Here is a 111,211-nt window from a genome sequence, read left to right as displayed (position 1 = left end):
GCTGAGACTGCCCCAGCGCTTCGCGCTGCAAGGGGCAGGGCAGTTCGTGGAAGCAGGGGCGGTACGGGCCGTGAGTGTCGGGGTGAAGCAGGGAGTGCTGCTCATGGCGGGGGTGGCAGCAGGAGGCACTGGGGCCTCGCTCCGCTCAGCCTGCGCGGATGGCCTCTTCAAATTACCCGGGTACAGCTGGCACCATCTGGCAACGAACAAGAATACCATTTCCGATACACGCGGCGGCCCCTGGACGCCTCTCTTCGAACGCATATTCGCCAAGGCTGGAATGACCCTCGAGGATGCGGCGAACAAGATCTACCTGCTGGACCACGCGGGACCCCATTCGGAGGGGTACCACAGAGAGATTTTCAGGCGGCTCGACAGGGTCATCAGAACCTGCTCGACGAAGAGCGCCTGTAGAGTCGAATTGATGAGAGAGCTCAACAGGATCGCGGATGAAGTCTGCACACCAGGCTCGAAGCTCAACCACCTGGCCACTCAGCCTTGAGCGCGAAGAGACGACCTCATTGAGTTACTTTGAACTGGAAAATGACATGGGCATCCTGGACCGCTGGGAACTCGGTGACCCGATGGATGGGAGCGGCCAGGAGATCTGGAACGGGCATTTTTCAAGAGGTCTTCCACTCTCCATCCAGTTGCCTGTTCGTATTGGCATGTACGCGCGTGGGCGCGCTCTGGACTTCTCGACCACTGCGCTCGGCGTCACCGTCATTCACGACAAGGTCAAGACGCTCTTCGAGCAGCTTGGACTTCAAGACCAGATGCAGCTCATCCCCATCACCGTCGAGGAACATCCAGACCGCTATTACATCTTGAACCTGCTCCGGACGATTCGTTGTATCGACGATGAGAGATGCGAAGAGGTGGGTTATCGCACCGTGGAGGATGGATACGAGGATGGCATTGGCGAATATTACAAAGTGGTAGGTCTGCGAATCGATCCAAGCAAGGTGGGGAGTGCCGAGCTCTTCCGTCCATGGGGCTGGCCGGTCTCCATCATCGTCTCCGAGCGGGTCAAGAAAGCCATGGAGGGAGTTGGAGTGACGGGGACTCGCTTCACGGAAGTCTGAGCGCCACGGCCTCCACGCTCGCGCCCCGCTCGCCCGGTTCCAGCCGATTGAACCTGGCCCAAAAGGTTGTCAGGCCCACCCGAAGAGCAGACGGGCAGGCCAGCGCTGGCCCTCCCTCCGAGCCAGTGGCCGGCCGTGACGGGCGTGCTGTGAGCCTTCCCGGACATGCGCAGCCTACAAGGGTTGAGCAGGCGGGAGAGGAGGACGGCCATGACGGACCCGGACAACGAGTGGGACGACCTGGAGGCTGGGTGGGACGCCACGGGGGCGCTGGTTGGACCGACCCCTGACGAGGCGAACGCGCGCAAGGCCCTGACGGGACCGACCCCCGACGAGGCGAGCTCGCTCGAGGCCCTGCGGCAACGGGAAGCGGCCGGCGGCGAGGCGCGAGGGACGGAGGACGCCCCTACCGAAGGAGGAAAGGCCAACGCGCGCGAGGAGGAAGTCGCCGGGCGCGCGCAGGACACCATCGAGGACCAGGGCCGCTACCTGGAGCCGCCAGACTGAGCGAAGAGGCTCGGACGGGGCTCGAGTGGGGCTCAGGTCAGGCTCACTTGATGCCGTGCCGCCGCAGCAGGCGGTAGAGGTACACACGGTCCATGTCCGCGCCGCTGGCCGCCTGGGAGACCTTGCCCTGGTGCAACTCCAGCAGCGCGCGCAGGTAGCGCCGCTCGAAATCGTCCAGGGCGAGCCGCCTCGCCTCGGCATAGGGCACCTTCGGGTCCACCTCGAAGCGGCTGCCCGGCGGCACCATGTCCGACAGCGCCAGGGTGTCCTCGAACACGAGGCACCGCTCGAGGTAGTTGCGCAGCTCGCGCACGTTGCCCGGCCACGCGGCCTGCTCCAGCCGCGCGATGAAGCCGGGCTCGCGCAGCGCCTTCGTCCGCTCCGGGTCCGCCCCCAGCGACTCCAGAATCTGCTCCACGAGAAAGCGCAGATCCTCGGGCCGCTGGCGCACGGGCGGCAGGGGAATGCGCAGCACGGCGAGCCGGAAGAAGAGGTCCGAGCGGAAGCGGCCCGCGTTCACCTCGGCGCGCAAATCCCGGTTGGTGGCGGCGATGATGCGCACGTCCACGGGCACGTAGGCGTTGGTGCCCACGCGGCGGAACTCGCGGGCCTCCAGCACGCGCAGCAGCTTGGGCTGGAGGCTCCGCGGGCAGCTCGCCAATCTCATCGAGGAAGACAGTGCCGCCGTGGGCCTCCTCGAAGGCGCCGATGCGCCGGGTGGCCGCGCCGGTGAAGGCGCCCTTCTCGTGGCCGAACAGCTCGCTCTCCAGGAGGTCCGCGGGGATGGCGCCGCAGTCCACGGTGAGGAAGGGCTTGTCGCGGCGGGCGCTCTCCTGGTGGATGGCCTGGGCCGCCTGACTCTTGCCGGTGCCCGTCTCGCCTTCCAGCAGCACCGTCACGTCCCGGGCGGCCGCGCGCTCCAGCAGGGCGAAGCACATGCGCATCGGCACCGAGGTGCCCACCAGCGAGCCGAAGCGCGTGCGCTCGGACACGGGCAGCCGGTTGCTGTCGGAGCTGTAGTCGAAACGCACCACCACGCGGCCCAGGCGCAGCAGGCTGCCGCCGCGCAGGTACCCCTCGGCCACCTGCACCCCGTCGAGGATGACGCCGTTGGTGCTGTCGAGGTCCTTCACCCGCGCGCCCTTGGGGCTCACGCGGATTTCGCAGTGGAAGCGCGACACCGTGGGGTCATCGAGGTTGAAGTCGTTGCTGGGGTGCGAGCCGATGGAGCACGCATCGGACACGGAGTCCCAGACGGTCCCCACTCCGGGTCCCTCCACCACGGTGAGCAGGAAGCGCCGGACGGCCGTCACCTCGGTGGCCCCGGGCGCGTGCGCATACGGCCGCGTCACGCTGACGTCCTCGGCTCCGGGGGTCTCAGGGCGATCAATGGGGGGCATACGGCCGGACGTTAGCAGCCCGCCGTCCCCCCGCACGCAACTCCTGGCGTACATTGACGACAATATGGGCGTACCTGGGCCAATGTAGGCCTTTTATCGGGACCGACCCATGCTCGTCCGTTCGAATGCCGCCACCGTCCGCCCCCTGCCCTTCGTCCCGGCCGCGCCCGCCGAGCCCCGCCGTGGGGCGAGCCCGGCGCCGCGTCCGCAGGGGGGAGGAGACGTGTTCGAGGCCCCGGGCTCGGGCAAGCCGCCGCGCTTCGAGGGGCTGAAGGACAAGGCGCTCATCCAGGCGCTGCATGACGCGGTCGCGAAGCACAAGGACATCGGCTACAGCCAGGCCCGCAAGGTCATCTTCACCGCGTTGGACAACCACGAGGGGAAGGTGAAGTGCGTGTACACGGGCCGCGAGCTGCGCACGAACAAGATTCCCAACAGCTCCGACATGAACGTGGAGCACACCTGGCCGCAGTCGAAGGGGGCGAAGGGGGCGGCGAAGAGCGACTTGCACCACCTGTTCCCCACGGACAGCAAGGCGAACAGCCAGCGGAGCAGCTACCCGTTCGGCGAGGTGCAGAAGGTGAAGTGGAGCAGCCCGAGCGGGGCGAAGCTGGGCACGGACGCCGAGGGGCGCACGGTGTTCGAGCCGCCCGCGGAGCACAAGGGCAACGTGGCGCGGGCGCTGTTCTACTTCTCCACGGTGTACGGCAAGCAGATTCCGGCGGCCGAGGAGGCGGTGCTGAAGAAGTGGAACGTGCAGGACCAGGTGGACGCCGCGGAGCTGACGCGCAACGGGGCCATCGAGAAGTACCAGGGCAACCGCAACCCCTTCGTGGACGACGCCTCGCTGGCGCAGCGCATCGCGGACTTCTAGGCTGCGCAGGCCATGACCGGACTCTCCCCGCTGTGGGCGCTGGTGCCCGGAGGCTCGAAACGAGGCGCGGAGGTGCCGCTCGCGAAGGTGGGCGGCGCACCGGAGCCCGTGGGGCCCCTGCGTTGGCCGGCATGTACCGCGTGCGGCGCGCCGATGCGCTTCCTCTTCCAACTGCCGCACGTGCCCGGGAAGTTGGACCTGGCGCCCTACGCCGCGGTGTACGTCTTCCAGTGCGAGAACCCGGACACCGCCTGTGAGCGGTGGGACCCGCACTCCGGAGCCAACGCGGTCGTCGCGGTGGAGCCGGGCACGAGCGCGGAGGAGGGAACGCGGCCCACGGGCCTGCCCTACGCCGATTGGAACCTGGGCCTCGCCCCGGCGGAGGAGGACACCGAGGCGCTCTCGGTGGACATCAACGAAGCCACGGACGAGCAGCTCGCCGCCTTGGACCGGGCGCTGGAGGAGGCACCCGAGAGCAAGGTGGGCGGAGTCGCCGGCTGGGTGAATGGGGATGCGACGCCGGAGTGCTGCGGCGAGCCCATGCGCTTCGTGGCCCAACTGGCGGCGATGCCCTTCGGACTGGCCTTCGGGGACAACGGCCGGGGCTACCTCTTCCGGTGCCGGAGCGGCGGATGCGGCACCCCGTTCCGCTTCACCTGGCAGGGCGCGTAGACGGCGCAGCTCCCCTGCCCGCCCTGCCTCGGAGCGAACGTCTTGTTCGTGGACGAGGACGCGGGAACGGGCGACGCTCGGGGGTGGAGACGACACCGGGATGACGACACCGACCGACGACCGCTTCTACATTGAGCTGCTCAAGCTGTTGCTGCACGTGGCCTGGAGTGACGACGAGCTCAAGCCGAGCGAGGCGCGGGCGCTCATTGGGGCGGCGCAGCGGTGGAAGGTACCGCTGGCGGAGCTGCAGCGGCTGGAGCGGTGCCTGGAGACGGGCGAGCCCCTGCCGGCGCCGAACCTGGGCCTGTTGCGCCAGCGTCCGGACGAGGTGCTGGCGACGGCGCGCACGCTGATCGCGAGCGACGCCGATGTGCACCTGTCCGAGGAAGAAATGCTGAACCAGATTCGCGAGCTGCTGGGCCTGGACCCGGCCTGACCCGCCCTACGCGTCGAGCAGCCGCGCCCAGAAGGCGACGAGCCGCCCGACGTCGTCCAGGTCCTTCAGCCCATCCAGCTCGGCGTGGGAGATGAGGGGCGAGAGCAACAGCCGCACCTCGGTCCGGGGCTCCAGCCAGCGCGCGAGGAGCACGGACTCGATGGAGGGAATGACGGAGTCCTCCGTGCCGTGCAGCAGGTAGACGGGCGCGGGCGAGACGGGCGAGAGCTCGGGGGAGAGCGCCGGGTCGCTGGCGAACTGCTTCGCATGCGGCAGCAGCAGCGGCCCGAGCGTGGCGACGTCCCGCTCGTTCACGTACTTCATGAAGGTAGCGGCGGGCTCGGGCATGTCTGACTGCATCCGCCGGGCCTCGGCGAAGACCTCCTCGGCCTTCCGCATGTCCCTCGAGGTGAGGTGCGAGGCGCGCAGGAAGGTGAGGATGCCCGCGCGCAGCGGCTCCACCTGCTCGGGGGGAACCACCCGCCCGGCCACGTTGAGCAGGATGATGGCCACGCCGTAGTCATGGGGCCTGCGGTGCTGGCCACCGGGCTCGATGCCGGTGCACAGGAAGGCGAGCACGCGCGAGAGGTCGCCATGCCCGCCCAGGGAGAAAGCGAAGGCAATCCGACCGGCGAGCGAGGGCCGCCCCGCGGCGACGAGGGAGAGCCCGCCGGAGAAGCTGATGCCCATGAAGCCCACCCGGCCATCGGGCGCGAGCCTCCGGCCGGGCGGAGGCCCAGAGCGCGGCGTCCTCGAGCATGTCCGGCTCGCGGGGGGAGATCTGGTAGCGCAGGAGGTCGGGCAGCTCGGGGGTGAGGACGGTGAGCCCTCCGGCGGAGAGATCCCTGGCGAGCTTCACCAACCGGGGCTCGTCGATGCCGTCGGCGTGCACGCCCGGGGTGAGGAGCACCGTGCGGCCCCGGGGGTGCTCGGGCCGGAAGAGGCGGGCGCGCAGGGGGCCGTGGCGGGAGGGAATCCGCACGTCCTGCTCGGAGACGGGGCCAGTGCCCCAGCGGGAGACGTGCCCGGCCAGACCATCCTGGAAGCCAGCGGCGCGGGCCACCAGGGAGAGGCCCCGAAGGTAATATGGGGTGGCGAGCAGCACCACGAGCAGCAGTCCTCCGAGGAGGGCCAGGAGCGTCGCTCTGCGGGTGCGTGGGCGCATCGAGGGCCATTCAAACACAACGGGCCAGACCCGCTGGCACCGTCGTGCCCCGCGAGCCTGGCCCCTGGGAGGCCCTACTGACCCGACCTCACTTGGAGAGGATGCGCTTCAGCTCGGCCTTGTCGTTGGAGAACTGGAAGGAGTTGTAGAGCTGGAAGCCGTTGTCCCGGTCGAGGACGCGCGACCACAGCACGCTCACCGCCTTCAACCGGTCCTGGGAGAACTGGAACTGGTTGAGCACCTGCTGCACCTGGCCCACGAGGAAGTAGTTGGCGCCGACGGCATCCTGCAGGACGTTCATCTTGTCCTCGGCGAAGGGCTCACGGGTCATGGCCTTCATGATCATCTGCAGCTTGCCCTCGGCGATGGGCTGGTAGGCGGGAGGCGGGGGCGGAATCGGACCCGGGTTGTGGTTGCCAGGACGGCCCTGGCCACGCACCTCGGGGGCCTCGGCGATCAGCTCGCGGATGTCCTTCAGCTCCTCGTAGGCGGCGCGAATCTTGGCCTTGCCGCTGTTGCCGCGCTTGCTGCTCTCGAAGGCCTGGCCCAGCAGCTCCTCCAGGTCGGCGAGGCGCTGCTCCAGGTCCTCGCGCTCGACCATCACCATGGTGCCGCGGCGGCCGCGGCGGAACTCGTTGTCGTCACTGCCCCGGAACTCGTTGGACGCGCTCGGAGGCGCGTTGCCGTTGGCCTGGCCCGGAGGCGGCGCGAAGGAGGGGGCGGTCTGGGCGGAGGCGGCAACAGCGGTCAGGAGCGTGATGGCGACGAAGAGGGCCTTCATGGGGTCATCCTTCTGGGGTGTGTCCTTGCTGCATCTGCCTACTCTGACGGGCCGCAGGCGTCCGCATTCAAACGGATTCGCCCCTCCCCGCCCAGGCCCCCCCCTCGAAGCCCCGCCCTCGGGGAGGACTCCTTCGTCCAGCAACGACCCGGCCGTCGTCCCCCGCGGACGGGGCATCCCGCGCCTGGACGCGCGGACGGGCCAGAGGCCGGAAAAGACGTGGGTCCTCCCCGGGCCGGGGCCTTGCAGAGGGCCTGGGCATGATGACACTCACCACCCCCGCACTCCGTCCTCCGTTCGCGAATGACGTCTCCCTCAAGGCCCGGTTGGGAGCGCTGAAGCTCCTCTCGAGCGTGATGATGCTCGCCGGCTTCGGAGGCGTCGCCATGCTGCTCACCACGAAAACACCTGCCGCCTGGCCGGAGGTGGACCTGGTGGTGGCCCGCCTTCCCTTGCCCATCGTCCTCGCGGGTGTCTTCTGCGCGGGCCTGGCCCTCGACCACTGGCGGCACTGGCAGGTGAAACGCCTGCTCCGGCGGGGCTGGGAGCTGCTCCTGGCGGGCAGGCCCGAGGCGGCCATCCACGCCCTGCGGGTGTCGAGCTACGGCGGAAGCGATGACCAGCGGGCCCAGAGCCTTCATGGGCTCACCCTCGCGTGGCTCCGCAAGGGAGACTACGAGCGGGCCCTGTCACTGGGCGAGGAGACCGCCCACAGCCGGGGAAGGAGGACCTCCAGCGTCCGCGATGCCCAGGCCCCGGCGCTGATGGCCACCATCCTGGCCCTCTACGGAGAGCTGGACGATGCCAGGGAGTGGGTGGAGCGCATCCGCCGCCCCATGTTCGACGAGACGGACCACGCGCTGCTGGCGCAGGCGGTGATGCTCTGCCGCGAGGGCAGGCACGTGGAGGCGGTGAAGCGCATCCAGCGCACCGCGCGCGAGGACGTACCCGAAATGGATGTGGGAGCGGTGGCGGTCATCCACGCCTTCGCGCGCAGCCGGCTGGGCGGGCAACTGGTGCCGCTCAAGCCGGGGTGCGTGCTGCCGCATCGGCCCGCGCGGGCCTCGGAGTACGAGTACCTCGCGTGCGAGTGGCCCGAGCTCGCCGCCTTCCTCCGGGGAGAGGACGCTCCGGCCGCGGCGGCCCGCGCGTGAACCGGGAGGCGCCCTACTCCTTCACGGCACCGGCGGTGAGCCCGCTGACGATGCGCCGCTGGAAGAGGACGGTCATCACCACGAGGGGAAGCGTGGCGATGACGGACGCGGCGGCGATCTCCCCCCACGGCTCCTTGTGCTCGCTGGCGAAGAGGCTGATGGCCACGGGCACCGTGCGCTTCTCGGGGGAGGACAGGAAGGTGAGCGCGTAGAGGAACTCGTTCCACGCGAAGATGAAGACGAGGATGGCGGTGGTGGCGAGGCCCGGAGCGGCCAGCGGCAGCAGCACCCGCCAGAAGGCACCGAGCGGCGTGCACCCGTCCACCCGGGCGGCGCGGTACAGCTCGTCCGGGAGCTGCCGGAAGAAGGACGTGAGAATCCAGAGCGTGAGCGGCAGCGCGAAGGTGGCGTAGGGCGGCACCAGGCCCACCAGCGTGTCACGCAGGCCCGTGGCGCGCAGGATGAGGTAGAGCGGGCTCACCGTGGCGATGGGCGGGAACATGGACACGGCGAGCGCCGCGGCCAGCAGCAGGTTGCGCCCGCGGAACTCCAGCTTCGCCAGGGCGAACGCCGCCGACGCGCCCACCGCCATGCAGAAGAGCGTGGTGAGGGAGGCGGCCAGCAGCGAGTTCACCAGCACCTGGAGGAAGGGCCGGCCCCACAGCACGCTCACGTAGTTGTCGAAGGTGAGCGAGGTGGGCAGCGGCTGGGTGAGCTGTCCGTCCGGCCACAGCGACGTGAGCACCTGCCAGAAGAAGGGCCCGAGGAAGAAGGTGAGGAAGGCCACCGTCGCCAACCACAGTCCTGGCCGATTCATCACCGCGCCTCCTTTCCGAGCAGGCGGATGTAGACGAGGCTCAACCCCACCACGCACAGGAAGGTCATCACCGACAGCATGGAGCCGTACCCGAAGTTGCCCGCCCGCATCAGCGTCTTGTAGGCGTAGATGCTCAGCGTCTCCGTGGTGTTGGCCGGGCCGCCCTCCGTCAGCACGAAGATGGCGTCGAAGACGCGGAAGGCATCCAGCGTGCGGAACAGCAGGGCCAGCAGGATGGCGGGCTTGAGCAGCGGCAGGGTGATCGACACGAACGAGCGCCAGCGCGACGCACCGTCCACGCGCGCCGCCTTGTAGATGTCCTCGGAGATGCCCTGCAGGCCCGCGAGGATGAGCAACGCCATGAAGGGCGTCGTCTTCCACACGTCCACGAGGATGGCCGCGTGCAGCGCGTACCCCGGCACGCCCAGCCAGTTGATGTCCTGCCCCGGCAGCAGCCGGTTGATGAGGCCGTAGTCCGGGTTGAAGAGCCATGCCCACAGCTTCGCGCTCACCACCGTGGGGATGGCCCAGGGCACCAGCACCGAGGCGCGCAGCAGGCCCCGTCCCGGGAAGGCGGTGTTGAGCAGCAGGGCCAGCGGCACCGCCAGCAGCAGCTCCACCGACACCGCCACCAGCGTGAAATACCCCGTGTTCCCCAGCGCGTTCCAGAAGCGCGCGTCGCCCAGCATGAAGCCGTAGTTCTCCAGCCCCAGCCACTTGCGCTCGCCGAAGACGAGGATGAACCGGTGCAGGCTCAGCCAGATCGCCGCGAGAATCGGGTAGAGCGCCACGCCCACCAGCACCGCCACCGCCGGCGCCACCAGCATGTACGCCTGCCGCCGCTCGCGGCCCATCGAGCCCGTCGCCTTCACCGTGCCATTCATCGCGCCTTCTCCTGCGAGGGCTCGAACTGCCCGGTGAGATGGTCCACCTGCCGCTGCGCCTGCTTCAGCGCCGTCTCCGGCGTCCGGATGCCGGCGATGGCCGCGGAGAACTCGCTCTGCAGCACGTCCGAGAGCAGGTTGTAGTACGGCGTCACCGGCCTCGGGCGCGCGTTCCGCACCATGTCCAGCAGGCTCGCGATGAAGGGCACCTGCTCCACCAGCCTCGGGTCCTTGTACACCTTGGGCCTCGGCGGGTTGCGGCCGTAGCTCAACGCCATCATCACGTTGGCCTCCTCGGAGGTGAGGTGCTGGATGAGGCGCTGGGCCGCGCCCTTGCGCGCCTCGGATACGTGCGCGTTCACCGCGAGCTGCCATCCGCCCAGCGTTCCCCAGCCGGGCTCACCGCTCAGCGTGGGCAGCGAGGTGATGCCCACCTTGCCCTTGATGGGCGAGTCCGGCTTCTGCGCCTCCTCCCAAGCATAGGGCCAGTTGCGCATGAAGACGGCCTGGCCGGACTGGAAGACGCGCCGCGCCTCCTCCTCGGCCGCCGAGGTGACGCCCGGCGGGGAGATGCCGCTCGTGATGAGCCCCCGCAGGTACTCGAGCCCCGCGCGTGCCTCCGGCGAGTCCAGCTTCAGCCGCCCCTGCTCGTCCAGCACCTGGCCCCCGTGGCCCCAGATGGCCTCGAAGGCATTGCAGTTGAGCCCCTCGTACTGCCGGCCCTGCCACACGTAGCCCTGCAGCCGCGGGTCCTTCTCCTTCGCCTCGCGCGCGAACCGCTGCAGCTCCGCGTAGGTGCGCGGCGCCCGGGGCACCAGGTCCGTGCGGTAGAAGAGCACCCCCACGTCCACGTACCACGGCACCGCGTACGTCTTCCCGTCCACCACCACCGCCTCCACCGGGCCGGAGAGGAAGTCGCGGCGCAGGACCTCGGGCGGGAAGGTGCCGGAGATGTCGGCGATCCACCCGGCCCGGGCGAACTCGGGCACCCAGACGACGTCCACCACCAGCACGTCGAAGTCGTCCGCCCCGCCCTCCAGCGAGGTGAGGAAGAACTGGTGCGCCACGTCCGAGGAGTTCGGCAACGCCTCGGTGGTCAGCGCGACATCCGGGTTCTTCCGCTCGAAGTCCGCGAGCAGCTCGCGGAAGGCCACCGGATCTCCCAGTGGCTGGTACTTGAAGACGAGCGGTATCTTTCCCCCGGCGGCGGCGGGTTTGTCCTTGTCGCGGCGGCAACCCGGAAGGGCCCAGAGGACGAGCCCCAGCACGAGCACGGAGATGAGCGGGCGGCGCATAGGGGCCCGATGTCCCCATCTCCCAGCGCCAGGGGCAAGCACGTTCGCACCGCGCATGCTCGAATTGTCACCCGGTCTCCGGATGGGAGCCCGTCGCGTACACTGCTCCGGCATGAGTCCCGGCCCCCGCTCCCGCGCACTGCTGCTGCCCCTGATGGTGCTCACCGTCGCCCTGGGCCTGGGCTCGCGCTCGGCGGCGGCGAGGCTCTACCTGCCACGCTTCGTCACCGACTACGCGGGCGACGCGCTGTGGACCGTCATGGTCTACCTGTGCCTCGTCTTCGTCCTGCCGCGCCTCTCCCTCCGGCTCGCGGCGGCCGGGGCCCTCGGCATCTCCGTGCTCGTCGAGCTCAGCCAGCTCGTCCACACGCCCTGGCTGGACGCACTGCGGGCCCACCGCCTGGGCGCCCTCGTCCTCGGCCGGGGTTTCCTCGTGTCCGACCTGTTCTGCTACGCCGGGGGCGCGGGGCTCGCCGCGGGCCTGGAACTGCTGCGCTCCCGGCGCCGCGCCGTGCACCGTCCGGCGGAGCCGGGCGCCCACCCTTGAGCAGCCCCTATTCCCTGGCTGGCACGGGCCTCGTCACCGCCCCACGGCAATGCTCCGGCCGGGCGCCATTCCGGAACAGGCCGCGCGCCGGTGAGTGTTATCTGGTGGATCGCGCATGTGCGCCCGGCGTCGTGAAAACGAAACCCGGAGAGGTTACCGGCTCGACTTCCCGAGCAACCAGGTGTACGCCCGGTATGCGCTCCAGTGAGCGCGCGGTTCGGCGATGGTCGCCGGGCTGTGTAGGAGAAAGAATCAACGAAATGGCAAGTGGCACTGTGAAGTGGTTCAACGACGCGAAGGGCTTCGGATTCATCACCCAGGACAACGGGGGCCCGGACGTGTTCTGCCACCACACCGCGATCGTGGCTGATGGATTCCGGACCCTGGCCGAGGGCCAGAAGGTGGAGTTCGACGTCAAGAAGGGCCCCAAGGGCCTGCAGGCCGAGAACGTTCGTCCGATCTGATCGCTCGAGCGCGGCTACTTACCTTTACGTCTACGAGGCCCGGCCTCCCGCGAGGCTGGGCTTCTTTTTTACTCTTTCCCAGGAGCATCCATGCAGGGGAGGTCCACGAAGCGGCAGAAGGAGATGGCCCGCCAGCAGAAACAGCGGGAGAAGGACGCCAAGAAGGCCGAGCGCCAGCGCGAGAAGGATGGACGCCCCCCCCGGCAGCCGGGCGAGGAAGACCCGGACATCGCCGGCATCATCCCCGGCCCCCAGCCGCCCCTCGAGATGTGAAGCACAGCCCCCATGAAGCAGGCAGCCAGGCGCCCTTCCGGCGGCCAGGGCTCGGGTTCCCAGCGGATTCCGGGCCCTTCGTGTTTCCGGGCCCCGCCGTCAGGCACCGGCGCGATGCATACCTTCCGCGAGAGGACAGACGGAGGCGCGAGCGCCCCGGCACCGCGAGGAGGAGCGCATGGCAGAGGGTGACGATCGCCGGGAAGGCGGCATCCAGGAGCAGGAGTCCCATGCGCGGCAGGAGCCGGCGAAACACGTCTTCGACAAGCCCGCCACGCTGAGGGAGCCCGCGGCGCCGCGCGTTCCCCGGACCCTGGAGTCCTCGCCAGTCCCCGTCATCCCGCTCCCCGGCGAGGACCAGGCCCGCACCTCCGAGGCCCGTCCCGAGACGCTCCAGGAGGCCCGGGAGGCCACCGATGAGCTGCTGCGGGAAATCCTGGAGGAGGACTTCCCCGAGCCCCGGCGCGCGGAGCCTCCGGCGAAGCCCTCGCGGGAGGAGGACTGGCCCTCCGAGCTGCACTCGCTCCACCTGCCGGAACAACAGTAGAGCAACGACAGGGAGGCGCCCCGCGCGGGTCCTTCCGCGGAGCGCCCCCACTCTTCCGGTGCGGCGTGTGCCTACCGCGCGGTGTCCGGCGCCCGCTGCTCCTCACCCGCGCCGCCCCGGCCGTCCAGCTTGATGCCGCTCGCGCCCTCCTGCTCCTCCGGCACGCTCTGGAAGCCCTCTTCGTCCGGCAGTTGATTCAGGTCCTCGGGCTGACGCCCCTCCTGGGTCGTGTCCAGGCCGGAGCCACCCTGGCCGCCCCGACCATCCAGGCCGATGCCACTCGGGGCCTCCTGCTCCGCCGGCACGTTCTGGAAGCCTTCCTCATCGGGCAGTTGGTTCAAATCCCGGGGCTCCTGGCCCGGCCCGGTGTCCTCCTGCTGGCCCGCGCCGCCCGTGCCCGGCGCCTGCTGCTGCTGCTGCGGGCCCTGGAGGTCCTGCGTCCCCTGTTGCCGGCCCGCCTGGTCGCGGCAGCCTCCCGCCACGAGCAGGGCCGAAGCAGTCAGGCCGAGCACCACCCCACGCTTGAATCCGTCCCTCTTCATTCCTGGTCTCCTTGTTGGGAGCCGTGTCTGGCTTCCCGCAAGGCTTTGGCGTCCCGGGCGGCGCTGCAGGAGACAGGGCTGCGCCCGCCAGGCCGTCCGCCCTCAGGGGTGCTGGCCCGCCCGCTCCCATTGCCGGGGCAGGACGGACGCCACGAGGCGGAGCAGCTCGTCCAACTCGAAGGGCTTGCTCAAGCAGCCCACGGCGCCGACCTCGCGGGCACGCCGCTGCGCGTCCTCGGCCGCCGTGCACACCACGATGGGCACCTCGTGGCCGTAGCGCCGGCGCAGCTCGGCCGAGAAGGCCCAGCCGTCCATCACCGGCATCCGCATGTCGAGCAGGATGAGCTCCGGCACGCACTGCTCCACCCGCTCCAGGGCTTCCTGGCCATTCGAGGCCCTGCACACCCGGTAGTCCCCGGCCTCCAGGGTCATGGCCATCACGTCCTGCATGTCCGGGTCATCGTCCACGACGAGGATGTGTGCTCCGGTCATTCCGCTCACCTCCTCCCTCAAGCTAGGTGGAGCCATTCGCCGCCGGAAGGGGCCCGCTCAGGCCACCTTGGCGAACCGCTCCGCGCGCATCCGGGCCACGAGCTCGCGCGCCTGGGCTTCCGAGGCGACGAACTGGACCTTGGTGAGCGCGCTCGCTTCCGCACGTCCGGCCAGGTGCGCCGCGAGGGCAATCCCCTTCGAGACGGCCCGGTGCAGCAGCCGCGCGCCAATGTAGATGGTGCCGAGAATCCACTCCGGCTGGATGTGCTCGCTCAGGTAGCGCCCACCCTCCATGTCCAGGGTGGTGGCCTCGCTCAAGTCTCCCACGATGAGGATGGGCCGTTGCTGGCCCAGCTCCCGGTAGACCTCCGCCAACTGGATGGCGTCTTCCAGGGTGGCCCGGCCCCGGGTGTGGACCCAGACGAGCTCGGGCGGCTCGAAACGGACCGTGGTGCTTCCAACCTTCCACTCGCGCGGCTCGGACATGGCCCGGCCCAGATAACGGACCGGGCCCCGAATCACGAGGCCTTCCCACCCGGCTGTGCGGCGCTCAACGTTCGCGGGAGTGCTTACAGCCCCAACTGTTTGGCGATGATGACCTTCATGATCTCATTGGTGCCCGCGTAGATGCGTTGCACGCGGGCATCCATGAAGGCGCGGCTGATGGGGTACTCCAGCATGTAGCCGTAGCCGCCGAAGAACTGCAGGCACTCGTCCACGACCTTGCCGAGCATCTCCGTCTGCCAGAGCTTGGCCATGGAGCACTCCTTCACCAGGTACTCGCCCGCCACGTGCTCGGCGAGCAGCCGGTCCATGAAGGCGCGGCCCACTTCGACCTGCGTCGCGCACTCCGCCAGCTTGAACTGGGTGTTCTGGAACTTGCCGATGGGCTTGCCGAACGCCTTGCGCTCCTGCACGTAGGCCAGCGTGTCCTCCAGCACCTGCTCGGCCGAGGACTGCGCCATGGCCGCCACCACCAGCCGCTCCTGCTGCAGCTTCTTCATCAACTGCATGAAGCCCTCGCCCTCCTCGCCCAGGCGGTGGGCGGCCGGCACCCGGCAGTCCTCGAAGACGAGCTCCGAGGTGTCCTGCGCCGCCATGCCCATCTTCTTGAGCCGCTTGCCCTTGGAGAAGCCGGGCGTCCCCGCCTCCACCACGAAGAGGGAGATGCCCTGGTGCGCGTTCTTCGGGTCCGGGTCCGTCTTGGCGGCCACCACGCACACGTCGCAGAGGATGCCATTGGAGATGAACGTCTTGGCGCCGTTGAGGACGTAGAAGTCGCCGTCGCGCACCGCCGTGGTGCTCAGGGCCGCCAGGTCCGAGCCCGTGCCCGGCTCCGTCATGGCCACCGCCGCCACCGCCTCGCCCGAGGCCAGCTTCGGCAGCCAGCGCTTCTTCTGCGCGTCATTGCCGAACTCGTGGATGTAGGGCACCACCACGTCCGAGTGCAGCGCCATGGCGAGGCCGGACTCGTAGATGCGCGCCAGCTCCTCCATCACCACCACCGAGTGCAGGAAGTCGCCGCCCGCGCCGCCGTACTCCGGCTCCAGCCACGGGCAGAGGAAGCCCGCCTCGCCCGCCTTGCGCCACACCTCCCGGTCGACGATGCCCGCCTCGTTCCACCGCTCCTGGTGCGGCTTCACCTCGCGCTCGAGGAACTGGCGGAACGACTGGCGGAACTGCTCATGGTCCTCGCGGAAGAGCTTCCTCTGCACCTGGGTGGCCTCCGTGCGCCGCGGGCCTCGTGCCCGCGCTGGGAGGTGGATGGTCTCCCGGGATTGACACGGAAATCAACTCACCGTCCACGGGGCGGGCTCTATAGTCCACGGAGACATGCCGGTGCGGGTGCGAAGAAGCTGGGCCACGAGTGACGAGATGAAGAAGGTGCTGCCTTGAAGCTGCTGGTCCGGAAATTGGGTCTCATCGACCATGCGGAGTTGGACATCCGCCCGCTGACGGTCCTCATCGGGGAGAACGGGACCAACAAGACCTGGGTGGCCTACTCGCTCTATGGCCTGATGCGGAGCATGGTGCGGAGCGGCGCCTCTCCACTTCCGGTGGAGCATGCACTCGATGATGTGGAGCGTTCCACTCGGGAGCAGATCCAAGCGGACAATGCGGCCATCGCATCGACTCTGGCGCAGGAGGGAAGCCAAAGCCTCTCGCTGGAACGCGATTTCTCGAAATACTTCGCAGGAGGCTCCGCAACACACGCTCTCGTGGGCAAGGCCCTCTTCTTTCGCGATTTGTTGAGGCTTCCCGAGGGCTTGCCTGCTGATGTCGAAAGCAGACTGGAACTCGGCGGCGCTGAATTTCGCGTCGAGACAGAGCCAGCGAGGATAGAGGTCACAGCAGCAGGAGGGGGAGTCATGCTGCGGGTGCGCATCTCGTCCGAGAACGATCATAGGTTTTACTTCGATTCCAAAGAGCGCCTTCGCGATGCCTCTTGGTGGGAGGAGGCCTTGTCCTTTGCGTTCACCTCCTGGTTCTCTCAATCCGCAGGGAAAGTGTTCGTCCTTCCCGCGGAGAGGAAGACGCTGGCATCAGCTCATGATCTTCTGAGAGATGAATTTGGGAAGGTAGTGACCATCCCGGTCGCCGACTATGCGGAGTTTCTCGGTTCTCGCCGACGTCTTGCCGAGCGCGGATTCGAGCCGGAAGGTGAATCCCCACTCAGGGATCTCGCAGGCCTTCTGGAGCGGAAGGTCGTCAAGGGAGCGATCGGCTTCAAAGGAGGAGATGTCGAGGGAGCACATCTCTCCTTCAGTCCGTCCGCCCAGGTCGAACTCCCCATCCATGCCGCATCATCGCTGGTGCGAGCGTTGGCGGGATTGGACCTCTACCTGCAAACGGCAATGCCGGGAGATTTCGTCGTCATCGACGAACTGGAGATGAACGCGCACCCGGAGGCCCAGCTCGCATTGACGGAGCTGGTGGCGATGCTCGTCAACCGGGGCCTCCGGGTGGTGATGACGACCCACAGCCCGTACATCGTGGACCACCTGAACAACCTGATGGCGGCGGCACGGGTTCCGCCCGAGCGCCAGGACGAACTGGCTCCGCATTTCCGGCTCGGAAGCCGAGAGGCCTTCCTGCCCGCGGACAAGGTGGCGGCCTACCACTTCGCTCCAGTGGACGGGAAGGTGGAGGTCCGGGACGTGCTGGACCGGGAGACGGAGGCCATCGACTGGCGCACGTTCAGCCGGGTCACGGACGAGCTGAGCAACCTCTACGGGCGCATCCTCGAGGCGAAAGAGCGCGAATGACTCCGTGCGATGTGACTCCGTGGGAACAGCTCCTGGGCAAGGGCACGAGCCACTCGGAGAGTGGGCGGGGTGTCCGCTTCGCGCCGAAGACGGGGGAGCGGGCCTTCTTCTTCCGCTCGGACAGCCAGGAGTTCCGCGCGTATTTCGGCAACGGCCAGTCCTGTGATGCCATCTTCCTCATCGAAACCGCGCAGAAGCGGAAGCTCTTCTTCATCGAGCTGAAGGGTGGCCGCTTCGAGGATGCCATCCCCCAGCTCGCCGAGACCTTCCTCGCCGTTCGCCGCAAGCTGCCCCCGGAGTGCCGCCAATCCACGGAGCTCGAGGCGCTGGCCGTGACGGGAGGGGGAACACCGGGGCAGGAGGCGCGGAAGGCCCTGGAGGTGTTCATGAAGAAGACCGGAGCACGGCTGGTGCGCAAGTCGCTCCCATCAGGCAAGAACTACGACCTCCGTGAGTCCCTCTGAGTACCCCATGAGCTGGCGCCTGGCCCGGACGAGCAGCGGAGCTCCCAGCAGCTCGCCTGGCCGTCCCTGTGGCTCCACCTGGCCATGAAGGGGGCCCAGGGCCGCCACGTGGCCTTCAAGCTGCTCAAGCGCGACCGAGGGCCTCGCCCTACGCGTGCGTCGAGGAGTCCTCCTCGGCGATGAGCCCCTCCTCCTGGGCCAGCGAGCGCAGGTGCGTCTTGATGCGCTGGAACTGCTGGCGCAGCGCGGCCGCCTTGCGCTTGAGCGACGTGTCCGTGAGCGTCTCCTCGCCTTCCGACATCACCCGCGCCACCTCCTCCCACGACAGCCGCTGGTCCACCCGCAGCAGCAACAACATCCGCTCCTGGGGATCCAGGCTCTCGCGCAGCGCGCGGAACCGCTCCTTCACCGAGGTGCGCTGCCAGGGCCGGGTCTCCGAGCGCGGCCGCTGCGCCTCCTCCGGGAGATCCGACCGGGTCATCGGCTGCTCGCGCCCGGCCGGCGCGTGCATCACCTGGTAGCACGCGTTCCGCGCCAACCGGTACGCCCACGTCCGGAAGGAGCTCTCCCACCGGAAGCCCGGAAGCCCTCGCAAGAGGTTCTCGCTGAAGAGGCTGAAGGCATCCCGGCTCCGTTCATAGTCATGCAGCACCGAGGCCATCAGCCGCATGATTTCCTGTCCATACCCCTCCAGCGCGCGCTCCACGGCCGCGGCCAGGTCGCCCTTCCTGCACAACGTCTGGATGTCCTGCTCCAGCTTCTCGCGCTCTTCCAACTGCATGGTGGCTCTCCCTCACTGCCTCTCGTTGTCCATCACTGCCCACGCCCTCACCCCGGCCCCGGAATCCCGGCCTCCAACCCCGGCGCCGCGGACGGCTCCAGGAGCCGCAGGGCGCGCCGCTCGAACGCCCCGGCCCCCTGCGCCCGCGCCACGCGCACCGCCTCGAGGAGGCTCGCGTGGGCCCCCTCCTCATCACCCAGCGCCCGCCGGGCCTCGGCCTGGATGCGGTGCAGCTCGGACTCGTAGGAGCGCTCGCCCACCGCCTCCGCCCACCGCATTCCCTCCTGCACCGCGAGCAGCGCCTCGCGAGGCTGCCCCAGCAACAGGTGCACTTCCGCCAACATCGCGAGGTTGTGCGGCATGCCCGCGCGCAGGCCCGTCATCCGCCACCGCCCCAGCCACTCGCGCATCTGCGCCAGCCCCTGGGCGGGCTGCCCCAGCCGGGCCAGGGCCCAGGCCCGCAGCAGACCGGACCACTCGATGAACAACCGCAGCCAGTGCTCGCTCGCCACGGTGTGGCACTCCTCGGCCAGCGCGAGCGTGCCCCGGGCGTCCCCCTGCAACTGGCAGGACAGGGCGGCGTAGAGCAGCGTATAGGCCCGGGTATTCGGATGACCGATGCGCGCGGAGAGTGCCAGCGCCTCGCGGCGGTACTCGAGCGTACGCTCCGGCTGGCCGATCACCGCGTGGATGACGGCGGCGTGGACGAGCGCCACCGCCGTGGGATTCGTCCACTGCCGCCTGGCCAGCACCCGGTGCTCCTCCAGGGAGAATTCCGAGCACGCCAGCGCCCGCTCCACGTGCTCGCGCGCCTGCTCCTGCTGGCCCCAGACGAAGAAGTCGGCGGCCATCATCCGGTAGCCCAGGACGAGCAGCTCCTGGTTGTGCTTGCGCGAGCCCAGGTCCACGAGCTGCTCGGCCAGCTCGTGGGACAGGCGGTACTCGGCGCGGGCGAAGTAGTAGGCGAAGAGCCCCCAGGCGGGCACCTCCAGGTCCGGCAACGCGTCGCCCACCGAGCGGAAGAGCTCGCGCGCGCGGGTGTACGTCCGCTTCACCTCGGGCGAGCGGAAACCCTGCACCTGCGACAGGGGCATGCCCAGGGCCAGGAGGAGCTGCAGCTCCTGTTGAATCCGCTGGGCGGCGTCGGGCAGGGAGCGCAGCAGCTTCAGCGCGTACTGGAGGTGGCTCACCGCCTCCTGGTTGGCCGAGTGCAGGCTGGCGCCGATACCGGCCCGCATCCAGTGGTGGATGGCCGGCTCGTACTCGCCTGCCTCGGTGTAGTGGTGGGCCAGCACCTCGGGCTGCGTCTCCACCACCTCGGGGAACTGCTCCAGCAGCGCCTGGGCGATTCTGCGGTGGTGCTGGCGCCGGGTGCTGCGCAGCAGCGACTGGTAGGCCGCGTCCTGGAGGAGGGCGTGGCGGAACTGGTAGCCGGCCCCGTCCTCCTCCTCGCGCTGGAGCAGCCCCGAGGCCACCAGCTCCTCCAGGTCCCTGCGCAGCGAGGAGGCGCCGCGCCGCGTCAGCGTGGCCATCAACGCGTGCGAGAAGCTGCGCCCCACCACCGAGCAGAGCTGGGCCAGGGCCTTCTGCCCCGCCGGGAGCATGTCCAGGCGGGCCAGCAGCAGCTCGTGCAGGGTGACGGGAATGGAGGGCATGGCGCCGCCTCCGGCCACCATGCGCGTCATCTCCTCCACGAAGAGGGGGATGCCGTCCGTCTTCTCCACCAACTGGCGCACCGTCTCGCGCGACAGCTCGCGTCCCCCGGCCGACCCCTGCACCAGCGCGGCGGTGAGCCGTGCCGGCAGCCGCTCCAGGTTCACCCGGAGCAGCGGGCCCGTGGTGGAGGGCCAGGCGTGCTGGAAGCCCGGGCGGGCGCTCAGCAGGAGCAGGACGCGCGCCGGCTCCACCCGGTTCAGCAGGAAGCCGAGCAGCTCCAGCGTGGAGGGGTCCGCCCAGTGCAGATCCTCCACCACGGCGAGCACCGGGCGCCCCCGGGCCATGCGCAGCAGCAGCTCCGTCAGGGCCTCGAAGGTGCGCTCCTTCTGGCGCTCCGGCGAGAGCTGGAGGAAGGGCAGGTTCTCCTTCACCGGCAGCGAGAGGAAGGCGGCGATGAGGGCCATGTGCTCCGGCTCCAGGCCCAACGTCCCCAGGTGTGCCTCCAACCGGGCCAGGTTGTCGCCCGGCGAGCCCTCCGCATCCAGGCGGAAGAGGTGCTGCAGCATCTCGATGATGGGGTGGAAGGCGCTGTTGGCGAACTGGCTCCAGCACTGGCAGCGCAGGCGGATGCTGGTGGAGGACGGAACCCGGAGGCGCACCTCCCGGATGAGGCGCGACTTGCCGATGCCGGCCTCCCCCGAGAGGAGCACGAAGGAGCCCCGGCCTTCCCGGGCCCGCCCCCAGGCCCCGAGGACCTGGCGCAGCTCGGCCTCGCGGCCCACCAGCGGGGAGAGCGTGCTGGTGGCGAGCGCCCGGTCGAAGCGGAACACCGTCTTGCGCGCGCGCGTCACGCGCCAGGCCTCCACGTGCCGTGCGCCGCCCAGGCCCTCGAAGGTGCGGGTGCCGAGCGCCTCGGACTCGAAGGCCGGCTGCACCACGGTATGCGTGGCGTGGCTGAGCACCACCGTGCCCGGCCCGGCCTGGCGCGCCAGCCACGAGGCGATGCGCGGGGCCTCTCCCTGGATGGTGGGCGTGCGCCCGCGCAGCTCCGGGAGGATGTCGTCGAACACCACCGTCTCGGTATGGATGCCCACCCGCACCGCCAGCGAGCCCAGCGGGAGCGAGGGCAGGCGCTCGCGCAGCTCGTCCGTCAACGAGCCGGCCAGGCTCATCCCGGCGCTGACCGCGCGCTCCGAGTCCTCCTCCCGGGCCACCGGGTAGCCGAAGCAGGCCAGCACCTCGTCACCCACGCAGGTGGTGATGGAGCCGCCGTGCCGCTGGATGACCTCCGAGCAGCGCTTCTGGAAGCCCGCTTCCAGCTCGCTGAAGTCCTCCGCGTCCAACGCCCCGGCGAGCCCCGTCAGGCCCACGAGCCGGCAGGACAGCAGCGTCACCTGGCGGCGCTGGGGCGCCACCGCGCGCGGCTCCTCGCGCCAGGGACCCAACCGCTCCTCCACCCGTCGCAGGCTGTCGCGCAGCTCGGCGGCCGAGGGCATGCGCTCGTGGGGCTCCTTGGCCAGGGCGGCGGCCACCAGCGCCTCCACCTCCTCGGGGACCTCCGGATGGCGGAGGCGGAGACGGGGCACGGGCCCGGAAGCCACCACCTGGGCCCGCAGCTCCTCCAGCGTGGCGCTCGGGTAGGGCAGCTCGCCGGTGAGCATCTCGTACAGCATGACGCCGGCGGACCAGATGTCCGTGCGCTCATCCTGCGCCCCGCCGAGCCACTGCTCCGGGGACATATAGGGCGGGGTGCCCGCGGTGGGCAGGTACGGCAGGGGCGAGCTGGTGCTGGACGACGTCAGCCAGGCGAGGCCGAAGTCGAGCAGCTTCACCGTGCCCTTCCGGGTGATGAAGACGTTGCTGGGCTTGAGGTCGCGGTGGACGATGTGGCGGCCGTGCGCGTGCGCCAGCCCGGCGGCCACCGCGGACATGATCTCCACCGCGCGCCGCACGCCCAGCCGCTGCTCGCGGTGGAGCAACGCGGCGAGCGACTCCCCCTCCAGACACTCCATGACGAGGAAGGGAATGCGCGGCTCCCAGGCCGCCCCCACCCATTCGGCCACGTCGAAGATGCGGACGATGTTCTCGTGGTCGAGCTGCGCGATGGCGCGTGCCTCCTGGCGCAGCATGGAGATGAGCCAAGGCCCGCCCCTCCCCTCGCGGGGGAGGATGAACTTGAGGGCCACCTCGCGCTGCAGCTCCTCGTCGCGCGCGCGGAACACCTGCCCCATGGACCCGCCGCCCAGCTCCGAGATGATGTCGAAGCGGTGGCCGTCCGAACCGCCCAGCCGCTCTCCGGGAGCCGGCTTGCGGAACGGGACGGGCTCCTGCGCGACCTCCCGGATGAAGGAGTCGCCGTAGTCCGAATCCTCGGGACGGGAATCACCCGCCGTGAGCGGCTGGCCGTTCCTGGGGTTGTGACCGGTCTCTTCACGCATTCCCTGCTCCCCGGTCGACGGGCCCTCGCGCTGCAAGGCCTTGCTGGATGAAGTTACGGGTCCCATGGTCACCGGGCAATGCAACGGGCCAGGAGGGCAGGTGCTCTGTCCAGGGCTGGCAGCCACCCCTCCCTGAAAGACAGACACGCTCCTCACGAATCGTTCAGTCGACGCTGTCGTGGAGGCGGAGGGCAGCGGGCCGCGTTCGTGACAGGACGGACCGGTGGGCTCCCCTCTCCGCCCGCTGGGCATCCAGGCGAAGCACCCCGAGGACCCACCGGTTCCATGTCCTGGTGCGTCACACCTCCGGCCAGGCCCCTCCACCTTCCAGGAATCCGTCGTGGCACGGGGGCGCATGGGCGTGACATTTCCTTTCAAGAATCTCGTCTTCGAGGGGGCCGGGGTCCGCAATTGTGCCTACGCCGGGGCGCTGCTCACCTTGGAGGAGTACGGCGTCTTCGAGCAGGTGGAGCAGGTGGCCGGGACGTCCTCGGGCTCCATCGCCGCCACGCTGGTGAGCCTGGGCTGCACGCCGGAGGAGGTCCGCGAGGCGATGCTCGAGCTGGACTTCGCCCGCATCCGCGATGGCAACTGGCTCACCGGGCCGCCGCGGATGCTCGGGCGCTACGGCTGGAATCCGGGTGACTACTTCCTGGCGAGCATGGAGCAGCTCATCGCCGGCAGGACGGGGGATGGACGCATCACCTTCGCCCAACTGCGCCAGCGGGGCTTCAAACCGCTGTACGTGGTGGGCACCAGCCTGTCGTCGCGCAACGTGCGCGTCTTCCCCGACGAGCGCAGCCAGGACATGGCCGTCGCGGACGCGGTCCGCATCTCCATGTCCATTCCCTTCTTCTTCGCCAGCCGCGAGTTCCAGGGCGAGGTCTACGTCGATGGCGGCGTGATGTGGAACTACCCCATCGACCTCTTCGACGGGCCCGAGGGCTACAACACCCGGACGCTCGGCTTCTTCATGGACACCTTCGATCAGCCGAAGCCGGAGCCCATCGGCTCGCTGCACGACTTCGCCGGGGCCTTCTTCGCCTCGCTGCTCAGCTCCCAGGAGATCGATTTGATGAACAGCCCGGCCAACCTGGCGCGGAGCATCCGCATCAACGACCTGGGCCTGAAACCCACGGAGTTTGGAATCACCCGCGAGCAGAAGCTGGCCCTGATGCGGCAGGGCGAGCAGGCCACGCGGGCCTTCCTCGAGCGCTACGCCGCGTCACATTCGGCGGCGTGAAACTCCAGCTTGAAGGAGTGTGTCCATGTCCAGCAATGCCCTGACAGTCGTCACCCCCATCCAGCCCGGCAAGGTGGAAGAGCTGGATGCCTTGCTGAGTGAGATCGGCGAGGACATCACCAACGAGACCGGGCGCCACATCTCCTTCGCCCAGCTCACCACGGTGCACTTCCTGCGCTGGGTCATCCTCCCCGAGGACAAGGAGGGAGCGAGGCACTACCTCCCGCAGCTCGCCTTCGAGAGCAACTACGACGGCCCGTTGGAGGAGCACCTGGAGGAGCTCATCCGGGTGGGAGGACCCATGCTGGCGCGCATCTACAGCTCCTGCGCGGGCTGCCCCGATGACGTGGCGGGCAGCGTCGAGTCCTTCAAGCGCTTCCTGCTGCGCTACCAGCTCCCCGCCGCCGCCTTCTACCGGGGCTACCCGAATCACACGGTGCGGGATGTCCTCGACAACACCCTCGCGCGACGGGCCATCCAGGACTTCCTCGATGACCCGAAGCGCACGGCCACCCTGCGCGGCCTGAAGCCGGAGCAGCTCTGCGAGGAGATCCAGAAGTACCTCGCCACCGTGCCCGGGATGAAGCTGGAGCGCACGCCCCCGCCCAAGCCCTCGCGCCTGGACCGCTTCGTCCAGCGCCTCATGGAGTCGACCCCCGTGCAGGTGGCCGTGGGAGTCCCCGTGGGGTTGCTCCTGCTGCCCGTGCTCGTGCCGGCGGCCCTGCTGCTGCTGTGGAAGGAGTCCCGGGACGAGGCGGAGCCCAAGACGGAGGACGTGGTGGACCCGCGCGTGGAGGGGCAGGAGGACTACAAGGTCCAGAACCAGCTCACCCACCTGGTGGAGGTCCGCCCGGGTTGGTTCCGCCAGCTCACGCTGCGCACGGTGCTGGGGGGCATCAACTTCCTGGCGCGCCACTACTACAACCGCGGCAACCTGGGAGGCATCCCCAGCATCCACTTCGCGCGCTGGGTCATCATCGACGGGGGCCGGCGCCTGCTCTTCTTCAGCAACTACGACGGGAGCTGGGAGCGCTACCTGGGTGACTTCATCGACCGGGCGGCCGTGGGGCTCACCGGCGTGTGGAGCAACACCCGCGGCTATCCGAAGACGCGGCTGCTCTTCGGCAAGGGCGCGACCAACGAGGAAGACTTCAAGCAGTGGACGCGCGACCACCAGGTGTTCACCCAGGTCTGGTACAGCGCCCACGCCGAGGAGAGCGTCCGCAACATCCTCCAGAACGTCGCGGTGTGCGCGCAGCTCAAGACCCAACTGAAGTCCCAGGAGGCCGAGCAATGGCTGCTCAAACTGTGACGTCCGTATCCGGTACGGCGGCGGCGATTCCAGGAGAGGCGCTCGAGTTCGAAGACATCCAGGGGCTCGTCTTCTTCGGACACGGGCACCTGAAGTACTCGCGGTATGTCTTCCTGCGGGTGAAGGACGGCGCACGGGCCCGGGCATGGCTGCGCACGCTGGTGGAGCGCAAGGAAGTCACCACCGCGGCGGGCAAGCAGCACCCCGGGCTCGAGGAGACCAGGGGCGAGCACGCGCTCCAGGTGGCCTTCACGGCCTCGGGACTGGAGCAGCTCGGCCTGCCCTCGGAGGTGAGGATCACCTTCCTGCAGGAGTTCCGCGAGGGCATGCGGGACAAGCGCCGCGCGCGCATCCTGGGAGACACGGGCGGGAGCGCACCGGAGAAGTGGCAGGTCGGCGGCTCGGACGAGACGGTGCCCCACGTGGTGCTGGTGCTCTTCGGCCGGGACGACGCGGACCTGGATGTCTTCCACGCCTCGCACCGCGCGCGCTACCAGGAGGCCCTGGAGGAAATATTCATCCAGGACGCCGACATGCGGCAGGGTGACACGGAGCCGTTCGGCTTCCGCGACGGCATCTCGTTCCCCTACATCAAGGGCGTGCCCACCACGCGCACGCCGGAGGTGCTGGGGCTGCCGATCAACGCGGGCGAGTTCATCCTCGGCTACCACAACGCCTACGGGCAGTATCCCTTCTCGCCCCGGGTGCCCCGGAGCCAGGACCCTCGCCACCTGCTGCCCGACGTGCCCCGGGCGCAGATGGTGCCCGGAGAGCCCAGGCCCAAGGACCTGGGACGCAACGGCACCTACCTGGTCATCCGCAAGCTGCGCCAGGACGTGGCGGGCTTCTGGAAGTTCGTCGAGGAGAACAGCCGCGTCCCAGGCAAGAGCGCGGAGGAGAACGCGGCGTACAAGGAGCTGCTGGCCGCGAAGCTGATGGGGCGGTGGAAGAGCGGCGCGCCGCTGGAGCTGTGCCCCATGAAGGACGACCCGAAGCTGGGGGAGGACCCCACGGTCAACAACCACTTCCAGTTCGGGGCGGATCCGCACGGGATGAAGTGTCCCCTCAGCTCGCACGTGCGCCGCGCCAATCCCCGGGACACGCTCATCGAGGATCCCAAGGAGTCCATCAAGCTGGGCTCCCGCCACCTCATCATCCGCCGCGGCCGGCCGTATCACGACAAGTACGCCGATGGGACGGAGGAGCAGGGGCTCATGTTCGTGGCGCTCAACACCAACATCGGGCGCCAGTTCGAGTTCATCCAGCAGACGTGGATGAACAACCCCAAGTTCAACGACTTGTACGACAGCAAGGATCCCATCGCTGGCGACAACCATGACCCGGAGTATCCCGAAGATGATCCGAAGGACTACAGCGCCATCGTCCCCGGCTTCCCGGTGCGCCAGCGCATCACCGGCCTCCCCCGCTTCGTGCACACGCGGGGTGGGGACTACTTCTTCCTGCCTGGCATCAAGGCCCTGCGGTACCTGAGCTCGGAGCGAGGGCTATGAGCTCCCGATTCGTCCGATGGCTCACCGGTGCGGACATGCAGCGGGCGGTGTTCGGGTTCTTGCGCAGACATCATCCCAATCTGGTGCTGGGCAAGCGGGTGCTGGTGACACGGGCGGAGGACGTGAACGAGGTGCTGAAGACGGACGCGGTCTTCGGAGTCACGGAGATCTACGCCGAGAAGATGGAGCGGACCACCGGCCCCTTCTTCCTGGGCATGGAGAACACGCCCCAGTACCAGCGCGAGTCCTCCCTCTCCCGGCAGGCGGTGCGCCGGGAGGACCTGGAGCGCATCCGGACGATGGTGCGCGAACACGCCGAGCAACTCATCGCGCAGGCACGGCCTGGCGGGAGGCTGGACGTGGTGAACGGGCTGGCGCGCCCCGTGGCCGTGGGGATGGTGGACCGCTTCTTCGGAGTGCCGGGACCGGACCCGGAGACGATGAAGCGATGGATGCGCATCATCTTCTGGGAGATCTTCCTCAACCTGGGCAACGACGCGGACGTCACCGCGAGGGCGCTGGCGGCCAGCGCGGAGCTGAAGGCATACATGGAAGGCCTCATCGCCCAGCGCAAGGCGGGGCTGGTCACCGAGGGCCGTGACGACTTCCTCACCCGGTTGCTGCGGATGCAGGAGGACGAGGCCACGCGGCTGGATGACGATGCGGTGAGGCGCAACGTGGGCGGCATCATCGTCGGCGCGGTGGACACCAGCTCCAAGGCCCTGGCACAGGTTGTCAACGAGTTGATGGAGCGCCCCGAGGCACAGGGGGAGGCGCAGAGCGCGGCCCGGGAGGAGAACACGGCGCGCGTGGCGGCCCATGCCTTCGAGGCGCTGCGCTTCGATCCACACAACCCGCTGCTCCTGCGCACGTGCAACGAGGACTACGTGCTCGCCCGGGGAACGGACCGGGAGGTGAGGATTCCCAAGGGCACGCTCGTCATCGCCTCGACGATTGCGGCGATGTTCGATCCGGAGGTGATGCAACACCCGGACGAGTTCCGGGTGGACCGTCCGCCCCCGGGCTACATGCACTTCGGCCGGGGGATGCACACCTGCTACGGGGAACGCATCAACCACATCGTTGTGCCCGAGGTGCTCGGGTGCCTGCTGCGCCTGCGCAACCTGCGGCGCGCGCCCGGCGGCGAGGGCCGGATGAAATTCGAGGGCCCCTTCCCGGACCGGCTGGTGGTGGAGTTCGACCCGGGTTGAGAGGGAATGCAGTCAGGAGTGCCTCCTAGAATGGGATTCACCCATTTGGAGAGGCGCCGATGACTTCCGCACAGTCCGTCCTGCTGCTTGCCCTGGCCCTGCTGAGCACTGGCTGCGCCTCATGGGCGCCACCCCCTGGCCGGGGGATGAACCTGCGCTACACGCCGCACGATGCGACCGCGCCCACGATGGCCTCCACCCCCGAGGCTCGAGGGGCCCCAGCGGCCGCACCGCCGCCGGGACTCACGGGACGCTGTGACGGCGGTGGACCCCGGCAGAGAGGAGCGGACTGAGAGGGGGAGTGCCCTCGCGGCCCATCTGGCGTTTCGCGGTGCCGTGCTCGACGTGTCGGGCTCCACCCTCCAACTCTCCGGGGAGCTGTCCAGGCTGCGCAAGAGCCACGGGGGCATCGCCGGCAAGGCCGCTGGCCTCTTCGTGCCCCATGTCGAGTACGGCCAGCGCCAGTTGCGGTGGATTGACGCCGAGCTCGCCGCCGCCACCCGGCTGGCCACCGCCGCCGCGGAGCTCGAGGAGCCGGACATGCAACTGGCCCTGCTGCGCCTTGCGGGTCCACGGCTCGAGGCCGCCATGCTGGGCTCGCTGCTGCTGGCGGCCTGGGTGGACATCCTCAACCTCCTCGATGTGGCGTTCAAGCACGGCTACAGGGCGGTGGAGACGCTGTTCGTTGACATGGACCGCTGGCAGAAGATGGTGGAGCCGCCCATGACGGCACTGGCCTCGCGGGAGCCAGGGCAGGTGGAAGCAGCGGCGGAGAACATGCCCGCGCTGATGGGCTACCTGTCCGGCGAGTTCAACAGGACGGCGGAGCGCCTCCACACGGGGCTGAGGAATGTCGAGAAGGTGATGTTACTGGCGCAGCTCGTGGAGATGGTGACGATGGTGTCGGCGATGAGGTTCTCGCTGCCGCCGATGCGGCCCTCGGCTCCCGTGACACTGGGTATGGGCATGGTGATGGGAGACGGCGGGGTGATGATGGGCACGCGGCTGGTCGTGTCCGCCGAGTGGGTGGAGATGATGCGGCGGCTGGTGCGCTCGGGCGTCCTCTCACTGCCCGCCGTGAGCGCTGCGGTGCGGATTCAGTCCGGCCAGGTGGTGATGGCCAAGGCGCACGGCGAGCTGCCCAGGGGCGTGCGCGCGGCGCTGGGTGACGGGCCCGAGGTGCGGGGCATGCGCATGACGGGCAGAGCAGGGGCCGGCATGGCCGAGCCACCGCGTCACCACGTGCTGCCCAAGGAGTTCCGCGAGTGGTTCGAGAAGCGCGGCTTCACCGGCGAGATGGACATCGACCAGTTCTGCGTCAAGCTGGAGCAGGCACACCACCAGGCCATTCACGGCGGTGGGAACTGGAAGCTGGGGCGCACCTGGCCTGGTGAATGGAACCGGATGATCATGAAGGCGCTCCAGGACGCTGAGTCCAGGCTAGGCCGACTGTTGACGCGGAACGAAGTGCTGGAGATCGTCGCGGAGCGTATGAACCTGTACAAGATTCCGATGAACTTCACGCGCTGGGGTGGAAGATGAGCGAGGACCGTTCCTGGGAGGGCAATTGGAAAGCCCGCTTGTACGAGCGGGTTCGCGAGCGCGGCTACGACTCGCTCACCGCCTTCGCGGATACACGCCCTACCGCTTCGCTGGTGGCACTGGCCGAGGAGCTCGGTCCGGACGACATCGCTGGCGTGCAGGTGTTCAGCGGATTGGTGGCCGAAGCAGAGCGGACCCATCAGGTCACACGCCTTGTGCGCGGACAACTCGTGCGAGAACTGTGCGCGTGTCTCCCAAACGGCTGGCCGGCTGTGCTTGATGACGCGAACCGTTTCAAGGTCGCCAAGGCACTCGGGTTGTGGAGTTCCCTTACCCCAACAACCCATGAGGAGCGCGTCAGGAAAGCTGGAGATGCACTCCTCGCCTCGCCACCGCCGCCCGGCTGGCGACCACTCGGACCGGACGACGAGCTGATCCTCACGCTCCTGCCCGACGAAGAAGTCTGACGGGCTGAGCTGCACCCTGTTCAGCGGCGCTCCGGATGCCTCCACCGGAACTCCTCGCGCAGAGACGCGAGGTAGCCCGCGGCCTCCGGCGTGCCCTCGGCGGGTGCCCAGCTCGCGAAGGTCTTGTCATTGGCCGGGGCGTACGGCCCCGTCTTCACCTCGTAGATGACGGTGTCCGGCGCCAGGGCCACCAGCCCGTGGAAGATGCCCGGAGCCAGATCCACCCCGAAGTGCTCTCCCCCCGCTTCCAATGACAGACAGTCGCGCACGCGCCCCTCGTCCTCGAAGGTGAAGAAGGCCAGCGCGCCGCGCAGCACCACCCACGCCTCGGCCTTCGGCGGCTCCAGGTGCCGGTGCGGCCGCACGTAGCTGTCCGGCTGGATGACGTTGAACATCCGGTGCAGCAGGTCCGCCTCCTCCTTGTGGAAGGGCTGGATGATGCGCCGGCGGGGGCTCGTCCGGGAGGCCTCCGCCACCTCCTCCACCAGGCGGCGAGAGAGAACCACCAGCTCCCCCGCGGGGGCATCCAGGGCACGTCGGTAGGAAGCGCTCATGACCCCGAGCCGAGCACAGGTTCGCTCCGCCAGCCAGCCCCGGCCCCTCACGGATGCTGCGCGTGGGACTCCTCCACGGGCCCCAACCGGCGCAGGCTCGCCTGGGCCCGCTGCGCGTAGGCGACCATCTCGTGCTCCTGCGCGAAGCGGATGGCCTCGAGGAACGCCGCGCGCGCCTCGTCCTCGCGCCCGGCCAGCCGCAGCAGCTCTCCCCGCACCCGGTGCAATTCCGGCAGGTACGAGTACTCCTCCGTCACCGCCGGCCACGTCAGCGCCTCGTCCACCGCCGCCAGCCCCTCCTGCACCTGCCCCAGCCGCAGGTGGATGTGGGCCAGCAGTCCCAGGTTGTGGTGCATGCCCGCGATGATGCCCGAGCGCTGCCACTGCTCCAGCACCTGCCTCATCTGCACCAGGCCCTCCTGCGGACGCCCCAGCTCGGCCAGGGCCCACCCCCGCATCGCCGAGGGCCACAGGTACCACAGCAGGAAGCGGTGCTCGCGCGCGAGCGGAATGCACTGCTCGGCCAGCCCCAGCGCCGTGCGCGCGTCCCACCTCAACTGGCTGGCGATGGCGCAGTACGTCAGCGCGAGCGCCGTCGTGTGCGGATGGCCGATGCGCCCGGCCAGCTCCAGCGCCTCGCGGGTGGAGCGCTCGGCCCGCTCCTCCTGTCCGGCCACCGAGAGCGGCAAGGTCGCGTAGGCCAGCGCCGCCACGCGCGGGTTGACCCACTGCCGGATGGCGAGCGCCCGGTGCTGCTCGAGGTCCACCTCCGGCACCGCCAGCGCCCGCTCCAGGTGCCGCAGCGAGTTGCCCACCTGCCCCCAGGTGAACAGGTCCGTGGCCATCATCCGCAGCCCCATGGAGAGCAGCTCCGGCTTCTGCTGGCGCTCGCCCAGGGCCACCAGCAACTCGGCCACCTCGTGGGATTCGTGCGACTTGCCGCGCGCGAAGTAGTAGGCGAAGGCGCCCCAGAAGCTCAGCTCCAGGCGCGGCAGCTCCTCGCCCACCTCGCGCAGGAGGGCCTGCACCCGCGTGTACGTGCGCTCCACCTCGGGCGAGCGGAAGCCCTGCACCTGCACCAGGGGCCAGCCCAGCGCCATGAGCAGTTGCAGCTCGTCCCGCGTGAGCCCCGGGGCCTCCGGGAGGCTGCGCAGCAGCTTCAACGCCTGCGAGAGGTGGCTCACCGCCTCCTCGTTGGCCGAGCGCTGGCTGGCCCGCATTCCCGCCAGCCTCCAGTAGTGGATGGCCGGCGTCATCTCCCCGGCCTCGGTGTAGTGGTGGGCCAGCAACTCCGGCCGCGTCTCCGCCACCTCGGGGAAGTGCGCCACCAGGGCCTGAGCGATGCGCTGGTGGTACGGCCGCCGCGCGCTGCGGGGCAGCGACTGGTAGGCGGCCTCCTGGATGAGGGCGTGGCGGAACTGGAAGCCGGGCTCGGCCTCGTCATCCCGCGCCTGGAGCAGCCCCGCGGCCATCAGCCCCGCCAGGTCCCTGCGCAGCACGGTGCTCCGCAGCCCCGTGAGCTGGGCGAGCAGCGCGGAGGAGAAGCTGCGCCCCACCACCGCGCAGAGCTGCGCGAGCTGCTTCTGCCGCCGCGGCAGCGAGTCCAGCCGGGCCAGCAGCAACTCCTGCAGGGTGACGGGGATGGAGGCCGCCGCTCCGCCCTCCAGCATCACCCGCGTCATCTCCTCCACGAAGAGGGGAATGCCGTCCGTCCGGGCCACGAGCTGCGTCACCACCTCCGCGGGCAGCTCCTGCCCCCGCGTCACTTCCCTCACCAACTGCTCGGTGAAGGCCGCCGGCAACCGCTCCAGGCCAATGCGCTGGAAGCCCGGGTGCTGGGCCCAGGGCGGGCGGAACTCGGGGCGGGCACTGAGGACGAAGAGCAGGCGCGCCCGCTCCACGAAGCCGATCAGGAAGCTCAAGAGCTGCAGCGTGGACGGGTCCGCCCAGTGCAGGTCCTCCACCACCACCAGCACCGGGCGCTCGCCCGCGTCCTCCATGAGCAGGGTGGCCAGCGCCGCCAGCGTCTCGTCCTTCTGCCGCTGGGGGGTGAAGCGCAGGTGCGGCGAGTCCTCCCTCACCGGCAGGGCCACCAGCGAGGCCAACAGGCGCACCTGCATGGGCGTCAGGCCCCGCTTCTCCAGGTGCCGCTCCACGAGGCGCAGGTTCTCCTGGGGCGAGCGCTCCGGGCTCAGCCACATGCGCTGCAGCGTCTCGATGACGGGGTGCAGGGCGCTGGTGCTGAACTGGTGCCAGCACTGGAGCCGCAGCAGCATGGGCTTCTCCGGCAGCACCCGCTCGCGCAGCTCCTGGATGAGGCGGGACTTGCCGATGCCCGCCTCGCCACACAGCAGCACGTAGCTGCCCTGCCCCTCGCGGGCCCGCTTCCAGGCGTCGAGCAACTGCCCCAGCTCCTGCTCACGGCCCACCAGCGGGCTCAGCTCTCCCGTGGGCAGGCGGGTGCCCGCCGTGCGCGAGCGGCCCACCACGCGGTGCACCTCGAACGTCCGCCGCCCGTCGAAGGCCCGGGCACCGAGCGCCTGGGTGTCGAAGGCGCGCCGCACCAGGCTGTGGGTACTGGCGCCCACCACCACCTCGCCCGGCCCGGCCTGCCGCGCCAGCCACGAGGCGATGCGCGGGGCCTCGCCCTGGATGGTGGGCGTGTGCCCCCGCAGCTCCGGGAGGATGTCGTCCAGCACCACCTGGTCCGTGTCGATGCCCACCTGCACCGCCAGCTCCGCGGACGTCCCCGGCGGCAACCAGGGCTGGAGCACCGCGAGCACGGCCGGGGGCAGCTCCAGGCCCGCGCGCACCGCGCACTCCGCGTCTCCCTCCTTCGCCACCGGGTAGCCGAAGCACGCCAGCACCTCGTCCCCCATGCACAGGGTGATGAAGCCCCCATGGCTTTGGATGCCCTCCGAGGCCGCGCGGTGGAAGGCCGCCTCCAGCTCGCCGAAATCCTCCGGGTCCAACTCCTCCGCCAGCGCGCTGAGCCCCGCCACCCGGCAGTACAGCAGCGTCACCTGCCGGCGCTGCGGCGCCATCGAGCGCTGCGGCCCCCGGCCCGGCTTCAGGTGCTCCTCCAGCTCGCGCAACTCCTCGCGCAGCTCCTCGGCCGACATCAGGCGCTTGTCGGGGTCCTTCTCCAGCAGCACGGACAGCAGCGACTCCAGCTCCCAGGGCAGCTCCGGGTTGCGCTCGCGCGGCGAAGGCACCGGCTCCGGGGAGAGCACCTGGGCGCGCAGCTCTCCCGGCATGAGGTGCGGATAGGGCAGCTCTCCGGTGAGCAGCTCGAACAGCAAGACGCCCGCGGCCCAGAGGTCGGCGCGCGCGTCCAGATTCTCCCCGCGCCATTGCTCCGGGGCCATGTAGGGGGGCGTGCCCGCCGTGGGCAGCTCCGGCTGCTCCGCGGCGAGGCCCGGCGCGGGCGCCAACCATGCCAGCCCGAAGTCCAGCAGCTTCACCGTGCCCTGCTTCGTGATGAAGACATTGGTGGGCTTGAGGTCGCGGTGGATGATTTGATGCTCGTGCGCGTGCGCCAGCCCCGCGGCCACGCCGCGCATGATTTCCAGCGTGCGCGCCAGCGGCAGCCTCCGCTCCCGCCGCACCAGGTCCGCGAGCGACTCGCCCCCCAGACATTCCATGACGAGGAAGGGCACGGTGGGCTCGCCCGGTCCTCCGCTCCACTCGGACACGTCGAAGATGCGGACGATGTTCTCGTGGTCCAGCCGCGCGATGGCCCGGGCTTCCCGCAGCCCCATGCCGGCCAGCTCCTCGCGCGGAAAGAGGAACTTGAGGGCCACCACCCGCTGCAGCTCCTCGTCCTGGGCCCGGAAGACCTGGCCCATGGCGCCCTCGCCCAACGACTCGAGAATCTCGAAGCGGCGCCCGTCCGCGCCTCCCAGCCGCTCCCCGGGCATGATCTTCCGGAAGCGCGTGGGCAGGTCGGCGCTCGCCACCTCCTGCAGCAAGCGCTCGAAGGCGGAGTCGTCCTCGAAGTCGAGCCCGTCGTCGTCGAACCCCAGCCCGCCGTCGAAGTCGAACCCGTCGTCGAACCCGGGGCCGCCGTCTAGACCGGCCTCGGCGTCCTCCCCATGGGGAGCCATCGGCCCCTGGCCGTTCTGCTCGCCGCTGCGTCCCATGGTCATCCCCCCGCCCCTCACCTGGAAACCTAGGGGCACCCGGCGGGGCGGGCAATGCGCCCACCCGGAGGGGAGGGGGAGACGTCACCTTTCCGCCATCATTCCCGCCCGGCCGGCTGCTCTTCCCGGCGCACCCTTCCGCGTCCACCAACGGGGCGAGCGGGCCCTTCTCCCGGAGATGTGGCCATCCCGCGCAACGCACATCAAATCAAACACATCACACCAGAGAGACGTGGACTCCACCGGTACGAGAGACGGGGATCGGAGGCTCCCTCCCTGGAAGAAGCCCGAACCGCTCTCTGCCCCCTACCGAGGAAAGGAACAGGTCAAGTCATGAGCACCATTCTTCTCGTTGATGATGAACCAGAGCTCCTCGACCTCTACACGGAAGTTCTGGAGCTGATGGACCACCGCGTGCTGCGTGCACATGATGGACGGGAGGCGCTGGAGATCGCCCACGAGCGGCGGCCGGACCTCGTGGTAACGGATTGGCAGATGCCTCGGATGAGCGGGGTGGAGCTGTGCCAGCGGCTCGTCCAGGACGAGGAGCTGTGTGACGTCCCCATCATCATGCACAGCGCGGCGACGGACCCGCACGCCCCGGGCGTGAAGGCCTTTCTCTCCAAGTGCTCGGAGCTGAGCGAGTTTGAAGAGGTGGTCAACCAGACGCTCATCGATTCGGGCGTCTACCCGCGGGGACCGCCGCGGGGGCCGTACCTGGACGAGCTCTCGCAGCCGTCGCGGGAGACGGCCTGGGAATCCGAGCACGCGTGCTCGCAGTGAGGCCAGGAACAGAGCGGGTGGCCAGGCGGGCCGGGAGAGAAATCTCCCGGCCCGCGTGCTTTTCCGGCGGGGCCCCACTCTACCCGCGCAGGAGGCCACATGGCACACACCTTCTGTGGAGACAGCCGGGAGTTCGCAGCCCTCATCGCGCCGCACAAGGCCCTGCTGCTGGGGCTCGCGCACAAGCTCTGCCGCAACGGCGGCGTGGAGCCCGAGGACCTGGTGCAGGACACGTTGGAGCGCGCGCTGCTGCACTTCGAGTCCTTGCGCGGCGGGAGTGAGGGCACGCGCCGCGCGTGGTTGTGCACGACGCTCCAGCGGCGCTTCCTCGACCAGTGCCGGCGCCAGCGCACCGAGAGCGCCGAGGGTCCACACCTGGAGCTGTTGCACGCGCCCGTGCTCGTGCGCGAGCCGCGGCAGTGGCACGCCTGGGAGCGCGTCTCCGGGGAGGAGTTGCACGAGGCCATCGCCTGTCTGCGCTCTCCGTTGCGCGAGGCCTTCGAGCTGCACACGGAGGGGCTGCGCTACAAGGACATCGCGGTGCGGCTCGGCACCACGCTGGGGACGGTGGGCTTCTGGCTGCACGAGGCCCGGCTCGAGCTGAGGGCCCTGTTGCGTCCGCTGGCCACCGCGCGCTCGGAGCAGCTCGCGGCCTGAAGACAGACATCACAATCCCGCGCGAGCAACTCTACCTCACGTCACACGAACCCAAGACAGACACCCATGAATCCGACCCTGCGTCAGACGAACCGCGTCATCCCGCTCCCGTCCTCCTCCCGATCCAACGAGGGCCGCCAGCCGTGGCGCCCCCGCCTCGTGCGCGCGCTGGCCACGCACCCGCGGCGCGACCACTGGTTGGAGCGCGTCCCCGAGACTCCCGGCCGCTACCAGGTGCGCGGCGTGACGGGCGTCATCTTCATGCTCTTCGGGCTGATGAAGGCCTTCGACTTCACGCTGCCCATCCTCGTGGGCGCGCCGGGCCTGCGGGTGAACACGGGCGTGGAGGGCTTCGCGCAGTTGATCTCCGGCATCGGCCTGCCCTTCCCCCTCTTCAACGCGTGGATGGTCATCGCGATGGAGGTGGTGCTCGGGCTGGGGCTCATCCTCGGCGCGTGGACGCCCGCGACGCGGCTCATCACCCGCCTGTGCGCCCTGCCGCTCGCGGGGGACATGATGGTGGCGCTGCTGGTGGGCATCCGCCAGGTGCAGGGCAACCCGGTGATGGTCGACGGGCACGCCATCATGAACCAGTTCTGGAGGCTGCCGCTGGAGCTGGGCCTGCTGGCCGGCATGCTCTTCCTGCTGTGGAAGCCCGCGGCCCGGAAGGTGGCGCCACGGCTGGTGCCCGTGCCCGTGCCCGTGCGTGAGCGCTGAGCGGGCGGGCGGGCAGCACCCCGGTTGCCCGGCGAGCCGCATGCCGGGCACCCGGGGTGTCCGTGTGTCCGGGGTGACGCCGCTTCCCGAAAGCACGGGCACCCCTGGATGGGCAGATTAGAGTCACACCGTGCCCGTGAGCTCCGTGATCTCTTCAGGACGACTGCTCGGCTGCCTGCAATGCTCCGGGCAGCACCTCGAGGGAAGCTACCACCCGGGCCTCGTCCTGCTCTCCATCGTCATCGCCGTGGTGGCGTCCTATACGGGCCTGGACCTGGCGGGACGGGTGGCGGGGATGTCCGGCTCGGCGCGGCGCGTCCTGCTGGGCAGCGGCGCGGCGATGATGGGGGTGGGCATCTGGTCCATGCACTTCGTGGGCATGCTGGCCTTCCGCATGCCCATGCAGATGAGCTACGGGCCCGGCCTCACGGCCCTCTCCATGGGCGCGGCCGTCCTCGGGTCCTGGGCGGCCCTGCTCGTGGTCAGCCGCCACCTCGTCACGCGCGAGGGGCTGCTGGCGGGGGGCACCTTCATGGGGCTGGCCATCGCCGCCATGCACTACCTGGGTATGGCCGCCATGCGCATGGAGGCGGAGGTCGGCTACCAGCCCGTGCTGTTCGTGCTCTCGGTGCTCATCGCCATCGGGGCCTCGGTGGCGGCGCTGTGGCTGGCCTTCTGGTTCCGGCGCGAGCAGCGCGCCTGGACATGGCCGAAGCTGACCAGTGCCCTGCTCATGGGCGTGGCCATCTCCGGCATGCACTACACGGGCATGGCCGCGGCCCGCTTCACCCCGGCGCCGGTGCCGCCCGGGTTCATCGACGAGGGCTTCCAGATTGGCGGGCTGGGCGCGGTGGCCATCGGCGTGGCCACGCTGGGAGGGCTGGGCCTCACCCTGCTCGGCTCGCTGGTGGACCTGGAGCAGCGGCGCACCCAGCGCACCCTCACGCTGCTCGCGGACGCGAGCGCCATGATGGGCCGCAGCCTGGACATCCCCACCATCGCCCAGACCCTGGCGGAGATGGTGGCCCCGGCGGTGGGAGACGGGTGCCTCGTGGACCTGTACGAGGAGGACGGCGTCTCCCTGCGCCGCATGGCCATCTGCTACCCGAGACACCGCGAGAAGGAGGCGCGCTACCGGGACGTGCGCTATGCGCGGGAGCAGGGCTCGGACACCCCGCTGCAACGGGTGTTGCGCACCGGCCAGCCCGAGCTGCTCACCCACCCCGCGCGCCAGGAAATGGAGCGGATGGCCCTCGCGCCGGAGTCCCTCCAGTGCCAGCGGGACGCGGGAGCGCGCGCGGTGCTCATCGTGCCGCTGCTGCACCGGGAGCGGGTGCTCGGCGTCATCACCGTCTTCAACCGGGAACGGCCGCTGGAGAGCACGGACAGCGCGCTGGTGCAGGAGCTGGGGCGGCGCGCGGGCAGCGCGGTGGAGAACGCCCGCCTCTTCCACGAGGCCCAGGAGGCCATCCGCGTACGCGACGAGTTCCTCTCCATCGCCTCGCACGAGCTGAGAACGCCGCTGACGCCGCTGATGATGAACCTGCAGCGGCTGCACCGCACGGTGGCCAACGGCGAGGGAGCCCAGGAGCTCAAGGGCGAGCAACTGGCGCGGGTGGTGGACGTGGCGCAACGCCAGACGAAGCGGCTGGCGCGGCTGGTGAACGAGCTGCTGGACATCTCGCGCATCCGCCTGGGGCGGCTGGAGCTGCACGCCGAGGAGCTGGAGCTGGGCGCCGTGGTGAGGGACGTGGTGGAGCGGCTGGGCGATGAGGCGCTCTGGCCCGGCAACCCGCCCGCGCTGCACCTGGATGGGCCGGTGGTGGGGCTGTGGGACCGCTCACGGCTGGAGCAGGTGGTGGGCAACCTGCTGGCCAACGCGGCCCGCTACGGGCAGGGCAATCCGGTGGACGTGACGGTGCGCACCCAGAATGGCGAGGCGTGGTTGGTGGTGAGGGACCGGGGCATCGGCATCGCGCCCGAGGCCCTCAAACGCATCTTCGAGCGCTTCGAGCGCGCGGCCTCGCGCAACTTCGGCGGGCTGGGGCTGGGCCTCTACATCGTGCGGCAGATCGTCGAGGCCCACGGCGGCACCATCACCGTGGAGAGCGAGCTGGGCGTGGGCTCCACCTTCACGGTGAAGCTGCCGCGGCGCCAGGCGCACTGAGGCGGCCGGCGGGGAGCCCGGGGCGGGGATTGGCCTCGGGGACAGGCCGGTGTCCGATTCCCGGCTGATCCTCCGTTCAAACCCGGAACACCCGGAAGGAGCTACAGGCCCTCCCTCCCTCCCACCGAGCAGGGGGCCGAGGTCACCGAGCCGTTACACGCGGCGTGCGTAGTTTCACCCCCGCACCACAACGCAGCACGGAGGGGTCTCCATGACACCGACTCTCACGACCAGCGCCTATGTCCTTCACAACCTCGGCCTCGCGGCGGGCTTCGGCGGTTCGCTCTTCGGCCGGATCGCCCTCAACCCGTCGGCCCGGTTGATTTCCGACAAGCAGGACCGGGCGAAGATCGTCAACGCGGCCTGGAATGGCTACAACATCGTCAACGCCGTGGGCCTGGGCGCCACCGCCCTCACCTGGCTCATCGGCCGCTCCAAGATTTCCGGCCGCTCCATCTCCGCCACCGCGCGCAAGCTCGTCCTGGTGAAGGACTTCCTGATGGGCGCCACGCTCGTCAGCGGCGCCGTCAACCTCATCGGCGGTGGTTTCCTCGCCAAGCGCGCCCTCCAGGACGGCATCTCCATGGAGTCCGGCAGCAAGGCCGCCGATGACGCGCCCGATGACGTGAAGAACACCACCAAGCTCGTCAACTGGCTGGGCGTCTTCAGCCTCGCCACCATGGCCGGCCTCATCGGCGTGTCCACCTGGCTGGACAACACCGCCCAGGCCAGCAGCAAGTGGAAGTTCATCGCTCGCGCCCTGCCGTAAGCACAATCCCAGACAGTCTGTTCCACGGCCTCCGCGCGCCCTGCGAGCGGGGGCCGTTGTGTTTTCCGCACCCGTCCCGTGCAACCCGCCCCCGGGTACGAGCCGCTCCCTCGCCTCCTCTCCGGCATGGCGGCACCGGGCCCGCGCCCCCGTGGGATGCAAGCCCCGCTCCCCAGGCGGACAGAAGGTGCACACCCTCCGGTACGAGGGGGGTTTGAATGGGCTGGCGGGAACGGACTCGGGTCCTGGTGTGTGCGTGGGCGGTCCTCGTCGTGGCGGGGTGCGGTTCCACCGGCAATGAGGGGGAGGGGCCCCTCGAGGCTCCCGCGTCCGAGGAGCCCGCGCCCGAGGTGCCAGTGCCGGACCCCCTCGAGGAGCAGCCGCCGCCCGGAGGCCCGGTGGTGGTGGAGCCCACCGAACCGGAGCCGGTTCCGGAGCAGCCCCGGCCGCCCCCGCCCATGTTCCAACCGGGTTTCCATCAGGCGCTGCGCTGGTCCTACAGCACGGGCAGCGTGACGTTCCGCCTGCGCGTCCCGGTGGGCCGGGCCGGTGAGCGGGTGCGGCTCGCGTTCCGCGCGGGAGACGGCAACCTCGTGCTGCGCAAGGCCACCGTGGCCCAGGCCGGTCCCAACGGCTCGCTGGCTTCGGCGCCCGTGGCGGTGACGTTCTCCGGCACGCCGGGCTTCTCCGTGGGCGCGAGGACGCGCGTGGTGTCCGACCCCGTGTCGCTGCCCGTGGGCTTCCGCGACGAGCTCGCCGTGTCCTTCGAGGTGCAGGGCGCCCTGGCGGTGAGCGCCATCCACGCCCTGCCGGGCAGCTATGTGCGCTCGGGTGCCTACGCGAGCGTCACGGGCCCGCTGGGCGGTACGGCGTGGGATCGCGCCGTGGGCCTGGCCACGGTGGATGTCGAGGGCCCGCCCGCCCGCGCCTTCGTGGCCCTGGGCGACAGCATCACCGAGGGCTACATCGACGAGCTGGACGACACGCGGCTGGCCTGGCCCTCCGTGGCCGAGGCGCAACTGGGTGTGCCCTTCGCCAACGCGGGGGTCTCGGGCCAGGGCTTCTACGATGCGCTGATGAACCTGGACGCGGAGGTGCTCTCGCTCCAGGGCATCACCGACTGCGTCGTCCTGCTGGGCACCAACGACCTGAGCGCCCTGGACATGGGCGGCCTGCAGTCGCGGATGAACACGCTCGTGTCGCGGCTGCAACCCTTCTGCCGCCTCTGGGTGGGGACGCTGCTGCCCAAGGAGAAGAGCAACCACGGCAACTACGAGGTGGTGAAGAAGCAGCGGCTGGAGATGAACGCGTGGATCCGCGCCACCTTCCCGGACGTCATCGACTTCGAGGCGGTGACGCGCCAGTCCGGCAACGTGCACCTCTTCCTGGACGGGCTGGAGGTGGACGGCATCCACCCGAGCGCCGAGGGCCAGCGCGTCATGGCCACCGAGGCGGCGCGGGTGCTGCGTGAAGCGGGCGTGCAACCGGGCCCGGGCGTGCTGATACCCGCCGAAGGGCAGCCCTGAGGAAAGCTTCAGGGGTGTCGAACGGCTCGCCGGGAGAAGGGCGGGCCGTTATGTCTTCCGGTGCCGGACCCCCGGCACCGCACCATGACGAACACCTGGTATGACGCAGTGGTGGTGGGCTCCGGCTTCGGCGGACTGGCCACGGCCCTGGAGGCTCACCCGGCGGGGCGCTCGCGTGGCGCTCTGCGAGACCCTCAACTACCCGGGAGGCTGTGCCAGCACCTTCCGCCGGCACGGCTACGCCTTCGAGGCCGGTGCCACCCTCTTCTCCGGGCTCGACGAGGGGCAGCTCTTCGGCCGCTGGGTGCGCGAGCACGGGCTGGACGTGACGGTGGACTGGTTGGACCCGATGGTGGAGCTGCGCACCCCGGGCATGCGGCTGGAGGTGTACCGGGACCGCCAGCGGCTGATTGAACAGCTCTGCGCCTTCCCCGAGGCCCCCGCCGAGGCCCTGCGCGGCTTCTTCACGCTGCAGCACCAGGTGGCCCAGGCGCTGTGGCCCCTCTTCGATGATCCCACGCTGCTGCCGCCGCTCGACGTGCGCGCGCTGCTGCGGCATGCCTCGCGGGCCCTGCGGTACACGCCGCTGGTGCGCTGGATGGGGCGGCCCCTGGGCTCCGTCCTGGAGCGGCTCGGGCTGCTGCGCTTCACCCCGCTGCGCACGTACCTGGACGCGCTCTGCCAGATTACCGTGCAGTGCGCCGCCGCCGAGGCCGAGGCCCCCTTCGCGCTCGCGGCCATGGACTACTACTGGCGAGGCACCGGGCACGTGCGCGGAGGGATTGGCCGGCTGGCGAGCGCGCTCGCGGGCGCCGTCACCGCGGGCGGTAGCGAGGTGCTGTACGCCAACCGGGTGAAGTCGCTCGAGCCCGTGCCGGGAGGCTGGCGGGTGTCGGCGCGCCGGGGCGAGCTGCTCGCGCGCCACGTGGTGGCCAACGTGCTGCCGCAGGGGCTGATGCGGCTGCTGGGCCTCCCCCCCGAGCGGCTGCCCCCGCGCCTGCGGGAGCTGGCCGGGCGCGTGGCGGAGGGCTGGGGCGCGGTGATGCTGTACCTCGTGGTGCGAGCACCCGGGGAGGCCTCGCCCGGCGCGCACCACCTGGAGCTGGTGCAGAACGAGCAGGCCGCCTTCGTCGAGGGCAACCACCTCTTCGCCTCACTCAGCGGCGAGGCGGACACGGGCCGGGCGCCCCCGGGACACCGCACGCTGACGGTGTCCACGCATGTGCCGTTGCACTCGCTGGCGGGGCGGCCCGAGGAGGAGCAGGCCCGGCTCGTCTCCACCATCCAGGAGCGGATGCGGCAGGGACTGCGGCGCCTGGCGCCCGAGTGGATGGAGAACCTGCAGCACGAGATGACGGCGTCCCCGCGCACCTTCGAGCGATTCACCCAGCGCGAGGCGGGCGCGGTGGGCGGCGTGCCGCGCCGCGCCGGGCTGTACCACTACCGCTCCCTGGGGCCCAGGCCGGTGATGGACGGGCTGTGGCTCGTGGGCGACTCGGTGTTCCCGGGACAGAGCACGCTGGCCACGGCGCTCGGCGGCGTGCGCACCGCGGCGAGCATCTCGCGCGGGTGAGGGGCCACGGCGAGCGCCCCTCGCCTCAGTGTCCCGAGTGCCACTTCGTCATGTGCTCGGCATGGGTGCGGAGGTAGGCCCCCGGCTCGAAGAAGTGGTCGTAGTACTCGAGGTCCAGGTGGTGGGCCTGGAGGAACATGAGGCAGTAGGTGCTCGGCAGCGTCGCGGGGAACTTGCCGAACGTGTCGTGGATGTATTGGGCCATCCGCGTCACGCACTCCTTGAACACCTCGTCATGCACGCGGGCACTGCCCCGGATGCTCCGGGTGTCCTTGTAGGGACCGGGAGTCTCGGGGTTGAAGGGCCCGCCGCGTCCGTACTTGCGCTGGCAGAAGGCCTCCACGGCCGCGCGCATGTCCGGGTAGTGCGGCGGGCAGAAGCCCTCGAAAACCCCGGGCAGCCCCGTGGGATTGGGCAGCGACCAGCGCGGGTCGGTGTCGTACCGGAACCCGAGCCCCGGCACGTCCGGCTCGCCGCTCGCCCCCAGCACCGAGTTGCGATCCAACCCGTCGTACATCCAGCCGCCCAGGCCCATGGCCTGCAGCATCAGCGTGCCGGCGTAGCACCCGGTGGACAGCTCCACGGTGACCTCGCCCAGGCAGAGCTGCTCCACGTAGGACAGCGGGAAGGGGTGGTCCACATCCACCAGCTCGCGGAAGCGCTCCAGGCCGGGAATGGACCGGTGGTTGTAATCGTCGGTGAGGCAGAAGCCGTTCTGCACCAGGTAGCAAAGGGCGCCGATGAAATGCTGGGCCAGGTCCGCCACGGGGATGAACAGCGTGGTGCCCGGCTGGTTGGCCACCCAGGTGTTGTGTCCCTCCACGTGCGGCGGCCGGGGCGGGAGGTAGAGCCGCTTGTCGGAGACCTTCCGGATGCGCGAGCGATGGGCCGCCAGCAGGGCCTTCAGGTCCAACCGCCCGTCCGCGTCCCGCTCGCCCAGGGCCGGCGCGTCCCGCGTGGCGAGGAAGTAGATGCCGGTGTCATCCGTGAAGAAGAGCTCGCTGGTGTGGAACCCCGCGGCCGAGGGGAAGGTGCGCCCTCCCGCGCTGCCCGCGTAGTTGGACAGGGACGGCGCGTAGTGCTCGTTGCGGGCGAGGAGGTAGTGCCAGCCCGTGTTGCCGCCCACCGCTGTGACGAGCAGCATCTGCTCCAACTCCGAGAGCGGTACGGGCTCGGAGCGCGAGGTGAAGGCCAGGGGGCCATCGGGGATGCTCGCGCCCAGGAAAAACCTCCGGGAGCGGCGCCCGAGCAGCGCCTGGACGAGCGGGAACTCGAGCACATCCTCCAGGCCGGACGGGGTATCGGCCTCGGGAATTTCGTCTCTGGGCAGCTCTCGACGGTATGCCATGACGGCCTCCTCCAGAAACCGAGAGGGGCCCTCGCGGTTTGTGACGCCCGGACTCAGTCGCCCTCGAAGCGGACGCCCGCTGCCCTGGCCTCGGCCACGAGCTTGTCCACCTTCTCGAGGTAGGCCTCCATGTCCGCCTTCCGCTCCAGGCCCCCCGAGGACATGTAACGCACGGTGCCGAAGATTTCGCGCTCGCCCCAGGGCCGGTCGTGCAGGCCGAACAACCAGCCGATGTTCGCGTAGGAGTTCGCGTCCCGCCCGTCCAGGAAGTACCGGTTGTTGAGCGCCAGCGTCGTGCGGTGCGCGTGCTCCGGGGTGCTGCTCCACTCCAATATCTTCTTCCCCCAGTACATGCGCATCGCGTTGTGCATGTAGCCCGTGTAGCGCATCTCCCGCGTGGCGGCGTTCCAGTACGGGTCGTGCGTGAGCGCCCGCTCGAGTTGCTCCTGCGTGTACTGGTGGTGCCGCTCGTCGCTCCGGTGCTTGTCCAACGTCTTCCGCGCCCACTCGGGCACGCACTCGAAGCTGTCGTAGTGCGGCGAGTATTCGGCGAAGTTCTGCGCCAGCTCGCGCCGGACGATGAGCTCCTCGAGGAAGTTCTCGCGCTGGTGGTCCGCCGCCTTCGCCCCGCGCGCCGCCAACGCCACCTCCACCGGGCTCACCTGCCCGAAGTGCAGGTACTTGCTCATGTGCGAGACGTGCGTCGTCTCCGGATGCGGCCGGCTCTCCTCGTACTCGGGGAGGTGCTCGGTGAGGAATTTGCGCAACAGGCGCTTCGCCTCGCGCGTGCCGCCCCGGAAGCGGTGGCTGACGGGCGGCACCGTGCGGTCCAGGTCCAGCTTCGCCAGCACTCCGTCGAGGTTCTCCAGGTTCAGGCCCTTCACCCCCAGGCCCAGCGAGTCCGTCTTCAACGGCGTGGGCGCGAGCTCCACCAGGTACGCGCTCCAGAGGCGGTGGATTTTCGGGCGGAGGGTGCGCGCGGCGTACTCGGCCTTGCCCGAGGCGGCCTCCACCGGCACCACCACGTCGCCCTCGACTTGAATCACCGGGCAGGCGGCCTTCTCCGCCACCGTCACGCGCCACTGCTTCTGGTGCCGCAGGTAGCCCCGGTCACACACCACGAGCGCCGCCTTGCGCGCGAGCTTCAGCGCCACCTCGTCCGGAGCGCCGCGCTGGACCACGAGGGGAATCTTCCGGCGCGCCAGCGTGCGCTGTGCGTCCTGGAGCCCCTCCAGCATGAAGCGGTAATGGCGGATGTTGGCCTCGGGATAGCCGTCCATGAGGCCGAAGCCCACCAGCAGCGGCAGCTTCGCCTCGTTGGCCCGCTGAATGGCGTACTCCAGCGCCGGGTTGAACTCCGCCCGCTGGCTCTGCTGCATCCAGTAGAGGATGTAGCCGCCGTCCTTCGGCTCGTGGGTGTTGAGCCGCTTGATGCGGCCCTCCTCGATGGTCCTGCTCGGCATGGCCTCCTTTTATGGAATGACACGTCCGAAAGCACCGGGGGCCCCGCCCGGCCCGGCATGCTCCCCTTCTCCGTGACGGAACTTCCGCGTTAAAGGTGCGGTGACGAGCCATGCGGCCCGCCCCTGGGACGGATACGGCTCTCAGGGGAAGGACACATGCGCTGGCGATGCGTGCTCAGTCTCACGGTATGGATGGCGCTGGGGACAGGGTGCCCGGAGACGTGGCGGGAAGGCGGCACCATCGACCGGGCGATGGCGAAGGACCTCGCGGAGGAGATGCACCGGCACGACTGCTACTTGAGCGAGGAGGAGTGGAAGATGCAATGTGACGTTCCTCCTGAGTTGTGGGAGAACAAACGGTGCCCTCATGCGTGTCAGTTCAGGGCCAGCCCGTGATGCGTTGGCGCGCACTCCTGGCCCCGCTGCTGGGCCTCCTCCTGCTCCTGCCGCTGGCCTGGGCCTTCCATACGGCCATGCTGAGAGGATTTCGGCCGACTCCCGCGGCGAGGCTCGTCCCGATGCTCTCGCCCGGAGAGCGCCAGAGCCTGATGACCTACGAGCGCCCCTGCAAGGGCCGCAAGGACTGTGAGCCACCGCTGGCCTGTTTCTTCAATGCCCGCTCGAAATGGACGTACTGCACCGACAGCCGGTGCATGACGGACCAACAATGCGCGGAGGACATGGTGTGCCGCACGGTGGAGACGGTGAAGGGGGGGACCCAACTCCGCCAGTGCACACTCGTGGGGGTGCGCAAGGAGGGCGAGCCCTGCCTGGACATATCCGATTCACGTGAAGCGTCATGCGAACGGGGACTCCTGTGCCAGGATCGCCGGTGCGGCCGGCCGTGCCGTATGGAAGAGCCCGGGAGCTGCCCGGAGGGCTTCTTCTGCCGCGAGGGCCTCGATGGGCCTTCCTGCCTGCCCATATGCGAGGGCCGTGCGTGTCCCGAGGGCCAGGACTGCATCCAGCCCGACCTCGAGGAGGGCGTGTCGATCTGCGCGCAGGTGCATGGCCAGAACTGCCAGGAGACCCCCTGTCCCGAGGGACAGAAGTGCGACATGTGGAATACTTTCAGCCACCCGCGCGAAGCCTGGGGGACGTGTCTCATCCGTTGTGGTGAGGAGCACACGCCCGCCTGCCCCGAGGGCTTCGTCTGCCAGATGCACTATTGCAGGAAGGCCTGCGACCCGGCCGATCCCGAGGTCTGCGGCCCTCATTACAAATGTGACCGCGACCACGAGAAGTTCCCCTGGACGTGCGAGCCGGATATGTGAGGCGCGCAGCGCCCGGGCGGCCCTCTACCGGCGCAAGGACCGGGGCTCGCGCGTGTCCCGGGGACGGGCAGAGACCGGCAGGTAGCACTTGCCCCTGTATTCGGCCTGTTTCTCGCGGCAGGGCGGGCGCCTGGGCAGTTCCATCCAGCAGCCGCCGTGGATCTCCACCTCGTCCTCATTGGGTTTGCAGGGTGCCCTGGCCTGGTCGTCGAACGGCCTCGTGGGCAGCGGATAGGAGATGGGCCCCTGGCCCACGAAGTCCTTGTTGATCAGCGCGGGCGCAGGGCGCACGGCGGCGGGCCGCACGGGCTCCTCCCGCACGACGACCCGAGGGCTCATGTCCCAATTGAACCCATACACCTCCATCTCCACGAGATGGACGGCCAGACGCAAGCACAGGTACAGCCCGAAGAAGACCGCGAAGGTGCGCCCGCGGCTGGCGCGCGTCCACCTCCAGGCGCGCCCGGCCCGGTGCCGCAGCGCCTCCAGTGGCCCCATCGGCGGGCGGGTGAGGTGGGCCCGCGCCTCTTCCCCGTTCCCCAGCCGCTCGACGGCGCTCGCGAGCAGCTCGAGCACTCCGCGCAACTGCGACAGCGTGCCGGAGCCCGGCGCCTTCTCCACCTCCAGCGAGACGTAGGGCGGCACGGCCTGGGAGCGCAGGCGCACCTGCCACTCCTCCTGCGGTTCCTCGGGCGCGCGCTCGCTCGGGATGAGCACCAGGGCCGGCTTGTCCGTGAGGACGTTGTGCGCCTCGTAGACGCGGCCCAACTCGCCACTCTCCGGCTCCGGCTTCCGCGTCGTGTACCGCTTGATGAGCTTGAACGGCCCCAGCCACCCCTTGAAGAAACCCCGGTCCGCCATGAGCACCTCCTCGTCCCGCCTCTTCTACACCGGGTGAGTGGGGACGTGGGATGAAGCGCCAGGAGCACTCCGCGTAGGGCGGGCACCAGGCGCCCCCCTTCAATGGTAGGGTGGAGACCGAGGAGTCACTGCGCTGCGCCACGGATGGCCTCATTGGGGGCAACCCGGGTACATCCGGCACCCTCACCCCCGTCCCCTCTCCCGGAGGGCGAGGGTGGAGTGGGCTCACTCCGCACGCGGGAGTGGAGTGGGTTCAGTCCGCACGCGGGAGTTGGTTCAGTCCGCGCCCTGGACCGCTTCGCTCCGCTCCCGTGGCCTCGCGTGCCACGCCAGCGCGCCGAACGTCCCCGCCAGCGCGCTCAGCAGGCCTCCCGCCGCCAGGAACGCGCCTCCCAGTCCCACCGCCCCAATCAGCGGCTGCGCGAGCAGTGGCGAGATGAACTGGCCCAGGAAGAGGCTCGTCGTCAGAAAGCCCATCACCCGGCCTCGCGCGGCTTCCGGTGCTACCTCGCCCGCCCAGTTCGCCATGTTCGGCGTCAGCAGCCCCTGGCCCAGCCCCGACACCGCCAGCCCTCCCACCACCGCCGCGTACGACTGGGACATCCCCACCAGCACGTAGCCCAGCGCCATGCACGCGAAGAGCACCGCCATGATGCTCCGGTAGCCCAGCACCTGCCGCACCTTCGCGTAGCGCAGTGACACCACCGAGCCCACCACCGTCGACACTCCCACCGCCAGCCCCGCCAGCGCCGAGGACTGCACCCCCAACCGCCTCAGCAGGAAAGGCAGCTGCACCGGAATCAGGTAGAAGATCATCATCCCCACCATCGCCAGGGCGTACACCTGCCACAGGGTGTTCCACGGCAGGGCCACCCGCACCGCGCCGCCCGCCGCCCCCCGCTTCACCTCCGGCTCGGGGAGGAAGAACAGGATGAGCGGGAGCACCAGCAAGGCGTAGAGGTACACGGCGAACGGGGCCCGCCAGTGGATGTCCGCCAGCAGCCCTCCGCCCAGCATGAAGACGAAGCCGCCCACGCCCATGAAGGCCGCCTGCCGCCCCAGCACCACGCCCCGCTCGGGGCCCGCGTAATAGTCCGCGATGAGCGCCGCCGCCGTCGTCATCAGCCCTCCCACCGCCAGCCCCAGCAGCGCTCGGCACAGCAGGATGAGCGGCAGCGACGTGAGCACTCCCGGCAACGCACCCGCCACGCCGTACAGCGCCACCGCCGCCACCAGCAGGCGCTTGCGTCCGAAGCGGTCGATCAGCACCCCCGCCAGCGGCGCTCCCATCGCCGTGAACAGCGCCGGCAGCGACACCACCAGCCTCACCCACAGGTCAATCCCTGGCACCCACTCGAACGCCATGCGCAGCCTCGGCAGCGACGGCGAGATGGCGGCGCTCGCCATGATCGTCATCATGCTGACGAGCAACAGCGTGAGCAGCCGCAGGGTCGGGTGGGGGGGGCGCATCCCGGGTTTCTAGCCCGACTCCTCCCCGCGACTCCACACACCCCCAGGCAACCCCAGCCCCAGGGGCTCCCCGCCTCAGAGCACCTTCACCGCCTTCACCACGTTGTCGCCCACATCCCCGGACTGGATGATTTGGAAGCCAAGTGTGCGGCAGATGCGCTGCATCGCCCCGTTGCCCGAGAGGATGTCCGCGACGATCCGCTGCAGCCCCCAGTCCCGGCCCACCTCCACCAGCCGGCGCAGCAGCTCCGTCCCCAACCCCTGCCGCTGCACCGCGTCACTGATGAGCATCGCGAACTCGGCGTCCTCCGTCCCCGGCAGCCTCGTCAGGCGCCCCACCGCGAGCAGCTCGCCTCCATTCCCCCGCTCCACCACCAGTGCCAGCTCCCGCGCGTAGTCGTTGAAGCAGATGCGCGCCAGCCGCTCGTGCGCCACCCGCTGGTCCAGCTTCATCATCCCCGCGTACCTCAAGAACACCGTCTGCTCCGACAGCGTCTTGTGGAACTCCACCATCCTCGGCTCGTCCTCGGGCCGGATGGGCCGGATGACCACCTCCTCCCCCTCCTTCATCTTCCAGCGCTCCACGTACTTCACCGGGTACGGGAGGATGGCCAGCCGCGGCAGCTCCTCTTCCTTCACCTCCGGGCCGTGCAACACCACCCGCGCATCCAGCGCCACCAGCCGCTCCGCCGACGCCAGCAGCGGGTTGATGTCCACCTCCCGGATGAAGCGCTGCTCCACCACCAGGTGGCTGAAGCGCACCATCAGCTTGCGCAGTGCCCCCAGGTTCACCGGCTCGCGCCCGCGCACTCCCTTCAACGCCTCGTGGATGCGCGTCTGCTCCATCAGCCGCCCCGCCAGCGTCGTGTTCAGCGGCGGCAGGCCCAGCGCCCGGTCCTTGAACACCTCCACCAGCGTGCCGCCCGCCCCGAACAGCAGCACCGGCCCGAACTGCGCATCCAGGCTGCTCCCCATGATCAGCTCGTAGCCCTCCAGCTTCACCATGGGCTGCACCGTCACCCCGTCGAACCCGTCCGCCTGCCCCAGCACCTCCAGCTTCCCGCGGATGGCCGCATAGGCCTCGCGCACCGCCTCCGCCGTTCCCAGGTGCAGCTTCACCCCGCCCACGTCCGACTTGTGCGTGATGCGATGCGAGTGCAGCTTGAGCACCACCGGGTAGCCCAGCGACTCCGCCTCGCGCACCGCCTCGTCCACCGTCGTGGCCAGCCGCGTCTCCACCGTGGGAATGCCGTACGCCTCCAGCAGCCGCTTGGACTCGTACTCCGTCAGCAGCGTGCGACCCGCCGCTCGCGCCTCGCGGATGAGCCGCTCCGCCTCCTCCCGCCCCGGCGGCTCCTCCGCCAGCACCGGCGTCTCGTACAGGCCCGCCAGGTTGTACGTGTAGCGCCACATGTAATTGAAGATGCGCGCCGCCGTGTCCGGGTAGCCGAACGTCGGAATCCCCGCGTCGTTGAGGATGCGCTCGCCCGCCGCCACGTCCGAGCCTCCCATCCAACTCGCGATCACCGGCTTGCCCAGCTTCGCGTAGGGCCGCAGCCGGTCCGCCGTCTGCGTGGGCTCGGTCATGTCCTGCGGCGTGAGGATGACGAGCAGGCCATCGCTGTTCTTGTCCGCGCCCGTCACCTCCAGCGCCTTCGCGTAGCGCTCGGGTGTCGCGTCGCCGAGGATGTCCACCGGGTTGCCGTGGCTCCACGCCGATGGCAGGAAGCCGTTCAGCTCCGCCATCGTCTTGTCCGAGAGCTTCGCCAGCTCGCCGCCCCCCATCACCAGCGAGTCCGTGGCCAGCACGCCCGGGCCTCCCGCGTTGGTGAGGATGGTGAGCCGCCGGCCGTTGGGACGCGGCTGCCTGGCCAGCACCTTGGCCATGTAGAAGAGGTCCGCGATGGAGTCCACGCGCAGCACGCCCGTGCGCCGGAAGGCCGCGCTCAACACCTCGTCGCTGCCCACCAACGTGCCCGTGTGCGAGGCCGCCGCCGCCGCCGCCTGCGCCGTCCGTCCCGCCTTGATGACGATGATGGGCTTGTGCAGCGCCACCTCGCGCGCCGCCGACAGGAAGGCCCGCGCGTCCCCGATGGACTCCATGTAGAGCAGGATGCTGCGCGTGCGTGGGTCATTGCCGAGGTAGTCGATGATGTCGCCCCACCCCACGTCCAGCATCGAGCCCATGGACACGAAGGCGCTGAAGCCCACCGCCTCGCGCAGGCTCCAGTCGAGGATGGCCGTGAGCAGCGCGCCACTCTGGCTGACGAAGGCCACGTTGCCCGGCCTCGCCATGTCTCCCGCGAAGGTGGCGTTGAGTCCCGTCGTCGGCCGCATCACCCCCAGGCAGTTGGGGCCGATGATCCGGATGCGCGCCTCCCGGGCAATCCGGAGGACTTCCTGCTCCAGCGCCACGCCCTCGGGGCCCACTTCCTTGAAGCCCGCGGAGATGATGATGACGCCGCGCACGCCCGTCTTCGCGCACTCGCGCATCACCCCGGGCACCGTGCTGGCCGGGGTCACGATGACGGCCAGGTCCACCGGCTCGGGCAGCGCCTCGAGCGAGGGCCACGCGCGGATGCCCAGCACGTTCTTCCGGTTGGGATTGATGGGGTAGACGGTGCCCCCGAAGGGGCTGCTGATGAGGTTCCAGAGGATGGTGCGCCCCACGCTCCCCTGCCGCTCGCTCGCGCCCACCACCGCCACGCTGTGCGGATTGAAGAGGGCATCGAGCGGATGACGGCCTCGCAGGTGCAGCAGGTCGTACGAGGGTTCGTTCGGCGGCGCTCGGGTCGACTGGGCCATAGGGGCCCGTTTTCAGCGCCCGGGCCGCCCCGGTTCAACCGCAACCGTGTCACGGGCGCCCAGGGCGTTGCCTGGACGGCAGTGGGGACCGCTGGAACCTCGGGGTGTGGCGGATGTGGAACAGGTGCCCGGCTGCGCTCGCGGCCTTCCTGGCGGTAGGCTCTCCCTCCATGGCTCGCCGCAAACAGGCCGATGAGGCCACCGTCCGCGTCCGCAATCTGATCGCCCTCGACGCCGCCAACATCATGCGCAGGCTCGAGGCCCGCCGCGCCGAGATGTTCGTCCTCTTCTCCCGCCTGCGCAGCCGCGAGCCCATGCTCAGCACCCTCTCCACCCGCTACGCCTCGGCCACCTTCCACGAGCTCGTCCACCTGCCCGTGCTCGAGCAGTCCGTCGTGGACCACTTCTACGAGTGTCTCGACGCGCTGCGCTGGTACTTCACCTACACCGAGGACATGCCCAGCACCGCCCAGCAGACCTTCAACACCCTGCACCGCCGGCTGGAAGAGGCCCATCGCAAGCTCGTGGCCATCCTCGGCCACCCCGTGTCTCCCGATGGCACCACCGTGGTGGAGGGGGAGGTGCTGCGGCGCGAGGACAAGGCGCTTCCCTGAGCCGGGCTCCGGTGAGCGAGTGAGCGGGCGAGCGACAGGCTGCTACGTCCCATGGCTTCGCGGCCGGTTCCTGTCTCGGTGGGAGTCTTTCGTCTAGAGTTCCCCGCCGCATGTTCCAAGCTTCTCGTGGCTGGCGGTGGGCGGTCGTCCTCCTCGTTCCCTTCCTCCTCGGTGCCTTCCTGTGGGCATCCTGGCCCTTTGGCTCGGCCCCCCAGGTTCCCAGGAAGGCCCGCGCTCCGCGTGCCTCGCGTTCGGCGGCCTCTCCCGACAAGCCGCTCCGGGTCGCCCAGGCCTCCGCTCCCGCTCAGGCCGCCCCGGCCCCTTCCGCCGCCGCTCCCGCCATCCACCGCGCGCTGCCTCCTCCCTCGCCCCGCGCCCTCAAGCTGCATCAACTCGGCAAGAGGCTCGGCGTCCAGGAGCCCCGGCTGGAGGACCCGTGCGTCGCCCCCTCCGGCGCCACCTGCTCGCGCACCGCGCTCACCCCCTTCTTCGAGTCCCTCGACGCCCTCTCCTCCCGCGAGGCCGCCTCTCCCACCGTCATCTCCGCGTTCGGCAACTCGCTGATCGCCGGTGACCGCATCGTGGACGTCATCCGCGAGGAGCTCGGGGCCACCTTCGGTGACGGCGGGCGCGGCGTGCTCGCCGTGGATCGCCTCGCCGATTACGGGCCCCGCGTCCGCGCCGGCTTCGCCCGCGGCGGCTGGGAGCCTCGCACCATCGGCGAGGTCAAGCTCGCCGAGCTCCCCTTCGGCATCACCGGCGTCTACCACCGCTCCACCACCGCGAAGGCCAGCAGCCGCTTCGCGCTGGATCGCGAGCCCCATGGCACCCTGTGGTGGCTCGACGTGCCCCGCGCCGGCCAGCTCTCCATCCACATCGACGGCAAGGAGCTCGCCCGCGCCGAGCCCCAGGGCTCCGGCCAGGCCCAGGCCCTCTCCTTCGACATCCCCGAGGGCGCCCGCTACCTGGAAGTGGTGGCCGAGGGCCGCGGCGCCGTGGTGCTCGGCGTCGTGCTGCAGCACCAGCGTCCCGGCATCGTGCTCGACACCCTCGGGGTGCCCTCCGCCGACGCCAACCTCTTCCTGCGCGCCCGCGAGGACATCTTCCGCGCCCAGCTCGCCGAGCGCTCGCCCCGCCTGCTCCTCTTCATCCTCGGTGGCAACGAGGCCAAACGCCTCGAGTGGGGCCGCTCCAATCTCGCCGAGGTCGAGGAGGGTCTGCGCTCCTTCGTCCGCCGCTCGCGCGCCGCCGCTCCCGACAGCGCGTGCCTCGTGGTGGGCCCCATCGACGCCGTGCGCGGCGGCAACGGGCCCCACAAGCTCAAACAGCGGCCCTACCTCGACGAGGTCATCTCCATCGAGCGGCAGATCGCCCTCGCCGAGGGCTGCGCCTTCTTCGACATCTTCTCCGCCATGGGTGGCTCCGGCTCGCTGGCCCGCTTCGTCCAGGCCGGGCTCGTCCACGACGACCTCGTCCACCCGCGCAGCCACGGGCTCGACATCCTCGGCCAGCTCATCACCGATGCGCTGCTGCGCTCCTGGGTGGAGTCGGGTGACCCGCGCCGCCAGGCCGCCCTCGCCCCGACGCTCCAGGCCTCCGAGGAGACGCGGTGAGAGCGCTCCTCTGCGCCCTTCTCCTCTTCTGCCTCACCGCGCCGCTCCCGGCCCCGGCCCGCACGGCCACTTCCGCCGCGGCCCGGAAGAAGGACAAGCCCTTCCCCCCCGAGGTGCAACGCGCGCTGGATGCGCTCGTGCGCGCCGAGCTCGCCAAGGGGCCCCACGCCGGGCTCTCGGTGGGCGTGCTCCACGGCGGCATGCGCTGGGTGCGGGGCTACGGCCTGCGGGACATCGCCCACAAGTTGCCCGCCACGCCCCGGACGACGTACCGGATGGCGTCCATCACCAAGTCCTTCACCGCCGTGGCCGTCCTGCAGCTCGTCCAGGAGGGCAAGCTCGAGCTCGACACGGACGTCCGCTCCTGGGTGCCCCGGTACCCCGAGAAGCCGTGGCAGTTCACCGTGCGCCAGCTCCTCGGCCATCTCGGGGGCGTGCCCCACTACGACGGGCCCGAGGCCGCGGAGAACACCCAGTCCCTGGACACCGCGGGCGCGCTCGCCCTCTTCGCCGACAAGCCCCTGGCCGCCGAGCCCGGCACGAAATTCGTCTACACCACGTGGGGCTACAACCTGCTCGGCGCCGCCGTGGAGAAGGCCTCGGGCCGCGGCTACGGCCGCTACCTGAAGTCCCACGTCTTCGGCCCCGCCGGCATGCGCCACGCCGCGCTGGATGACCCGCGCACCCGCGACAAGCACCACGCCGTGGGCTACCGCCTCCAGAAGGGACAGCTCGTCCCCTCGCACTTCCTCGATGTCTCCAGCCGCTTCGCCGGCGGCGGCACCCGCGCCTCGGTGGAGGACCTGCTCGCCTTCGGCCAGGCCATCCTCCAGCACAAGCTGGTGCCCGCGGAGACCGCGCGAATGATGCAGGCCTCCATGAGCACCCGCGAGGGCCAGCTCACCGACTACGGCATGGGCTTCGCCACCTACCCGCTGCGCGGCCACTACATGGTGGCCCACGCCGGAGGCCAGCCGGAGACCACGTCGCTGCTGGTGATGCTGCCCGCCGAGGACGTCGTCATCGCGCTCGCCAGCAACCTGGAGGGCGAGGCGAAGCGGCAGCGGCGCATCTCCACCCGCATCATCGAGACGCTGCTGGAGGACGGGCTCGTCCGCCGCGACGCGCACCTGGTGGACCCGGTGGACGGCGTGGTGCACGAGGGGCTCGCCCGCCTCTTCACCTACGGGCTCTCCTACCACCTGTGGGCCACCCGAGGCCCCGGCGCGCTCCCCGAGCCGGGCGATGTGAACGACGCCTTCACCCGGATGTCCGCGCTGCTCGACCGCACCAGCATCGCCCAGGACCCGCAGGCCGCGCTGCTGCGCGTGCGCGCCGCCCACCACCCCCGCGAGGGCTCGCTGCTCATCCGCGTGGGCGCGCACATGGCCTGGACGCTGGAGAAGACGCTGGGGCCCGAGAAGCTCCGCGAGTACCCCGCGCGTGGACCGCTCGCCTTCTTCACCGACTACCTCGCCGCCTGCGAGCAGGTGCCCTGCCCCGCCCCGCTGCGCTTCAGCGAGACGCTCCAGAAGGACGCGCGCCACTTCGAAGAAGTCTGGAAGCGCGCGCAGGTGTCCGAGCTGCGGCGCGTCCGGCTGGACGAGGTGAAGGACCCCGAGACGCTCTGGCCCGCGTTGGAAACGGCCACTGCCAACACCTCGCTGCACCCGGACTACGTGGACGAGATGCTCCGCGTCGCGGGCCTGCTCGCCAAGCGCGGCAAGAAGCAGGAACAGCTCCGCTGGCTGGAGCGGACCGTGGCCCTGCATCCGCAGTCCGCTTCGGCGCGCGAGGCGCTCGCCAAGGTGCAGACCCCCGGGACACAGGGGCCGCTGGAGATGCCCGCCGCCACCGCGCCGCGTCGTGCGACGGATGGCAGCAGCCCCGTGCCCGATGACGCCGGACTCCTGCCGGCCTCCCGCCCTCCCCCGCCACAGCAGCCCGAGGAGCGCGCCTCCGAGCAGGGGGGCTGACCCCTCCGTGGCACCGTTCACCGTCTGGCATCCGAGGCCCGAACCAGGGCGCGAGCCGTCGCTGAGCGGACAGCTCCACGATTTCTGAAGCACATGCGTGCTCGATGCCGTCCGGGCCTGGGCTGTGATGCCGGGCCCTTGGGAGGGACGGCATGAGCATGACGCGGCGGGAGCTGCTCCACTACTTCGGCGTGGCTGGAGCAGGACTGGTGGGGCCCGGGTGCATCGGCTGGACGCGCGAGGAGGCCATCCCGGTGGACTCCTGGCACAAGAGCGTGTGCCGCTTCTGCGGCTCGGGCTGCGAGACGCGGGTGGGCCTGCGCGGCGGCAAGGTCGTGAAGGTCGAGGGCCTCCAGGAAGGGTGGAACCGCGGCCGGCTGTGCATCAAGGGCCTGCTCAACCGCGAGATCCTCTACGTCTCGGACCGGGCGCAGTACCCCATGGTGCGCAAGAACGGGCAGCTCGTGCGCGTGTCCTGGGACGAGGCGCTCGACGCGGCGGCCGCCGGCTTCCGCGAGGCCATCGCCCAGGGCGGGCCGGACGCGGTGGCCTACTACGGCTCGGGGCAGCTCTTCACCCAGGAGAGCTACACCGCCAACAAGCTCTTCAAGGGCGGCATCGGGACGAACAACGTCGATGGCAACCCGCGCCTGTGCATGGCCTCGGCGGCGTTCGGCTACAAGTCCGTATTCGGCGCGGACGAGCCCTCGGGCTGCTACGACGACATCGAGCACGCCACGACCTTCTTCGTCATCGGCGCCAACATGGCCGAGTGCCACCCCGTCGTCTGGGAGCGCGTGCGCGATCGCATCCGCACCGCGCCCCAGACGCGCGTCATCGTGGTGGACCCGAGGCGCACGCCCACCGCCCGCGACGCCACGCTGCACCTGCAGATACGGCCCGGCACGGACGTGGCACTGCTCAACGCCATGTCCTACGAGCTGCTGCGCACCCAGCTCGTGGACCGCTCCTTCATCGACAACTTCGTCACCTTCCGCAAGGGCGCGGCCGATGCGCCGCCGCTGACGCTGGAGGACTTCCAGAAGTTCCTCGAGGACTACGCGCCGGAGAAGGTGGCGGACCTGTGCGGCCTGTCCTCGGCGGAGATCCGCGAGGCCGCTCGCCTGTGGGGCATCTCCCAGGCGGTGACGAGCTTCTGGACGATGGGGCTCAACCAGCAGACGCACGGCGTGGCGGCCAACCGGATGATGATGGCGCTGCACCTGCTCACCGGGCAGATCGGCCGCCCCGGGGCCTCGCCCTTCTCCCTGACGGGCCAGCCCAATGCGGGCGGCGGCGTGCGCGACACCGGCACGCTGTCACACGCCCTGCCCGCAGGACGGCTCGTGTCCAAGGAGAAGGACAGACACGAGATGGAGAAGTTGTGGGGCCTGCCCGAGGGCCGCATCTCGCCCAACCCGGGCCTGTCCGCGGTGCCGATGTTCGAGGCCATGCGTGAGGGCAAGGTGCGCGCGACGCTGGTGATGGGCACCAACCCGGCGCGCTCGCTGCCCAACGCGGACCGCTACCGCGTGGGCATGGAGAAGGCCTTCCTCGTCGTCTGCGATTCCATCTTCCCCACCGACACCGCGCAGCTCGCCGACGTCTTCCTCCCGGCGGCCATGTGGGCGGAGAAGGAGGGCGTCTTCTCGCAGTCCGAGCGCCGCTACCACCTTGTGGAGAAGTTGGTGGAACCGCCGGGCGAGGCGCGCTCGGACCTGGACATTCTCGTGGCCTTCGGCGACCGGCTCGGCCACGGCGAGCTGCTGAAGGCCCGCACGCCCGAGGCCGTCTGGGACGAGTGGCGGAAGATCTCCGCCGGCAGCACCTACGACTTCACCGGCATCACCTACGCGCGGCTGAAGGCGCTGCCAGGGCTGGTATGGCCATGCCCCAGCGAGGACCATCCGGGCACCTGCCACCGCTACGTGCCGGGGAAGGACCCCCTGGCGAAGAAGGAAGGGCGCATCGACTTCTACGCGCGGCCGGACGGGCGCGCCATCGTCTACCTCTCCGAGCAGGGCCCCTTCCGGGAGGCGCTCACGGGCGACTACCCGATGATTCTCACCACCGGGCGCCGGCTGGAGCACTGGCACACCGCGACCCTCACGGGACGGATTCCCCAGTTGCAGGGCGTCGACATGGACTACCTGGAGATGCACCCCGGGGACGCGGCGGTGATGGGCGTGAAGGAGGGGGACTGGGTGCAGGTGACGAGCGCACGCGGCTCGGTGCGGTTGCAGGCGAAGCCGAGCATGCGGGTGAGGCCCGGTGTGGTGTTCGCGCTCATGCACTCGATGAAGAGCCTGGTGAACGCGGCGACGAGTGACTACGTGGACCCCATCTCCGCACAGCCCGAGTACAAGATGGCGGCGGTGCGGGTGGAGCGCGTGAAGGAGGGCACGTGATGCGCGCCTGGAACGTGTTGGCGATGGCCGCACCCGAGCCCCCTCACGGCGCCACATTGGGCGGCACCCTGGAGGCCGTGGCCCTGGTGTGCATCGTCGTGGCGGTGGTGGGGCTGGTGCTGGTGGAGTTCGTCTTCAAGTCGAGGATGGCGCGCTCGACGTACCGGTGGACGCTGCTGCTGGGCCTCTTCGTGCTGCCGGGCGTGGCGCTGCTGGGCACCACGGGGCACATGTTCGAGTCCATGAAGGAGGTAGAGGCCTGCCAGTCCTGCCACGTGATGGACCCCTTCGTGGCGGACATGCACAACCCGGAGAGCGCCACGCTGGCGGCGCGGCACTACCGGTCGGGCGCCATTCCGGCCAAGCAGTGCTACGCGTGCCACACGGGCTACGGCATCTTCGGCACCGTGGAGTCCAAGCGCGACGGTTTCCGCCACTGGCTGCTGTACGTGACGGACACGTGGAAGGAGCCCATCACGTACAAGGGCTCCTATCCCAACTCCAACTGCCTGGCCTGCCACGCCACCGCGCCAACCTTCACCCGGGTGGAGAGCCACCGGGCGTTGGGCAAGCAGCTCGCGAACGACGAGATGAACTGCTTCACCTGCCACGGACTGCCGCACCCGTCCCGCCCGAGCCGTGCACCCACCCGCGCCGCCGTCCAGTGAGGACTCATGAACGTGCCCTCGTCCGACAAGCTGATTCGAGCTGCCGTCCTCCTCACCCTGGTGGGCCTGCTGATGATGCTGCCCATCCTCTTCGGCGTCCGCGCGAGCTTCGTGGGGCTCTACATGCTGGGGAGCCTGCTGCTCACGGTGTCCCTCACGCTGTATGTGTTTGCCGTGGTGCGCGAGCTGCGCCGCGGTGGTGCGTTGTGAGCGCCACTGAGATGTTGGGACCATGATCGAGCTGCGTGCCTGCATCGATGTCGAGGACCTGGACAAGGCCATCGCGTTCTACACGCAGACCCTCGGGTTGAAGCTCGGGCGCCGACTGGGCTCCGATTGGGCCGAGTTGCTCGGGGCCTCGTCCCCCGTCGACCTGCTCGCCAGGCCGGCGGGGAGCCCCTCCAGTCCCGGTGCCTCCTCCGTGCGCGACTACCGCCGCCACTGGACCCCCGTCCACCTGGACTTCACCGTCACGGACCTCGACGCCGCCGTCCAGCGGGCCCGGGCCGCGGGCGCCACGCTCGAACGCGACATCCAGGAGCAGAAGTGGGGACGCATGGCCAACCTCGCCGACCCCTTCGGCAATGGCTTCTGCCTGCTCGAGTTCCGGGGCCGTGGCTACGACGAGATCGTCGGCTCCTGAACCGCGCCCGGCCGCCCGCTCTGCTCGCGACCTGACGTGCCATCGAGCGCCCTTGAATCCGTTCGGGCCAGCGGGACACCTCCATGGAAGACTGCGCCCCCATGCGAGCCGTGCTTCGTTCATCCCTCATCGTCCTGACGCTCGTGCTGTCCACCGCCGCCGGTGCGGCCCCTCCGGCTCCGGCGGGCAAGCCCAAGGACTTCCACGCCCGCGTCCCCGATGAGGCGCGCGTGGAGCGCATCCTCCAATCCCTGTCCCCGCGCGAGAAGGTGGGGCAGCTACTCCTCGCCTACCCCCAGCTCGGCAAGGGGAACCCCGTGGAGGTGGGTGGGGTGCTGTTCGCGGGCAAGACGCTCCGCAAGCTCGACGCGGCGAAGGAGCGCATCCGCTCGTCCAGCGAGCGCGCCCGCATTCCGCCCTTCTTCGCGGCGGACATCGAGGGCGGCGGCTTCAACCGGCTCAAGGCCCACCCCTCGCTCAAGGAACTCCCGTCGGCGAGGGAGATGGCCGCCATGGCGGACGCAGAGGTGGAAGCGTGGGGCGTGCGCGTCGGCAAGGCGATGCGCGAGGTGGGGCTCAACATGAACCTCGCGCCCGTGTTCGACGTGTCCCCCAAGGGCCACATGTTCCGCAACGGGCGCGCGTTCTCCGGCGACCCCGAGGTGGTGAAGCAGAAGGCCACCGCCTTCGCGCGCGGCCTGGCGAAGGCGGGCGTCGTCTCCATCGGAAAGCATTTCCCGGGCTATGGGGACCTCGAGGCCGACTCGGACCACGAGCAGGCCGTCGCCGATTGGGACGAGGAGCGCGTGCGCCTGGAGGCGGCGGCCTTCCGCGCCGCGGACCGGTACCTGGGCGGCGTGATGCTGTCGAACATCGTCTACGCGAAGCTCGGACCGGGGCCCGCCATCCTCGAGCCCGCGCTCGTCGCCATGGCGCACGAGAACGGATGGCTCTCCGTCACCGACGACGTAGCCATCCGCGCGCTCGCCGAGCGCATCGGCGCAGAGCGCGAGGAGGTGGTGCGCCGGGCCTTCCTCGCGGGCAATGATCTCCTCCTCACCACCGAGCCGCCGGACTGGTCCGGGGGCCTGGACTACTTCGGCATCCTGACGAAGCTGGCAGAGTCGGACCCGAAGCGGGCCGAACAGTTGGAGGCGGCGGTGCGGCGCGTGCTGCGCATCAAGGACCGGATGGGCCTGCTGGACGGGATGTAGCGAGCACTCCGGATTCTTGAGCCCGATGAGGGTTCGGGCTGAAGTGCCTGCGTCCATGGCACTGAATCCGAACCCGGCATCACCCCGCCGGAGCAACTCCTGGCGGCTCGCGCGCCTGCTGCTGACGAGCCTCCTGCTCGGCGCCTGCGTCACCCGCGGGGACTTGCGGCTCGACACGGAGTCCGCCGCCCGCGTGCGTTACGCGGGCCTCCTGCGGGGCTCCACGTCCACCACCTTGGCCGTGGGCTCCACGCTCGTCCTGGCCACGCCGGTGGTCCTGGCCGTGTTCAATCACAATCGGGACAAGGTGGCCGATTTACAGGAGCGCCTCGCGGAGTGCGCCCGGATGGCCGAGCATCAGGTCAACTCCGCGCACTTCGGCAACCGCCCTCCCACCCGGGAAGAGTGCGGCGAAGAGTTGGAGGTGGACGGCTGCCCCGAGCCCATCACCCGGGCCATGCTCCTCGGAAGGCAGAAGCACACCGTTGCCCTCGCCTGCGCTCGCGACGTCCTCACCCGGCTCTGGCCCGCCCCCTTCAGCATCGAGCAGCGCTACCGCTACTACCGGGCCAGCAAGCTTGTCGAGACCATCAGCCGCGAGAAGGAGCAACAGCTCATCGAACAGCGTTGTACCCCTGACCTGTGGGGCAGCATCAAGCCCGACATCGTCCTCCACTCGGACTACAACCTCCTTCAGGCCGCGATCATCATCGACCTCAAGTTTCCTTGCCCCCCATCCAACCCTCCAAATTGGACGAAGTACGGCCCGAAGAGCGCCTATCCCAACTCGACTCAGGGCCAAATCTACCAAGAAGCCCTGGACGGAGAGATTCTGCTGCTCACCCCACGGGGATACTTCAGATGAAAGAGCACCTGCCCATCCTTCGAGTACGCACTGCGGACGGCGGTCTGGTGGGCCGTGACGGGATCGTCCTCTGTTTCTTCATGCACCGCTCCCACGGGGAGGTAGCTCACGCGGTGTGGCGGGCCTTGCAGACATACCGCCGCGCCATTCTCCCCCAGGCGCTGAACTGGTACCCCGATGACAACGGAGATTGGCAACCTCTCGATGACAAGGCGTGGGAGCATATCCGCGAGGAAATGCTCGACCGGCGCTGGCCAGCGGCGTGTGGAGTCGATCTGGAGGAGCACTGCGACGACACGGGTGGCTACAACTTCGAATACGAAGGACTCTGGCGCGACGCACCGTGGTACTACCACCGGGACACAACCTGCGCTGTGACCTTCACCCTACCCACCGAATACTTGGTGGAGCATGGCCCTGCCCACGTGCGCGCCCTGGCCCTCGAGCTCGCGAGTGAGCTGCCCTTCAGCTTCGGCTATGCCAGCTTCGCCCTCGTCGCCCCCAGGGGGCAGTGGTTCGCAGACCACCGCGCTGTCCGCGCTCTGCGAGACCGCTATCCTGGCCTGGACATCTACAAGCTCGGGGAGACCAGCAAGAATATCGGCACCAACGCCCGGGGCGCCTACTGGCTCACCTTCCTCGGTCTGCCCCTGCTCGGCCGGCTAGGTGGACTCGAGGTCCTCCGGCGGCGACTCCCCTTCCCGGAGGTCTCCTTCCAAACCTTGCCGCCCCTCGAGGGCGAGCGCGTGCTCGTCACCCTGAGTGAGTGGCCCGAGGCCATCGACACCGCGCAACACGAGCGCCCCTCCCCCCAGCTCCTCGCCCTCGGCCACCTGCTCGAGCCCCACCTCCACGAGGAGCGCTCCAACTGGTTCTTCTTCCTCAACAACGACAGGGAGGACATGCGCCGGTGGATCCGCCGCTTCTGTCCCTGAGCCCTACGGGCTCACCGCTTCCGCCGGCGTGTCTCCCGCTCGTAGTTCTTGCGTTGCACACGGGACAATGGGATCTGCACCGCGCGAATGCCAAAGCGCTGGCAGTGCTCGCGAGCCTCTCGCGAAATCGAGAGTGCTGCGAGGATGCCATAGCAGGCATTCTCGGCAAGCGCGAAGGCCGGTGATAGAAGCGCTCGGTACTTGAGCGCCTGCATCATCCCTACCCAGTTCTCCGCATCACCGCCGATTTCGACCTCGACAGCATGCGCGCAGCCGTTGCGGTCTCGAACAAGGAGATCGACTCGGTCTCCTGTTGCGAACCGGTACTCCGTCAGCCTTGAGGTGGCATCCAGACCAAGCTGCTCCGGATGGCGCGCGAGATAGTTCTTCAAATCGGCATGACGCTGGCTCTCTCCTCCAGAATACTTGCGCGCGATTTCTCGCTCCCGCTTTACCTTCCCATACACATCTGGAATCACAACCAAATCAGACAGCCTTTCAAAACCACCCGAAGGCAATCGCCCCAGCGCTTCACGAACATGCTTCAAGCTTTTTCCTTGCGATACGCTCTTGAAGTCCTCGACCATGATTACAAACTCTTCGAGAGTAGGCCAAAGACCATCCCAACAGGTCCTCAAGTCCGCACTCGGCAAATCATAGAGCAGGAAGTACGGTCTCCCCCCTCGAAACCTCTCGATGCGCTTACTGGCGCCCCAATTCTTACGTTTCTTGAGGTGGGAAAAAAATCACCCGCTGAATGCTTAACGGCTCCTCGGAAAGAAAAAGCCCCCTTACAGCGCACCTGAATACGTCCATCTGGCTCCTGCCGAAGATGAAAGTTCAATCTGACATCCTTCGGGCTTTTGTAGAAGGCCAACTCGAAAGCGACGTCGATCGGAACATCATCCGCAGGACGAGAACACGCTCCAGCAAGTGCGAGGCACAAAGCCCAGCGATTCCCCCAATCGCAGAGGGTCATCCATACCCGGGGAGCGCCACGTGGAAATCCGTATGTCATCCGCTTGGGATGATTATCATTAGGAATGTTCCACTTGCACCATCCGATTTCTGCCCCTCGGACAATCACTATCTTCATCGACTCATACAGAATTTTCCGCGCTGAACCGGGCAAATTATCAAAGTACTGCGCGTCTCTCGACAGGGGCATAGATGGCTCCAGTCCTCTCGTTCGTGCTTGCTCTCTCCCTCGAAGAGTCTCCTCGCCATATCAGGACCTTGCTAGAATCCTGACCTCCATGGCACAGAATTCGGACCCGGCATCATCTCGCCATAGCGTCTGTTGTCGGCTCGCGCGCCTGCTGCTGACGAGCCTCCTGCTTGGCGCCTGCGTCACCCGCGGGGACTTGCGGCTCGACACGGAGTCGGCCGCCCGCGTGCGCTACGCGGGCGTCTTGCGCGGCACCGGCACCACCTCACTGGCCGTGGGCTCCACGCTCGTCCTGGCCACGCCGGTGGTCCTGGCCGTGTACCACCACAACCAGGACAAGGTGGCCGAGTTGCAGGAGCGCCTCGCGGAGTGCGCCCGGATGGCCGAGCATCAGGTCAACTCCGCGCACTTCGGCAACCGCCCCCCTACCCGGGAAGAGTGCGGCGAGGAGCTGGAGGTGGACGGCTGCCCCGAGCCCATCACCCGCGCCATGCTCCTGGGCAGGCAGAAGCACACCGTTGCTCTCACCTGCGCTCGCGACGTCCTCACCCGGCTCTGGCCCAGGCCCTTCAGCATCGAGCAGCGCTACCGCTACTACCCGCACAGCCGCATCCTCGAGACCATCAGCCGAGAGAAGGAGCAACAGCTCATCGAACGACGATGTCCCGAAGACCTGTGGGGCAGCATCAAGCCCGACATCGTCCTCCACTCGGACTACAACCTGCTCCAGGCCGCGATCATCATCGACCTCAAGTTCCCTTGCCCCCCATCCAATCGCCCAAGATGGAGGGACTATGGAAGGGAGAGCGCCTATGACGGCTCGAATCAAGGCCAGGTCTACAAAAGAGCACTGGGTGGAGAAGTCCTGCTCCTCACTCCAAAGGGATATCACCGATGAAAGAGCACCTGCCCATCCTTCGAGTGCGCACTGCAGACGGCGGTCTGGTGGCCCGTGACGGTATCGTCCTCTGTTTCTTCATGCACCGCTCCCACGGGGAGGTGGCTCACGCAGTATGGCGGGCCTTGCAGACATACCGCCGTGCCATTCCCCCCCAGGCCTTGAGTTGGTACCCCGATGAGAACGGTGACTGGCAACCTCTCGATGACAAGGGGTGGGCACATATCCGCGAGAAGATGCTCGATCGGCGCTGGCCAGCGGCGTGTGGAATCGATCTGGAGGAGCACTGCGACGACACGGGCGGCTACAACTTCGAATACGACGGACTCTGGCTCGACGCACCGTTGTTCTACGATCAGGAAACCACCTGCGCCGTGGCATTCACCCTGCCCACCGAATACATGGTGGAGCACGGCCCTGCCCACGTGCGCGCCCTGGCCCTCGAGCTCGCGCGCGAGCTGCCCTTCAGTTTTGGCTATGCCAGCTTCGCCCTCGTCGCGCCCAGCGGGCAGTGGTTCGTGGCCCACAACACCGTCCGCGCCCTGCGCGATCACTATCTGGGCCTGGACATCTACAAGCTCGGGGAAACCAGCAAGAACATCGGCACCAACGCCCGGGGCGCCTACTGGCTCACCTTCCTCGGTCTGCCCCTGCTCGGCCGGCTCGGTGGGCTCGAGGTCCTGCGGCGGCGGCTCCCCTTCCCGGAGGTCTCCTTTCATACCCTGCCGCCCCTCGAGGGCGAGCGCGTGCTCATCACCCTGAGTGAGTGGCCCGAGGCCATCGACACCGAGCAGCACGAGCGCCCTTCCCCCCAGCTCCTCGCCCTCGGCCACCTGCTCGAGCCCCACCTCCACGAGGAGCGCTCCAACTGGTTCTTCTTCCTCAACAACGACAGGGAGGACATGCGCCGGTGGATCCGCCGCTTCTGTCCCTGAGCCCCACCCACGGCCTCACCGTTTCCGGCGGCGTGTCTCCCGCTCGTAGCTCTTGAGCTTGCGGTACAGCGTGGTCGCGCCGATGCCCAGTTCCTGCGCGGTGCGCGTCCGGTTGCCTCCGTTGTGCGCGAGCACCGCCTGAATGTACTCGCGCTCCACCGCCTCCAGCGTGCGCACCTCTCCCGTCAGCGCCGGTACCGGCAGCGCCGCCCGCACGTCCTCGGGCAGGTCCTCCAGCTCCACCCGAGTGCCCCGCGAGAGCGCCACCACCCGCTCCATCGCGTTGCGCAGCTCGCGCACGTTGCCCGGCCAGTCGTGGCGCTGGAGCTGATCCGCCACCTCCGCCTCCAGCCCCGGTGCCGGACGCCCTTGCTGTCTCGCCGCGTCCACCAGGAACACCCTCGCCAGCGGCAGGATGTCCTCGCGCCGCTCCCGCAGCGGCGGCACCGTCAGCTCCACCACGCGCAGCCGGTAGTACAAGTCTTTGCGGAAGCGCCCCGCCGCCACCTCCTCGGCCAGCGGCCGGTTCGTCGCCGCCACCACCCGCACGTCGATGGGCCGGTTCGCGTTCTCCCCCACCCGCCTCACCTCGCGCTCCTGCAGCGCCCGCAGCAGCTTCGCCTGCATGCCTGGCGGCATCTCGCCTATCTCGTCCAGGAAGAGCGTCCCGCCCGCCGCCGCCTCCAGCAGCCCCACCCGCTCGTGTGTCGCCCCCGTGAAGGCCCCTCGCGCGTGGCCGAACAGCTCCGCCTCCAGCAGCGACTCGGTGAGTGCCGCGCAGCTGATGGCCACCAGCGGGCCTCCCGCTCGCGCCGACTCCTCGTGCACCAGCCTCGCCACGCGCTCCTTCCCCGTGCCGCTCTCGCCAATCACGAGCACCGTCGCCTCGCTCCTCGCCGCCCGCCGAGCCAGGTCCACCACCCGCCTCATCCCCGGGCTGCGCGCCACCAGCCCTCCTGGCCCCTCCGGCTCGCCCACCACCTGCTCCAGCGCCCGCGTCCGCTCGCGCAGCCTGCGCTCCGTGCGCTTGAGGGCACTCGCCACCTGGTGCAGCGAGGCGTCGAGCACCTCCCCCTGGAAGTACGGCAGGTGCTCCTCCAACTGGCTCCCCCACTCCTCCAGCGTCCGGCCCGCGAAGTGGCAGGCCGCGTCCCCCCTCGCCACGCACCGGTCCTCCAGCACGTAGAGGGGCCGCCCCGCCGACCGGCTCATGTAGCCGCTGGCGAAGCCACACTGCGTCCAGCACGAGGGCGCCGCCGCCCGTCCCAGGTGCAGCAGGTGCTGCTCCGCTTCATACGAGTACTCGACGGTGACACCCCGGGGCGCCAGGGGATCGCTGTCCTCCAGCCGGATGCGGATCAGCCCCTGCAGGGTGTGGATGAGCCCCCCGGCCATCTGCCACTCGGCGTCGCTGCTCCACTGGAAGCCGGCGCGCATCGCCTCCGCCATCCGCCAGCCGTGGGCGAAGCCGAAGCGCGTCAGCACCGCCCGCGCCCCCGCGAGCCCCAGCATCTCCACGAGCTGCTTGCGCAGCATCCCCATCGCCACCGCGTCCAGGATGAGTGCCCGCTCGCCCGCGAAGCGCACGCCCTCCCGAGGATCCACCTCCAGCAACGTCTCGATGCGCAGGTCCCTGGCTCGCATGGGCGACCCTTTCATTTTGGAAGAAGGGTCATTCGTTTCGACCGGGGTGTCCAGCCCCCCGCGCGCCCAAGCCCTCGGATTTCCTGGACCCCAGGACTGGCCCGGGGATTGCCATGTTCCCCTGCGGCCAGGAGGACGCGATGTCGTTCAAGCGGGAGACGTTGGAGTGCGGCGCGGTGCGGCTGTCGAGCGAGCGGTGCAGCTTCACCTACCAGCGGCCGCGCCCGGGCGTGGTGGTCATGCGCATCGTGGGGAACGACAAGGGCGAGTTCGGCACCGCGCCCATGGACGAGCTGCGCGAGGACATCAGCCGCTACGCCCCCATCGAGCTGTTCATCGAGATGGATGAGATCACCGGCGCCAACCTGCCCGTGCAGGAGGCGTGGACCGGGTGGTTCAGCACCTACCGCCCTGCACTCAAGAGCGTGAGCATCCTCACGCGCAGCAAGTTCATGCACTTCACCGCCGAGGTGGTGAAGTTCTTCTCCCGCACCGGCGAGCTCATCCGCGTCTACCTCGAACCGCGGCCCTTCGAAGAGGCCCTCGAGCGCGCGGCCTGTAGTCACACCACGTCGCCCCGCATCACATCCACCAGCCACTGCCAGTAGGGGGTCAGCGGGTAGCGGAACGAGATCAGCGCTCCAACGAGCGCCCAGCCCCAGGCCGCCCACCAGAGGCGCGGGGCGGGTGGCGCCGAGACGGGCCGCTCGGCCGCGAGCACCAGGGCGGGCACCACCAGCGGCAGCACGTGCCAGTAGCCATGCGAGCGGTCCATGAGGGCCACGATCGCTCCCGAGAGCACGCAGAGCGCCGCCCACAGGTACCGGTGGCGCAGCAGGTACCCCGAGACCCCGAGCGCCAGGAGGATGAAGGCGGGCGGCGAGGACTTGCCCCGCAGCAGATGCGAGACGTGCACGGGGTTGTCGGCGGGAATCGTCTCCAGCGTGCCGGAGAGGGCCGCCGCGCTGGCCGCCGCGGTGAGGACGAGCCCCACCGCCACCACCCCGGACGCGAGCGCCCCGCCCCGTCCGGCGCGCCACGCCGCGAGCAGCGCCCAGAGTCCCACCGGAGCGAACACCAGCGCGCGGAAGTGCACCGCCGCGCAGACGCCCAGCAGCACCACGGCGGTGCCGGGCCTCTCCCCACGGAGCGCCAGGAGCGCCGCGGTGCCGGCGAGCACGTAGGCGACATCGAAGAAGCCATTCGCGCCCGAGCCCACGAGCCCGGGCCACAGGAGCAGCGCCCCGCCAGCGAGGGCCCACCGCCCGTGCGGCCGGAGCAGGACGAGGCCCAGGACCCCGGCGGCCAGCGCCACCGCGAGCCACAGGAGCGTCATCAGCCGGTGCGCCGTCGCGGGCGCGAGAAACCCCGCGCGCTCCAGCCAGCCCAACGGCCAGTGCAGGAGCATCCCGAGCGGCGGGTACGGCGCGGTGCGCTCGGGAAACAACCCCTCGTGCTCGGGGCAGGGGAACAGGCCGCGCGCGGCCTCGCCATACGGCTGCCGGTAGATGGCGAAGCCCCGCTCCACGAGCGCCTGCGACTCGGCCATGTGCCGCAGGTGGTCCGTATAATGATGGGAGAGGTCCCCGCCCGGCGAGGCCAGCAGCGCCTGCCCGCCCAGCAGCCCCAGCACGAGCAGGGCCACGAGGGCGGTACCTCGAGAGGGCCTGGGGAGCGCGCGCGCCATGGCCCCTCCCTATCAGAAGGCGCAGAAGTAGAGGCTCTCGGAGTCCTGCGCGAGCAGCTCGGCCTTGTCGCCGCGCCGCACGGCCACATTGAAGACGTGCCCCTCGTAGCGGCGCATGCCGAGCACCACCACCACCGGCCCCTCCTTGCCCAACTGGAAGGCCGCCTCCGGACGCGGCACGCCCACCTCGTCCTTGTCGTAGAGGTTCAACGGCGACGTCTCACTGCCCGCCATGTCGCCCTTGCTGATGGGACTCGTCCCGGCCTTCTTGCCCCCGAGGAGCACGGTGAGCTGCCCGCGCAGCTTGCCCGTCTTCGTCAGCAGGAAGCCGAGTCCACCGGCCTCGTAGGCCCGCACATCCTTGCTCGCCGCCGTCTTGCCCTTGGGCAGCGGGGCGCCCAGCGTGTTCGCCGCCACCTCCTTCACCGGCAGGGAGGTGAGCCCCTCGGTGCCACCGGGAGGCAGCACCCAGACGGGGCCCTCGGGCAGCGGCGTGGCGGAGGCGAAGCCGGCGAACGTGGCGATGTTCCCGTCACACCCGTAGAGCTCGTCCGAGGTGCCCAGGTAGGTGCCCTCGCTCGGCCCGGCCGAGGAGACGAGCCGCACCTTCGTGCCCGCGGGCACGGACTTCCACACGTCGGTGAAGAGCACCACCTGGGCCTTCGGGTGCATGGGCGTCCAGTACGCCTTGGGCTTCGCGTCGGGCTTCACCGTGGCGAAACCCAGCCACCCGGGCAGCTTCTCCCAGCGCGGCTCCGGCAACGGGGCGGGAGCCTGGGCTCCCTGTGCGGCCACCGGCGCCTGCGTCCGGGGCTCCGGAGCCGGGCTCCCATCCGCGAGCGCCACCACCACGAGAACGACGAGAGAGAAGGAGTGCATAGGGGCCGGCAGCCTAACCGCCCGCGGGCCCGATATGGGCGTGACTCAGCGCTTCTCCAGCTCCTCGGGATGGAAGACGCGCGAGGCCACGCGGTCCAACACCTCGTCGCCCCACACGAGGCTCGCCTTCGCCAGCCGCTTCATGTCCTTGGCGAAGCCGTTGCCGTCCGGCACCTGCGTGTACTCGCGGCTCAGGAAGAGGCCGCGGTTCTCCCGCTCGTAGTCCACGGTGCCACCGCCGGTGTCCGTGCCCTCACGTGCCTCGGCCTGGAAGCCCTCCAGCACTCCCGGCCTGGGCGGCTCCTTGAAGCGGTAGACGAGCGCGCTGCACTCCAGTGTCTTCGTGTCCTCGTGGTACTCGAAATACACCTGCGCCGGGCCCACGGTGATGCCGCCGAAGCCCTGCTCGTTGAGGCCCGGGCTCAGCACCGCGCCCTGCGAGCGCGTGTACCAGCGCAACAGCTCCCGCGCCGACTCACGCGTCATCACGCCCCCGCTCGGAGGCGGAGGCGGGGCCATTCCCACGGCCGACAGAATCCACTGCAGCATGGCGCGGGACTCCGTCAGTTGAACTGGCCGCTGCGGGCCTTGTCGAAGTCCACGCGCTGCGGCAGGTACGCATCGCCCAGCCCGTGGGCGCCCGAGATGCCCGAGCCGTGCTCGAAGCGGTGGATGACTGCGCCCTTGCCGCCACCGCGCGCCCACTCGTCCGCGCCCTTGCCGTTACCCTGGCCGAACCACGTGGGGACGATGTCCTTGTTGTTGACGTAGTGCACGTACTGGGGGCCGTCCGGGAAGTTCGCCGCGGCGCCACCGAAGGTCTCCACCTTCACCTTGCTCAGCAGCTTCTCCACGTCCGCCTTGGACATCCCATCTTCGATGCGCAGCCGGTTGGCCACGTCCGTGAGGGCGCGGCTCGTCACCAGGGCGCCCTGGCTGTGGGCGAACAGGTGCACCCCGCGGCCCGCCTTCAGCTCCTCGTAGACGGTGTCCGCCATGGAGTCCACGGCCGGGTTGTGGCCCTTGTCCAGCTTGTCCTTCACGCACTGGGCGAGGTCCGCCACCATGCCCTCGGTGGCGTTGTGGATGCCGACGACCTTGGCTCCGGTCCGGTCGGCGATCGCCTGCATGCTGCCGAACTGCTGGTCCTTCGTGTTCTGGATGCCGTTGACGTAGATGAACGTCTCGGTGGGGTTGGGGTTGTTGCGCGGGGTGACGCCCGGGATGTCGCTCAGCGGCGTGCCCGGCGGGAACGTCTGGCCCCCGGCGCCCACCAGGTGCCCGTCGAACACGCGGTCCGGCTTCGAACCCCCGAAAATCTGGTTGTTGAGCGACCGGACCTTGTTCGAGGCCTTGTCCTCGAAACCGTCGACGAACTGGCCCACCTTCTGGGTGGTGTCCACCACGGTGTTGGTCACCTTGCCCGCCACCTGCTGGGTCTTCTCGACGGCGTTCTGCGCGCCAGTGCGCACGGTGTTGAAGAGGTTACGGCCGCGCTCGATGATGCTCATGGGGGGCTCCGCCAGAAAGGCTCGGGAAAATCCGTTGAGGGATTATCGCGGATCAGCGGCGCGAGTTGCGTGCCCCCCCTCCCCCGCTCCCCCCGTGCGGGCCCCCACACGCCCGGTACGGCTCCGGGCTCGTGGCGCTCCGCGTCAGAGGACCGCGTCGACGGCGCGGCGGATGCGGGACCAGTCGAAGTTGTCGGCGGGGTCCGTCTTGCGGCCCGGGGCCACGTCGCGGTGCCCGAGGATGTTCTTCTTCGGTATCCGGTAGCGCCGGGCCAGGTACGGCACCAGTTGCTCCAGCACGAGGTACTGCGCCTCGGTGAAGGGCGTCAGGCCGGTGCCGTCGTTGGTGATTTCGATGCCGATGGAGCGCGCGTTGACGCTGGGCTCCGTCTCGCCGTGCAGCGAGGAGCGGCCGGCGTGCCACGCCACCTGGCTGTCCGGCACGAGCTGGTACACGGTGCCATCGGGCCCCACGAGGTAGTGCGCGCTCACCCGGTTGGAGCCGCGGACCCAGCGCAGCGTGGCCAGGTCCACCCGCGCGCTGTTGGTGGCGGTGTGGTGCAGCACGATGGCGTCGATGGCCACGCCCCGGCGGGACTCCTGGTTCCGCGAGGGCTTGGACACCACGGGCGGCTTCTTCACGGGCACCAGGGCCTTGAGGAGCGCGGCGCGTGTCCGGGGCCCGTACTCGCCGTCCGCGGTGAGCCCCCAGTCCCGCTGGAATCGCGTGAGGGCCAGCTTCGTCTTCGGCCCGAAGTCCCCGTCCGCCTTGCCGCTCAGGTACGCGAGCTGGATGAGCACGGCCTGGAGCCGCTGCACGTCCGGGCCCTTGCTGCCCTCGGACAGGAGGCCCTCGGGCAACCCCGGGCCGCCGGGTGGGCTGGAGACGCTGCCAGAGGAGCCGAGGGGGGTGGCATTCGACGTGGCCATGCACCGGATTATCGCTCTCGGGCTGACCCGGCCGCGCCTCCGGGCCGGGCCGAGGCTCCGGTAGCCAACACCCCTCCCGGCCCAAGGGCTGTCTGTCGTCTCCCGGACACCCACCCGGGCGCCTGACCGCCCCCTCGGTTTGCCCTGATTGAACCGGTTTGTCCTGATTTTGTAGACTGGTTCAACTTCATGAACGTGCGCTCAACCTCACGCGGCAAACCCCAGTCGATGCGGATGCGGATGAAGGAGGAGGCGCGGGCCGCCATCCTCGACGCCGCGGAGCAGGTGCTGGCCGAGCAGGGGCAGGCCGCGCGCATGGACGACATCGCCGCGCGCGTCGGCGTCTCGGTGGGGACGCTCTACAACTACTTCGAGGACCGGCAGCAGCTCCTGGAGGCCCTGCGCGACATGCGCGGGCGCGAGCTGCTGGCCCTGCTCGACGCCGAGCTGGAGCGCAGCCTCCAGACGCCCTACCGCGCGCGGCTGCACGGCTTCCTGCGCTGCATCCTCGAGCACTCCCGGACGCACTTCCGGCTGTTCTCGCTCCTGCTGGAGGACTCGCTGCGGCGCGGCACCTCCCGGGAGGGGGACATGGACCGCCACATGGTGATGTGGCGCGAGGTCGCCCTCCGCCTCGAGCACCTCGGCCAGCAGGGCGTGAAGGAAGGCGCCTTGCGGCCCGAGGATGCCCACCACTACCCCGCGCTGTTGCTGGACATGATGCAGGGCCTCGTCCTGCGCCAGCTCCTCGCGAAGCAAACCGCGCCCGCCGACGAGCTGCTCGCGCCGCTGCTGCGGTGCTTCCTGGAAGGCGCCGCCCCGCGCTGAGCCCCCTTTTCCCCCGTCGTCCATCCCCCCAAGGAGCAAGCACCATGAGCCTGCTGGACCACTTCGACTTCTTCCACCCCGACGTCCACAACAACCCCTACCCCTACTTCGCCGAGCTGCGCGAGAAGGCGCCCCTCTTCTGGACGAAGAGCCTCCAGGCCCACGTGCTCAGCCGCTACGAGGACGTGGCGTACGTCCTGAAGAACCCCGCCCTGTTCTCCTCGGTGGACATCCGCGTCAACGGCATGCGGCGCGAGGATCGCACCGAGCTCGGTGAGCTCAGCTCGGTAACCAACCTCGTCAACTCGGATCCCCCCATCCACACGCGGCTGCGCGGCCTGGTGAGCCGCGCCTTCCTGCCCAAGCGCATCTCCGAGATGGAGCCCCGCGTGCGCGAGCTGTCCCGCGGGCTCGTCGCGGAGATGACCGCCCACGACGAGTTCGACTTCATGGATGGGCTGGCCTCGCCCCTGCCCGTCACCATCATCGCGGAGATGCTCGGCATCGAGATCTCCCGGCGCCGCGACTTCAAGCGCTGGAGCGACTCGCTCATGTCCGCCACCGCCGAGTCCCTGCGCACCGGGAAGATGTCGGAGGAGGCCACCCGCAGTGCCGGCGAGATGTTCGCCTACATGAAGGAGATCGCCGAGAAGCGCCGCCTCGAGCCCAAGGGCGATCTCATCTCCCTGCTCGTCCAGAGCAGCGATGGCGTGGAGGCCCTGAGCCCCGCGGAGGTGAACTCCTTCGCCGTGCTGCTGCTGATCGCCGGCAACGAGACGACGACCAACCTGCTCGGCAACAGCCTGCTCGCGCTCATCCGCCACCCGGAGCAGTACGAGTGGCTGCGCGACAACCCCTCGCGCGAGGCCTGCGCCGCCGTGGCCGAGGAGACGCTGCGCTACGACTCGCCGGTGGTGGGGCTGATGCGCCGCGCCACGCAGGACGTGGAGCTGAGCGGCGGGAAGGTGCCCGCGGAGTCGACGGTGATGGCGCTGGTGGCGTCCGCCAACCATGACCCGCGCAAGTTCCCGGACCCGGAGCGCTTCGACCCGAAGCGAGACACCAACGGCACGCTCTCGTTCGGCCACGGCATCCACTTCTGCCTCGGGGCCCCGCTGACGCGCCTGGAGGCCCCGGTGGCGCTCCAGGAGCTGATGGAGCGCGCCCCCCGGCTGGGCTTCGCCTCGCGCCAGCCCGAGCGCATCGACTACGGCGGCTCGTTCTTCCTGCGCGGGCCCCGCTCGCTCTGGCTGCGCAAGAGCTGAGAACCCTCACCCGGGACAACACACCCATGACCCCTGAAATCAACCTCAAGGCCCCCGAGTTCCGGGCCGACCCGTACCCGACCTATGTGCGCTTGCGGAAGGAGTCGCCGGTCGTCGTCATCAAACATCCCATCTTCGGCAAGACCTACTACCTCACGCGCTACGACGATGTCGTGAGCTCCTTCACGGATCCACGCCTCGCCAATGACCGCCGCAACGCCGTGGGGGGGAACGATCCATTGGACCGCTGGTGGGTGCCCAAGCTGTTCCGCATCTTCCAGAAGAACATGCTCTCCAGCGACGCGCCCGATCACCGCCGCCAGCGAGACCTCGTGCACAAGGCCTTCACCCCCCGGCGGGTCGAGGAGATGAAGCACACGGTGGAGAAGATCGTCGGCGAGCTGCTGGACGCGGCCGGGAAGAAGCAGAGCGTCGACCTCATCGCCGACTTCGCGCTCCCCCTGCCACTGACGGTCATCTCGGAGATGATGGGCGTTCCCGAGGAGGATCGGCTGACGTTCCACCGGCAGATGGGCGGCCTGCTGGACAACCTCACCGGCCCCGTGGGGTTCCTGCTCCAGACGCCCAACGCCTTCAACATGATGCGCTTCTTCCGCAAGCTCATCCACCTGCGCCGGGCCGAGCCCCGGGATGACCTGCTCACGGCGCTGGTGCAGGCGGAGGAGCAGGGGGATCGCCTCAGCGAGGACGAGCTCATCTCCATGATCTTCCTGCTGCTGCTGGCGGGGCATGAGACCACGGTCAACCTCATCGGCAACGGGACGCTGGCGCTGCTGCAGCACCCGGAGCAGTTCCAGAAGCTGCGCGAGCATCCCGAGCTGATTGGCTCCGCGGTCGAGGAGCTGCTGCGCTACGGCAACCCCGTCGAGCAACCCTCGCCGCGCTTCGCGAAGGAGGACATCCACCTGGACGGTCACGTGATTCCGCGGGGCTCCACGGTGATGCCCCTGCTGGCCTCGGCGAACCGGGATGAGTCGGCGTTCGAGAACGCGGACCAGCTCGACATCACCCGCAAGCCCAACCGCCACGTGGCCTTTGGCCTGGGAGCGCACTACTGCCTGGGAGCGCCGCTGGCGAGGCTGGAGGGCACCATCGCGCTCCAGCACCTGGTGCAACGCTTCCCCGGGATGAAGCTCGCCGTGCCCGAGGAGAAGCTGCGCTGGCGCGGCTCCGTCGGGCTGCGCGGGCTCAAGGCTCTGCCCCTGCTCCTGTCGCCGTCCGGAGCCCGGGCCGCCGTGCGCGAGGCCGCGTAGCCGCGTTCCCACTTTGGCGCCGCGCGTCGACCCGCGCGTGCGCCGTACCCGCCTCATGATGCGCGAAGCGCTGCTCGCGCTGCTGCGGGAGAAGGACGTCGACTCCATCTCCGTGCAGGGCGGCGGGTTCGATTCCCGCCGCCTTCACTAGCGCATAAGAGGAATGGGGGCAGGAGCAGAGAGGCATCATGTGGCCCTCGCCCTGGGGCCAGGCTCGCACCTGCCGTAGGCAATCCCAGGTGCGCCAAGAAGGGTCTTACGGCCTCGGGAGCACCACTCCCCAACGCTGCCGCTCGGCCTCCGGAAAGAAATGGTCGAATACGTCGTACGTGAGCGCCACGTGATGCCGGGTCCGCTGGAGCGCCCGACGAATCATGTGATTCCAGTCCTTGCGTACGGCGTGCTCATCGCCCGCGTCCATCAAAGCCCGGAGATGTTTGACGTCGTCCATCACGTAGTCCTCGACATAGCGCTGGAAGATTTCCAGAAGCGCCTGCCGGTCAAGCTCCAACACACGAATCGTCTCCGCCCCTTTGACACTCGCTCCCCGCGGGCGGGGCATCCAGCGACCGGAGGTGGAATCCAACACGAACTGGATCGAGTCGAGTGGATTCTCCGTGGCGGGGTCGACGAGGTGCGGCTGCTCGCCCTGGGGTGGTGCCTCTTCGGGCCGGAGCCGGGTGGTGTCATCGGCCAGCGGGAACGCGTCATTCTTGGCCCACCGGTTACAGTTCGGACAGGCGAAGAGGAGGTTCTCCCAGGTCCACGCGAGCCACCAGTAGCTCGATGCGGGACGGTAGTGCTCGAGATCGTTGCCAACGTCCTCGCAAATCTTCTCGCAGTAGCAGCACTTGAACAGCTGACGCTGCCAGAGGAGCCTCTTCACTTCGGTATACCGGTCCCCGAGTTCCTTCCGGTCGAATCCCTTCGCCGCGAAGACCACCCGAAAGCGGTCGAGCTCGGTGCGCCGGAGCTCTGGCAACTCGCCCGGCTCCCCGCCTCGATCGACGCGAATCATTCCTGACTCCGGGGAACCGGCTCGTAGGCCACGGGGACGCCCTCAATCTGGAGCCAGTTCTTGAGCGTGAGCATCTCCCCATCTTCCTCGTCGCTCCGGTACGCGTCGGAGGCAAGCCGGAGATACCGGTGCAGTTTGTTCGCGTGCTCATCCGGGTAGACGGAACGGATGTCGAAGAAGCGGTCGTAGATTTCTCCCCCGGTCAGCAGGCGAGGCTGTTGCGTCGACTGCTCCCACCGGACGCTACCGTCCCGCTCCTGCTCCAGGATGAAGATTTCGTGTGGCTCCAGCCCGGGCAGCACCATGGGCGAATGGGTCGTCGCGACAAACTGGACGCGCGGGAGCGCACGCCGAAGCGAGCGGATGAGGCCCCGCTGCCAGGTGGGATGGAGGTGCAGATCGATTTCATCAATGAGCACCAGCCCTTCAATCTGATTCAAGGAAATCGGCTGTCCGGCTTCACTCCAGACCTGTCCAACGAGATCTGTGACCCACGCCATCGTGGATTGGTAGCCGTGAGACATCCAGAGTGCGGGCAGTGCCAGTTCTTCGCCCGAGGGAAGCTTCATTTTGAATCGGTTGGCGGCAAGAAGTGTCTTGGGGTCGCTGATACCGCCCCTTCCCATCAACAGGATGTCTTCGACATTGGGGAGGACTTCGTGGCCGACGAATGCACGCTTGAGTTCGGCACCAAACAGGCGGGCAGTATCGGGATCGAATCGGCTCACGAAGTCCGTGGCAATGAGCGGCGGCCCTTCGAAAAGCGACTGCAACCGATCAAGCACCGCGACATAGGCCCGCCCGGCGGTGCTCTGCGGAGGCGGAAGGTTGCGGTTCACGCCGTAGCCAGCGACAAACCACAAGGGCAACCCGATGGCGCGCGCTTCCTGGAGCGGGTCGAGCGACTCCGGCTCCGTGCTTATCTTCGCTCCCGACTCATCCAGGAAGTGGGAGTTCCCGCGCAGGACACCGATGCGTGCGGAGGTGGTGAGCTTGCTGACGAGACCTGGGGGGCTCGCCGGGGGATTGGCGTCCAGGCCAGGGTACTTGCGATCCCCATGGAACGTGCCACTGAAACCGAAGGTCGCTTCGATGGAAACCGTCGCGTCCTCTGGCTGCCGTTTATCGGGCATGGTGGGAATGAACACCTGCCCGAGCTGATTGCCGCGTTCAGGCCCGATGGCGGCGAGCGCAATCGCGCGCAGGAGCGACGTCTTGCAGAGCCCATTCTCACCGACAAACACCGTCCAGGACCGGGGCTCTCCCTCATGTAGGAACGGAATAGTCATGTCGCGGAGCAACTTGAGGTTCGCGACCTTCAGCTCGTGCAGGTACATGCGTTCTCCAGTGACGGCGCACGCTAGCAGAACGCGCCTCACGCACACGTCTCCGTTTCCACCCAGGCGTCGGCCGCCACAACAGCCGTCGAGCGTCATGTGGAGCAGCTTGGGGAGCTGGACGAGGGCGATCGCTTCCAGCTCCGAGCTCTTGGGCGGAGGGGGCAGGGTGAGCATGAGCCGATTCCGCGTCAGCACCCAGGAGTCCCGCCCGTGCTCGACGCTTCACGCGGCTCGAAGCCCGTGCGCTCCAGTAGGCCCGGGTCGACGTGTGCGAGAGGGGCAGCAGGTGCCCTGACAGGCGGTGGGACGGGTAAGTCGTATAGGAGAACGTCCCCGTGAGTAGGCCCCCACCTGACGCACCGGGTACCTCCTGGAAAGCAGGGTCCGGTCCATGCGAACAAGAGCATCTGGCCACCCGCCTGCGGGGAGGCCAGGGAGGAGCACGCATGGACGAGGAGAAGAAGTCCGAAGCGAGTGAGGAGGGAGCGGAGCGGGTGGGGCCGTACCTGCTTCAGGAGCAGGTGCAGCAGTCCGGCGACAGCCAGGAGGAGCTCTATCTGGCCACGCACGAGACGAGCGGAGCCACGGCCCTGGTGCGCAAACACACCGCCGAGGAGGGCAAGGCACCACGGAAGGACTGGCGGGTGTTCCTCGGCTCCTGGGCCTCAGGAGGCTACTCTGCCATGGAAGTGGAGCACACCGGCTGGGCCAGGGCCCAGGACAGGCAGTCGGCGGAGTCGTTGCTGCTCACGTTGGAAGGTGTGCTCGAGGAAGCGCGGCTCATGGTCCGCGCCGTGTCCGGCCCCCACGAGCCCCGCCTCCGGTGGCGTCTGGGATGGGGCATGGCGAGCGCCGTCACGGTAGGCGCCCTGCTCCTCGCGCTGGTGCGTCTGGCCCCCGTGTCCCAACCTCCGAGCGCCCCACCCGCGCCCCTGAGCCACGAGGTGCCCACGGCAGTCGAGACACCGGACTTCCGCGCCTGGCTCGCGGACACCACCCCCCCGGGGCAACCCGTGTTCGCCCGGCCTCTGCCGAAAGAGCCCTTCAAGGGACAGAAGCGCCCCCCCTGCACTCGCTACACCGAGGTCGAGCTCGTCGGCGCCTGCTGGGCACCTCACAAACTCAAGGCCCCGTGCCCGGAGGACCTCTTCGAGTACCAGGGGGAGTGTTACCTGCCCTCGTTCAGTGCCAGGCCACCGCCCTCGTCGCTCGGGCAGTAAGGGGCGCGGGGCCGCTCGCACCTGGCCCCGGTTTCGCTCGTCCTCGCCTCCCCCGCCCCCACCGGCCAGCGACAAGCTCGGCCTTCGCCTCGACTACCAAAGAGAGGGGTTGGCGGGAGGTGCATCCTCCAAGAAAGGCGTCACCATCGATTCGAGGACCTTCACCTCCCCTGAGATCCCAATATGAGAGGTCGCGGGGAGGATCACCAACCGCGCCGCGGGAACCTTCGTGAGCATTCCTGTCGCGGCCGCCTCCTCATCGCCTCCGCCCCGCAGCTTGAACATCGCCACCGCGTGTTCCAGCTTCACGCCATCCGCATCACCCACGATGACCATCGTCTTGGCTGGAATGGCGCGCATCTGAGCGTCGGTGATGTTCTGGTCGTTGATGTTCAACACCTTCATCTTCTCGACGTAGGCCTCGAACGCCTTGGGATCAGCCGTGTGCTTCTTGAACGCGGCTTCGACTGGAGAGCCTGCGAACACCTCGGCACGCAGGCCCCCAATCGCCTTGAACACCGCGGGGTACCAACCGTCCTTACGATAGGTGGCGGACAGCGAGACGAGCTTGTTGACGAGCGTGGGGTGACGCACCGCCAGCTGCAGCGCCACCCCTCCACCTTGGGAGTAGCCCATCACATCCGCGCGCTCCACCTTCAGGGCCCGCAGCAATGCCGCGGCGTCATCGCCGAACTGCTCGTAGGACATCTTCCGCGGCGTGTCCGCGGTTCGACCGTGGCCCTGTTGATCAAAGACAATCACCGGGCGCTTCGCGGCGAAGGCCGCCACCCAGGGCTTCATGGAGTCCGTGGATAGGAAAGCCCCGGGAATCAACAGCAACGGAGCTGTCTTGGACTTGCCCAGCTCTCCGTACACTTCGTAGTAGAGCTTCAAGCCGTTGATGGGCAGATGGCCACTGCGTGAAGGGCTCGGTCCTTGCGGATGGGACGGTGGAGGCGGCGGCTCCGCGGCCCACGCCGTCACCCCCATCGCAACAAGTCCCATCACCACCATTCGTCGAAGCATCCGGCGGGCCTCCTCGAAAGAAAGAGCACCGCTTATGCCCCAGCAGACACGACGCTTCGACGACTCAATTCCGCGATGTAGAGCACTTCACAACGTTTGGAAGTGGGTGTCGAAGATTAGCGGCGGCGCTGCTCACGCCAGGCCCGGGGGGTCATTCCGTGGACGCGCCGGAAGGTGCGGATGAAATGGGTGACGTCGGTGTAGCCCACCTGGCTGGCGATGTTCTCGATACTGGCTCCCGTTTCCAGCAGGCACCGCCGGGCTTCGGACATGCGATGCTCGCGCAGCCAGTCCCCCACCGTCAGCCCCGTCTCCTTGCGGATGACGTTGGCCAGGTGCGAGGGCGTGCACCCCACCGCCGCCGCGACGTCCTGGAGCGAGAGGGGCCGCAAGCAGTGCGCCTCGATGAAGGCCAGCGCCTCGTGCACGAGCCCCCCGCTCATGGCCGGCGCGAGCGGCGTGTGCTCCTGCAGCTCGCGCAGCAGCTCCGTGACCAGCAAGACGAACCAGGCGTGCGCGGCGTTCTCCACGCTCCACCGGGCCTCTCGCAGTTCGGCGTCCAGCTCGGCCACATGGTGCACGATTCGACGCCACCGGGGTTGTCCGGGCCGCAGCCGCAGCAGTCCCCGGACGAAGAGGCTCCGCACCGGAGGGGGCCGCGTCCTTCCAAGGCCTCCAGGCGGCTCTGGCAACCACTCCGGTCCGAGCGAGCGGAGCAGCAGCGGATCGAACCCCACGATCCACCCCTCGAGGTTGCCAATATCGAGGGGCTGGTGCTCCACGCCCGCGGGGATGAGGTGGATGTCCCCCTCATGGACCTCGAGCTGCTCCAAGAAACGGGCTCGCCCCCTTCCCGCCGTCAGCACGAAGACCATGAAGAAGGTCGAGACGAGCGGCCCGGGCGGAGGCACGGGCGCGCCTCCTGGGATTCGAATGACACGCAAGGGCAGGCCCCCCGCGCCCAGCGCCTCCAGGGTGATGAGCTGGGGAGGCGAGCGCTGAGGCGTGCGAGTCATGGTTCGATCCCAATCCAGGCCGATTTCCGCCCCAAGGTACGCTCTGTCAGCAAAATCCGCGAAACATTAGGGTCACGGAGAGGAACCACGAATGCAAAGCCATACCTCTTCAGACGTGAAGTTCGAGGCCCCCGGCCCGGGAAGCTGGGAGCTGGAGACAGCGCATACCCATCGCCCGGGGTCCCGGTATTCCATTGAGCCGCTCCTCCAGGGGCTCCAGGCGGGCTTCTCCGAGGGAGCGGCCCGGTATGGCCTGATGATCGAAACCATGCGCCCGGTGAGCATCCACGGGTTCATGTATTCCCAGATCGTCCCCTTCGGGGCCCCCGCGGGCGCCTCGGGCTCGCCTCCGCCCCCATTCCTGATGAAGCTGATGACGCGCCTGCATCCGGGAATCCGCCGCCGGCTGAACGTCTCGAAGCAGGCCCTGGAAGGCAAGCGCTGGCGCGAGGACCTGCGGTACTGGGATGAGGTGGAGAAACCGGCCGCCATCCGCGCGCACCTCGCCCTGCAGGCCGTGGAGCCCACCACGCTGCCCACCGCGGAGCTGGAGAAGCACCTGGTGGCGTGCCGCGATCACCTGGTCGCCATGGCCCGCCTGCACCACCTCTACAACGTCGCGCACATCCTCCCCGTGGGGGATTTCCTCGTCCACGCGCAGCGCTGGACGGGCAAGAGCGCCGGTGAGCTCGCGCGCCTCTTCAAGGGCGACTCGCCCCTGTCCGCGCAGCTCGCCACCGAGGAGACTCCCGCCCTCATCCAGGCCCTGCGCGCGGATGCGGCGGCTCGCGAGCTGCTGTTCTCCAACTCCCCCGCGAAGCAGATCCTCGAGCGGCTGACGGCCATGCCCGGCGCGGTGGGCGAGCAGATGCGGACGTACCTGGAGTGGGTCGGCTACCGCAGCCTGGGCTACGACCTCTCCGACCAATATGCCCTGGAGGTTCCCGAAGCGCTGGTGAACGGCATCCGGGGCGCGGTGACGGGACGCACGCGGACGGAGGACGCCTCGGCCCCCCGGCTGCTGGAGCAGGTGCGCGAGGCCGTGCCGGAGGCGCACCGACAGGAGTTCGACGCGCTGTTCGCCGAGGCGAGGCTCGTCTACCGGCTCCGGGACGAGCGCAATACCTACAGCGATGGCTGGGCCATGGGTCTGGCCCGCCGCGCGGTGCTCGCCGTGGGGGCCCGCCTGAAGGAGCTGGGGCGGCTCACCGACGCGGAGCTGGCCATCGATGCGAGCCATGACGAGCTGCTCGGCCTGCTGCGCGCCGCCACCCACCCGGCGAGCGAGGAGGCTCCAGAAGCGCGCGCAGTGGAGGAAGACGAAGACCCACGCGGATGCGCCCCCCTGGCTGGGCGCGCCTCCCTCGCCCCCTCCTCCCATGGACTTCCTTCCCCCGGCGGCGCTGCGCGTGAACAACGCGCTCATGTTCTACATGCAGGGCGTCTTCGATTCGCCCCCGGCCCAGACGACGGAGACGTCGGTCCGCGGCCTGCCGGTGAGCCCGGGCATCTACGAGGGCATCGCGCGCATCGTGAAGGAGCAGACCGACCTCGGCCGCATCCAGAAGGGCGACGTGCTGGTGGCGGCCACGACGTCGCCCTACTTCAACGTCGTGCTGCCCCTGCTCGGGGCCATCGTGACGGACCGGGGCGGGCAGCTCTGCCACGCCGCCATCGTGACGCGGGAGTATGGGATTCCGGGCATCGTCGGGACCCGGGAGGCCACCAAGGTGGTGCGCGACGGCGCGCGCGTGCGGGTCAATGGAACGACCGGAGAGCTGCAGGTGCTCTCATGAGCCTGGTGCCCTTGAAGGAAGCGCTGTCCGAGGAGGAGTTCGGCGGCAAGGCGGTCCACCTCGGAGCCGCGCTGCGCGCCGGCCTGCCGGTGCCTCCCGGGTTCGCGCTCCCGGTCGCGCTGGTGGACCGGATCGCCGCGGGAGAGCCCGGTGCCGTGGCCTGGCTCGGCGGCCTGCTCGAGCAGGTCGGCCCCTGCGTGGCGGTGCGCTCGTCCGCGGTGGGCGAGGACTCGGACAACGCGAGCTTCGCGGGCCAGCACCTCACCGTGCTCGGCGTGCGCACCCAGGAAGGCTTGCTCGAGGCCGTGAAGCAGGTGTGGGCCTCGGGCCGCGCGGAGGCGGCGCTCGCGTACCGCCGCAAGCTCGGAAAGGAGGGCACGCCGCGCGTGGCCGTGGTCGTCCAGCATCTCGTCGCGTCCGAGTGCGCGGGCGTGTTGTTCACGTGCGATCCCCTCACCGGCGCCGACGAGCGGGTCATCGAGGCGAGCTGGGGACTGGGCGAGGCCGTCGTGGCCGGACTCGTCACGCCGGATCGCTACCGCCTCAGCCGGGAGGGACGCATCCTCGAACAAGCGGCGGGCGAGAAGGACCTGGAGCTCCAACCGCTCCCGGGCGGGGGCACGCGCGAGGTGCCGGTGGCGCCCGAGCGGGTGAATACCCTGTGCCTCGACGAGAATCGGCTGCGGGAGCTGCACGCGCTCGCCACCCGGTGTGAGCGCCACTTCGGAAGAAAGCAGGACCTCGAGTGGGCCTTCGTCGGCCCGAAGCTCTTCCTCCTCCAGCGCCGGGCGGTGACCCGTGGCGGCTGAGCTCGCGGAGGTGGCCGCCCACGTCGACGAGCCTCGAGCGCTGTCCGCCCGGACCCTGGTGGCGCTCGGACTGACGATGGCGTTGGTGCCCCTCAACTCGACGATGATCGCCGTGGCGCTCCCGACGATCGGCCGCGAGCTGGGCGCGGGGCCCGACACGCTGAGCCAATGGTTGGTGACCAGCTATCTCCTGGTGGGGATCGTCCTGCAGAGCCCCGGCGGAAAGCTGGGAGACCTGTGGGGTCATCACCGCGTGCTGCGCGTGGGGCAGGTGCTGTTCGCCCTGGGGGCGGCGACGGGCTTCCTGGCCCGGCATGTGGCCCTGCTCTCGCTGGCGCGGGTGCTCATGGCGACGGGGGGCGCGGTCATCGCGCCCAGTGCCATGGCGCTGCTGCGCAACGGGCTGCCGGAGAACCGCCGGGCGCGGGCCTTCGGGCTCTTCGGGGCGGTCATGTCCCTGGCCGCGGCGGCGGGCCCGATGATCGGCGGAGAGCTGGTGGCCCGCCTGGGCTGGTCCTTCATCTTCATGGTGAACGTCCCCGTGCTCTGCCTCGCGCTCCTCCTGGGGCGTGGGGAGGCGCCCGCCGAGCCCGTTCCCGCCCGGCGTCCCGCGTTCGATGTCCTCGGCAGCGTGTTGCTCGGCGCGGGGCTGGCGTTGCTCGTCGTGGGCGGCAAGAGCCAGGGGGCGTGGATGGCGGGACTGCTCGCCGCGGGCGCCGGGGTGCTCGGGATGATGTACCGCTGGGAGCGGCGCCAGCACCATCCGGTCATCGACTTCCAGCTCTTCGGCTCGCGTCCCTTCACCGCGGGCAGCAGCATCCTCGCGCTCCAGAACCTGGCCATGTATGGGCTGCTCTTCCAGCTCCCCTACCTCTTCTCGCAGCGGTTCGGCGAGGACACGGGACGCACGGGCCGCACGATGCTCGCGATGATGGCCATGATGGTGGTGGGCACCCCCCTGGGAGGGAGGATCTCCGAGCAGCTCGGAGCGCGCGTGACTTCGGTGACGGGCGCGCTCCTGGGGCTCACGGGAGTGGGGCTGCTGGGCCTGCGCTCGCTGGACGGGCCGAATGAGGCCATCCTGCCGCTCATGCTCCTGGGTTTCGGCCTGGCGCTGGGGACCGCGCCGTCCCAGGCCGCGGCGATGGGGGGCGTGGACAAGGCGCGCAGCGGAATGGCCGCCGGGGCGATGTCCACCATGCGCTACCTCGGAGGCGTGGCGGGCATCGCGGTGCTCGGAGGGGTCCTGGCCAGGGGAGGCGCGGCGGCGACGCTCGAGCAGCACCGCGCCGCGATGGCCGTCTTCGCGGCCGCCCTGGCGGTCTCCGCACTCGCGGCCCTCGCGCTGCCAGGCCGGGACGTGGCGGGCAGGGCGCCCGCCACACGCTGAACCGGCTCAGCCTCCCTTGAGATTCCCGAGGACGAAGTCCCGCGTTGGCTCAACTCTGGTAGCCCGCGGGCGCGTTCGCTCCGGCGCGCTCCGCATCCGCGACGGCCGAGAACCTCTCCGGCGAAGTCGCGGTGAGCGGGAGTGTAATCGTGAAGCAAGTCCCGTCCTGGGCCGAGCTCGTCACGCTCGCCCTCCCCCCGTGTGCTTCGGTAATGCCTCTCACCAGGGGCAGGCCGATGCCCCACCCTTTCTGCGCGCTCTCCACCGCGGACCTCGAGCGGTGAAAAGGCTCGAAGATGGTCAGGAGCTCGCTCCCGACGATGGGCGCGCCTTCATTCTTCACCTGGAGCATCACCTGGTCGCCGCTTCGGCTGAGCACGACCTCAATCGGAGTGCCCGGCGCGCCGTACTTCGCCGCATTCGAGGCCAGGTTCTCGACGATGCGGCGCAGCCCGCTCGGGTCCGCCACCATCTCGAGCGCGCCCTCTGCTTTCAGGACGAAGCGGTCCGAATAGACCGACGCGAGCTCCTCCAGCGCCTGGACCGTGATGGCGTGGAGGTCGCACTCGCTCACCGTCAGGGGCACCTGCCTCCCAGCCTTGATGCGGTTCGCGTCCAGCAAGTCCTGAATCATGCGCTCCGCGCGGTTCAGGCTCTCGGTCACCCGAACCACTGACGCCTGGACCGCCGGCAAGTCCGGATGGCGTCTTGCGAGAAGTTGCACGCCCAGCTTCGATGCCGTCAGGGGCGTGCGGAGATCATGGGTCAGCGCCGCGACGAACGTGTCCCGGAGATTCTGCTCGGTCTTCAGTTTCGCGATCTGATTGCGGAGATTGATCTCCGTCATGATGGACGCCGTCAGCTCCCGCATCACCTTGATTTCATGCGCGGTCCATTCGCGCACCTTGGGTTCGATGCAGCAGAAGGTTCCCAGCACGTGTCCGTCCGGGTTGATCAAGGGAATCACGATGATGGCGACGATTCCCCAGGGCCCGGTCGAGGGATGGAACCTCAGGAAGGGATCGGCCGGGGCATTCGAGGAGATGATGGGCTCGCCCTCGAGGGTGTAGCGGCAGAGCGACGCGTCAATCGGCAGCTCTCGCGTCTCCCGAAAGGGCGACGGCAGGCCGAAGTCCGCCTTGAAGAACTGTTTGTCGGCATCCACCAGGGAAACAATCGTCAAGGGGACGTTGAGGATCTCCGCCGCCAGGTGGGCGAGGCGATCAAAGGCCTCCTCCCGAGGCGTGTCCATCAACCCGGTGTCGCGGAGCGCCTGCAGACGGTGGGGGTCCGTGAGGCGGCGATTGCACCGTTGAGTCCGTCCCTGAGAGGCTTCATCCAACTCACCTAGAAACTGCATGGGGAAATTCTAGCCCGGTGTGCCGGAGGACCGACATCCGCTGCCGCCGGTCGAACTTCCTCGTTCGCGGGGCAACCGTCAGGTGTTGAGCACCCTGACGGACGTCCCCACCGCGCACCCGGGCACGCTTCAGTGTCCCGGGAATTGTTCACGTGGCGGGCAGGGCGCCCGCCACGCGCTGAACCGGCTCAGCCCCCCTTGAGGTTCTGGAGCACGAAGTCCCAGTTCACGAGCTTCTCGAGGAACGTGTCGATGTACTTGGGACGCGCGTTGCGGAAGTCGATGTAATACGCGTGCTCCCACACGTCGATGGTGAGCAGGGCCTTCTGGCCGTGCTTGAGGGGCAGGTCCGCGTTGCCCGTCTTGGTCACCGCGAGCTTGCCCTTCTCCAGCACGAGCCAGGCCCAGCCCGAGCCGAACTGCGTGGCGGCGGCGTTGGCGAACTCCTCGCGGAAGCGCTCGAACGAGCCGAAGTCGCGGGTGATGGCATCCGCGAGGTCCCCCGTGGGGAGCCCGCCGCCGTTCGGCTTCATGCAGTTCCAGTAGAAGGTGTGGTTCCACACCTGGGCGGCGTTGTTGAAGACGCCTCCGTCACTGCCGAGGATGACCTCCTCGAGCGAGCGGCTCGCCTCGGGCTTGCCCTCGAGCAGCTTGTTCAGGTTGTTCACGTACGCGGCGTGGTGCTTGCCGTGGTGGTACTCGAGCGTCTCCGCGCTGATGTGCGGGGCGAGGGCATCCTTCGGGTAGGGCAGGTCGGGCAGGGTGAACGGCATGGGAGAGGTCCCTTCGTGATGGGTTGCCTCCGCTCTACCTGCACTCCGTCCATATGTCAGCCGCTTTGCCAACAGGTTGGCGGATTGCCAATGCGTTGGCGGGGCCCCTCACGGGCGGAGGGGCAGCCCGGCCGCCGCCCTCGCCGCTCAGACAGTAAGCCTGGCGGGGGGTTGGATGCCGACAACGGCCGGCCGGTGGATTCTCTGCATGATTCTCCGGGTCACCGGCTCCATTCGGGACAATGACCTGTTCGTTGAATTTCCGTCCCCCTCGTGGCCTGCTGGGTATCCTCTGTCTCCTCCCCGCCCTGTTGATGGGCTCCGGTTGCCGCGTGAGTGGCTCGGACAAGACGCCCCCGGCCACTGACACCGCCAGCGCCTTCTTCTCCATCGCCGTCGACGAGGCGCGCTCCTCTTCCGCCTCCCGCCCCGGGCGCGTCTCCTCCCTCGCCTTCTCGGCCGCGGACATCACCCGCATCCGCGTCAGCGTGAAGGAGGTGAGCACCGGCACCCTCATCTACGACAACTTCGAGCTCACCAAGACGGACACCACGTGGGCCGGGACGCTCCCCTTCCTGCCCAGGGGCAAGCCCGTCACCTTCCTCGCCAAGGCCCTCAACGCCTCCAACGAGCTGCTCTTCAGCGGCAGCACCGACCAGACGCTCATGGCGGACAAACAAACCGTCACCATCGTCCTGGCCCCCGCCAATGACGGCCTGCCCATCACCCTGCCGCGCATCACCCGCATCACCATCCCGGCGGCCTTCCCCGAGGGCAAGCACGCCAACATCAGCTTCTCCGTCTCCGCCAACCACCAGGAGAAGCTCACCTACGCCATCAACCCCGCCTCGGGCGGGGGCACCTTCCTGCCCCAGCGTGGCTTCATCACCCTGGTGGCCGCCGCTGGCACCTTCGTCAGCCAGTACACGCCCCCGAATGTCTCCGAGGAAGCCGAGTTCACTCATGAAATCACCGTCACCAACGCGGCGGGCCACTCGGTGACGACGACCTTCAAGACTCGCGTGTTGCCGGCCGGCGGCCACGATGACGTGCTCGAACCGCGCATCGAGGTGCGCTTCAACCCCGTCATCAATGCCATCGCCGCCCACCGGCTGGTGGGCACCAACGACGTCCTCTGGAAGGCGACCGTGGCCGATGACGCTCCCCTCGCGGAGCTGGCCTACAAGTGGAGCTTCACCGCCGACGGCACCTTCGAGCCCGCGCCGTCCCTCACCGACGCCGAGTCCAACCCCACCAGGATGTTGAACTACACGCCCCTGCTCCAGGGGACGCTGACGCTCGCCGTCACCGACGCCAGGGGCGGGAAGACCACCCTGACGTATGTGCTGACTCCGGGCCAGTTCCCGGATGACTTCCATGAGGAGGGGGACCTCGGCGGGCTGCAGAGCATCAGTGGCGGCGGCTACCACACCTGCGCGCTGCTGGATGGAGCCGTCCGCTGCTGGGGCTACAACCGCTATGGCCAGCTCGGCTACGGCCACATGGAGAGCATCGGCGATAACGAGCGCCCCTCCCAGGCCGGCAACGTCAACCTGGTGGGCACCGCCATCCAGGTCGTCACGGGCGCCCTCCATACCTGCGCCCTGCTCGACAGCGGCTTCGTGCGCTGCTGGGGCTACAACGGGCATGGCCAGCTCGGCCATGGCACCACGGAGAACGTGGGCGATAACGAGCCGGTGGCGAGCCAGGGCTACGTGAACCTGGGGGGCCGGGCCACGAAGCTCGCGGCCGGGGGCTACCACACCTGTGCGGTGCTCGACACGGGCACGGTGCGCTGCTGGGGCCGCAACAACCACGGCGAGCTCGGCTATGGCCACACCCACCAGGTGGGTGACAACGAGGCCGTGTGGACGGCGGGCGACGTGGAGGTGGGGGGGCTCGTCAAGGACCTCGTCGCGGGCGGCCGCCACACCTGTGCCTTGCTCACCACGGGCAACGTGCGCTGCTGGGGCTACAACGCCGATGGCCAGCTCGGCATTGGCCACACCACCTGGATTGGTGACGACGAGTCTCCCTCCACCGCGGCCGAGATCGAGATGGGGGGCGCCGTCAAGCAGCTCACCGCGAGCAACTACCACACCTGCGCCTTGCTGGAGACGGGCAAGGTGCGCTGCTGGGGCTACAACGGCTACGGCCAGCTCGGCTATCCGAGCAACGTCAACGTCGGCGACAACGAGACGCCCGCCTCGGCCGGTGATGTCAACGTGGGAGATACCGTGCTGCAGATCGCCGCGAGCAGGACCGAGGAACACAGATGGGGCTACGCCCACACCTGCGCCCTGCTGAGCACGGGGAGCGTCAAGTGCTGGGGCTACAACAACGAAGGCCAGCTCGGCTACGCCAACACCACGAGCCTGTCCGAGCCGCCCGCCGCCACCGTGAACCTGGGAGGGACCTCCGCTTATGCCATCTCGGCCGGCGGGAATCACACCTGTGCGCTGATGATCACCGGCAAGGCCCGGTGCTGGGGCCACAACGCCAACGGCGAGCTCGGCTATGGCCACACCCATCATGTGGGTGACAACGAGCCGCCCTTCGTGGCGGGAGAAATCGAGGTCGTCGCTCCGTAAGGCGCCCTCTCGGGGCCGGGGATGATTCGCTCCGGCCCCGAGACGAGTGCGGGGCGCGTCGTCCCCCCTCTTCCTATTCGCGCTCGCCCACGTGGAGCTGCTCGCGCTCGAGCACCACCGGTACGGGCACCACCAGGGCGAAGTCGGTGAGCTCGCCCTTGTAGTCGTTAGACGAGGCCCCAACCAACGGAAGTCAGTTCTTTCAGGGGTGCTCTTGCAGGAAGGCACGGGGCCATGCCCCCCTCGACGTCCGGCTTCGTGGGAAGGACGAGGGGGAGGGTACAGAGGCGCGGAGGAGAGTCGCTGACGGGAGCCACCCGGGCAGGGAGTAATGTCTGGGATTGGATTCTGGCCTGCCCATTGCTGCAAGATGCGCGACCCAACCCCGTATCAGGAGGCGACTGAATGAAGAGGAATTTCTGGGTGACTGGAACCGTGGCGCTCGCGCTGGGTGTCGTGGGATGCCAGCCGCCCGCTCCCGAGCCAGAGGATGTGGCCGAGGTGACCGCCAGGCGTTCGGGCGACCTGGTCCGCAACATTGGCTCCAGCATGCGGACGCTGAGCAATCTCTCGGCGCTCAAGACGCTGACCGAGGTGACGTCCACCATCGGCGGCTTCGGCGACGTGGGTGGCGGCCTCCAGGGCCTGTCCATCACCCGCATGGCGGAGGTGGCCCCGCTGCCGGTGCCGGGCGCTCCGGATGAGGCCACCTCGCAGGCGCAGGCCGCGCTGGTGGAGAAGTACCTGCGTGAGCGCATCTTCATCGAGGCCAACGTGGAGGAGACCCAGGGCAGCTCCACCACGTTCCGCATCACGGGCGAGGATCTGTGCTCGGATGGCTCGACGCCGGCGGCCCCCGCGTGCGTGACGGCGGTGGACAAGTACGAGCTGCGCATCCGCGCCACCAACAAGGGCAATGCCGGCCTGGAGCTGGAGCTGCTCTTTGGCGCCAATCGCACCGAGCCCCTCTCCCTGTCCTTCTCGGACGTGCGGGTCGGCATGATTGTCGACCTGGGTGGCGTCAAGGACACGGTGAAGCAGCTGAGCCCCGAGACGGAGCTGCCGCGGGTGATGGTGGGCCGGGTGGAGCTGGCCCTGACGAGCAAGGGACCGCGGGATGTGGAGTTCCAGACGTCCATCCTGGATGCGCTGAGCGTCGAGTGGGACACGACGGCGGGTGGGTATGCCTTCAGCACCGCGAAGGCCTCGCCCCTGTCCGAGATGAAGGTGTGGCAGAAGGATGGGGCGAACTGGGCCCGCGTCGCCCTGAAGCTGGGCACCACCGAGATTCGCACTCCCTACCAAGGCGCCAAGGCCGAGTTCTCCGGCCAGCAGTATGTGGCCTCGCTGTCCGGCCTGTCGTACGCGATGGAGGCCCAGGAGGGCAGTGAGGCGCTGACCCTCGCGCACATCGGCCTGGGCGAGGCGCAGAGCTATCTGGCCCTGGGGGGCCACAAGCTCACCACCGTGGACCTGAACGCGCTGTCCGGCCGGCATTTCGACCTGCACATCGCGAAGGGCACGGATGGACGGGCGGTGCTGAGCGTGCGGCCTGAGCTCGACCTCTCCGTGTTCACCAACATGGAGCCGGTGTACGAGTACGCGGAAGGCGAAGAGCCCATCGCCGACTTCACGAAGAACTTCCAGCTGCGGCTGAGCGGTGGCGACGCCCCGAGCGTGCGCCCGGTGCCCGCCAACACGTCGACGGGCTTCCCCGGCGGACTGCAGGTGGTGTCGGGTGAGCTGTCGGTGGCCGTCAACGACTCGCGGGTGACCGTGCCGGCCACCAAGTGCCTGGTGAAGGAGCGCACCACCAGCGGGTCCACCACGGGCGTTGGCTTCGAGGCGCGCGACTGCCAGTAAACCTTCCGTAGGCAGTGAGTCGCGCACGGGCGGGTGGGGAGCAGGGACTCCCCGCCCGCCCATGTGCGAGGAGAGAGAGGCAGGGAGTTGTACTCACGCCCGTTCGCGGCAACCTGCCTGCTCGCCCTCCCAGTGGCCTTGCCGCGCTGGGCGCACCGGGAGCCGTGGTTGGCGCGCGGGGAGAGCCCTCCGGGGCGCGTGGGACCCCTGGGCCATGATGGCCTCATGAAGGACCGCCGCCCAGCGCCGCCGGGAAACTTGCCCCGGGGTGTACCCACCGCAGGATGGCGGCCCCACCACCGCCCCAGCGCGAGGCACCCATGAGCAATCAACGAACCGAACGGTGGCAGCAGCTCCTCTCTCCGCACCGCGTGGGGGACAAGAAGGACCGGCCCCTCCCGCAGGACCACCGGGACGAGCGGACGGCCTTCGACATCGACTACGACCGCATCGTCTTCTCGAGCGCCTTCCGGAGCCTGCACGACAAGACGCAGGTGTTTCCGCTCTCCACGAGCGACTACACGCGCACGCGGCTGACGCACAGCATCGAGGCCTCCAGTGTGGGGCGCTCGCTGGGGCAGTTGGCGGGGCGCTCGCTGAAGCAGCGGGACGTGCGGGTGGAGCCGCCGCACCTGGGCACCATCGTGGCCGCGGCGTGCCTCGCGCATGACATCGGCAACCCGCCCTTCGGGCACTCGGGAGAGGCGGCCATCCAACACTGGGTGGAGAAGCGCTTCCCGCCCTACGCGCACGAGCGGGCCACGGGCCCGAGCAATCCGTTCGCCACCGAGAGCGAGCAGCAGGACCTGGTGCGCTTCGAGGGCAACGCGCAGGGCTTCCGCATCCTCACGCGGCTGCAGGCGCGCAACCGCGACGGCGGGCTGCGCTACACCGTGGCGACCGTGGGGGCCATGAGCAAGTACCCGAGGCCCTCGGTGCTGCCGGGGCGGCGCGACAAGGACAAGGCGCGCATCTCGGAGAAGAAGTTCGGGTTCTTCCAGGAGGACGCGCAGCTCGCCCGCGAGGTGTACCGCACGCTCGGGCTCACCGAGCGCGAGCCGGACGTGTTCAGCCGTCACCCCCTGGCCTTCCTCGTCGAGGCGGCGGATGACATCTGCTACGCGCTCATCGACCTGGAGGACTCGGCGAAGCTGGGCCTCATCCCCATGGAGGAGGCGTGCTCGCTGCTGGAGAACGTGGCGGAGCTGCAGCCCCACTTCCATCCCCTGAAGGAGAAGGTGGATTGGGAGTCGCGTCTGGGGCGGGCTCGCGCGGGAGCCATCTTCGCGCTCATCCAGGAGTGCGTGGCCGCTTTCGAGGAGCACGTGGAGGCCATGGAGGTGGGCCGCTTCGAACGGCCGCTGGTCTCGGCCCGGCCCGAGGTGGACAAGAAGCTCAAGGCCATCACCGACATCACCCGCACGAAGGGCTACGAGAGCGAGCGCGTGCTTCAGATTGAAGCGGCGGGCTTCAAGACGCTGGGCGGTCTGCTGGACATGTTCGCGCCGGCGGTGCTCGCGGACAGGCCGGACCGGGAGCAGAAGAAGCTGCGGCAGTTGCTCCCGCTGGAAGTGTTCCAGCGGCCGGGGCCGTACCTGGAGAACCGGGACGAGGCCATCGAGCGGCTGACTCCGTATCAGCGGCTGCTGTGCGTGACGGACTACGTGTCGGCGATGACGGACGGCTTCGCGGTGGAACTCTACCAGCGGCTCTCCGGCATCAAGCTGCCGGAGTAGTCCCGGCTCATCGTGACGAGGCCTCGGGGGGCGCCAGCACCTCGATGCTCGTCACCGGGCTGCCGCGGGCGTAGAGGTCCGCGTTGGTGCGCACCAGGGTGCCCTCGCGGAGGTTCTTCAGGGCCACCTGCTCGCGGCCCCGGGTGACACGCACGTTCTGGGCGAGCGGCAGCGTGCTGGTGCCTCCGTCCTCCTCATCGAGCACGAGCTGCCGCTGGGACACCGAGCGCACGCGGCCCCTGTGGATGATGGTGGCCACCGCGAAGCCCTCGTCGCCGGTGTCCACCGCCCCGCCCGCGTTGCCTCCACCGCCCACGCCCTCGGCCGTGGCGTAACCGATTCCGGTGGCTCCTTCGGGACCCTCGGCGTTCGGGTCGCCGATGCCCGCGGTGCCACTCCCGCCCATGCCCTGCCCGCTCCCGCTCCCGCCCGTGCCCTGTCCGCTCCCACCCGTGCCCTGGGCGACCTGCGTCCGCGCGAGCTGGACCCGCATCTGCGCGAGCTGCTGCTCGAGTCCGGCCACCTGCGCGCGCAACCGGGCGATCTCCACCCGCTGCTGCGTCTCGACGTCCGAGGCCTGCTGCGTCCCCGCCGTCCCCTGCCCCATGTCCGTCTGGCCCGTGGCCGTCTGGCCCGTGGCCATCCCGGAGCCGCCCGTCCCCTGCCCCATGTCCATCCCGGAGCCGCCCGTCCCCTGCCCCGTCCTGGAACCGCTCGTGTCCTGCCCCGTCGAGTAGCCGCCCGTTCCCTGCTGCATCCCGGAGCCGCCCGTGCCCGTGCCTTCGGGCGTCAGCCCCTGATCGGAGCCCATCCCGTCCGGCGTCCCGGTGATGCGGGTGTCCTGGGTGACATCTCCCACCGAGCCCTCGGGGTCCGGAGCCTGAGCGGTCCCCTGCACGGCGCTGCACACGAGCACCAGGCCAAGCACCGCGATTCCCAAATCCCACCAGGTCGGCTTCCGCATCTACGCCGCGCTCCCTTCTTCCGGTAGAACGTTGGGCGGCGGACGTCCGCGAGCAACCGGCCTGGAGCCGGGGACACGGGACGGACGGAGCGGCTCACGGGCCGCTCTCCGAGCCTCCGAGGAGGCTCCAGGCCCACGGAAGCCACCTCCGTATGCCCGGCCAGTCTCGCGTGGCACGCGGGGGAGCAGTCCATGTCGAACCAGGATTCATCGTCCAGCAACCCAGGGGGGACCCCACCGGCCAGCACCGGCGAGCCCGCCGCCCTGCCCTCGTCGCCTGCTCCCGAGCCCACCGTGCGCGTCGACGCGCCCCGGCCCCGCAACGTCCTGCGTGAGCCCGCTCCCTGGCTGGTGGCCGATTCCTCCCGCGCCCTGGACACCAACCACCGCATCACCCAGGGCTACATCCAGCTCGCCCACGCCATGCAGGAGCTGCTCGACCCGGAGTACCGGCCCGGCGGGAGCAGCCGCGTCCTGAGCAACTGGTTCGCCTTCGCCCCCCACGCGTCACTGGAGGCGGGCAAGGGGATGCTCGGTGCCTACCTCGCCCGGGCCATCATCGACGCCGCCCAGGGCGAGCCCGCTCCGTCCGTGCAGCGCGCGCTCGACCGCGGGAGTCTCGCCGGCCCGGATCGCCTCGTCGCGGAGAAGGTCGCGGGCACGCTGCGGTGGTTCGGCCTGTCGCACGACGTGGCCGCCTCCCTGGGCACGCTGCTGAGCGCGGCCAACCTCGACGTGTTCGCGGATCCCCGCACCCTGTGGATCACCGCCTGGCGGGTCGCGCGCGTGTTGCATGAGGCGCCGGGAGTCACGCCGCTCGAGAAGGCCGAGGCGATGGCGCGCACGCTCGAGCAACTGTTGATCGATGGCAACGTGGCCATCTACGGGGACATCGCCATCGCGGCGCGCATGTACCTCGACTGGCGCGGGCGCTCGGGTGGGAACACGGTGACGGCGGCCCAGGTGGTGGACGGCTTCGCGCTGGAGGGAGCGCAGGCCGGCGAGGCCCGGCGGGCCTGGAGGTACGCGCTCGAGCACGTGAAGGACTCGCCGCAGCCCACGCACTTCACGAGCGTGCTGCCCGAGGTGAGCGGGCGGAGCCTGCTGGTGGCCTCCTTCGCCCTCTATGAGGATGCGCGCCAGACGGCCGGAGCCTCGGAGCGGGATGCGCTCATCGCCTTCGCCAACAACTACCTGGCCTGGCACGAGCAGCACAACGCCGTGCAGCCGGCCTTCACGCCCTCCACCCACCGCGAGGGCGAGGTGCCCCGCGCCGCCCTCATGCACGCGATGACGCCGACGCTGCGCCTGCCGCTCGGCCCTGTCGCCTGGGAGTTCAGCGACTACACCTGCCGGCGGCCGGACCGGGACCACAACGTCCTCACCTCGAAGCCCACCGAGTACAACTGGGCCCTCTTCGAGGATCGCTGGCCCGCCATCCTGAGTGCCTTCGATGTCGGCTACCAGCACCAGGCGGGGCTGTGGCAGATGCCCCAGCCCCTCATCCCGTCGCTGAACCTGCTGGAGCTCGACTGAGGCTCACTGCTGGGGCGTCTGCTGCGGCGGAACCACCATCCGCTGCCCGGGCCCCATCCGCTCCTGGCGCTGCTGCTGCCGCTGTTGCCGCTCGCTCTGCTGCTGCTGCGACCGCTGCGGCTGCGTGACGATGTAGCGCGCGCGCTCCTCGCCGGAGATGAGCGCGAACGAGGTGCGCACCGGAGTCCCCTCGGAGAGCTGCTCCACGGGGATGCGCTTCAGGTCCGGCCCCACGAACGCCCGCGTCTGGTCATCGACGGTGAGGCGGTAGAAGGTGCCATCCGAGGTGTCGACGATATCGATGTGCTTGCGCGTGTTGTTGACCACCCGGCCGTCGAACACCGCGGAGGCCACGGCGACGGGACCCTGAACCTCCATGTCCTCCGGGTCCGGGCCCGGAGTGCCGGTGTCGACCCCCGGGGTCGCGCCGCCGGTGCCTCCACCACCCGTTCCGCGCAGGGCACCGAGCTCGGCCTCCAGACGGGACACGCGCTGGCGCAGGGTGGTCAGCTCCCGCTGCATCGCCTCGGAGCCCCCGGGCGCCTGCTGCATCGCCGACTGGCCACCGCCGCCACCCTGGGTACCCGTGCCGCCGCCGACGCCCGTTCCCACATCGCCGCCCGTGCCCGTCCCAGTGCCGCCCGTTCCGCCGCCCGTGCCCGTCCCCGCGCCCCCGGCCTGCTCACCGGGCTCGGGTCCGACGCGGGTGCCGACATCGATCGGAGGCGACGCGGGCGCGATCTCCTGCGTGGTGCCGCGATACGTGGGGCCCGTCGTTCCACCGCCCCCCGTCCCCGCTTCCACCCCACCCGTTCCGCCCGTTCCGCCAGCCCCGCCGCCCTGGGCGTCACCGGTGCCATGCACCCCTCCGCCGCCGGTCGCCGGTTGGCCCTGGGCCGTCCCGATGGCCCCGGCTGACTGCTGCCCGGGCGACCCGGGAGCCTGCTGGGCCGTCGTGTCCTGTCCCCGGTCGATGCCCGCCGCTCCCGAGGGGCTCGCCGCCGGGGCTGCTCCCGTGTTCTGCTGCGCCAGGGCCACCAGAGGGGCAGTCCCCATGAAGGCCAGCGCCATCCAGATGGCTCTCCGCATGCCGTTCTCCTCGTTGACCCCTCCCCGTGGCGAAAGGTGGGAATTGTTCTCGGAGGGACACACCCGGCCCCCAGCGGCACCCCGCTTCCCTGGCGGCTCCCGGGCCGGGCGGGCACGCTCTGACGCACCCGGCCAGCATGAAAGAGAACGAGCGGTGAAACTCCCGGCGGCTTCATGTCACCACGGCGCGTGAGTCACCTCTTCGCGGTCCGATTGCCCCTCGTCGGCGGCGCCTCCTCGGCCGAGGACGCCGAGCGCCGGCTGCTCACGCGCGCGCGGCGGGGAGACCCGGTCGCCTTCCGGACCCTCTTCGAGCAGCACTCGCCGGCCGTCTGGCGCTTCCTGAGAGATCTCTTCCGGGACGAGTCCGCCGCGGACGAGGCCACCCAGGAGACCTTCGTGCGGGCGCACGGGAAGCTCGGGGCGCTGCGCGACGAGGCGCGCCTGTCCTCGTGGCTGCTGGGAATCGCCCGCCACATCTACCTCGAGTCGCGCCGGACGCGGGGCACGCACCTGGACATCGCCTCCGAGGAGAACGAGCCGCTGCTGGAGGCGGCGCTGCCCTCGCCCACGCCGGAGGATCTGCTGTTGGACCGGGAGATGGAGGGGTTGTTGGCGGAGGCGCTCGGGGAGCTGCGCGAGGAGCGGCGCTCGGCGCTGCTGCTGCGCATCGATCATGGGCTGGCGTACGAGGACATCGCCCAGGTGATGGGCTGGTCGCTGCCCAAGGTGAAGAACGAGATACACCGTGCACGGCTGCAGCTGCGCGAGCGGCTCGCCGGGCACGTCGGAAACGGAGGTCATTCATGAGCACCCCCTGCCGCGAGCCGGAGCTGGACGCGCTGCTCGCCGGAGAGCTTCTCCCCGGAGGACGCCGAGCGCGTGAGCGCGCATGCGGCCACGTGTGCCACGTGCACGCGGGCGTTGGCGTGGCTGCGCACGGAGCGAGGATGGATGGCGCAGCGGGCCCGGCGCATGCCGGCGCGTCCGGCGCTGAGCTTCGAGGCCCTGGAGGCGAGGCTGCGTCCGCCGCCCGCGCCGCGCCAGGTGCGCCGGGAGCCTCGGGGGCTGGTGGCGATGATGGGAGCCGCGGCGGCGGTGGCCTTCATGGCCCTGAGCATGATGCCGCGCTCGCCGTCCACGTCGCGCTCGTCCTTCTCCTCCGAGGACGCGTGGAGCGAGGGGCTCGTCTCCATGGCGCAGGTGCCGGCGTGCATGGACCCGAGCGTGGACGCGGTGGCGCGGGTGGAAGCGCGTTTCGGAGCGTGCCTGCTGGCGTCGCCCGCGCGGCCGCTGCCCTGAGAAATGAAGGAAGAAATGGCGCGCTGAAACCCGCGCGCCGCCCGCGTCACTCATGAGGGCCAGGGGCGAGCAGGAAGAACCCGCCGCCCCCCTCTCCCGGGGCCTGGCGAAACCCATCCATCCGAGGTCCCTCATGAAGCGCATGCTCACCGCCGCGTTCGTCGGCGCGTTCGTGTCTGGTTTTGTCCCCGTGTCGTCCGCCCAGGCCTGTGATGGCAACTGCCCGAAGGGCAAGGTGCACGAGGCCCCGGCGCCCCGGGCGGCCACGCCCCGCCGCGAGGCCCCGAGCCAGGGCCCGGCGGACGCGAAGGTGACGGTGGAGGTGTGGTCGGACTTCGAGTGTCCCTTCTGCGCGAAGGGGAGCACCGCGGTGAAGCAGCTGCGCGCGAAGTACGGGGACCGCATCCGCATCGTCTTCCGGCAGATGCCGCTGCCCTTCCACGAGCACGCGAAGCTGGCGGCGGCGGCGAGCATGGCGGCGGCGGAGCAGGGCCGCTTCTGGGAGTACCACGACGCGCTCTTCCAGCAGCAGCGGGAGCTGGACCGGGCCTCGCTGGTGAAGCTGGCGAAGAAGCTGAAGCTGGACGTGGAGCGTTTCGAGCGGGCGCTGGAGAGCGGCGCCTACGACAACTACCTCGAGGCGGAGCTGGCGGAGGCGCGCCAGCGGGGCGTCGAGGGCACTCCCACCTTCTTCATCAACGACACGGCGCTGGTGGGGGCGCTCCCGCCGGAGCAGTTCGCCGAGGTCATCGACGCTGCGCTCGCGCGCTGAGGCACCGGGCCGGGGATGGGCGCTCCCGTGTGACGTGACACGGGAGCGCCCGGGGACACGCGGCCCCCGGACTACGGCTTCTGCGACTCCAGGATGGCCTTCTCCACCGCGGCCCGGGCCTGCACCAGGCCGTAGCCGAAGACGATGTCCTTGCCATCGGCGCCTTCGGGCGTCTCGCCGTCCGTGAGGTTCTTGGCGGTGCTCTGGAGGATGCGGCGCACGTCGGCGTTGGTGAGGTCCTTGTTGGCGCTCCACACCAGCGCGGCCACGGCGGAGACGTGGGGCGTGGCCATGGAGGTGCCGGAGCTGAAGGCGTAGTCACCGCCGCGGATGCCCACGCGCACGGTCTTGCCGAACTGGGCGCGGATGGCGGGCACGGTGGTGGTGGGCACCGCCGTCACGGGCGGCCAGGAGGCGGGGTTGCCCAGCGTGAAGCCGAGGGCCGCGTCATCGGCCGGATCGTTGTTGCCGACGATGACGGCGCGCGCGCCCTGGGAACGCACGTTCTTCACCTTCTCGTTGAACTTGATGTCACCGCGGTCCACGTAGGCGACGAAGCCCTCGCACGTGGCGCCGAGGCACGAGCGCATGCCCATGCCCAGGCCGCAGTCGACGAGCGTGCCCTCGTACTCCTCGTAGGGGACGTAGTCGAGGGCGCGCGAGGCGTAGAAGACGCCACCGGCCACCACGTTGGCGAAGGGCGAGTGGCCCCGCGGGTAGGTGGAGTAGATGTCGACGCCGGGGGCCACGAGGCTCAGGTGCTCTCCGCCCTGGGAGAACTTGGGGTGCTTCGCCTGCGCATCCACCGCGCCCACGGCGATGACGGTGGGGTAGGCGGCCGGGTAGATTTTCGACTCCGCGTTGGCGAGCTCCCCGCCGTTGCCGCTGGCCGCGATGGCGAGCACGCCCGCGTTCCAGCTCTCCTGGAAGGCCGCCTCCTCGGCGGGGTCCGACATGGACGAGCCGAGCGAGAGCGAGACGATCTTCGCGCCCGCCGTGCGGCACCACTGGACGGCCTCGATGACGTCGGAGGTGCGCCCATCGCCGCGCTCATCGAGCACACGGGCGACGAGGAGCTGGGCGCCGGGAGCCAGGCCCACCATGCCGTTGGGGCTCAGGCTGGTGTCGTTGAGGTCCACCTGACCGCCGGCGCCGAGCTGGGCGAGGATGGTGCCGGCCACGTGGGTGCCATGGCCACCGCCCCACGCGCCCGCCGCGTCCCGGTCCTCGGGGTTGTCGTCGTCGTCGATGAAGTCCTTGCCGCCGGCGTAGGCGGCCTTGCAGCTCGGGGTGCTCGGGGTCGATGCCGCTGTCGATGACGCACACCTTGACGCCGGAGCCGGTGGGGGCGCCGGTGTCGAGCACGCCGTCGCCGTCGGCATCCCAGACGTCATTCGCCTGGGTCATGCGGACGGCCCAGGTGTACTCGGAGGCGGGAGCGGGCGCGGCGAGCAGGGCGGGCACGGCCACGCGGGGCGCGAGGCCGAGCGCACGGACGGGCCGGTCCGGGGAGATGGAGAGGACGTCGGGGTCCTGGGCGAGCCGGGCCTGCTCCTCGGGAGTGAGGGAGGCGGCCACGGTGTCCAGCGAGGGCCAGTGGTACTTGAGGCGGGCGCCCAGCTTGCGGACCTTGTCCTCGCGCTGGCGGAGCGCTGCGGCGGAGCGCATCCCGGTCTGCTTGCGGAAGCGCACCAGCATGGGCTGGGAGGCGTCGGGCGCGGCGGTCAGCGCGGAGGAGGCGGTGCCCAGCGCGGACGCCCTGCCGGAGGAGCGGCTGAGATCCTCGACGACCAGGTCGGGACAGAGCGGCTGCTCCTGCGGCTCGATGCCATCGTCGGGGGGCTCGATGAGACAACCGTTCACACCCAGGCCCAGCAGGCCCAACAGCACCAATCGCCGCATGTGTACGTCTCCTTACCCCGTCCGGGGGGTGGGCACCGCCTGGCGGTACCGGGCGGAGGACAAGGGTCCGGACAACGTTTGGAGGACGGACCCATTCCTTATTGAAGCACGGTAGGTCGCCTGATTGCTGACCGGTAGGGAAGACGGGCGGGAGCGGCCCCGGGCTGGAGTCTGGTGGACGTCAGGCGTCGGCGGGGTCGATGCCGAAGAGCCGCTCCACGTCGCGCGAGTAGTCGGCGAGCTGGCGCTCGAGGTCCTCGGGGCTCCAGCCCAGGAGGGGGGCCATGTCGGAGGCGGCGAGGCGGGCGGCGGCGCGGCCCAGGTCTCTCGTCTCGAAGGCGACCTTGAGGCGGCGCACGAGCAGGTCGGACAGGGTGTGGACGAGCTCGTGGGTGACGCCGTGGACGGCCTCGGCGCGGATGTAGGGAAGGCCGGGGACAAGGGGGTCGGCGAGGTGGGGCTGTTCGCGGGTGAGGGCCCACACCTGACGCCAGCGGCCACCGTAGGCGCGCACGAGGTGGTGGGCGGTGTCCTCGCGGCCCACCTCGGCGCGGGCGGTGGCGAGCTCGGCGTCGAAGGAGGGAATGTCGCCGCCGGGGAGCGGGAGGGAGTCGGTGGGGGCCTTGCGGTGGGGGGCGTCGAGGGCCTTCTCGACGGCGTCGACCATGTCGCGGGCCATGACGCGGTAGGTGGTGAGCTTGCCGCCGGAGATGGCGAGGACGCCGGTGGGGCTGGCGTGGATGGCGTGCTCACGGCTGGCGCTGCCGGCGTCGGTGCCGGAGTAGCCGCTGGCGACGAGGGGGCGGATGCCGGCCCAGGCGCTGACGACGTCCTCGCGGGAGAGGTGGGCCTGGGGGAAGAAGCCGTTGGCGGAGGTGAGGAGGTAGTCGACGTCGGAGACGCTGGCGCGGACCTCGGAGGGGTGGGCGCGGGTGGCGGTTTCCGTGGTGCCGATGATGGTGTGGGTGCCGGCGGGGAGGATGAACATGACGCGCCCGTCGACGGGGGACAGGAGGGTGAGGGCGCAGTCGGTGGGGAGCCGGTCGCGGGGGACGGAGATGTGGACGCCCTTGGAGCCGCGGACGGAGGGGCTGCCCCCGCTGGCGGCGTCGAGCTTGCGGATCTCATCGGTCCAGGGCCCGGTGGCGTTGACGATGACGCGGGCGCGGACGGAGAGCTGCTGGCCGGTGAGGGTGTCGACGACGGTGGCACCGCGGGCGCGGCCGTCCTCGATGGTGAGGGAGCGGACGGCGACGTGGTTGAGGACGACGGCGCCGGCCTCGGAGGCGGCGAGGGCGTTGATGAAGGTGAGGCGGGCGTCGTCGGTGCCGGCGTCGTAGTAGCGGGAGCCGCCGGTGAGACCGTCGGTGCGCAGGCCGGGGACGGCCTCGGAGACCTGGCGGGCGTTGAGGCTGCGCGAGCCCTTCACATTCCGGAAGAGGGCGAGGGCGTCATAGAGCTTGAGGCCGGCGGCGAGCTTCCAGCGGGGGATGCGGGCGCCCTGGTAGACGGGCCAGACGAAGGCGAGGGGCCGGACGAGGTGGGGGGCGAGGCGGAGGAGGCGGTAGCGCTCGATGGAGGACTCGAAGACGAGGCCGAGGTGGCCGTGCTCGAGGTAGCGGACGCCGCCGTGGATGAGGCGGGAGGAGCGGCTGGAGGTGCCGGAGGCGAAGTCCTCGCGCTCGACGAGGGCGACGCGGAGGCCGCGGAGGGCGGCATCGCGGGCGATGCCGGAGCCGGTGACGCCGCCGCCGATGACGAGGAGATCGAACTCGCTGGAGGAGAGAGCGAGGAGGCGCTCGGAGCGGGGAGCGGGAGGCTGGGGCGCCGGAGGAGGAAGGGGGGCGACGGCGGAGGAGTCGCGAGTAGCGAGGGCGGCGGAGTCAGGGCGCACGGCGGGAGTGTAATGGCGGGGGGAAGGGGTAGGCAGCAGGAAGTAAACGCGGCGCGTCAGAGTGAACGTGAGGGAAAACCGGACAGATGGAGTCCGAAGACCCCTGCCCTACCGGACAACCCCCCACCCCTCTCCCCTCGGGAGAGGGACGGGGTGAGGGTGCCGAAGGTCCAGGGTTCGCCAAGAGGAAGCCCCACTCAGCCCCCCAAGTAGAAGTCAGCGCTTGGTCTCACTGGGGGACGACCCGGGCATGGAGCCCCCGGAGGAGGAGCTGCCGCTATCGGCCTGGCGAGAGGGGTGGGCGGGGTTGTTGGGATTCTTCTGATTGGACCTGTTGTCGCGGTCCTGCTTCTGGGCGGGGTTGTTGGGGTTCTTGACGTTGGAGCGCTGGTCGTTGGGGTTGTTGGGCACGGTGCGAGACCTCCGAGAGCCGGGCGGGATACCCGGGAGGGAGCAACCTGGGGGCGAAGCGCGGAAGCGGCACCGGGGACCGCCGGGGTGGGCAAGTGTCGGAAAGGGAGCGAGCAGGCTGCGAGGAGGCGGGGGCGTGACTACCTCCAGAGGGTGGAGCCCGTAGGCCGAGCAGGGGGAGGTGGCGCGTGAAGACGGTGACGTACGAGCGCAGCGGGAGGACGAACACGGGGGCGCAGGCGGTGCGGGTGGAGGGGCTGAGACACCTGCGGGTGCTGGAGCAGGGCGAGACGGTGGTGGAGAGGGCGCTGACGGAGGAGGAAGTCGCGCACCTGGGCCCGCTGATAGCGGAAGCGCAGAAGCAGCCGGCGCCGGCGGTGGTGGAGCCGGTGGCGGGGGGCCCGAGAGGGATGGCGGTGAGCCTGGCGTTCGAGGACGAGGAGACGCCGCGGGTGAGGCTGGAGGCGCACGCGGGGCAGCGAGCCAGGGGAACGGGGACGCCGTACGACGAGCTGCTGGAGGAGCTGGACGAGCTGCTGACGGAGGAGCTGCACCTGAAGGCGCCGAGGCACGCGCACGCGGTGTTGCCGCACGAGCTGCGTCAGGAGGAGTAACAGGAACCCACGCTTCAGGCGGAGGCGTGGGAGGGGGAGTCTTCGCGGGAGCTGGGAGGCGGCTTGAGGGGAAGGGCCACGGTGAAGGTGGCACCCTTTCCGGGCTGACTCTCGACGCGGATGTCGCCGCCGAGCGACTCGACGATCTGCTTGACGATCCACAGGCCGAGCCCGAAGCCGCCGTAGTGGCGCTCGGAGACGGCGCGCTCGAAGCGCTGGAAGATGCGGGCCTGGTTCTCGGGGGCGATGCCGATGCCGTGATCTCTCACGGTGAGGAGGGCGATCTCCCCGTCCTGGACGACGGTCATCTCGATGGGGTGGTTGGGGCCGTACTTGATGGCATTGGAGAGCAGGTTGGTGACGACCTGCTCGAGGCGGAGCCGATCCCAGCGGCCGATGACGGGGGAGTCGGCGCGGAGGATGAGGGTGCAACCGGCGCCGGCGGCATCGGCCTCGGCGCGGGTGACGACGTCCTGGAGGAGCGCGGAGAAGTCGACGGTCTCGTGCTCGAGGGCGAGGCGGCCGGCGCGGATGCGGGAGACGTCGAGCAGGTTGTTGACGAGCTGGTGGAGCCGCTCGGCGGGGCGGCGGGTGGCCTCGATGCGCTTGCGGGCCGGATGGGGCTGGCCGTCGGGGCCGGTCTCCGGGAGCGAGCGCCAGAGGAGCTGCAACTGGAGCTGGAGTGACGTGAGCGGCGTCTTGAGTTCGTGGGAGGCGACGGAGAGGAAGTCGTCGCGAATCTGAAGGGCCTTCTGGAGATCGGAGGCGAGCGCCTCGACTTCACGGCGGGCGAGCACCTGTTCGGTGACCTCGGCGCACAGGCCCATGGTGCCGAGGGTTTCGCCGGCGTGGCCGCGCCAGGGCTGCCAGGTGAGGTCGAAGTACTTCACCTCGGGGTGGCCGGAGCCGGAGAAGTCGGCGCGGAGGGGGACCTCGTGGCCGGTGAAGGGGGTGCCCTTGCGGTAGACCTCGTCGAGGAGCTGGAGGAGGTGGGGATCCAGGCCGGAGAAGGACTCGCGGACGGAGCGGCCCGGGGTGAGGAGCTTCTCCGACGAGGGTCTGCCCGAGCGGATTGACGAGCTCGACGACGTGGTCCTCGCCGCGGGTGAGGCAGATGGCGACGGGGGCCTGCATGAAGAGGGTTTCGAGCCGTTCGCGCTGGGTCTCGGCCTCGCGGAGGGCATCGAGCTCGCGGGCGAGGAGCTGGGCGTGCTCGTGCTCCTCGCGGTAGCGGGCGGAGATGTCGCGGAAGACGATGACGGTGCCGAGGGAGTGGCCCTGGGAGTCGGAGATGGGGGCGAGGGTGTGCTCGATGGGGAGCTCGGCGCCGCTCTTGGAGAGGAGGAGGGCCTGGCGGCCGAGCTGGACGGGCCGGGCCTCGTCGGGGACGAAGCGGGAGGGCTCGAGGGGCTCGCGGGTGGAGGGGTCCACGAGGCGCAGGACGCGCGGGAGGGGCTGGCCGATGGCGTCGGCCTCCCGCCAGCCGGTGAAGTAGGAGGCGACGGGGTTGATGAAGCGGACGAGGCCGTCGGGCCCGGTGGTGAGGACGGCGTCACCGATGCTGCGCAGGGTGATGGCGAGGGTATGGCCATTGGCCTGGGCGGCGGAGCGGGCGGCGTGGGCCTCGTGGAGGAGGAGGCGGACGCGGGAGGCCACCAGGGTGAGCAGGGCGGAGACGCCGGTGAAGAGGGCGCTGGAGACGAGGTGGTGGGAGGGGGGCCCTGGGGTGCGGAAGAAGAGGGAGGTGAGGACGAGGGAGAGGACGGTGGCGAGGACGCCGGGCCCATGGCCGCCGAGCCAGGAGGCGAGGAGGATGGCGGAGAGGAAGAGGAAGTAGGGGGAGCCGGAGAGCCAGGGCGAGAGGAGCCCCTGGAGGGAGAAGGCGAGGCCGGTGAGCAGCAGGGCCAGTCCGTAGCGGGCCCAGGGAGGGAGACCGAGGGGCTGGGAGAGGCTGCTGGGGAGGAAGGCCACGGCGTCTCCGAGGGGAAGCGACGGGGGGACGGAATCCGGCAACGGATAGATGGAGGAACGCCGCGAGGGAACTACGGAAGTCCCCTCCCCTTCCCGAGTGAGTTGGAAACCGTTCACATGTGCCCCCCTGAAGCTGGACAGTGTACCTGCCTGGCCGAGGAGCGAGCCAGGGAGGGAGCAAGAAGGGGCGTGAAGGGGAGCGAGGGCGGGTTGCGGGCGGAGAGGAGCGCCGACTAGAGAGGGTCCATGAAGCGAGTGAGGTTTTCGGTGCACCGGACGGCGGGAGAGGCGCGGCTGCGGGCGGGGTTGCTGACGGGCTCGGGGTTGTCGGTGGAGGTGCGAGGGGAGGCGTTGGCGCCGTTGGGAGGGGAGATACCGAGCACGGAGACGTGGGTGGAGCTGTGGGTGCCGGAGGAGGAGGTAGCGAGGGCGAAGGAGCTGCTGGAGGAGGTGGAGGGGGACGGGGAGAAGGCGGCGAGGGAGGTGGAGTGCCCGGGGTGCCGGGAGGAGAACCCGGGGAACTTCGAGCTGTGCTGGAGCTGTGGGGAGGAGCTGCCGGAGACACCGAGGCCGAGGCTGAGGGCGGTGTCCTGAGGTGGGAGGGGATGAGCCAGGCTGATGGCGGCGGGCAACGGGTGTCGAGCAGTGACCAGGGGAGCGGGCGGGGGGCGCTGCGGAGCGGGAGGCGAGTCCCTTAGAGTCGAAGGGCCGTGTTGAACGTCCCGCCCACCGAAGAGACCGGGGATCGCCGAGGTCCCGAGATGCCGCCCGAAGCGCCGCGGGAGCGGGAACAGCCGCGCCGCTGGTGGAACGAGCGGGGCATCAAAAGCGTGCTGATCGCCTGCTCGGTGGCCTTGCTGGTGCACCTGATTCCGCTGTTCCTGCCGAGGAACACGCCGGAGCAGGACCTGGCGCTCGCGAAGGTGATACCGGACGCGGCGCAGCGGGTGCGGGTGCTGAAGGAGCTGAAGGAGAACCCGAAGGCGACGGGGGCGGACCTGAGGGAGGCGGCGGAGCTGGTGCAGGAGGGAGCGCCGCTGGACGCCTACGAGCTGGCGAAGGAAGCGGAGCGGAGAGCACCGAGGGAAGTAGAGACGCAGCTCTTGCTGGCGAGGGTGTGCCACGGGCAGCGGATGACCCGGTGCGAGGAGGAGTCGCTGACGAAGGCGGTGGAGCTGGCGCCGGGAGATCCGAGGGCGGCGCTCCTGCGAGCGGACTTCGCGGAGAGGGACGGGGACCTGGCAGGAGCGCTGAAGGCGGTGGAGGAGGCGTACGGGAAGGCGCCCGGGGAAGCGGGAGTGGGGGTGAGGTACGGGAGGATGCTGAGCGAGGCGGGCCGGGGAGAGGAGGCGATCCAGGTCTTGAGGAAGCTGGAGGGGGTGTTGGGGAGGGCGAGGGTATGGGTGGAGGAGGGGCTGGTGAGGGCGGCGCAGGGGAGGATGAAGGAAGCGAAGGAGCTGTTCGCGAAGGCGGTGAAGGAGGAGCCGGGGTTGGTGATGGGGCACTACCACCTGGGGATGGCGGCGTACCGGGTGGGAGAGGTGGAGGAAGCGGAGGAGGCGTTGAGGGAGGCGGATCGCCTGAACATGTCGGACATGAGACCGCTGTCGGCGCTCTGTGAGATTCAAAGACAGACAGGGCGGATGGACGACATGAGGGCGACGCGGATGGATCTGGAGAGACGCTTTCCGGAGCGGATGGACGCGGTCAGGAGCGCCTGCCGCACGCCGTAGCAAGAACCCCTCTCCCCTCGGGAGAGGGACGGGGTGAGGGTGCGCGGACCCCAGGTTGAACCCGGGTCAACTCACTCGGGGATGCCGCGGAGCTGCCGGAGCAACCGGGCGGCGGCCTTGACCTCGAGATCGACGGAACCATCCGCGATCTCGGTCCGGACGACTGCCTGGAGGAAGGGAAGAGCCTCCTCGTCACGGCCTTCGGAGACCAACAACTCACCCAGAGCCATGCGAGCGCGGGTGAGCATGACGAGGTCCTCGGCCTGGACGGAGGCATCGATGGCATCGCTCAAGGCGGACTCGGCGAGCTCGGGCCGGCCGCGCTCGAGGAGCTCACGTGCGCGGAGGAGGTGGCGGGAGGCATCCATGGGGCACACGGGAACGGAGCCGCGACAGGGGACAACGAGACCGGGGCCGGGTTATCCCAGGGGGTATGGAAGACGAGTCGCGGATCGTGGAGTTGGAGCTGCGCTACATGCAGCAGCAGGAGCTGCTGCAGGAGCTGAGCGAGGTGCTGTACGCCCAGCAGCGCGAGATGGACGCGCTGAGGGCGGAGGTGGAGCAGCTCAAGAAGAAGCTGCAGGACGAGCCGGGCCTGGTGGACGCGAGGCAGCACGAGAAGCCGCCGCACTACTGAGCGCGGACCGCAGGCCCGCCGGCGGAGGCTAGAAGCGCCAGCCGAGGCGCAGACCGACATGGGGCCTGGGCTGGAGGTAGCCGACCTCGAGGCCGAAGCTGACGGAGCGGCCCTGGTAGCCGAAGCCGAAGGCGCCATGGGCGCGGAAGACATCGCCCTCGAAGAAGATCCACGGGCCGCCGAGGACCTCCACGTAGAGGGGGGTGCGCCTGGGGTTGAAGCGGAGGCTGAGGTCGAGGGGGACGCCGAGGCTATTGGGTGAGGTGGTGAGGAGGGCGCCGAAGCGGGTGCCGATGGAGAGGGGGCCGACGAAGACGAAGTCGACGGTGCCGGTGAGGTGGAAGAAGGCGCCGGTGTCGATCTGGTAGTCGCCCCCGAGGGTGAGCCGGAAGTCAGCCGCCTCGGCGCGCTCCGGAGCGAGGAAGACGGCGAGGGCGAGGAGACCACCGAGGACGGGACGCAGCAGCTGCTTCATGGGCGAGGCGCTCCTGAGACTTGAAGGGTGGAACACCAATCAAGCAAGCCTGGAGAGGCATCGCCAGCGCGAAGATCAAAAGGGTGTCGCGCAGGGCACTGCGCCGCGGAAAGACACACGCGGAGCGGAGAAATGCGGTAGCCCGCAAAGGCGAAGGCCCCGAGTCCTCACGTGTGTGAGGACTCGGGGCCTTCAAAAAAAATCCGGCAGCGACCTACTCTCCCGCGCGGTTTCCCGCGGAGTACCATCGGCTCTGGAGGGCTTAACTTCCGTGTTCGGGATGGGAACGGGTGGGACCCCTCCGACATTGCCACCGGAAAACTGTGACTTAGTACATACAAAGGGTAGTTTTCAATTTCTAGCTGGAGAAGCTGGTGCCTTCTTCCGGGCCCGGCGCCGCTCTTCGGGAGCGCGCTCGGGGCCTCGACCTTGGACTCGAATCCCTTGTTGCCCCCCGTTGAGGTGGAGCTCGTGAGAGATTGAGGTAAAGTAAGCCGCACGACCAATTAGTACCGGTTAGCTCAACGCGTTACCGCGCTTACACACCCGGCCTATCAACGTCGTAGTCTTCGACGGGTCTTCAGGGGCTTGCGCCCGGGATACCTGTTCTTGAGGTCGGTTTCCCGCTTAGATGCTTTCAGCGGTTATCCAATCGACACATGGCTACCCAGCGATGCCTCTGGCGAGACAACTGGTACACCAGCGGTGTCTCCAACCCGGTCCTCTCGTACTAAGGTCAGAGCCTCTCAAGTATCCTACGCCCACAGCAGATAGGGACCAAACTGTCTCACGACGTTTTGAACCCAGCTCGCGTACCGCTTTAATTGGCGAACAGCCAAACCCTTGGGACCTGCTCCAGCCCCAGGATGCGATGAGCCGACATCGAGGTGCCAAACCTCCCCGTCGATGTGAACTCTTGGGGGAGATAAGCCTGTTATCCCCGGAGTACCTTTTATCCGTTGAGCGATGGCCCTTCCATTCAGGACCACCGGATCACTATGACCTGCTTTCGCACCTGCTCGACCTGTCGGTCTCGCAGTCAAGCTCCCTTATGCCATTGCACTCGACGCCCGGTTTCCAATCGGGCTGAGGGAACCATCGCGCGCCTCCGTTACATTTTGGGAGGCGACCGCCCCAGTCAAACTACCCACCAGACAGTGTCCCAACTCCCGCTAAAGGAGCATGGTTAGACACCAGAATCCGACAGGGTGGTATTTCACCGTTGCCTCCACCGAACCTAGCGGCCCGGCTTCAAAGGCTCCCACCTATCCTACACAGTCGAACCCTAGTGTCACTGTCAAGTTGTAGTAAAGGTTCACGGGGTCTTTCCGTCTTGCTGCGGGTAAACTGCATCGGCACAGCTATTTCAATTTCGCTGAGTCCCTCTCCGAGACAGTGCGGAAGTCGTTACTCCATTCGTGCAGGTCGGAACTTACCCGACAAGGAATTTCGCTACCTTAGGACCGTTATAGTTACGGCCGCCGTTTACTGGGGCTTCGGATCATCGCTTCGCCTTGCGGCTGACGAATCCCCTTAACCTTCCAGCACCGGGCAGGAGTCAGACCCTATACGTCGGCTTCTTGCCTTCGCAGAGTCCTGTGTTTTTGGTAAACAGTCGCTACCGCCATTTCTCTGCAACCTCTCTCGGCTTCGGCTGTACGCCTACACCTACCAGAGGCCCACCTTCTTCCGAAGTTACGGTGGAAATTTGCCTAGTTCCTTGGAGGAGAGTTCTCTCAAGCGCCTTAGGATTTTCTCCTCACCCACCTGTGTCGGTTTGCGGTACGGACACCCTGTAGACTCCCCGCGGAACTTTTCTTGGAAGCCGAGCATCAACGACTAATCCCTTGCGGGACGCCATGGGGTCTCGGGGATAGCTGCCGCGCCTTTTCATCGTACGCGACACCCCTACGCCTTTGGACTGGCACAACCACCGGCCAGCTCGTCTAGCTTTCTCCGTCCTTCCTCGGTTCAACGTCTACAAGATGGCGCAGGAATATTAACCTGCTTTCCATCACCTACGCCTTTCGGCCTCGGCTTAGGTTCCGGCTAACCCTGGGAAGATTAACTTGACCCAGGAAAC

Annotated in this window: 101 protein-coding genes, 2 rRNA genes and 2 pseudogenes (2 of these 105 cut by a window edge); 60 read left to right on the top strand and 45 right to left on the bottom strand. The window is 69.4% G+C overall.

Features of this window, described 5'->3' with window-relative positions:
- The 3 genes from ACN28I_RS32275 to ACN28I_RS32265 form a co-directional block, all read left to right on the top strand.
- Positions 1-502, top strand: partial view of an AHH domain-containing protein gene (locus ACN28I_RS32275; protein ID WP_420945748.1) — the 3' end only. 899 nt of this gene lie to the left of the window's left edge; the window shows 502 of its 1,401 coding nt (coding positions 900-1,401); its start codon lies off the left edge, out of view; the stop codon is at positions 500-502.
- Between the two features lie 46 nt (positions 503-548).
- Positions 549-1,085, top strand: coding sequence for an imm11 family protein (locus ACN28I_RS32270; RefSeq protein WP_420945747.1), 537 nt, complete (start codon positions 549-551; stop codon positions 1,083-1,085).
- Positions 1,086-1,295: 210 nt separating this feature from the next.
- Positions 1,296-1,592 carry a hypothetical protein gene (locus ACN28I_RS32265; RefSeq protein ID WP_420945746.1) on the top strand — a complete coding sequence of 99 codons (297 nt, stop codon included), beginning with the start codon at positions 1,296-1,298 and terminating at the stop codon, positions 1,590-1,592.
- A gap of 43 nt (positions 1,593-1,635) precedes the next feature.
- Here the strand turns inward: ACN28I_RS32265 and ACN28I_RS32260 are convergent.
- Positions 1,636-2,992, bottom strand: a pseudogene (locus ACN28I_RS32260) (sigma 54-interacting transcriptional regulator).
- Positions 2,993-3,101: 109 nt separating this feature from the next.
- On the opposite strand from ACN28I_RS32260, the gene ACN28I_RS32255 reads away from it, so the two are divergent.
- The 3 genes from ACN28I_RS32255 to ACN28I_RS32245 all read left to right on the top strand — a co-directional run bounded on the left by ACN28I_RS32255 (position 3,102) and on the right by ACN28I_RS32245 (position 4,974).
- Positions 3,102-3,866 (top strand): endonuclease I family protein, encoded by a 765-nt coding sequence (locus ACN28I_RS32255; protein WP_420945745.1) that lies wholly within the window; start codon positions 3,102-3,104, stop codon positions 3,864-3,866.
- Positions 3,867-3,878: 12 nt separating this feature from the next.
- Complete coding sequence (locus ACN28I_RS32250) at positions 3,879-4,538, top strand: hypothetical protein (RefSeq protein ID WP_420945744.1); 660 nt, start codon at positions 3,879-3,881, stop codon at positions 4,536-4,538.
- A gap of 100 nt (positions 4,539-4,638) precedes the next feature.
- Positions 4,639-4,974, top strand: a complete 336-nt coding sequence (locus ACN28I_RS32245) for a TerB family tellurite resistance protein (RefSeq protein ID WP_420945743.1) — start codon at positions 4,639-4,641, stop codon at positions 4,972-4,974.
- Between the two features lie 6 nt (positions 4,975-4,980).
- Here the strand turns inward: ACN28I_RS32245 and ACN28I_RS32240 are convergent, their stop codons facing one another.
- Positions 4,981-5,664 (bottom strand): hypothetical protein, encoded by a 684-nt coding sequence (locus ACN28I_RS32240; protein WP_420945742.1) that lies wholly within the window; start codon positions 5,662-5,664, stop codon positions 4,981-4,983.
- Here ACN28I_RS32240 and ACN28I_RS32235 point away from each other — a divergent pair.
- The gene (locus ACN28I_RS32235; protein WP_420945741.1) at positions 5,657-6,220 is read left to right on the top strand and encodes a hypothetical protein; all 564 of its coding nucleotides are present in this window, start codon (positions 5,657-5,659) and stop codon (positions 6,218-6,220) included. The two genes, ACN28I_RS32240 and ACN28I_RS32235, sit on opposite strands and share 8 nt — an antisense overlap.
- Positions 6,221-6,227: 7 nt before the next feature.
- Here ACN28I_RS32235 and ACN28I_RS32230 read toward each other — a convergent pair whose 3' ends face one another.
- Entirely contained in the window at positions 6,228-6,920 is a 693-nt protein-coding gene (locus ACN28I_RS32230; RefSeq protein WP_420945740.1) for a DUF4476 domain-containing protein, read from the bottom strand.
- A 260-nt stretch (positions 6,921-7,180) separates the two neighbouring features.
- Here ACN28I_RS32230 and ACN28I_RS32225 point away from each other — a divergent pair, with 260 nt between their 5' ends.
- Entirely contained in the window at positions 7,181-8,074 is an 894-nt protein-coding gene (locus ACN28I_RS32225) for a tetratricopeptide repeat protein (RefSeq protein ID WP_420945739.1), read from the top strand.
- Between the two features lie 13 nt (positions 8,075-8,087).
- Here ACN28I_RS32225 and ACN28I_RS32220 read toward each other — a convergent pair whose 3' ends face one another.
- From ACN28I_RS32220 to ACN28I_RS32210, 3 genes are read right to left on the bottom strand one after another with little or no spacing between them, the layout of a single operon-like run.
- Positions 8,088-8,891 carry a carbohydrate ABC transporter permease gene (locus ACN28I_RS32220; RefSeq protein WP_420945738.1) on the bottom strand — a complete coding sequence of 268 codons (804 nt, stop codon included), beginning with the start codon at positions 8,889-8,891 and terminating at the stop codon, positions 8,088-8,090.
- Entirely contained in the window at positions 8,891-9,775 is an 885-nt protein-coding gene (locus ACN28I_RS32215; RefSeq protein WP_420945737.1) for a carbohydrate ABC transporter permease, read from the bottom strand. Before ACN28I_RS32215 ends, ACN28I_RS32220 begins: the two co-directional genes overlap by 1 nt.
- Positions 9,772-11,070, bottom strand: a complete 1,299-nt coding sequence (locus ACN28I_RS32210; RefSeq protein ID WP_420945736.1) for an ABC transporter substrate-binding protein — start codon at positions 11,068-11,070, stop codon at positions 9,772-9,774. Before ACN28I_RS32210 ends, ACN28I_RS32215 begins: the two co-directional genes overlap by 4 nt.
- A 112-nt stretch (positions 11,071-11,182) precedes the next feature.
- Between ACN28I_RS32210 and ACN28I_RS32205 the strand changes: the two genes are divergently transcribed.
- From ACN28I_RS32205 to ACN28I_RS32190, 4 genes are all read left to right on the top strand, one after another.
- Positions 11,183-11,617 carry a DUF2809 domain-containing protein gene (locus tag ACN28I_RS32205; RefSeq protein ID WP_420945735.1) on the top strand — a complete coding sequence of 145 codons (435 nt, stop codon included), beginning with the start codon at positions 11,183-11,185 and terminating at the stop codon, positions 11,615-11,617.
- 260 nt (positions 11,618-11,877) lie between these two features.
- Positions 11,878-12,081 carry a cold-shock protein gene (locus tag ACN28I_RS32200; RefSeq protein ID WP_420945734.1) on the top strand — a complete coding sequence of 68 codons (204 nt, stop codon included), beginning with the start codon at positions 11,878-11,880 and terminating at the stop codon, positions 12,079-12,081.
- A 90-nt stretch (positions 12,082-12,171) separates the two neighbouring features.
- The gene (locus ACN28I_RS32195) at positions 12,172-12,354 is read left to right on the top strand and encodes a hypothetical protein (protein ID WP_420945733.1); all 183 of its coding nucleotides are present in this window, start codon (positions 12,172-12,174) and stop codon (positions 12,352-12,354) included.
- Positions 12,355-12,532: 178 nt separating this feature from the next.
- A complete protein-coding gene (locus tag ACN28I_RS32190) occupies positions 12,533-12,901 on the top strand; it encodes a hypothetical protein (RefSeq protein ID WP_420945732.1) in 369 nt (122 codons plus the stop codon).
- A 71-nt stretch (positions 12,902-12,972) separates the two neighbouring features.
- On the opposite strand, the gene ACN28I_RS32185 is transcribed toward ACN28I_RS32190, so the two are convergent.
- From ACN28I_RS32185 to ACN28I_RS32170, 4 genes are all read right to left on the bottom strand, one after another.
- On the bottom strand, positions 12,973-13,443 hold the full coding sequence (locus ACN28I_RS32185) for a hypothetical protein (RefSeq protein ID WP_420945731.1): 471 nt from the start codon (positions 13,441-13,443) through the stop codon (positions 12,973-12,975).
- A 102-nt stretch (positions 13,444-13,545) separates the two neighbouring features.
- Positions 13,546-13,935, bottom strand: a complete 390-nt coding sequence (locus tag ACN28I_RS32180) for a response regulator (RefSeq protein WP_420945730.1) — start codon at positions 13,933-13,935, stop codon at positions 13,546-13,548.
- Positions 13,936-13,992: 57 nt separating this feature from the next.
- Positions 13,993-14,457, bottom strand: coding sequence for a hypothetical protein (locus ACN28I_RS32175; protein ID WP_420945729.1), 465 nt, complete (start codon positions 14,455-14,457; stop codon positions 13,993-13,995).
- A 47-nt stretch (positions 14,458-14,504) separates the two neighbouring features.
- Positions 14,505-15,650 (bottom strand): acyl-CoA dehydrogenase family protein, encoded by a 1,146-nt coding sequence (locus tag ACN28I_RS32170; protein ID WP_420945728.1) that lies wholly within the window; start codon positions 15,648-15,650, stop codon positions 14,505-14,507.
- A gap of 177 nt (positions 15,651-15,827) precedes the next feature.
- Between ACN28I_RS32170 and ACN28I_RS32165 the strand changes: the two genes are divergently transcribed.
- A complete protein-coding gene (locus tag ACN28I_RS32165; protein WP_420945727.1) occupies positions 15,828-17,201 on the top strand; it encodes an AAA family ATPase in 1,374 nt (457 codons plus the stop codon).
- Positions 17,198-17,665: a hypothetical protein gene (locus ACN28I_RS32160; RefSeq protein WP_420945726.1), complete on the top strand. Its 468-nt coding sequence runs from the start codon at positions 17,198-17,200 to the stop codon at positions 17,663-17,665. The genes ACN28I_RS32165 and ACN28I_RS32160 overlap by 4 nt, the downstream gene beginning before the upstream one ends.
- Before the next feature lie 148 nt (positions 17,666-17,813).
- Here ACN28I_RS32160 and ACN28I_RS32155 read toward each other — a convergent pair whose 3' ends face one another.
- Positions 17,814-18,446, bottom strand: coding sequence for an RNA polymerase sigma factor (locus ACN28I_RS32155; protein ID WP_420945725.1), 633 nt, complete (start codon positions 18,444-18,446; stop codon positions 17,814-17,816).
- Between the two features lie 47 nt (positions 18,447-18,493).
- A complete protein-coding gene (locus ACN28I_RS32150; RefSeq protein WP_420945724.1) occupies positions 18,494-22,540 on the bottom strand; it encodes a protein kinase domain-containing protein in 4,047 nt (1,348 codons plus the stop codon).
- Between the two features lie 361 nt (positions 22,541-22,901).
- Here ACN28I_RS32150 and ACN28I_RS32145 point away from each other — a divergent pair, with 361 nt between their 5' ends.
- From ACN28I_RS32145 to ACN28I_RS32120, 6 genes are all read left to right on the top strand, one after another.
- Positions 22,902-23,783: a patatin-like phospholipase family protein gene (locus ACN28I_RS32145; protein ID WP_420945723.1), complete on the top strand. Its 882-nt coding sequence runs from the start codon at positions 22,902-22,904 to the stop codon at positions 23,781-23,783.
- A 25-nt stretch (positions 23,784-23,808) separates the two neighbouring features.
- Positions 23,809-25,095, top strand: a complete 1,287-nt coding sequence (locus ACN28I_RS32140; RefSeq protein ID WP_420945722.1) for a hypothetical protein — start codon at positions 23,809-23,811, stop codon at positions 25,093-25,095.
- A complete protein-coding gene (locus ACN28I_RS32135) occupies positions 25,077-26,606 on the top strand; it encodes a Dyp-type peroxidase (protein ID WP_420945721.1) in 1,530 nt (509 codons plus the stop codon). The genes ACN28I_RS32140 and ACN28I_RS32135 overlap by 19 nt, the downstream gene beginning before the upstream one ends.
- Positions 26,603-27,817 (top strand): cytochrome P450, encoded by a 1,215-nt coding sequence (locus tag ACN28I_RS32130; RefSeq protein WP_420945720.1) that lies wholly within the window; start codon positions 26,603-26,605, stop codon positions 27,815-27,817. Before ACN28I_RS32135 ends, ACN28I_RS32130 begins: the two co-directional genes overlap by 4 nt.
- A gap of 336 nt (positions 27,818-28,153) precedes the next feature.
- Complete coding sequence (locus ACN28I_RS32125) at positions 28,154-29,359, top strand: DUF2380 domain-containing protein (RefSeq protein WP_420945719.1); 1,206 nt, start codon at positions 28,154-28,156, stop codon at positions 29,357-29,359.
- Positions 29,356-29,826, top strand: coding sequence for an NUDIX hydrolase (locus ACN28I_RS32120; RefSeq protein ID WP_420945718.1), 471 nt, complete (start codon positions 29,356-29,358; stop codon positions 29,824-29,826). Before ACN28I_RS32125 ends, ACN28I_RS32120 begins: the two co-directional genes overlap by 4 nt.
- A gap of 20 nt (positions 29,827-29,846) precedes the next feature.
- Here ACN28I_RS32120 and ACN28I_RS32115 read toward each other — a convergent pair whose 3' ends face one another.
- Positions 29,847-30,380 (bottom strand): WbuC family cupin fold metalloprotein, encoded by a 534-nt coding sequence (locus ACN28I_RS32115; protein WP_420945717.1) that lies wholly within the window; start codon positions 30,378-30,380, stop codon positions 29,847-29,849.
- Positions 30,381-30,427: 47 nt separating this feature from the next.
- On the bottom strand, positions 30,428-34,528 hold the full coding sequence (locus ACN28I_RS32110) for a protein kinase domain-containing protein (protein ID WP_420945716.1): 4,101 nt from the start codon (positions 34,526-34,528) through the stop codon (positions 30,428-30,430).
- Between the two features lie 327 nt (positions 34,529-34,855).
- Here ACN28I_RS32110 and ACN28I_RS32105 point away from each other — a divergent pair, with 327 nt between their 5' ends.
- From ACN28I_RS32105 to ACN28I_RS32075, 7 genes are all read left to right on the top strand, one after another.
- Positions 34,856-35,305, top strand: coding sequence for a response regulator (locus ACN28I_RS32105; RefSeq protein WP_420945715.1), 450 nt, complete (start codon positions 34,856-34,858; stop codon positions 35,303-35,305).
- Positions 35,306-35,404: 99 nt separating this feature from the next.
- Positions 35,405-35,962, top strand: a complete 558-nt coding sequence (locus ACN28I_RS32100) for an RNA polymerase sigma factor (protein ID WP_420945714.1) — start codon at positions 35,405-35,407, stop codon at positions 35,960-35,962.
- Between the two features lie 66 nt (positions 35,963-36,028).
- Positions 36,029-36,679 carry a DoxX family protein gene (locus ACN28I_RS32095; protein ID WP_420945713.1) on the top strand — a complete coding sequence of 217 codons (651 nt, stop codon included), beginning with the start codon at positions 36,029-36,031 and terminating at the stop codon, positions 36,677-36,679.
- Positions 36,680-36,815: 136 nt separating this feature from the next.
- The gene (locus ACN28I_RS32090) at positions 36,816-38,846 is read left to right on the top strand and encodes an MHYT domain-containing protein (protein WP_420945712.1); all 2,031 of its coding nucleotides are present in this window, start codon (positions 36,816-36,818) and stop codon (positions 38,844-38,846) included.
- 211 nt (positions 38,847-39,057) lie between these two features.
- Positions 39,058-39,615, top strand: coding sequence for a hypothetical protein (locus tag ACN28I_RS32085; RefSeq protein WP_420945711.1), 558 nt, complete (start codon positions 39,058-39,060; stop codon positions 39,613-39,615).
- Positions 39,616-39,833: 218 nt separating this feature from the next.
- Complete coding sequence (locus tag ACN28I_RS32080; RefSeq protein ID WP_420945710.1) at positions 39,834-41,141, top strand: SGNH/GDSL hydrolase family protein; 1,308 nt, start codon at positions 39,834-39,836, stop codon at positions 41,139-41,141.
- Positions 41,142-41,241: 100 nt separating this feature from the next.
- On the top strand, positions 41,242-42,714 hold the full coding sequence (locus ACN28I_RS32075) for a phytoene desaturase family protein (RefSeq protein WP_420945709.1): 1,473 nt from the start codon (positions 41,242-41,244) through the stop codon (positions 42,712-42,714).
- A gap of 25 nt (positions 42,715-42,739) precedes the next feature.
- On the opposite strand, the gene ACN28I_RS32070 is transcribed toward ACN28I_RS32075, so the two are convergent.
- Together ACN28I_RS32070 and ACN28I_RS32065 are read right to left on the bottom strand one after the other, a co-directional pair.
- On the bottom strand, positions 42,740-44,062 hold the full coding sequence (locus tag ACN28I_RS32070) for a hypothetical protein (RefSeq protein ID WP_420945708.1): 1,323 nt from the start codon (positions 44,060-44,062) through the stop codon (positions 42,740-42,742).
- A 53-nt stretch (positions 44,063-44,115) separates the two neighbouring features.
- On the bottom strand, positions 44,116-45,525 hold the full coding sequence (locus ACN28I_RS32065; protein ID WP_420945707.1) for a deoxyribodipyrimidine photo-lyase: 1,410 nt from the start codon (positions 45,523-45,525) through the stop codon (positions 44,116-44,118).
- A gap of 156 nt (positions 45,526-45,681) precedes the next feature.
- Between ACN28I_RS32065 and ACN28I_RS32060 the strand changes: the two genes are divergently transcribed.
- On the top strand, positions 45,682-45,921 hold the full coding sequence (locus tag ACN28I_RS32060) for a hypothetical protein (RefSeq protein WP_420945706.1): 240 nt from the start codon (positions 45,682-45,684) through the stop codon (positions 45,919-45,921).
- A complete protein-coding gene (locus ACN28I_RS32055; RefSeq protein ID WP_420945705.1) occupies positions 45,921-46,799 on the top strand; it encodes a hypothetical protein in 879 nt (292 codons plus the stop codon). Before ACN28I_RS32060 ends, ACN28I_RS32055 begins: the two co-directional genes overlap by 1 nt.
- 24 nt (positions 46,800-46,823) lie before the next feature.
- On the opposite strand, the gene ACN28I_RS32050 is transcribed toward ACN28I_RS32055, so the two are convergent.
- From ACN28I_RS32050 to ACN28I_RS32040, 3 genes are all read right to left on the bottom strand, one after another.
- Entirely contained in the window at positions 46,824-47,660 is an 837-nt protein-coding gene (locus tag ACN28I_RS32050; RefSeq protein ID WP_420945704.1) for a hypothetical protein, read from the bottom strand.
- Between the two features lie 276 nt (positions 47,661-47,936).
- Positions 47,937-49,130 carry an MFS transporter gene (locus ACN28I_RS32045; protein WP_420945703.1) on the bottom strand — a complete coding sequence of 398 codons (1,194 nt, stop codon included), beginning with the start codon at positions 49,128-49,130 and terminating at the stop codon, positions 47,937-47,939.
- A gap of 75 nt (positions 49,131-49,205) precedes the next feature.
- Entirely contained in the window at positions 49,206-51,935 is a 2,730-nt protein-coding gene (locus ACN28I_RS32040) for a bifunctional acetate--CoA ligase family protein/GNAT family N-acetyltransferase (protein ID WP_420945702.1), read from the bottom strand.
- 170 nt (positions 51,936-52,105) lie between these two features.
- Between ACN28I_RS32040 and ACN28I_RS32035 the strand changes: the two genes are divergently transcribed.
- The 10 genes from ACN28I_RS32035 (at position 52,106) to ACN28I_RS31990 (ending at position 62,871) form a co-directional block, all read left to right on the top strand.
- Positions 52,106-52,549 carry a hypothetical protein gene (locus tag ACN28I_RS32035; protein WP_420945701.1) on the top strand — a complete coding sequence of 148 codons (444 nt, stop codon included), beginning with the start codon at positions 52,106-52,108 and terminating at the stop codon, positions 52,547-52,549.
- Between the two features lie 110 nt (positions 52,550-52,659).
- Entirely contained in the window at positions 52,660-54,162 is a 1,503-nt protein-coding gene (locus tag ACN28I_RS32030) for a GDSL-type esterase/lipase family protein (RefSeq protein ID WP_420945700.1), read from the top strand.
- Complete coding sequence (locus tag ACN28I_RS32025; RefSeq protein WP_420945699.1) at positions 54,159-56,138, top strand: serine hydrolase domain-containing protein; 1,980 nt, start codon at positions 54,159-54,161, stop codon at positions 56,136-56,138. The genes ACN28I_RS32030 and ACN28I_RS32025 overlap by 4 nt, the downstream gene beginning before the upstream one ends.
- 152 nt (positions 56,139-56,290) lie before the next feature.
- Positions 56,291-58,546, top strand: coding sequence for a molybdopterin oxidoreductase family protein (locus tag ACN28I_RS32020; protein WP_420945698.1), 2,256 nt, complete (start codon positions 56,291-56,293; stop codon positions 58,544-58,546).
- Positions 58,546-59,214, top strand: coding sequence for a hypothetical protein (locus tag ACN28I_RS32015; protein ID WP_420945697.1), 669 nt, complete (start codon positions 58,546-58,548; stop codon positions 59,212-59,214). The genes ACN28I_RS32020 and ACN28I_RS32015 overlap by 1 nt, the downstream gene beginning before the upstream one ends.
- A 6-nt stretch (positions 59,215-59,220) precedes the next feature.
- Entirely contained in the window at positions 59,221-59,424 is a 204-nt protein-coding gene (locus tag ACN28I_RS32010; protein ID WP_420945696.1) for a hypothetical protein, read from the top strand.
- 22 nt (positions 59,425-59,446) lie between these two features.
- Positions 59,447-59,857, top strand: coding sequence for a VOC family protein (locus tag ACN28I_RS32005; protein WP_420945695.1), 411 nt, complete (start codon positions 59,447-59,449; stop codon positions 59,855-59,857).
- Between the two features lie 101 nt (positions 59,858-59,958).
- A complete protein-coding gene (locus ACN28I_RS32000) occupies positions 59,959-61,071 on the top strand; it encodes a glycoside hydrolase family 3 N-terminal domain-containing protein (protein WP_420945694.1) in 1,113 nt (370 codons plus the stop codon).
- A 55-nt stretch (positions 61,072-61,126) separates the two neighbouring features.
- Complete coding sequence (locus ACN28I_RS31995; protein ID WP_420945693.1) at positions 61,127-61,936, top strand: hypothetical protein; 810 nt, start codon at positions 61,127-61,129, stop codon at positions 61,934-61,936.
- On the top strand, positions 61,933-62,871 hold the full coding sequence (locus ACN28I_RS31990; RefSeq protein WP_420945692.1) for a type VI immunity family protein: 939 nt from the start codon (positions 61,933-61,935) through the stop codon (positions 62,869-62,871). The genes ACN28I_RS31995 and ACN28I_RS31990 overlap by 4 nt, the downstream gene beginning before the upstream one ends.
- Before the next feature lie 11 nt (positions 62,872-62,882).
- On the opposite strand, the gene ACN28I_RS31985 is transcribed toward ACN28I_RS31990, so the two are convergent.
- Positions 62,883-63,458, bottom strand: coding sequence for an endonuclease NucS domain-containing protein (locus ACN28I_RS31985; RefSeq protein ID WP_420945691.1), 576 nt, complete (start codon positions 63,456-63,458; stop codon positions 62,883-62,885).
- A gap of 669 nt (positions 63,459-64,127) precedes the next feature.
- Here ACN28I_RS31985 and ACN28I_RS31980 point away from each other — a divergent pair.
- Together ACN28I_RS31980 and ACN28I_RS31975 are read left to right on the top strand one after the other, a co-directional pair.
- Positions 64,128-64,937, top strand: a complete 810-nt coding sequence (locus tag ACN28I_RS31980) for a hypothetical protein (protein WP_420945690.1) — start codon at positions 64,128-64,130, stop codon at positions 64,935-64,937.
- Complete coding sequence (locus tag ACN28I_RS31975; RefSeq protein WP_420945689.1) at positions 64,934-65,872, top strand: type VI immunity family protein; 939 nt, start codon at positions 64,934-64,936, stop codon at positions 65,870-65,872. The genes ACN28I_RS31980 and ACN28I_RS31975 overlap by 4 nt, the downstream gene beginning before the upstream one ends.
- 15 nt (positions 65,873-65,887) lie before the next feature.
- Here ACN28I_RS31975 and ACN28I_RS31970 read toward each other — a convergent pair whose 3' ends face one another.
- Positions 65,888-67,516: a sigma 54-interacting transcriptional regulator gene (locus tag ACN28I_RS31970; RefSeq protein ID WP_420945688.1), complete on the bottom strand. Its 1,629-nt coding sequence runs from the start codon at positions 67,514-67,516 to the stop codon at positions 65,888-65,890.
- A 140-nt stretch (positions 67,517-67,656) separates the two neighbouring features.
- Between ACN28I_RS31970 and ACN28I_RS31965 the strand changes: the two genes are divergently transcribed.
- Complete coding sequence (locus ACN28I_RS31965) at positions 67,657-68,124, top strand: hypothetical protein (protein ID WP_420945687.1); 468 nt, start codon at positions 67,657-67,659, stop codon at positions 68,122-68,124.
- On the opposite strand, the gene ACN28I_RS31960 is transcribed toward ACN28I_RS31965, so the two are convergent.
- The 5 genes from ACN28I_RS31960 to ACN28I_RS31940 form a co-directional block, all read right to left on the bottom strand.
- Positions 68,079-69,203, bottom strand: coding sequence for a hypothetical protein (locus ACN28I_RS31960; protein ID WP_420945686.1), 1,125 nt, complete (start codon positions 69,201-69,203; stop codon positions 68,079-68,081). The two genes, ACN28I_RS31965 and ACN28I_RS31960, sit on opposite strands and share 46 nt — an antisense overlap.
- Before the next feature lie 12 nt (positions 69,204-69,215).
- Complete coding sequence (locus tag ACN28I_RS31955; protein ID WP_420945685.1) at positions 69,216-70,082, bottom strand: hypothetical protein; 867 nt, start codon at positions 70,080-70,082, stop codon at positions 69,216-69,218.
- 45 nt (positions 70,083-70,127) lie between these two features.
- On the bottom strand, positions 70,128-70,568 hold the full coding sequence (locus tag ACN28I_RS31950) for a type III secretion system chaperone (protein WP_420948756.1): 441 nt from the start codon (positions 70,566-70,568) through the stop codon (positions 70,128-70,130).
- Positions 70,569-70,645: 77 nt separating this feature from the next.
- On the bottom strand, positions 70,646-71,593 hold the full coding sequence (locus tag ACN28I_RS31945) for a hypothetical protein (RefSeq protein WP_420945684.1): 948 nt from the start codon (positions 71,591-71,593) through the stop codon (positions 70,646-70,648).
- Between the two features lie 144 nt (positions 71,594-71,737).
- Entirely contained in the window at positions 71,738-72,523 is a 786-nt protein-coding gene (locus ACN28I_RS31940) for an N-acetylmuramoyl-L-alanine amidase (RefSeq protein ID WP_420945683.1), read from the bottom strand.
- A gap of 189 nt (positions 72,524-72,712) precedes the next feature.
- Between ACN28I_RS31940 and ACN28I_RS31935 the strand changes: the two genes are divergently transcribed.
- From ACN28I_RS31935 to ACN28I_RS31925, 3 genes are read left to right on the top strand one after another with little or no spacing between them, the layout of a single operon-like run.
- Positions 72,713-73,351 carry a TetR/AcrR family transcriptional regulator gene (locus ACN28I_RS31935; protein WP_420945682.1) on the top strand — a complete coding sequence of 213 codons (639 nt, stop codon included), beginning with the start codon at positions 72,713-72,715 and terminating at the stop codon, positions 73,349-73,351.
- 44 nt (positions 73,352-73,395) lie between these two features.
- Positions 73,396-74,616 carry a cytochrome P450 gene (locus tag ACN28I_RS31930; protein WP_420945681.1) on the top strand — a complete coding sequence of 407 codons (1,221 nt, stop codon included), beginning with the start codon at positions 73,396-73,398 and terminating at the stop codon, positions 74,614-74,616.
- A 26-nt stretch (positions 74,617-74,642) separates the two neighbouring features.
- The gene (locus ACN28I_RS31925) at positions 74,643-75,890 is read left to right on the top strand and encodes a cytochrome P450 family protein (protein WP_420945680.1); all 1,248 of its coding nucleotides are present in this window, start codon (positions 74,643-74,645) and stop codon (positions 75,888-75,890) included.
- 256 nt (positions 75,891-76,146) lie between these two features.
- Here ACN28I_RS31925 and ACN28I_RS31920 read toward each other — a convergent pair whose 3' ends face one another.
- Positions 76,147-76,908 carry a hypothetical protein gene (locus ACN28I_RS31920; protein WP_420945679.1) on the bottom strand — a complete coding sequence of 254 codons (762 nt, stop codon included), beginning with the start codon at positions 76,906-76,908 and terminating at the stop codon, positions 76,147-76,149.
- Positions 76,905-78,245, bottom strand: a complete 1,341-nt coding sequence (locus tag ACN28I_RS31915; protein WP_420945678.1) for an AAA family ATPase — start codon at positions 78,243-78,245, stop codon at positions 76,905-76,907. The genes ACN28I_RS31920 and ACN28I_RS31915 overlap by 4 nt, the downstream gene beginning before the upstream one ends.
- A 449-nt stretch (positions 78,246-78,694) precedes the next feature.
- On the opposite strand from ACN28I_RS31915, the gene ACN28I_RS31910 reads away from it, so the two are divergent.
- On the top strand, positions 78,695-79,468 hold the full coding sequence (locus ACN28I_RS31910) for a hypothetical protein (protein ID WP_420945677.1): 774 nt from the start codon (positions 78,695-78,697) through the stop codon (positions 79,466-79,468).
- A gap of 93 nt (positions 79,469-79,561) precedes the next feature.
- Here ACN28I_RS31910 and ACN28I_RS31905 read toward each other — a convergent pair whose 3' ends face one another.
- From ACN28I_RS31905 to ACN28I_RS31895, 3 genes are all read right to left on the bottom strand, one after another.
- On the bottom strand, positions 79,562-80,482 hold the full coding sequence (locus ACN28I_RS31905) for an alpha/beta fold hydrolase (protein ID WP_420945676.1): 921 nt from the start codon (positions 80,480-80,482) through the stop codon (positions 79,562-79,564).
- Positions 80,483-80,610: 128 nt separating this feature from the next.
- Positions 80,611-81,510, bottom strand: coding sequence for a helix-turn-helix domain-containing protein (locus tag ACN28I_RS31900; RefSeq protein WP_420945675.1), 900 nt, complete (start codon positions 81,508-81,510; stop codon positions 80,611-80,613).
- A gap of 109 nt (positions 81,511-81,619) precedes the next feature.
- Positions 81,620-82,750: a hypothetical protein gene (locus tag ACN28I_RS31895; RefSeq protein WP_420945674.1), complete on the bottom strand. Its 1,131-nt coding sequence runs from the start codon at positions 82,748-82,750 to the stop codon at positions 81,620-81,622.
- On the opposite strand from ACN28I_RS31895, the gene ACN28I_RS31890 reads away from it, so the two are divergent.
- Genes ACN28I_RS31890 through ACN28I_RS31880 form a run of 3 tightly spaced genes read left to right on the top strand, consistent with a single transcriptional unit; the run spans position 82,740 to position 85,505 of the window.
- Positions 82,740-83,306 (top strand): PEP-utilizing enzyme, encoded by a 567-nt coding sequence (locus ACN28I_RS31890; RefSeq protein ID WP_420945673.1) that lies wholly within the window; start codon positions 82,740-82,742, stop codon positions 83,304-83,306. The two genes, ACN28I_RS31895 and ACN28I_RS31890, sit on opposite strands and share 11 nt — an antisense overlap.
- On the top strand, positions 83,303-84,115 hold the full coding sequence (locus tag ACN28I_RS31885; protein WP_420945672.1) for a PEP/pyruvate-binding domain-containing protein: 813 nt from the start codon (positions 83,303-83,305) through the stop codon (positions 84,113-84,115). Before ACN28I_RS31890 ends, ACN28I_RS31885 begins: the two co-directional genes overlap by 4 nt.
- On the top strand, positions 84,105-85,505 hold the full coding sequence (locus tag ACN28I_RS31880) for an MFS transporter (RefSeq protein WP_420945671.1): 1,401 nt from the start codon (positions 84,105-84,107) through the stop codon (positions 85,503-85,505). Before ACN28I_RS31885 ends, ACN28I_RS31880 begins: the two co-directional genes overlap by 11 nt.
- A 49-nt stretch (positions 85,506-85,554) precedes the next feature.
- On the opposite strand, the gene ACN28I_RS31875 is transcribed toward ACN28I_RS31880, so the two are convergent.
- Together ACN28I_RS31875 and ACN28I_RS31870 are read right to left on the bottom strand one after the other, a co-directional pair.
- A complete protein-coding gene (locus tag ACN28I_RS31875) occupies positions 85,555-86,757 on the bottom strand; it encodes a GAF domain-containing sensor histidine kinase (RefSeq protein ID WP_420945670.1) in 1,203 nt (400 codons plus the stop codon).
- A 296-nt stretch (positions 86,758-87,053) separates the two neighbouring features.
- The gene (locus ACN28I_RS31870) at positions 87,054-87,638 is read right to left on the bottom strand and encodes a superoxide dismutase (RefSeq protein WP_420945669.1); all 585 of its coding nucleotides are present in this window, start codon (positions 87,636-87,638) and stop codon (positions 87,054-87,056) included.
- Between the two features lie 254 nt (positions 87,639-87,892).
- Between ACN28I_RS31870 and ACN28I_RS31865 the strand changes: the two genes are divergently transcribed.
- The 3 genes from ACN28I_RS31865 to dgt all read left to right on the top strand — a co-directional run bounded on the left by ACN28I_RS31865 (position 87,893) and on the right by dgt (position 93,828).
- A complete protein-coding gene (locus tag ACN28I_RS31865; RefSeq protein WP_420945668.1) occupies positions 87,893-90,229 on the top strand; it encodes an RCC1 domain-containing protein in 2,337 nt (778 codons plus the stop codon).
- A 405-nt stretch (positions 90,230-90,634) separates the two neighbouring features.
- A complete protein-coding gene (locus tag ACN28I_RS31860; RefSeq protein ID WP_420945667.1) occupies positions 90,635-92,092 on the top strand; it encodes a hypothetical protein in 1,458 nt (485 codons plus the stop codon).
- Positions 92,093-92,412: 320 nt separating this feature from the next.
- On the top strand, positions 92,413-93,828 hold the full coding sequence (dgt, locus tag ACN28I_RS31855) for a dGTP triphosphohydrolase (protein WP_420945666.1): 1,416 nt from the start codon (positions 92,413-92,415) through the stop codon (positions 93,826-93,828).
- A 7-nt stretch (positions 93,829-93,835) separates the two neighbouring features.
- On the opposite strand, the gene ACN28I_RS31850 is transcribed toward dgt, so the two are convergent.
- The gene (locus ACN28I_RS31850) at positions 93,836-94,792 is read right to left on the bottom strand and encodes a hypothetical protein (RefSeq protein ID WP_420945665.1); all 957 of its coding nucleotides are present in this window, start codon (positions 94,790-94,792) and stop codon (positions 93,836-93,838) included.
- A gap of 192 nt (positions 94,793-94,984) precedes the next feature.
- Here ACN28I_RS31850 and ACN28I_RS31845 point away from each other — a divergent pair, with 192 nt between their 5' ends.
- On the top strand, positions 94,985-96,328 hold the full coding sequence (locus tag ACN28I_RS31845) for a hypothetical protein (RefSeq protein WP_420945664.1): 1,344 nt from the start codon (positions 94,985-94,987) through the stop codon (positions 96,326-96,328).
- Positions 96,329-96,331: 3 nt separating this feature from the next.
- Here ACN28I_RS31845 and ACN28I_RS31840 read toward each other — a convergent pair whose 3' ends face one another.
- A complete protein-coding gene (locus ACN28I_RS31840; protein WP_420945663.1) occupies positions 96,332-97,417 on the bottom strand; it encodes a hypothetical protein in 1,086 nt (361 codons plus the stop codon).
- A gap of 189 nt (positions 97,418-97,606) precedes the next feature.
- On the opposite strand from ACN28I_RS31840, the gene ACN28I_RS31835 reads away from it, so the two are divergent.
- From ACN28I_RS31835 to ACN28I_RS31825, 3 genes are all read left to right on the top strand, one after another.
- A complete protein-coding gene (locus tag ACN28I_RS31835) occupies positions 97,607-98,227 on the top strand; it encodes an RNA polymerase sigma factor (protein ID WP_420945662.1) in 621 nt (206 codons plus the stop codon).
- 72 nt (positions 98,228-98,299) lie between these two features.
- The gene (locus ACN28I_RS31830) at positions 98,300-98,719 is read left to right on the top strand and encodes a hypothetical protein (protein WP_420945661.1); all 420 of its coding nucleotides are present in this window, start codon (positions 98,300-98,302) and stop codon (positions 98,717-98,719) included.
- 133 nt (positions 98,720-98,852) lie between these two features.
- A complete protein-coding gene (locus ACN28I_RS31825) occupies positions 98,853-99,491 on the top strand; it encodes a DsbA family protein (protein ID WP_420945660.1) in 639 nt (212 codons plus the stop codon).
- Positions 99,492-99,562: 71 nt separating this feature from the next.
- Here the strand turns inward: ACN28I_RS31825 and ACN28I_RS31820 are convergent, their stop codons facing one another.
- The 4 genes and pseudogenes from ACN28I_RS31820 to ACN28I_RS31805 all read right to left on the bottom strand — a co-directional run bounded on the left by ACN28I_RS31820 (position 99,563) and on the right by ACN28I_RS31805 (position 103,698).
- The gene (locus ACN28I_RS31820; RefSeq protein WP_420945659.1) at positions 99,563-100,873 is read right to left on the bottom strand and encodes a S8 family serine peptidase; all 1,311 of its coding nucleotides are present in this window, start codon (positions 100,871-100,873) and stop codon (positions 99,563-99,565) included.
- A pseudogene (locus tag ACN28I_RS31815) lies at positions 100,776-101,159 on the bottom strand (protease inhibitor I9 family protein); the annotation flags it as partial. The pseudogene ACN28I_RS31815 and the gene ACN28I_RS31820, both read right to left, overlap by 98 nt.
- Before the next feature lie 415 nt (positions 101,160-101,574).
- A complete protein-coding gene (glpD, locus tag ACN28I_RS31810; RefSeq protein ID WP_420945658.1) occupies positions 101,575-103,287 on the bottom strand; it encodes a glycerol-3-phosphate dehydrogenase in 1,713 nt (570 codons plus the stop codon).
- Between the two features lie 216 nt (positions 103,288-103,503).
- A complete protein-coding gene (locus ACN28I_RS31805; protein ID WP_420945657.1) occupies positions 103,504-103,698 on the bottom strand; it encodes a hypothetical protein in 195 nt (64 codons plus the stop codon).
- Between the two features lie 188 nt (positions 103,699-103,886).
- Here ACN28I_RS31805 and ACN28I_RS31800 point away from each other — a divergent pair, with 188 nt between their 5' ends.
- The gene (locus ACN28I_RS31800) at positions 103,887-104,312 is read left to right on the top strand and encodes a hypothetical protein (RefSeq protein ID WP_420945656.1); all 426 of its coding nucleotides are present in this window, start codon (positions 103,887-103,889) and stop codon (positions 104,310-104,312) included.
- Between the two features lie 14 nt (positions 104,313-104,326).
- Here the strand turns inward: ACN28I_RS31800 and ACN28I_RS31795 are convergent, their stop codons facing one another.
- Both ACN28I_RS31795 and ACN28I_RS31790 read right to left on the bottom strand, forming a co-directional pair.
- Positions 104,327-105,139, bottom strand: a complete 813-nt coding sequence (locus ACN28I_RS31795; protein ID WP_420945655.1) for a sensor histidine kinase — start codon at positions 105,137-105,139, stop codon at positions 104,327-104,329.
- Positions 105,093-106,283: a PAS domain S-box protein gene (locus ACN28I_RS31790; protein WP_420945654.1), complete on the bottom strand. Its 1,191-nt coding sequence runs from the start codon at positions 106,281-106,283 to the stop codon at positions 105,093-105,095. Before ACN28I_RS31790 ends, ACN28I_RS31795 begins: the two co-directional genes overlap by 47 nt.
- Before the next feature lie 246 nt (positions 106,284-106,529).
- Between ACN28I_RS31790 and ACN28I_RS31785 the strand changes: the two genes are divergently transcribed.
- Positions 106,530-106,877, top strand: a complete 348-nt coding sequence (locus ACN28I_RS31785; RefSeq protein WP_420945653.1) for a putative signal transducing protein — start codon at positions 106,530-106,532, stop codon at positions 106,875-106,877.
- A gap of 167 nt (positions 106,878-107,044) precedes the next feature.
- The gene (locus ACN28I_RS31780; RefSeq protein WP_420945652.1) at positions 107,045-108,016 is read left to right on the top strand and encodes a tetratricopeptide repeat protein; all 972 of its coding nucleotides are present in this window, start codon (positions 107,045-107,047) and stop codon (positions 108,014-108,016) included.
- A gap of 71 nt (positions 108,017-108,087) precedes the next feature.
- On the opposite strand, the gene ACN28I_RS31775 is transcribed toward ACN28I_RS31780, so the two are convergent.
- Positions 108,088-108,384, bottom strand: a complete 297-nt coding sequence (locus ACN28I_RS31775; protein WP_420945651.1) for a hypothetical protein — start codon at positions 108,382-108,384, stop codon at positions 108,088-108,090.
- A 65-nt stretch (positions 108,385-108,449) separates the two neighbouring features.
- On the opposite strand from ACN28I_RS31775, the gene ACN28I_RS31770 reads away from it, so the two are divergent.
- A complete protein-coding gene (locus ACN28I_RS31770; RefSeq protein ID WP_420945650.1) occupies positions 108,450-108,653 on the top strand; it encodes a SlyX family protein in 204 nt (67 codons plus the stop codon).
- A 28-nt stretch (positions 108,654-108,681) separates the two neighbouring features.
- Here the strand turns inward: ACN28I_RS31770 and ACN28I_RS31765 are convergent, their stop codons facing one another.
- The 3 genes from ACN28I_RS31765 to ACN28I_RS31755 form a co-directional block, all read right to left on the bottom strand.
- Positions 108,682-109,128 carry a hypothetical protein gene (locus tag ACN28I_RS31765; RefSeq protein ID WP_420945649.1) on the bottom strand — a complete coding sequence of 149 codons (447 nt, stop codon included), beginning with the start codon at positions 109,126-109,128 and terminating at the stop codon, positions 108,682-108,684.
- Positions 109,129-109,329: 201 nt separating this feature from the next.
- Positions 109,330-109,446, bottom strand: a 5S ribosomal RNA gene (gene rrf / locus ACN28I_RS31760).
- A 167-nt stretch (positions 109,447-109,613) separates the two neighbouring features.
- Positions 109,614-111,211, bottom strand: a 23S ribosomal RNA gene (locus tag ACN28I_RS31755) (it continues 1,371 nt past the right edge of the window).

It is taken from the genome of Archangium gephyra (genome assembly GCF_049060025.1).
In the GTDB taxonomy this organism is placed as follows: domain Bacteria; phylum Myxococcota; class Myxococcia; order Myxococcales; family Myxococcaceae; genus Archangium; species Archangium gephyra_A.
Note: the sequence above shows the minus strand (reverse complement) of the source record. Positions and strands in the feature narration are given on the sequence as shown.

Bases quoted from the DNA above. Each gene is read 5' to 3' on its own strand.
- ACN28I_RS32080 (WP_420945710.1), top strand. From the start codon at position 39,834: ATGGGCTGGCGGGAACGGACTCGGGTCCTGGTGTGTGCGTGGGCGGTC.
- ACN28I_RS32230 (WP_420945740.1), bottom strand. From the start codon at position 6,920: ATGAAGGCCCTCTTCGTCGCCATCACGCTCCTGACCGCTGTTGCCGCC.
- ACN28I_RS31795 (WP_420945655.1), bottom strand. From the start codon at position 105,139: ATGGGCCTGTGCGCCGAGGTCACCGAACAGGTGCTCGCCCGCCGTGAA.
- ACN28I_RS31825 (WP_420945660.1), top strand. From the start codon at position 98,853: ATGAAGCGCATGCTCACCGCCGCGTTCGTCGGCGCGTTCGTGTCTGGT.
- ACN28I_RS31775 (WP_420945651.1), bottom strand. From the start codon at position 108,384: ATGGATGCCTCCCGCCACCTCCTCCGCGCACGTGAGCTCCTCGAGCGC.
- ACN28I_RS32255 (WP_420945745.1), top strand. From the start codon at position 3,102: ATGCTCGTCCGTTCGAATGCCGCCACCGTCCGCCCCCTGCCCTTCGTC.
- ACN28I_RS32135 (WP_420945721.1), top strand. From the start codon at position 25,077: ATGGCTGCTCAAACTGTGACGTCCGTATCCGGTACGGCGGCGGCGATT.
- ACN28I_RS32085 (WP_420945711.1), top strand. From the start codon at position 39,058: ATGACACCGACTCTCACGACCAGCGCCTATGTCCTTCACAACCTCGGC.
- ACN28I_RS32240 (WP_420945742.1), bottom strand. From the start codon at position 5,664: ATGGGCATCAGCTTCTCCGGCGGGCTCTCCCTCGTCGCCGCGGGGCGG.
- ACN28I_RS32075 (WP_420945709.1), top strand. From the start codon at position 41,242: ATGACGCAGTGGTGGTGGGCTCCGGCTTCGGCGGACTGGCCACGGCCC.
- ACN28I_RS32225 (WP_420945739.1), top strand. From the start codon at position 7,181: ATGATGACACTCACCACCCCCGCACTCCGTCCTCCGTTCGCGAATGAC.
- ACN28I_RS32070 (WP_420945708.1), bottom strand. From the start codon at position 44,062: ATGGCATACCGTCGAGAGCTGCCCAGAGACGAAATTCCCGAGGCCGAT.
- ACN28I_RS32205 (WP_420945735.1), top strand. From the start codon at position 11,183: ATGAGTCCCGGCCCCCGCTCCCGCGCACTGCTGCTGCCCCTGATGGTG.
- ACN28I_RS32215 (WP_420945737.1), bottom strand. From the start codon at position 9,775: ATGAATGGCACGGTGAAGGCGACGGGCTCGATGGGCCGCGAGCGGCGG.
- ACN28I_RS31955 (WP_420945685.1), bottom strand. From the start codon at position 70,082: ATGCACTCCTTCTCTCTCGTCGTTCTCGTGGTGGTGGCGCTCGCGGAT.
- ACN28I_RS32180 (WP_420945730.1), bottom strand. From the start codon at position 13,935: ATGACCGGAGCACACATCCTCGTCGTGGACGATGACCCGGACATGCAG.
- ACN28I_RS32235 (WP_420945741.1), top strand. From the start codon at position 5,657: ATGCCCATGAAGCCCACCCGGCCATCGGGCGCGAGCCTCCGGCCGGGC.
- ACN28I_RS31890 (WP_420945673.1), top strand. From the start codon at position 82,740: ATGCGAGCCATGACGAGCTGCTCGGCCTGCTGCGCGCCGCCACCCACC.
- ACN28I_RS31980 (WP_420945690.1), top strand. From the start codon at position 64,128: ATGGCACAGAATTCGGACCCGGCATCATCTCGCCATAGCGTCTGTTGT.
- ACN28I_RS32060 (WP_420945706.1), top strand. From the start codon at position 45,682: ATGCGCTGGCGATGCGTGCTCAGTCTCACGGTATGGATGGCGCTGGGG.
- ACN28I_RS32195 (WP_420945733.1), top strand. From the start codon at position 12,172: ATGCAGGGGAGGTCCACGAAGCGGCAGAAGGAGATGGCCCGCCAGCAG.
- ACN28I_RS32050 (WP_420945704.1), bottom strand. From the start codon at position 47,660: ATGGCGGACCGGGGTTTCTTCAAGGGGTGGCTGGGGCCGTTCAAGCTC.
- ACN28I_RS32035 (WP_420945701.1), top strand. From the start codon at position 52,106: ATGGCTCGCCGCAAACAGGCCGATGAGGCCACCGTCCGCGTCCGCAAT.
- dgt (WP_420945666.1), top strand. From the start codon at position 92,413: ATGAGCAATCAACGAACCGAACGGTGGCAGCAGCTCCTCTCTCCGCAC.
- ACN28I_RS31950 (WP_420948756.1), bottom strand. From the start codon at position 70,568: ATGACGCGTGAGTCGGCGCGGGAGCTGTTGCGCTGGTACACGCGCTCG.
- ACN28I_RS32030 (WP_420945700.1), top strand. From the start codon at position 52,660: ATGTTCCAAGCTTCTCGTGGCTGGCGGTGGGCGGTCGTCCTCCTCGTT.
- ACN28I_RS32265 (WP_420945746.1), top strand. From the start codon at position 1,296: ATGACGGACCCGGACAACGAGTGGGACGACCTGGAGGCTGGGTGGGAC.
- ACN28I_RS31845 (WP_420945664.1), top strand. From the start codon at position 94,985: ATGTCGAACCAGGATTCATCGTCCAGCAACCCAGGGGGGACCCCACCG.
- ACN28I_RS32120 (WP_420945718.1), top strand. From the start codon at position 29,356: ATGAGCGAGGACCGTTCCTGGGAGGGCAATTGGAAAGCCCGCTTGTAC.
- ACN28I_RS31875 (WP_420945670.1), bottom strand. From the start codon at position 86,757: ATGGACACGCCTCGGGAGGAGGCCTTTGATCGCCTCGCCCACCTGGCG.
- ACN28I_RS31765 (WP_420945649.1), bottom strand. From the start codon at position 109,128: ATGAAGCAGCTGCTGCGTCCCGTCCTCGGTGGTCTCCTCGCCCTCGCC.
- ACN28I_RS31975 (WP_420945689.1), top strand. From the start codon at position 64,934: ATGAAAGAGCACCTGCCCATCCTTCGAGTGCGCACTGCAGACGGCGGT.
- ACN28I_RS31920 (WP_420945679.1), bottom strand. From the start codon at position 76,908: ATGATTCGCGTCGATCGAGGCGGGGAGCCGGGCGAGTTGCCAGAGCTC.
- ACN28I_RS32010 (WP_420945696.1), top strand. From the start codon at position 59,221: ATGAACGTGCCCTCGTCCGACAAGCTGATTCGAGCTGCCGTCCTCCTC.
- ACN28I_RS32055 (WP_420945705.1), top strand. From the start codon at position 45,921: ATGCGTTGGCGCGCACTCCTGGCCCCGCTGCTGGGCCTCCTCCTGCTC.
- ACN28I_RS31770 (WP_420945650.1), top strand. From the start codon at position 108,450: ATGGAAGACGAGTCGCGGATCGTGGAGTTGGAGCTGCGCTACATGCAG.
- ACN28I_RS31970 (WP_420945688.1), bottom strand. From the start codon at position 67,516: ATGCGAGCCAGGGACCTGCGCATCGAGACGTTGCTGGAGGTGGATCCT.
- ACN28I_RS32210 (WP_420945736.1), bottom strand. From the start codon at position 11,070: ATGCGCCGCCCGCTCATCTCCGTGCTCGTGCTGGGGCTCGTCCTCTGG.
- ACN28I_RS31945 (WP_420945684.1), bottom strand. From the start codon at position 71,593: ATGAGCATCATCGAGCGCGGCCGTAACCTCTTCAACACCGTGCGCACT.
- ACN28I_RS31840 (WP_420945663.1), bottom strand. From the start codon at position 97,417: ATGCGGAGAGCCATCTGGATGGCGCTGGCCTTCATGGGGACTGCCCCT.
- ACN28I_RS32220 (WP_420945738.1), bottom strand. From the start codon at position 8,891: ATGAATCGGCCAGGACTGTGGTTGGCGACGGTGGCCTTCCTCACCTTC.
- ACN28I_RS31885 (WP_420945672.1), top strand. From the start codon at position 83,303: ATGAGCCTGGTGCCCTTGAAGGAAGCGCTGTCCGAGGAGGAGTTCGGC.
- ACN28I_RS32140 (WP_420945722.1), top strand. From the start codon at position 23,809: ATGTCCAGCAATGCCCTGACAGTCGTCACCCCCATCCAGCCCGGCAAG.
- ACN28I_RS31910 (WP_420945677.1), top strand. From the start codon at position 78,695: ATGGACGAGGAGAAGAAGTCCGAAGCGAGTGAGGAGGGAGCGGAGCGG.
- ACN28I_RS32185 (WP_420945731.1), bottom strand. From the start codon at position 13,443: ATGAAGAGGGACGGATTCAAGCGTGGGGTGGTGCTCGGCCTGACTGCT.
- ACN28I_RS32000 (WP_420945694.1), top strand. From the start codon at position 59,959: ATGCGAGCCGTGCTTCGTTCATCCCTCATCGTCCTGACGCTCGTGCTG.
- ACN28I_RS32110 (WP_420945716.1), bottom strand. From the start codon at position 34,528: ATGACCATGGGACGCAGCGGCGAGCAGAACGGCCAGGGGCCGATGGCT.
- ACN28I_RS32095 (WP_420945713.1), top strand. From the start codon at position 36,029: ATGAATCCGACCCTGCGTCAGACGAACCGCGTCATCCCGCTCCCGTCC.
- ACN28I_RS31930 (WP_420945681.1), top strand. From the start codon at position 73,396: ATGAGCCTGCTGGACCACTTCGACTTCTTCCACCCCGACGTCCACAAC.
- ACN28I_RS32150 (WP_420945724.1), bottom strand. From the start codon at position 22,540: ATGCGTGAAGAGACCGGTCACAACCCCAGGAACGGCCAGCCGCTCACG.
- ACN28I_RS32155 (WP_420945725.1), bottom strand. From the start codon at position 18,446: ATGCAGTTGGAAGAGCGCGAGAAGCTGGAGCAGGACATCCAGACGTTG.
- ACN28I_RS31785 (WP_420945653.1), top strand. From the start codon at position 106,530: ATGAAGCGAGTGAGGTTTTCGGTGCACCGGACGGCGGGAGAGGCGCGG.
- ACN28I_RS31870 (WP_420945669.1), bottom strand. From the start codon at position 87,638: ATGCCGTTCACCCTGCCCGACCTGCCCTACCCGAAGGATGCCCTCGCC.
- ACN28I_RS32105 (WP_420945715.1), top strand. From the start codon at position 34,856: ATGAGCACCATTCTTCTCGTTGATGATGAACCAGAGCTCCTCGACCTC.
- ACN28I_RS32045 (WP_420945703.1), bottom strand. From the start codon at position 49,130: ATGCGCCCCCCCCACCCGACCCTGCGGCTGCTCACGCTGTTGCTCGTC.
- ACN28I_RS32200 (WP_420945734.1), top strand. From the start codon at position 11,878: ATGGCAAGTGGCACTGTGAAGTGGTTCAACGACGCGAAGGGCTTCGGA.
- ACN28I_RS31905 (WP_420945676.1), bottom strand. From the start codon at position 80,482: ATGGTGGTGATGGGACTTGTTGCGATGGGGGTGACGGCGTGGGCCGCG.
- ACN28I_RS31995 (WP_420945693.1), top strand. From the start codon at position 61,127: ATGGCACTGAATCCGAACCCGGCATCACCCCGCCGGAGCAACTCCTGG.
- ACN28I_RS32040 (WP_420945702.1), bottom strand. From the start codon at position 51,935: ATGGCCCAGTCGACCCGAGCGCCGCCGAACGAACCCTCGTACGACCTG.
- ACN28I_RS32020 (WP_420945698.1), top strand. From the start codon at position 56,291: ATGAGCATGACGCGGCGGGAGCTGCTCCACTACTTCGGCGTGGCTGGA.
- ACN28I_RS31925 (WP_420945680.1), top strand. From the start codon at position 74,643: ATGACCCCTGAAATCAACCTCAAGGCCCCCGAGTTCCGGGCCGACCCG.
- ACN28I_RS31860 (WP_420945667.1), top strand. From the start codon at position 90,635: ATGAAGAGGAATTTCTGGGTGACTGGAACCGTGGCGCTCGCGCTGGGT.
- ACN28I_RS31985 (WP_420945691.1), bottom strand. From the start codon at position 63,458: ATGGTCGAGGACTTCAAGAGCGTATCGCAAGGAAAAAGCTTGAAGCAT.
- ACN28I_RS32160 (WP_420945726.1), top strand. From the start codon at position 17,198: ATGACTCCGTGCGATGTGACTCCGTGGGAACAGCTCCTGGGCAAGGGC.
- ACN28I_RS32130 (WP_420945720.1), top strand. From the start codon at position 26,603: ATGAGCTCCCGATTCGTCCGATGGCTCACCGGTGCGGACATGCAGCGG.
- ACN28I_RS31900 (WP_420945675.1), bottom strand. From the start codon at position 81,510: ATGACTCGCACGCCTCAGCGCTCGCCTCCCCAGCTCATCACCCTGGAG.
- ACN28I_RS31940 (WP_420945683.1), bottom strand. From the start codon at position 72,523: ATGGCCACGTCGAATGCCACCCCCCTCGGCTCCTCTGGCAGCGTCTCC.
- ACN28I_RS31915 (WP_420945678.1), bottom strand. From the start codon at position 78,245: ATGTACCTGCACGAGCTGAAGGTCGCGAACCTCAAGTTGCTCCGCGAC.
- ACN28I_RS32015 (WP_420945697.1), top strand. From the start codon at position 58,546: ATGCGCGCCTGGAACGTGTTGGCGATGGCCGCACCCGAGCCCCCTCAC.
- ACN28I_RS32245 (WP_420945743.1), top strand. From the start codon at position 4,639: ATGACGACACCGACCGACGACCGCTTCTACATTGAGCTGCTCAAGCTG.
- ACN28I_RS31850 (WP_420945665.1), bottom strand. From the start codon at position 94,792: ATGCGGAAGCCGACCTGGTGGGATTTGGGAATCGCGGTGCTTGGCCTG.
- ACN28I_RS32270 (WP_420945747.1), top strand. From the start codon at position 549: ATGGGCATCCTGGACCGCTGGGAACTCGGTGACCCGATGGATGGGAGC.
- ACN28I_RS31895 (WP_420945674.1), bottom strand. From the start codon at position 82,750: ATGGCTCGCATCGATGGCCAGCTCCGCGTCGGTGAGCCGCCCCAGCTC.
- ACN28I_RS31965 (WP_420945687.1), top strand. From the start codon at position 67,657: ATGTCGTTCAAGCGGGAGACGTTGGAGTGCGGCGCGGTGCGGCTGTCG.
- ACN28I_RS32100 (WP_420945714.1), top strand. From the start codon at position 35,405: ATGGCACACACCTTCTGTGGAGACAGCCGGGAGTTCGCAGCCCTCATC.
- ACN28I_RS31935 (WP_420945682.1), top strand. From the start codon at position 72,713: ATGAACGTGCGCTCAACCTCACGCGGCAAACCCCAGTCGATGCGGATG.
- ACN28I_RS31990 (WP_420945692.1), top strand. From the start codon at position 61,933: ATGAAAGAGCACCTGCCCATCCTTCGAGTACGCACTGCGGACGGCGGT.
- ACN28I_RS32190 (WP_420945732.1), top strand. From the start codon at position 12,533: ATGGCAGAGGGTGACGATCGCCGGGAAGGCGGCATCCAGGAGCAGGAG.
- ACN28I_RS32115 (WP_420945717.1), bottom strand. From the start codon at position 30,380: ATGAGCGCTTCCTACCGACGTGCCCTGGATGCCCCCGCGGGGGAGCTG.
- ACN28I_RS32065 (WP_420945707.1), bottom strand. From the start codon at position 45,525: ATGCCGAGCAGGACCATCGAGGAGGGCCGCATCAAGCGGCTCAACACC.
- ACN28I_RS31960 (WP_420945686.1), bottom strand. From the start codon at position 69,203: ATGGCGCGCGCGCTCCCCAGGCCCTCTCGAGGTACCGCCCTCGTGGCC.
- ACN28I_RS32005 (WP_420945695.1), top strand. From the start codon at position 59,447: ATGATCGAGCTGCGTGCCTGCATCGATGTCGAGGACCTGGACAAGGCC.
- ACN28I_RS31780 (WP_420945652.1), top strand. From the start codon at position 107,045: ATGCCGCCCGAAGCGCCGCGGGAGCGGGAACAGCCGCGCCGCTGGTGG.
- ACN28I_RS32250 (WP_420945744.1), top strand. From the start codon at position 3,879: ATGACCGGACTCTCCCCGCTGTGGGCGCTGGTGCCCGGAGGCTCGAAA.
- ACN28I_RS31820 (WP_420945659.1), bottom strand. From the start codon at position 100,873: ATGCCGACGGCGACGGCGTGCTCGACACCGGCGCCCCCACCGGCTCCG.